Below are 114306 nucleotides of genomic sequence, written 5' to 3'. Positions count from 1 at the left end.
GAAAGTAAATCTAAATTTTGCATAATACGCCGAGGAACCTGATCAGACTATGCAGGTTCAAGATATAGTCAGTGCCATGACGAAAGCATGGAATAGCACGTCCCACCGTCTCCACCAATACATAATTGGTGGTTTTTTTATTGGTTTTTGTTACTTCAAGCATAAATTTTCATAAAATGAAAGCTTATGCTTGAATATACTTTATGCAATCTTATTCTTGATAATTTATTGTGAACTACCATAATATATTCAAATAAGCATAAACTATTGCTACAACGAAAATCCACAAACTTTTGGTGGTTCAATATTGTTTATTTAAATAAATTCGGGTTTTTTTAAAAGTATTCCATCTTATGTATCGCACAAAATCAATCTTTTTCTTTGAAAGAGAGAAAGATGATTTAGAATCGACACAATCTAATTGGAAATTAGCGAATAAAGATGGAAAAAGAAAAACTTGATACATTAAAATTAAGAGCGTTTGGATAGGCTGGGAGATTAAAGAGTTTCTTTTTTCTCTCAGCCTTTGTTTATTGGTCCCAGAATATATGTCGGGGTAAATAAAGCGTTTTCGATACTTTTATTACTAATTATATTGTTGAACTATCAATAAATTTATATCACATAAATCTCCAAATATTCTTACATCTATAGGGAACTGGATTTAAATTCTTATTTTGTTAACTTTTTAATAAATCATAATCGCAGTGTTGACTTTAGGATATTGTTGAACACTAAAAGAGAACAACAAGGAGTAAGTCGGTTTAATACGACCACTGAAATGTACCACCTCTGGCATAGCTTTTACCACAAAATGACCCGAAGTGTACCAAAGAACTACAGACTGTTTACCACTGCGGTTTCTCTGGTGATAAAAGATTTAATATTTTATTTTATAATCAGTTTTTACACATGGCTCAGCTTAACTCTTGTATTACGTAGTAGACAATTACTGTGCAGTAGAAAGAAGTACTTAATCTAAAAGGGAGTTTACTTGATGAAGAAGAGAAAGTTAAACAATAGGAAATCTTAGCTGACAAGGTTATATCAGTGGCAGGGAAATTCTGTTAGAATTTATATATTGAATAATACTACTGACAGAGATGTTAGATATAAAGGATGGTTTTCGTTGGTTGATATTGGAAAATTAAAAGGCAATAAAAAGTGGGGAGCTCTCGAACAACTAGCAAAATATTTTGAAGAAAACGAAGACTTACTTAATCTTGATGGATGGTTTAATGCAAAGAGACAAGTTAATATTAACGGTATAGAAAAGCCGTTTCCATATATGGTTTTCATAACTTTTGGTTCGATTTTAAAATTTGATTATCTTGTGGAACCGTTTGAAAAAGTAGCATGGTTCCTTCCTTTCAAATACAAAGGTTGTTCATTTGCATTTTCTCATGAAAAATTTGGATTGAAAATTCTTTCTTATGATGATAAATCCAATCATGAGATTGAAAGGGATATGCTGATACAAGTAATTAAAATGATTAAGATAGCAGATGAGCTATTAGAACCAATTGCAACAGAGCAAGTGGAAAAGGGAAACATTACTATCGAAAATCAATTTCATAAATTTAACGAAAGATATCTGTTTTTTAGAAAAAAAGCCAATGAAGTTTTTCAGAATGATAACGTTCCAGTAATAAATGGCGAAATTGGTTTGGCATCATTTCTAAACAACAGAAGCCAAAGAACAAAAGAAGGCTTTTATTATGGACAAGCTATGCTTGATGCTTATTTTAGCTTTTTAGAACATTTATGTGTCCTCTTATTACCAATGAACGGATACGATCGAAATGTGATTGCTATTAGTAATTTTATGACTGCCAATTGGATTGGAAAATATAAGCAAATATTCAATATAGATGATTTATGAAGCATCTCCAAGAGCTAAAAAATATCAAAGATAGATACAGGAATGTCATTAGTCATGGAGGCTTTGAAAAAAATGGAGAGTCAGCAAATATTCAATTAGAAGGAGTAGGTGCTGTACCGGTGTTGTTGTCAAAATACAATAAAAGTGTTCATTATTCGTTTGTACCAATAGAAAAGCAAAGCTTTGAGGATATTTGTAAAATTATTGATGACTTTAAACAAGATATCGATAAAGATGTTCACTTGAAACGCTGTATAATGATTGTGGATGCTGGAATAGATGTGTATTATGATGATAGCTCAGTTCATGTATACAATGAAATTCTTCAATCAAACAAGACTGTTGAAAAGTACATTGAAGATGAAAGTGCAATTTTTGAGCGAAATGCAAATATGGATTGGTAAATGAATTACACGTACATTTAAGGATGGGAATTATGGAAAAAACATCTATTGATTAAAACGGCATTTATATATGATAAACCCAGGGAGGCACCAACTTTTGAGGGGTATTATTTCGCAAATAAAGATGGCTTTTGGAAGGGATTTAAATATAATATGCCGTATGTCTTGGATAATAAAAGACCAAAGCCTCAAACAAAAAAGGCTGATGTAGAAACGGGGGAGGACCAAAAGGGTGAATAAAGTCGAACAATAAATAAACAATAATAAACCAGAGAGTGCAATAAAAAGGAAAAATAAACCAAGGAATACTAATTTCATTCAGATTGCCCAGTAAAATCTATAGAAAATACTGTATAAGTGTCAAGGAATTATACGAAAATTTTAAGCCCAAAGTAAAAGATAGGAATTGATAAACTTATAATCTGGTGAACGAAGTTACTGCTTTTATATTTCTGCGTGCCAACTTTTAGCTGTTTCTTTGCTTGTATTCGAATAGACCGGGGATAAAATTATCTAATAGACTTGAAAAACCAGAAAGTTTCGCAAGTATTTTTGCCACGTTGTTAAAATACTTGTCACATAAAAGAAAAGGACCTTTATATTAGGAAGAAACGTTTTTCCTTAGAATGCTGAAGATTAGTTTACATATAGAACTCAAGTAATTCTAAGAAGGAAGGCAAATAAATACCAATATAGCCAACAAAAAGATAAACGAAAGAAGGTTTCGGATGTTATCATCTGGGACCTTCTTTATTTGTGTTGATTTGTTTACATTGCAAATTTAAAATTTCCGTTTTATAATTGCCTTTACATACCTTGCGGGGTATTAGGTTCGATCCAGAGAGAGAAATTATGTGTAATAAAGAGGTAAAGACAATTTTGGAGAGACTTTTTTTCGTACAGAAATGGTTTCTTTTATTAATTATATTGAAGGAGGGATAAACACCATTTCTAGGAAGAAAAAAACAGATACGAATTGTAATGAATCCTTGTAGGGTAAACACTAATAATAAATTATTTAGAAATTCATTGTTGACAAAATACCTACAAGGGTATATTATAGGTTTTGCAAGACGGAAGCCGCAGTTCATTTGTACGATTTGATAAAAGGGTTGACACCCATTTTTATTTTATTATTATAAATACCCATAGGGGTAACTGTATTATAAATACACACAAAAAATAGGGGGATTAACATGTCAGAAAAGAAAAAAACAACTATTGTTCTATTCAGTGGTGATTACGACAAAGCAATGGCAGCATATATTATTGCGAATGGTGCAGCTGCCTATGATCATGAAGTTACTATTTTTCATACGTTTTGGGGATTAAATGCTCTAAGAAAAGATGAAAATATTGAAGTGAAAAAAGGCTTTATGGAAAAAATGTTTGGAAAAATGATGCCAAGAGGCGCAGATAAAATGGGACTATCCAAAATGAACTTTGCTGGTTTCGGTCCAAAGATGATTAAAGATGTAATGAAAAAGCATAATGCAATGCCATTGCCAGATCTAGTTGAAATGGCAAAGGAACAGGATGTAAAACTAGTAGCATGCACAATGACAATGGATTTATTAGGACTTCAAAAAGAAGAACTATTAGAGGGTATTGATTATGCAGGGGTTGCAGCTTATCTTGGTGACGCAGAAGATGGAAATGTAAACTTGTTTATATAAAAATGATGGATTTTTTCTTCATTAGTTGGAGGACGATAAAATGGAATATTTAAATTATGTTATTTATGTGTTATTATTCTTCTTTATTGTAAAACGATTTATTCCCGTTAGAGGAATTAAAAATATTTCAACAACGGAACTCAAAACAGAACTAAAAGATAAAAATAAGCAATTTGTTGATGTGCGAACACCAGCAGAATTTAAAGGGAATAATATTAGAGGTTTTAAAAATATTCCACTTCATACACTAGGGAAAAAAGCAACATATGAACTTTCAACTGATAAAGAGGTAGTTGTAATTTGTCAAAGTGGGATGAGAAGTCAAAAAGCATCAAAAGTTCTAAAGAAATTAGGATTCACCAATGTAACAAATGTTAAAGGTGGCATGAATACCTGGAGATAGTCTGAGTGAATAGTATTCAGTGTGAGGGAGAGCGTACTTAACACACTGATACCTATTCTCTATATAATAAGAATTCAAATATAAGAAAGGAGAATGTTATTATGAAAGAAATTTCAACAAAAGAATTACAAAATTTAGTAGAAGAAAATAAAGACTTAAATATTATTGATGTGCGTGAAGTTGACGAAGTAGCACAAGGGAAAATAACAGGAGCACTAAATATCCCGCTAGGTTTATTAGAATTTCGAATGCATGAGTTAGAAAAATCAAAGGAATATATTATGGTTTGTCGTTCTGGTGGTAGAAGTGGTCGTGCCGCACAGTTTTTAGAAGGCCAAGGATTTAACGTAATTAACATGACTGGCGGAATGCTAGCGTGGGAAGGCGAAACAGAATAATTTTTTTTGAATGCAAATATACCTATATAGGTATTAGGGGGTTATGATATGGATTTATTCAAAGTAAATGTGGTGTTGGATGCGAAGGGTCTAGCTTGCCCGATGCCGATTGTGAAAACAAAAAAAGCAATGAAAGATGTAGAAGCAGGGCAAGTGATTGAGGTGCAAGCAACTGATAAAGGATCAAAAGCTGATATCGAGGCGTGGGCCAACAGTGCCGGTCACCAATATTTAGGTACACTAGAGGAAGGTGACACTCTAAAACATTATTTAAGAAAATCATCCGATGAAGAAACGGTTGAAAAGCAACATTCTAATACTGCTACAAATGAAGAACTAGCATCAAAGTTATCTGAAGATATTGTGGTTCTTGATGTGAGGGAGTCAGCAGAATATGCCTTTAATCACATTCCAAGTGCAGTTTCAATCCCGTTAGGGGAATTGGAAGACCGTATGAACGAGTTAAAAAAAGAAGATGAAATCTATGTTGTATGCCGTACTGGAAGTAGAAGCGATTTAGCCGCACAAAAATTGGTGGATAGTGGTTTTGAAAATGTAATTAATGTATTACCAGGTATGAGTCAGTGGACGGGAGAAACAACAAAAATAGAAAACTAGTGAATGGTAAGTGGGTTTTAGGTTTTGATCCAAGTAGTATTATGAATGCTTTAAAAAACTAAAAAATTTTTTTGTGAAAAATAATACCTTAGGGGGTAAAAGAATGACTGTAAAAATGATGACAGCACATGAAGTGACACAGAAGGTTTTTAATAAAGAAGAGTTATTTATTTTAGATGTTCGAAATGAAGATGCATTTGAAGACTGGAAGATTGAAGGAGAAAACTTTGAATACTTCAACATTCCTTATTTTGAACTTTTAGATGGAGTAGAAGAAATTCTAGAAAAGATTCCTTCTAATAAAGAAATCTTAGTTGTTTGTGCCAAAGAAGGCTCTTCTGTAATGGTAGCAGAAATGCTATCTGAAGCAGGATTAACAGTGTCTTATTTACAAGGTGGTATGAAAGCTTGGAGTGAGCACTTAGAACCCGTTAAAGTCGGGGATTTAAAAGATGGTGGAGAAGTTTATCAGTTTGTCCGTATTGGGAAAGGTTGTCTTTCTTACATGGTTATTTCAAATGGGGAAGCTGCAATCATTGATGCAACACGTATGACAGATATTTTCATTGATTTCGCGACAAGTAAAGAGGTAAAAATTACAAACGTGTTTGATACCCACCTTCACGCAGATCACATCTCAGGAGGAAGAAAAATTGCTGAACAAATAGGTGCAACATATTGGTTGCCTCCGAAAGATGCTCAAGAAGTAAACTTCGAATATGCAGCATTAGAAGGTGGAAGTGTAGTAACAATCGGTAACACTGCTATTGATATTCATGCACTATATTCACCTGGACACACAATTGGTTCTACATCTTTTGTCGTAGATGAGAAATTCTTATTATCTGGTGATATCTTGTTCATCGATTCAATCGGCAGACCTGACTTAGCTGGGAAGGCTGAAGACTGGGTTGGTGACTTAAGAGAGAGCTTATATTCTCGCTATAGAGAATTATCAGAGGAATTAGTTGTTTTACCAGCACACTTTATGATTATTGATGAATTAAACGTGGATGGTAGTGTGGCTGAAAAACTAGGAACACTATTTGCAAAGAACCACGGACTAAACATTGAAGATGAATCTGAATTTAGAAGATTAGTGACGGAAAACTTGCCACCTCAACCGAACGCTTATCAAGAAATTCGTGAAACAAATATGGGTAAAGTAACACCGGAAGAAGAGAAGCAAAGAGAAATGGAAATTGGACCAAACCGCTGTGCGGTACGTTAATATTTAATAAAATAATATGACTGAATACTCATTATAGGAGGAATATAAATGGACGTAACAAAAGTATTAGATGCAAAAGGATTGGCGTGCCCGATGCCAATCGTAAGAACAAAGAAGGCAATGAACGAATTAGAATCTGGCCAAATATTGGAAGTTCACGCAACAGATAAGGGTGCAAAAAGTGATCTAGCAGCATGGGCGAAATCTGGGGGGCATGAGCTTTTAAAGGATACAGAAGAAAATGACGTATTAAAGTTTTGGATTAAGAAAGGTTAATAGAAGGGGACCATGATTTACATGGTTCCCTTTACTTTAAGGGGGAGAAAAAATGGACTTTGCTTTTATAATTACTATATTTTTAATTGGCTTTGTCGGATCTTATATTTCAGGAATGTTAGGCATCGGCGGTTCTATTATTAAGTATCCAATGCTTTTATATATTCCGCCTTTATTTGGTGCGGCGGCATTTACAGCACATGAAGTATCTGGAATTAGTGCTGTCCAAGTACTGTTTGCAACTATTGGAGGGGTATGGGCATACCGAAAAGGTGGCTATTTAAATAAAAAGCTTATTGCTTATATGGGTATTAGTATCCTAATAGGGAGTTTTATTGGTGGTTACGGCTCAAAATTATTATCTGAGGGTGGAATAAATTTAACCTACGGGATATTAGCTTTAATTGCTGCGATTATGATGTTTATTCCGAAAAAAGGAATTGATGATATTCCTTTAGATCAAGTGAAATTTAATAAATGGTTGGCAGCTGCCCTAGCATTAATTGTAGGTGTTGGAGCAGGAATTGTTGGTGCTGCTGGTGCCTTCTTGTTAGTTCCAATTATGCTTGTAGTTCTTAAGATACCTACACGTATGACTATTGCTTCATCATTAGCTATTACATTTATTTCATCGATCGGTGCAACTATAGGGAAAGTTACAACGGGTCAAGTTGAGTATTTTCCAGCAGCAATCATGATCATTGCCAGTTTAATTGCTTCTCCACTAGGTGCAAATGCTGGCAAGAAGGTAAATACGAAGGTGTTGCAAGTCATATTAGCATTACTAATAGCAGGAACCGCTATTAAAATATGGATGGATATATTTTAATATGGGATAGATAAAATGGATTTAAATAGGAAGGAGGAATCCAAATGGTTAAGATTACACCATCTGCACTTTCGAAAGTTAAAGATGAAATAAAGCCACTTGTAGCAGAAGGGAAGAATCCTTTTGTTCGTTTGACGATGGGCATTGACTGAATTGGTCCAGTCCAAAGCTTCGCTTGGCTCTGGAGGAGTCAGCATCAGATAATGATTTGATAATGAATGAAGACGGCATTCAGTTTTTAATAAGTGAAAAAGACTCTGTTTATTTCAATAATGTTAAAATTGACTATATTCGTACATTATTAGGTGACGGACAATTTCAAGTACTTCATGTATAACCAGTAGAAACGGCAAGATACAACTTATCGTATTTCTACTGATTAAACAGCTTTATATAATTGTTTAAAACAAAAGGATATGATTAAGAAAAATATTTATTACCATACTAATTAGTGAATAAATGATAAAGAAGAGATGACTACTTTATGAGCAAAGAAAAGTATCAAAATGAACCAACAAAAGATTCACAATATATTCAACAACATATGGCGAATGAACGAACACTGTTAGCTTGGATTAGAACAGCCATTGCTATTATTGGTGTTGGATTTCTTGTTACCAATTTGCACTTTACAATGAAGTCTAGCCTGACTCGTTTCGGTGACTTTTTAGCAAATACCATAGGAATGGCTTCAGTAATATTAGGAATAGCTACAATTATTATGGCAATGGTTTCTTATATGAGAAAAATTAATGCAATCAATAACCAATCCTTCTATGCACCGAAATTTACGATTATCTTACTTGGTTTATTTGTCATAATAATTGCAGTGGTATTTGGGATTTACTTTTCCATTCTTTTAATACCTTAAAGAGGTGAAGAGTAGTTGCTGGTTTGAAATAATTATTTTTTATTTTATTTGACAATATACCCTTAAGGGTATATTATAAAATGTAGATAGGGGGAGGATCAATGAGTTTCTTAATGATTATAATTTCAATCAGTCTCCTGGTTCTCTATCAAAGATATATACCTATATGGGGAATTAAAGAACTAAGAGAACGAACGACTGGTTTATTTAGTAGAAAAGATGTGGTATTTTTAGATACAAGAGACTATCAAACCTCTTGTAAAGATAAAATGGGAGATGCTCATTGTTTACCACTTTCTTATCTGAAAAGACATTATGCTGATTTACCAATAGATAAAGATATAATTGTAATTGCCTCAGATCAAATTGAAAGTAATTTGAGTATAAGGTTTTTAACAAAAAAAAACTTTCGTGTAGTTGGCTATTACTTACCTAATAAAATAAAAAAGGGGGATCATCACTATGGAGTACAATGCTCAAATGAAAAATAGAATGAAAAGAATTGAAGGACAAGTTAGAGGATTAATACGAATGATGGAAGAGCAAAAAGAATGTAGGGATGTAGTTACACAAATGTCGGCTGTAAGAAGTGCTCTTGACCGTACAGCAGCTTTAATAGTTAGTACGAACCTTGAACAGTGTATTCGCGATGATAAAGAAGCTGGTGAAAGCTCAGAAGATTTAATCAAAGAAGCAGTAAGCTTACTTGTGAAAAGTAGATGATTTGACTCTCTATAGTTTATTTTGTACCATGAAAGAGGTTAACAAAATTTAAGTAGTTGACCTTTTTTTGTAATCGAAAAAATACCCGTATTGGTATATTTTTTTGATTTCCATAATACCTATAGCGGTATATGTATATTTAGTTAATTAAAAAACATTAGGGGAAAATATCATTGAGTTATACAAGGGAGGGAAAGTATGAAAGAAATAACAGCAAAAGAATTAGCGGAAAAAGTAAAAGCAGGAGAAAAGTTAAGTATTATTGATGTTCGTGAAGATGAAGAAGTTGCACAAGGTAAAATCCCAGGTGCTAAGCATATACCTTTAGGTGAAATTCCAGAGCGATTAAATGAAATTGATAAAAAAGAACATCATTATATGGTGTGTCGCTCAGGAGGTAGAAGTGGAAAAGCATGTGCTTTCTTAAAGGATGAAGGTTATGATGTTACGAATATGGAAGGCGGCATGTTGAGCTGGGAAGATGAAGTTGAGATATAAGGAGGAATATTGGTGAGCATTACAGCAAATGAAGTGTTAGATGCAAAAGGTTTAGCCTGTCCAATGCCTATTGTTAAGACAAAAAAAGCAATTACAAATTTAGAAGCAGGTCAGGTCATGGAAGTGCAAGCAACAGATAAAGGATCAACTGCCGACATCAAAGCGTGGGCAGAAAGTACAGGGCATCAATATCTTGGAACTGTAGAAGATGGCGATGTATTGAAACACTATTTACGAAAAGCAAGTGAAGCGGAGACAAAAGGTGAAACCAAACATGAGGATGTGGTCGATCTAGATGAACTTCGTAACAAGGTAGAAGGTGAAGAATCTATTTCTATTCTTGATGTTCGCGAACCAGCTGAATATGCCTTTGGTCATATCCCTGATGCTGTGAATATACCTCTAGGTGAACTTGAAGAACGCTTTGAAGAACTTAGCAAAGATCAAGATATACACGTTATTTGCCGAACGGGTACTAGAAGTGATTTAGCTGCACAAAAACTAACGGAAAAAGGTTTTAAGAGTGTGAAAAATGTAGTACCAGGTATGAAAAATTGGGAAGGCCCAACTGAAGGCAATTAATAAGAACACAACAATTTAGGAGGAATAATAAATGGCTAATACAAAAGTTGCAATTATAGCAGCAAATGGAGGACGTTTTGATGCTTATAAAGTCTTTAACGTAGCACTTGCAGCTGCAGCGTCTGATGCAGAAGTAGGTATATTCTTTACTTTTGAGGGATTAAATCTAATTCATAAGGAGGCACATAAAAACCTCCCACTTCCAGAAGGAAAAGAACACTTCCAAGAGGGATTTGAACGTGAGAATGTACCGGCAATTGAAGAAATGGTGTCAATGGCACAAGAAATGGGGATTAAATTAATTGCATGCCAAATGACAATGGATGTTATGAGTTTAGATAAAGAGGCGTTTGTTGAAGGAATTGAAGTAGGCGGCGCTGCTACCTTTATTGAATATGCGAAAGATGCAAACACGTCATTAACATTTTAAATAAAGGAGGAAATAAATTGACTACTCCAATAACAACTAGTGAATTAGCGAAAAAAGTTGTTAATCATGAAAAAACAGTGATCTTAGATGTTAGAAATACAGATGAATTTGATAGTTGGAAAATTGAAGGCGGGAATGTAGAAGTAATTAATGAACCCTACTTTAATTTATTAGATGGAATTGACCCTGTTGCTGAAAAATTAGATAAAGATCAAGCAGTTATTGTTGTTTGTGCTAAAGGCGGTTCTTCCCAAATGGTAGCTGAGTTACTGGAAGAAGAAGGTGGATTCACTAACACTTATAATTTAGAAGGTGGCATGAAAGCATGGAGTGAACACCTAGAGCCAGTGAAAATTGGTGATCTAAAGGATGGCGGAAGTTTATATCAATTTGTACGTTTAGGTAAAGGATGCTTATCGTATATGGTGGAATCTGATGGTGAAGCAGCCATTATTGATACAAACCGGATGATTGATATTTACGAAGCATTCACCAAAGAAAAAGGAGTGAAAATTAGAACTTTAATTGATACTCACCTCCACGCTGATCACATTTCGGGTGGCCGTGCTTTAGCTGATAAAGTAGATGGAACGTATTACTTACCACCAAAAGACGCTACAGAATTGACTTATGATTACAAGGCATTAGAAGAAGGAAACGATATCGTTGTGGGAAACACAAAGGTGAAAGTACAACCAATTCATTCACCAGGACACACAATCGGAAGCACATCATTAATTATTGATGATGAGTATCTTTTAACAGGTGACATTCTATTTGTGAAATCCATCGGCCGACCAGACTTAGCTGGTAAAGCGGAAGATTGGGTTGGAGACCTTCGTAATAGTCTTTATAAACGATATAAAGAATTATCCGAAGATTTAATCGTCTTACCTGCGCACTATTCGTTTGCAGAAGAACTTGGTAAAGGTGGAAGTGTTTTTGCACGTTTGGGCGATCTTTATCAACGTAATGAAGGGTTGCAAGTAGACGATGAAGATGTATTTAGAAAAATGGTGACAGAAAATCTGCCACCACAACCAAATGCATATCAAGAAATCCGTGAAACAAACACGGGAAAAATCACACCTGAAGATGAAAAACAAAGAGAAATGGAAATTGGACCAAACCGCTGTGCGGTTCACGGTTAATGAGGAGGAAAAATAATGGAATCAACAAAAGTATTAGATGCAAAAGGATTGGCATGTCCAATGCCGATTGTTAGAACGAAGAAAGCAATAAATGAGCTAGAATCAGGTGATGTTCTTGAAGTACATGCTACAGATAAAGGTGCTAAAAGTGATTTAGCAGCATGGGCAAAGTCTGGTGGGCATGAACTACTACAAGACACTGAAGAAGGCGATGTATTAAAGTTTTGGATTAAAAAAGGATAGAAGGTGACCCCTTAGAGGGTCCCTTTTTCATAAAAAAGGAGTGAGAACACTGACTGGTAAGAAGTTTAATCCAGATAAAGCACATAAATTAGTGAGTAAAGAGAGAAAAGCAATATTACCACCTGATAAAATAATCGAATACTTAGAAGTAGAAGCTAATGATGTTGTTGCAGATCTCGGTGCAGGCAATGGATACTTTACTATTCCAATTGCTAAAAGCACTAATAACACTGTTTATGCAGTTGATATTGAGCCTAAGATGCTAGATATGTTAAAAGAGAATGCAGTAAAGGATAATATAGAGAATATTAATTATGTTGTAAGTGATTTGGTAGAAATTAAACTAGAGGATGAGTCAGTAAATAAAGCGATTATCTCAATGGTTATTCATGAAGTATCTAGTATTGATCATACGCTTAATGAGATTAAGCGTATTTTAAAACCAGGTGGACAACTGTTACTGATCGAGTGGAAGGCTATTGAGATGGAATCAGGTCCCCCACTTCACGAAAGGATTGCGGCTACAGATATGCTAGAGACTATTCAGAATGCAAACATTGATGCTGAACTAATTGATTTAAATTCACAACATTATGCGGTAAAAGCAAGGCTGAAATAAAAGTTACGGATTGAGAGGGGAAGAGTTAGTGAAGAAATTATGGGGAATGTTATGACCATCTCAAAAACTAATGTTCCTGGCAGGAGCAGGATTTGTCATCTATTCAATCCTATCAAAATTTATGTAAAGTAAATAATTTATCTAGGAGGAATCATCTATTATGTTCGATTATACTGTTGAAACAGATAAAACAATGGAGAATGCTGTTCAATCACTTGAGGAAAGTCTAAAGAAAGAACAATTTGGTGTACTTTGGCAGTTTGATATTAAGTCTAAATTACAAGAAAAGGGGTTAGATTTTGACCAACCATATCTAGTGCTGGAAGTATGTAACCCAAAAGAAGCACAAAGAGTATTAACTCAAAACCAAATGGTCGGTTACTTTTTACCTTGTAAAATTGTTGTTTATGAAGATGGTGGCAAAGTCAAAATTGGATTACCAAGACCAACCGCTCTAATTGAGATGGTTAACGATGAAACAATTAAGGAATTTGCTGCAGATATTGAAAATAGATTGATTGTATGTATTGATCAAAGTATCTAATAGACGTAAATACAGGATTTTAACGGTAAAGGTAATGCATTGCCTTTACCTTTTTTTATTTTCTTTCATAAAACTTTAACATTTCTCTTTTATTCTGTTAGAAGAAGGAGGTAAGGATCATGCCATCAGCTTGGTTAATTGGACCTCTAGTTATTAAAAGTGAATTAGTCTTACTCATTGGAAGCTTTTTGCTAGGGATCGTTTTTTTTCGCTTTATAAGCCCTTATTCAAAACTTGAAACAAAAAAACGGATAGATAGAATAATGAATCTGTTCATGATGTTTGTAGTATTTTTATGGCTTGGAAAAATTATAACAAACCTCTCTACCTTTATTAATGATCCCTTACCGATACTTGCATATCCAAGTGACTCGAAAGCTTTTTATGTTGCTGTAACTTTATCCATTGTGTATGTAAAATTTAATTTGGCAAAGGATTATCACCAAGGGATAGATGTTTTGTATGTTTGGTTCTTTGTATTTTTCATAGCTTCCTTTGTGTATGGATTTGTGCAAATGATTTTTTGGAGCAGCAGTATTTAGTTGGCAGTATTTGGGCTTAATTCTTCTGTTACTTATCGTATTTATTTGGCAACAAGACAAGTTATCAAAAGAAAATCTCGTATTCACTGGCCTATTATCTTAGAGTATTGGTCAATAGCTGTTGGCTATTTTTTCTCGTACAACTGTGTTTCAGTTCAACCTAAGTCATTGGTTTTACGCGGTTGTTCTTATTGTTAGTGTGCACTTAACTATCCATACAAAGAAGGTGAAACAATGAGCGCGGTTGCTGAAATTACGATATGGCTGGCATTAGGTGCAGGGACTCTTTCTTTTTTATCACCTTGTACACTTCCTATATTTCCGGCGTATTTATCCTATATTACAGGAATGACTGTAAAGGAAATCCAGGATTCACAAGAAATAAAGGTTCGTAGTAAATTGTTGCTACACGCAATCCTGTTTCTAACCGGTGTTTCCATGATATTTATCGGTTTAGGAATAGGGGTATCTATTTTAGGTCAGTGGGTTCAAGACTTATTATCAGGACAATCTGGTATCTTTTTGCAACGAATCGCTGGTATTTTTGTTATCATAATGGGTTTGTTTGTCGCAGGTTGGATCCAGTGGAAAGGGTTAATGAAAGAGAAACGGTTTCATTTTAACAAAAAGCCTGTAGGGTATTTCGGAACTATATTTGTTGGGATGGGCTTTGCAGCTGGATGGACTCCTTGTATTGGACCTATCTTTGCATCAATTCTTGTTGTGGCTGGGAATAATCCTACACAAGGGGCTATTTATACCATCATGTATGTTATCGGTTTTGCTATACCATTTCTTTTATTGACCTTCTTCATCGGATCTACAAGATGGCTAGTTCGTTATAGCCAAAAAATTATGAAATTCGGTGGAGCTATCATGATTGTCATGGGAGTACTTCTTTTTACAGGTCAGATGGCAAGAATCTCTAATTTCTTATTAAAGCTGGTGCAAGATAGCTGGTTAGCTAACTTAGGGTAATAGGGGGCATATTCATTGAAGAAAATAATCATTTCTGTTGTACTATTAGCGATGTTCGGCTACGCTGTTTATGATTTGGTCAAGAGTGAAGATAACGATACTACAACTTCAAATACAGAGGAGTTAAACACAGACGGTAATCAAAGCACTTCAACGAGCGAAGTTGAATCTACAGATGCTACAGTAGGGTTAGAGGTAGGTAATCTCGCACCAGATTTTAAATTGCAGACTTTAAAGGGTGAAACTGTAAAACTATCGGACTTTAGAGGCAGGCGGGTCATGCTTAATTTCTGGGCTACTTGGTGTCCGCCGTGTCGTGCAGAAATGCCTGACATGGAAAAGTTTTATCAAGAGAAGGACGTTACAATTTTAGCGGTTAATTTAACTGAAACAGAGGCCTCTATGCAGGATGTACATGATTTTTTAGAAGAGTTTGGATTAACATTTCCTGTTTTATTAGATAAAAAAATTGAAGTTGCAACAACCTATCAAATACAACCAATTCCAACTTCTTATATGATTGATTCAAATGGCATTATTCGATATCAAGCCTTTGGTGCACTAAATTATGAAATGATGGTATCAGAATTTGAAAATATGAAATAAAAAACAGGTGATTTAATGAAACAAACCATTCTAGTAGTTGAAGATGACAAAATGATACGTGAACTGATTACCATTTACTTAAATAAGGAAGGTTATGATGTAAAAGAAGCCGGGGATGGTGAAATGGCTAAAGAGGCATTTTTAACGTATCATCCATGTTTAATCATCCTCGACTTAATGCTCCCAAAATTGAGTGGAGAGGAATTTTGTGAGTGGGTAAGGGAACAAGGACGAAACGAGGTTTCAGTTATTATGCTGTCAGCAAAGGCTCGAACAGCAGATAAAATAAATGGATTGAAATTAGGGGCTGACGGTTATTTAACGAAGCCATTTGAACCAGAGGAATTGCTTGCTCATGTGGAAGCTGTTCTGAGGCGAACGGGGCTCTTCTGTCAAAAGGTTACTTCTAATGGATTGTGTATAAAACCAAGAAAAGGAGAAGTTATGCTTTATGATAAACGAGTCAATTTAACGAAGCATGAATTTAATCTCCTATATTATCTGATGGAAAATCCCAATATCGTTTTATCTAGAGAGCAATTAATTAATCAACTATATCCGAACGCTGATCGGGCTATCTTAGATCGGACAATAGATGCTCATATTAAAAAGCTAAGAGAAAAGATAGAAGATAACCCAGCATCACCTGAACGGATTCAAACTGTAAGAGGAATGGGGTATAAATTTGTTCAGTAAAATAAGAGGGTGGTTGCCTAAAAAGTTTATATTTAGGTTGACGTTATTAAATGCAATAGTTGTTACCACGTTCATATTAGTGACTAGTTGGGCAATCTATAACACTGCCTGTTTTTTAGTTGAAGGTATGGTAATGGATGTAGGAAGACAGGATCAATTTAAATCGGCATTATTTGAGTATTTATTGTCTTTTAGTCTTTTTGCAGTTGTAGTGGGGAGTACGCTTCATTTTTACTTAACTAATAAACTAATCAGACCATTAAAAGAGTTAATTAAATCTACTCAGAGAATGAAAGAAGGTTTCTATCCTGAACCAATTCAAGTTCATGCATCAGATGAAATGGGGCAATTAATTGACCACTTTAATCAATTAGTTGAACAGATAAAAATGAACGATCAACAACGCCGGAGGATTGTATCTGATCTCTCCCATGAATTTCGCACGCCACTATCCAACTTAAATGGTTATTTGAATGCTATGAAAAACGGTGTAATAGAAGGTGAGTCAAAACTGTATGAATCCCTTTTGAATGAATCGAAACGATTGACAAATTTAATGGGATGTTGAATCAGGAAAAACTTTAACTGAAAAAGAGTACACAAATATAGCAATTGTAGTGGAACAATCATTAGAGATGTTTCGTTGGTTATTAAATAAACAAGATATTCGTTGTGTCATTCAAGCAGATAGCAGATATGTTGAAATCAACACCTTTGGGATTTATCAAGTGATTAGTAACCTAATGGATAACGCAATTCGATACTACAAAGGAAAGAATCCAGTTACTATTAAGGGAGAGTGTCTTAATCACGTATATAAAGTATCTATTACTGGTGAGGGCAAACATATACCGCAGTCAGAACAGGAGAAAATATTTGATAGATTTTATCGTATAGATAACTCTAGAAGTCGTAAGCAAGGAGGAAGTGGTCTTGGATTAGCCATTTCAAAGGAAATTATTGAAAGACATAACGGAAAGGTAGATTTGATTTCCGATGGCGACAATCATACATTTTGGTTCACGATTCCTATTAAAAAATAGCTATCAACAGAGAGAGATAAGTTGATAGCTATTCTTTGCTTGTTTTTGCTTTATTTTAGTTCGAAAGATTCCGTAATTTTAATACTATCCTCGATAGATTGAATCATGGCACAATTTTTTCGAGTTATTGCTAACGCCTTTTCAACTTTACTAGGTGAAATATCTTTTCCTGATATGGTGAATAGTAAATCAATGGACTCACTCTGGTTAGCTATTTCAGGATTTCTATCTACTATTGTCGAAATAGTTATATCATCAAATGGAATGCGCATTTTGGTTAATATTCTCCTTAGCCAGCTGCCACTACATACTGCAACGGATGAGACCAATAGTTGATATGGTCGAAATCCGTATTCCTCTTGACTAGATACCTTTAATTCACCAAATTCTAGATTAGTTTGAAAACCATATTCGTTCATACTGAACTTCATTTAAATCATCCCTTATTTACAAAAAGAAGGTAAGACTTCAAGATTATATATGTATAATAATACTCTAATGTGAAAATCTGATGAAAATATAAATATGCATAAGAATTGGTTGGTGTTTTAGAAAAAAGAAGAATAAAATCATAGAAAGTATAAAATCCCCGATACTCTGTCGGGGATTTTTGTCTCAGATTTTTAATTTTCTTTTAGCTCCTCAACGTACTTTTGAGTTGACTTTGCTGCAATACTGCCGTCACCAGTAGCGGTAACAATTTGTCTTAGTTCTTTTTCACGAATATCTCCAACAGCATAAATACCTGGAATATCCGTTTCCATATTTACATTCGTTGGTATATAGCCTTCCTCATTGGTGATTCCTAATGATTTAAATGGTTCACTTAATGGAACCATTCCGATGTAGATGAACACACCATCTGCAGGATGCTCATACTCTTCACCTGTTTTAGTATTTACTAATGTAACACTACATACTTTTCCATCTTTGTCATTAATGGTTTTTACCGTTGTATCCCAAATAAAATCTATCTTATCATTATCAAATGCACGTTGTTGCAAAATCTTTTGTGCACGTAGTTCATCACGGCGGTGTACAATTGTTACTTTACTTGCAAAGCGAGTTAGATAAACCCCTTCTTCAACTGCTGAATCACCACCACCAACTACAATTAATTCTTTCTCTTTGAAAAATGCACCATCACAAACTGCACAGTAAGATACACCACGACCACTTAATTCTTTCTCATCAGGAACTCCTATTTTTTTATACTGTGCACCAGTAGCAATGATAAGCGAACGTGTTTTATACTCTTTATTGCTAGCAATTACAGTCTTGTATTCTTTTCCATCGATAACTTCTTTTATATCACCGTAAGCATATTCAGCCCCAAACTTTTTGGCATGCTCAAACATTTTATTTGATAAGTCCGGGCCTAAAATATGATCATACCCTGGGTAGTTTTCGGTAGTATCAAAATAAGTTAAGTCGAGTGTCGAGTTAGTTCGTTTCGTAAATTTATTGATATTCAATTTTTATTATTTCTTAAGATGGAATTTAATGCATTTCGTTCCTCATTGATTTCATTTGCAGTACGAACGCCTAACTTCCTAATTAGTGGTAACGGTGGACACCATCCTTGTAGTGAGTGTTGTAGTAAAAAAAAACTAATAAATCCTGAAAATAAATGCCACTTTTGGTTCCTTTTTATGACTAAATAAGTTCCTAATAGAATGAAAGAGGCTGCAGAAGTTTCAAGTATTCGTTCTGTATCCCATTCTTGTTCGATTGATTTTAGTCTTTTTAATATCTCTTGGTTATCCTCGTTCAAGTATTTACTAATATTTAATTCTGTCTTATGAGTAATTTTTTTGTTTACTAATGGTGAAGTATTTAATTGAACTCTTTCCGTAGTGGGGGGGAGTAAACTCATGAATTATCACCTCTTATTTATTTATTATTTAGTTATTGGCAAACAATATGTATTCGAAATGCTTAAACATAGATGTATTTTCTAACTCACTCTGACTACTAGCATCAAACATGTTTTTGGCTTTATGATTAAATTTTTGAACATTACTCCGGGCAATAATACTGCTCAATAATTAGATAAATAGGTTGTTGTCCTGTTAAGTTCTCAAAAATGCTACTGAACTCTTGAAAATGTTGTTTTTATCTTGTTGATTTTCCTCAAGAATTCTTCTTTCCTTTACATCATTTGTAAAAGCTACCCTTGCTAAAAGCTCATAACACTGATGAATGCTTTGAACTTTTTAACACTAAATCTATGTACGTTATTTATGCAGATTCATACAATAATTTTATAGAATTTGTGAAGGGATTGAGAAAAATGTACTATGTTCCTTATATGTATCCTGGGCAATATCAATATCCTTATTATCCGAATGCACCATTGTATCATCATGGAAAACAGCCTGTTGACTGTGCTTTTCCTTATGGGGTAGAGCATGTAAACAGGTTTGATGGTTACCAACAATCTAATAGTGATAGTCATATCTCTTTAACAGACTATGGACCAAATCCGTTTGTGGTAAATATAAATGAAGCTACAAAGCAAAACAATACGTTTCGTAATGCCTTGTGGACAGGAGAGCATTTACAAGTTACTTTAATGAGTATCGATGTTGGGGAAGATATTGGTTTAGAGATGCATCCTAATGTCGATCAATTTATACGCATTGAAAAAGGGCAGGGGATTGTTCGAATGGGTAAGAGTAGAGATAGATTAGATATTGAGAGGAATGTCTATGATGATTCTGCAATCATCGTTCCTGCTGGCAGATGGCATAACCTGTTAAACACCGGTACTATTCCACTAAAACTTTATTCAATCTATGCTCCACCTAACCATCCTTTTGGTACGGTTCATGTTACTAAAGAAGATGCTATGGGTGCAGAAGAGGGGTATGGCAATAGAAATACATGACGTTTTTGTTAAGACACCGGTGAACGGACACTGCACACCGAATATGTAATCAACGAAGTCTTATAGGACGTTAACAGGATACTAAATACTAAATATATTCTAATGGGAGTTTTATTGGCAAAGGGTACTTTTTTTAATAACTATATGAACTGTTGATGTGTGGGAACGTACAGGTGAAATCCAAACCTCTTCAGCAAAGCAAGAGTATGTAGAGTTATAGTAAAACGCAAGCGCTTAGTAAGCAAACATTGCATTATTCATCTATTAATTGGTAAAGCGAAAGAAATGTTTTTATAATCTTGACATAATTAACGGTATAGGAAGAAGCGGGTATGGTGAGATCCGCTTCTTTTTTGTAAACAATTGCTCTATAATAGGCTATTACTGCATAGCAAGAGTCTTAATTTTTAAATGGCTTTGTGAAAGAATGTCCTTAAGCAAACGAAGCGGTATTTTTGAATAAGACTAGTACAAGAAGACCCAATGAAGGAGGGAAGGCATTGTTCTTGGACTGCTTCACACTAAGTACGGTAATCGTAACTAGGATGATCACCATTCTAAGAAGTTGAATGATAGTCAAATGATCTCCGATAAGCAGAACGCCAAATAATGAAGCTGTCACCGGCTCTACCATTGCGACCATCGAAGCAGTTGTCGGGGCAGTCCATCGAATGCCAATCAAATAAAAAATAAATGAAATTCCAGCACCCACCCACGATGCCTAATAGAAGAAACCATCCTATGTCGCTTGACAACAACACACTAGCTGCTTCATCTTTGTCCGTAAAAAGAAAAAGGATGAGAAAAAATGAAAAAAAGGCTATAGTTAAGGTGTTCTGCGGCTTTCCGATAGAAGAGGCATTTTTAAACCCGAATATAAATAAAGCATAGAAAAGTCCAGAAGCAAGCCCCGCTAGCGTTCCTAGAAAACTCACTGAAATCGATTCAGTATTGTAGGCACCTGTAAGCAGGATAATCCCAATAAGTACACCAGAAATGCATCCCCATTTAAACCAAGTCGAACGTTCTATTCGTAATAAAAAGGAGATTAGTAGGACGAACAAAGGTGCGGTGTACATTAAAGTAGCGGCAACAGCAATGCTTGAGGCTTGGATACTTACAAAATAAAAAGTGAAATTTCTAGCAACACCAAAACCCGCCAAGAGGGACCATATGTATTAACGATTAGATAAGATCCAATTTTGTCTAAAGCGAAAGAGAAACCACGCAAAAAAACATATAAATCCACAGCCCCTCGGTAAAGTGAAATCACAATAGGATCCCAGCCCTTGTTCATTAAAATAGTGGCAATTCCCCACTAAAGCCCCAGAAAATAGCGGCTAGCATAACCAAACCTACACCTAAAAATCTCATCGTGTACCTCCTAAAGATAAGTAAGGGTACGAATTTTTGAACTTAGAATTTTATTTTATATTGGATACATTATTTTAGCAATTAGGGGTTTATGCTTAATCATTAAATTTATTAAAATTAAGTTCAATTAACTTTAGTTTTCTTATTGCATTAAAGGGGGTTATTTTAAAGCAGGACAACTAACAAAAACAAATTGGTTTGCAGCGTAGTGCAAATATACTATTCAGTAGAAAAAGTTATTCTTCAATCTAATGCATTGCTGAAGACAACAAGCCAAAGCCTTGTTGTTTTTCTCAATTTTTCTAAATACATTTGTTACACTACTATTATTCAATTCAGATTAGCCTAGGGTTTATAAATACTTTGTTCTTTGATGGTATAGAGAATAACTTAATTCAAAACAGACACAAGGACTTTAGATGATTTCTTTTGTTAAACTATGGTAGGGAAAGCTGTTTTAACTGTTAAAGTCCTCATTAGTAAAGTACAGTCTAAGCCCCCTATTTTTCTTGCTTTCAAGAACGAACGTTCTGATTTATTATATCATAGACTCTTTAATATTATTAGGGATTATAGTAAATAAAATTAAGTTGGATAATGTTATAAATAAGAATAAAAAAATATGTAATAGAGAAACTAGGCTTAAAAGTTTGATGAGGTGTTAAGTCTGGTAAACATAGAATATGAAACCAATAGAAGTGTCCTTTATAATATAAAGCCAATGAGTGTAGAAACTGAATTTAGGGAATCACTATCAGGATATATATCCAGATTAGCAATAAGTCATAATGTTACACAAGGAATTTTATTTTCTAAACTTATTGCGCCAGTATTGAATAAAAAATATATAAATAGTATCACACATAAAGGGGGAGATGGCTTTTATGATTCTTCTAGTGGAATAAATGGTACCGGTCCTTTAGCAAGGGATTTTATTGAAGTTATTTCTAAGTTAACAAGTAGAAATGATTTAAATGAGTTGACATTAGTTTCTTGGATGAACATCGCACCTTCTAAAGGATTAATAAGGTCTGAGAAAGCTTGGTGTCCTAAATGTTATTTAGAAGCATTCAACAATGGTTCAGTTGTTTATGATCAATTAATATGGACAATACAATTAGTAAAATATTGTCCGATACATGAAATGGAATTGGTTAGCGAATGTCCTTTTTGTGGCAAAAATATGCAGGTTATTTCTAGAAAAAGTAAACCTGGATATTGTTCTAAATGTGAAAAACGGCTTGGAATTACTTATAATAACACAGTTGAGCCAACTAAAAAGGATTTAAGAATAGTTGATCAAGTAATAAGTCTATTGAACGTTTCTACTACTTATGAAAGAGAGCGAGTTTCAGATGTATTAAGGTATTATGTATCCAATTATTTGGAGAATAACGTTAGTAAAGCCGCTATGTATTTTGGGGTATCTAAGTCGACATTTAGATCCTGGTTAAAAGGAAAAAATATTCCTACCTTAAAATCTCTAGTATCAATTTGTTTAAAGTTAGATATAACAATACCAGATTTTCTGGAAAAAAAACCGTTACGAAAATTGGTAAGGAGTAGAGAAGTTCAAGCAAATGATAAAAAAATAATAAAGAAACATGACCATTTTTTCATTGAAAAATTCTTAAACAGATACATACTTGAGGATTATATTAATTCGCCTAAATCACTTAAGAATATTGCTGAGATTATTGGATGTGATAGGCGTTTATTATATATCAAATATCCAAAAGAAAGCAAAAGAATTGTAGAAATTTATTGTGAGTATCTAAAGGTGAACAAGGCAGTTCGACAAGAAAAAGCAGAAAATGAATTACTTAATGTTATTCAAGACCTAAAATGTAAAGGTATATACCCCAGTAGAAGAAACGTAGAAGCAATGTTCAATGGTCCGTATTTGATTAAAGAAAAAAACATAGCATTAAAATGGAAAAAGCTCATTAAATAGATTTTTTTCGTACTATTTTGATTATAAAAAAGGATTATTATAAATAATATAGAATTTTGTAAATAATCAGATTATTATTCGGGGTGATAATATTGACTGACAGAATAGATCAATTTTTAAACTCAGAAAAAGTTAGTAAGGAAGCAATGAATCAAATATTGACAATTCGCAATGCAGATCCTGCAAGAAAAGTTAGAAGTAATGGAAAAAGTGTTCCAGGCACATATCCGAGTAAGAAAATGGGCCTTACAATACAATTTGAGAGTCATACACTTGAACTGCCAGCGATTATCGAAAAAGAAATGAGTTCTAGCGTGTTAGAGTTTTATGATCAACCACCTTCTTTTAAAATTGAATATTTAATCAATGGAAAAAACAAAGGACATTTGTACACATCTGATTTCTTTGTGATAGAAGAAAACTGGATTGGCTGGGAAGAATGGAAATTTGTAGATGAGTTAATAAAGCTTTCTATGAAATGGCCAAACAGGTACTATGTTGACAAGTTTGGTCAATGGAGGTGTCCTCCTGCTGAATGGTATGCAGAGCAATATGGATTATCTTTTCGAATTAAGACAGAAAAAGATCTAAATAAAAGGTTTGTTAGAAATGTGAAGTTTTTAGAGGATTTTAAATTAGCCAAAAATGAGTTAAGTGTAGACGAAGATATCAAAAAGGAAGTATTGAATGTAGTTTCTAGTAACCCAGGTATTACAATTAATGATATATTGAAAATAAAGGGAAAATTTAGAGCTGATGATCTTTATAGTTTGTTGATATTAGGAGAACTGTATACGGATATTAATGAAGAAGTAATACCTAATTATACAGCACGGATTTACAATAATGAAAAATATAGAGAAGCATACAAAAACATGATGTCTTCATGTGTTAGTCACAATCTAGAAAATAAAATTTCTTTTAAAATACAGTTTGGAGAAAAAATTCTTTGGGATGGAGTAGAATGGGAAATTATTAATGTATCTTCAAGTAATGCATATCTTCAGTCAGCGGAGCATACTACTGATATGCCAATTACAACACTAGAGTATCTCATAAATAAAGGTAAAATTAAAGGCGTACCAAAGATAGAAACTATTCAAAATGAAGAAATAAAACTATTAAATACCGCAAGTCCACAAGAGTTAGAAGTTGCAAATATAAGGTATAACACTATACTGCCTTATATAAATCAGACAGAGAATTTAGTATATAATAAAAATCATGATTTTAGTGATAGAACCATTTATAATTGGATGAAAAGTTATAGAGAAGCTGAGAAAAGGTATGGTAATGGATATGTAGGTTTACTTTCGAAGCAATATAAAAAAGGAAACAAATCCCCAAGACTCAATACTTCGTTACAAACACTTATGGAGAAATTTATACAAGAGAACTATGAGAATGTTAAACAAAGTACGATGAAGTCCGTATATCGTAAATTTGAACAGGTATGCCATAAGAATAATTTTGCCCCTCCCAGTTATTATACATTCACAAAAAATATCCACAAAACACCTAACCATGAAAAAGATAAAAAAAGAAAAGGAAATAAAGCTGCATATAAAAATGGTGAATTTAGTTTTTACCTAAATTTTGATACCCCAAGACATGGTGATCGAGTATTTGAAATCTGTCATATTGATCATACTCAACTAGATATTGAATTGGTTTGTTCAATAACAAATGAAAATTTAGGTAGACCATGGTTAACATTTTTAATTGATGCTTTTTCAAGGAGGATTTTAGCATTTTATATCTCGTTTGATTCACCTAGTTATAGAAGCAATATGATGGTAATAAGAGAGTGTGTGAAAAAATATTCGAAATTCCCAAGTACAATGGTCGTTGATGGGGGGAAGGACTTTAATAGTATTTATTTTGATACATTGTTAAGTAGAAATTATTGTACTAAAAAAATTAGACCAGCTTCTAAACCTAGGTATGGTAGCGTAATTGAAAGGTTGTTTGGAACGACAAATCAAATGTTCATTTATAATCTTACTGGGAATACGCAATTAATGAGGAATGTTAGACAAGTTTCCAAAAATGTCAATCCGAAAAATATAGCAATTTGGACATTAGAAAAACTTTATGAATACTTAAGTAGGTGGGCTTATGAAGTTTACGATAGAACGGAACATAGTGGAATAGGTACTTCACCTCAAAAAATGTATGAAAATAGTATCCTAAAAGGTGGGGAGAGAAATTCAACGAGGATAGTATATGATGAAGTACTTCGTATATTAACATTACCCAGTACCAAAAAAGGAACAGCAAAAGTTATTCCTGGTTATGGGGTAAAAATAAATAGGTTTTATTATTGGGATCCATCTTTTCGAAATGGACTAATTGAGAATACTTCTGTCTTTGTTAGATATGATCCATTTAATATGGGAGTGGCATATGCTTTTATTAATAAGAGATGGATTCAGCTTAAATCTGAAAAATTTAACATATTAAAAAATAAAACAGAAAAAGAACTAAATATAGCATTTCAGGAGTTAAAAACAAGGGCAAAACTTAGTGACCAGAAGACTGATGTAACAACAAAGATGATAACTGACTTCTTAGTATCTATAGAGGCCGAAGAAGTATTACTTAGACAACGACTAAAAGATAGAGCAACTAGAAATTTATATGTTGTAGAGGGTGGTATCAAAGAAGTATTTGGAAGAGAGGTTCAAAGTGAATATGAACCGACTATTAATGAGAACATCAAGTTAGCTGTAGACAATACTGAGAATTCAAAAGAAATCAACCTAGATGATATAGTATTCGAGCCTTACGAGGAGTTGTAATTGATGAATCAAAACTTTCCAACACATTTATTAGAAGAAGCTCCCGCCAAAAGAATAGAGTATTTTAAAGATTTTTCAGTAGCTCATCCATTTTTTGTAGCAGCATTTAAAGAAATATTCATAAGAATTACTAATCCATCTACCAAACAGATATTTCTTGTTTATGGACCAAGTGGTGTTGGGAAATCGGAATTGTTTAAAAAAGTGTATGAAAAATTCTTGAAGGAGTATAAAGATCAAATGGAGACTGACCATTGCATAATTCCTATCGCGGGTTTTGAAGCAATTGCCCCTGATAATGGAAAGTATGATTGGAAAGAACATTACATTCGTTCTCTTATGGCTCTTAATGAACCTTTAATAGAGCATAAAATAGATATTTATAAAACAATCAATAAACAATTAAGTAACAAAGAACGACAACCAAATAGAGAACTCAGAAGGTCATTAGAGAATGCCCTGAAATTTAGAAAGACTAAAGCGGTGTTAATTGATGAAGCACAACATATAACATTTAATGGTTCTTCCAAAACTGCAATTGATCAAATGAATTTGATTAAATCATTAGTTTCAAAATCAGATACCCCCCATGTTATGTTTGGCACTTACGAAATATTAGATTTTAGAGATTCCTTAGGGCAGTTATCTAGACGTGGTTTAGATATACACTTTAGAAGATATGATATTCGTAAAAAAGATGAACAAGAAATGTTTATCAAGACATTGTGGAATTTGCAAAAACATATTCCTTTATCTTCCGAACCTAACCTTGTGGAACATTGGAAATATTTTTACCAAGTAAGTGTAGGGTGTATAGGAATACTTAAGGATTTAATTGCGACAACACTGGAATATAATTTACAGGAAAATCCAAACTTAACCACCTTAACTTTAGACCATTTTAAAGAATATGCATTAACAACTAATCAAACATACAAATTAGCAAAAGAAGCAATAGAAGGCGAAAATAATGTTGAAATTAATAATAGAAAAAATGATGATGTAGCTATGTTATTGGGCATGCCTGGAATTGAAGATAAAATTGCGGATGCGGAATCTAAAGAGAATAAAGGTAAGAGAGTTGATAAGAAAACAAGTCAAGTTGGTGTCGGTGTTAGAAAACCAAAAAGGGATGCAGTAGGTGATACGTAAAATTCTCTATAATAAATACTGTGTATATAAGATTAAGTGCTGAATGCGAAAAGCAAATAACTCACTTGGAATAAAATTTAAATATGAGTTGAGGTAGATTAAGATGACAATGTTTATTAGTGGAGAAACTATTTTTCCTAAGAGAAGCAAGTTGTATAATCTAGAACCTATTGGGGTAGGTACTTCAATGGTAGAAAGCCTAACGAGTTATTTGACAAGATTATCAAATGCACATAATGTAAAAGTTAAATCCATTATAAAATATGAGATATCCCCTTTATTTGAATCTCTCACATATCCATCGACGGGTAATAGCACTAAATTTTATAGAAATGGTAGAATAATAGATGGAAGAAGTTTATTAACAATGGAATTTATTAATGCTTTAGAAAAATTAACCACTCGAAAAGACTTACGTTATCTTACTTTAATATCGTTTAGAGGAATTTCGAACTATAAGGTAGTTAATAGTTATAAAAAGTGGTGTCCTCAATGTTTAAATAAAATGAAGAAAGAGAATGGTAATATATATCAACCATTATTATGGAATATACAATATGTAAAGATATGCCCCTTACATAATAGTTTCTTACATACTACATGTCCAGTTTGTAACAAGCAACAATTACCATTAAATAGTAAAGGAAATTTGGGTTCTTGCAATAGCTGTGATGCATGGTTAGGAGCAACTTTTAGTAAAAATGATAAAGTCGACAAAAATGAATTTGATGTTTGGACATCAAATTCCATAGCTGAGTTAATCAAAAATACTCCGAGGATGGTTAGTTCTCCTACAGATAAGTTTATATGGAGATTAATTAAGCATTTTGAGGACTTTTTTTTCGACATCAAAATTCCGATTGATAGTTTATTGGTTCATTTAGCAAACAAGTGTAATTCTAGGTCTGAAATTGCGAGTAGTTTGCGATTTGATCTACTTTTCCCTCATAAAGGTGATCCATTATGTATCCTTCTTAAATTAATATATATTGTAGAAGCATCCATTCAGGTAGTACACGATTTTACTTCATTTAGTCCTTCATCATCATCCATTATTAATGAGTTAAAGTGTAACAAACAGAAATACCAACGTAAACAAAAGTTAATTAAAGATTTTAACTATATAATACAGAATATCCGTCCGCTTCCGACACCTGAAGAAATACTCAAACTAACAGGAGATGTTGATAATCTGTTAATTGAATACTTTGATCATTTTATGGAGCAAAATGAACTGGAAAGATCTAATAATAACTAAGTTTATAAATTAAATGAGAAGTGATAAACCATATACATTCACAAAGTATTTTCGTAAACCAAAAAGGTTCAGTATGTAGCGGGAATGAAGATGAATACCTCTTTTTTAAAGAATAATGATATCTGAAAAGTGATTAAAATAGCAAAGAAACTGTGATATATATAGGTTTTGAAAACTTATGGTTGATTTTATATATTCTTTTGGTTGAAGTCTCAGTTTTTATCGAGAACAATAATAATTGTTATTAAATAATTTTAAAAAAGTTATTCTCAAATTCCATTTTCTTTATTAGTTTCTCTTTTGAGTATTTTCCGTTTCTCACCGTAACAATATCATAATATTTTAGAATCCACTCGGCTCTTTTTCTTTTTTGTTTAATGCGAAGGTAGGGTAAAGTAGCTGTTAATGTATAAAAAAACATTTACTTTCTTTTTTATACTTAAAATATAGGAATCTTTAAATTTATCAGGTTTATAATTTTTTTATTCAAGATATGGCCGCCTGCAATTGTCTGCAAATATTCCAATAATTCAAGATCCGTAGAAGCAATTGTAATACAAGGTCTTCTATGTTCTCTTTTGTGTATTCTGGTCAGGGTGATTGTACCTTCACCTCAATTATACCTGCTAAATAAGCAGCTTCCGGCACTTCCATTGTTTTTACCTCCCCGAAAATTTAAACAAAACAAAAAAGCATTCATTCCTTTTGTAAACTACTGTAATGCTACAGTTAAATACAATTTTATCATAGTAAAGCGAAACCCTCTATTTTGCCGAAGTGTTGTAAAAGGCACTAATTGTCATACCCCCTAGATTGGATATATATAAATTATAAATGAGTTCATGAAAGAAAAAGTACTTAAACGTGTGTCAATATGAAAGAACTCTTTGTTTCCTGCATAGTAGACTCTTGCTACGCAGCAACGATTTCCATGAAAAATATGAACAATAATTCGTTATCATCTGGTATTATTTTAGTATGGAGAATTGTGGTTTTGTGAAGTTTTTCACTAAAACTAACGGGTGCCATTGCTTTCAAAGTATTCGTTTTTCCTTCTTTAAGTAAATGGCAATAGAATTGAAGAAGAACCGCTACCCAAAAGTGTTACCATTTAAGTATCATCATTAGTTAAGTAGAAAGTGGGTTGATATATATGAGTAATAATTCGATTATTCAAATGTGGGAAGACTATCGAAAAATTAACCCGAATGCACCAAAAGAATATGAGGCATGGGCATTTGGTGATTCAAAAGAAATGGCTGATGAGCTTGCAAATTTAGTATTAGAGGGAACGAAAACAGCAACAGCATCAAACTATACTTTATATGAATTGGAAAACGTAACTTTACCGTTTGTTGGTCTTCATAATATTATTCTTGACGGGGATGGAAAAGCTGTTGGAATAGCAGAAACTACATCAGTAGAGATTGTTCCTTTTGATCAGGTTACGACAGAGCACGCATATTTGGAAGGTGAAGGTGACCGTACATTAAGGTATTGGCGTGACGTTCACGAAACCTTCTTTAAAAAAGAGTTTAAAAATATAAATCAAGCGTTTAATTGTAAAATCCCTGTTGTTTGTGAAAGGTTTAAGCTAATTTATAAAAAATAAAGCGCGTTGTCCCAATAATTTTATGAAGAGTAGATACTAATTGTATTAAGGCAGGCTTATGGAAGAAGAAAATGCAAGAAAAATGGAGTGATCTTAGAAAATGGATTATGTAAAAAATTTAAGGGAATTAGTTGGTCATAAACCTTTAATACTAACAGGTTCTGTGGTTTTAATATTAAACGATAAAAATGAATTATTATTACAACATAGAACGGACGATGGTTGGGGATTGCCTGGCGGTCTGATGGAATTAGGTGAAAGTTTAGAAGATACTGCACGGAGAGAAGTGAAAGAAGAAACAGGTCTTGAAATTGGCGAACTGAAGCTATTAGGTGTTTTTTCAGGTCAAGACTATTATTTTAAAGTAGCAAACGGTGATGAATTTTATTCAGTAACAGCTGTTTATGTGTCAAAGGAAGTAAAAGGAAATATAGAAATCGATGAAAAAGAATCTTATGATGTCCAGTATTTTAAGCTTAATGAATTACCTGAGGGCTTAACAGAAGAATATCGAAGTTATATAAACCCTTACATAAATCAATTAACAAATTAGTTTCCCTATTCAACAAACGGGTACAATAATGGAACAAGGAATTATCATTGTGGCAACACAAGAGGATCGTCATTTAAGATGATCTATTTCTTATGGCTTAAATTTAATAAAAACCTATTGGAATAATATGATAAAATAGTGCGATAGGAAATTGGCTTACTAGATAAGATTAGCTGGAAAGTAATAAGAGTATTTTTAGAAATAGGAGTTGTTGTAATGGGAGTATGGATCAGACGCCTTATCATAATAGCTTGTGTGATGGCACTTATACCTAATATTTTTTCGTTTTTTTCAGGGCTAACTAATGAATTACCAGAACATATTCAAGGTAAAGTAAATAATGGGGATGCAGTACTTATTGATTTAGACAAAAAGGTAAACCTGGAAAATGACGAGATATTGTTTAAATATCTTGTATTAGCAGCAGAAGAGACCTCATTAATATTTGAAGTGCACTCCAAAGAGAATGGATGGTCATTTCCAGGCTCTGCATTTGAATTAAAAGATAAACAAGGCAATACTTATCGTGGAACAGGTGGCACTTCTTCTGGTCGTACTTGGGGGCAGTACATTGTTCAGAATTATGAACCTTTGAAAGAAGATGTAGATACAATAGTAGTAGATTTCGAGTGGTATGATCGCATGTTTCAAACGGAGTTTTCATTAGATCAGGGGGGAGCGTAATGAAAAGAGATAAAATAAAAACGATAATAGAATGGACTATTGCGATTCTGTTAATCTTTATTGTTATTAATGATTCCCCTTATATTAATTATTACGAACTTTCACCAGAAGCAGCATTTGAAAAATCTGAACGAACTTATTATTATGGTCCATCAGAAGTATTAGAAAAGGTAGATGTAGATGATGTCCAAATTTTCTTATCAAAATATAAGAACTGGTTTTCAGCTACAATAGTTAACAAATATGCTGGGATTTTTTGGGGTGCAGGTAGTGGTGTTGGTGGAATAGAAATTAAAGAAGATCAAGATATTACACATTCTTGGGGGAGTAGCTCCATTAATGGGAATTACATGTTGATGAGGTATTATGGTATCGTTACTAACCCAGAAATAACTTAGGTGGAACTAGATGTTGCAGAAGGGTATGATTGGGATGAACAAGTCCCTGCAGAAGATATTGTTACGTTAGAATATCAGTTAACGGAACATCGTATGTTTTTATTTCATTGGAATGAAGTGGAAAATGACTATATCAGTATAGTGTTGCGAGGTTTGAACAACGATGGTGAAGTTATTTATGAAGAAGAATTAAGATGATTCCATAACAAGTATGGAGTAAAACATGAATAGGATTGAAGTAAGTTCTAATGATTGAAAAAATCTAAATGTATTTTGTTTTATTCTTATAACTTGGCTGCTTTTCTGATTAAGCAATTGTATGAATTTTCACTTTCCTAAAATGGAGATCATTCAATACATATTAGATAAGTTTAATCAAACAACATTCTTTTAGAACTAGCTTTCAATTGCCTCTGTAATTAGTTCTATTATGGAGGTAGCTAATATGAGTAGGAACAGAAGACCTCGATTTATGGCAAAACACGAACATCATTTGATGCTCGTGTTTTATTTTTGTGGGAGAAGTATTTTTCTTACTTGCATAAAGGCATATATTCGTCCTATCTACAAGAGTTATTATCTGCCTTTTTTATTTTTTTGCTTTTTAGGGTTGTTTGCTGTAAAGGCCGTTTCGGATTCATGATCTTTTCTAACTTGCTCAATACTTGAATTTTGAATTCCTTTTTTTGCCATGTTTTCACCACCTTTTTTATCAATCATCCCTAAATTTCCCTAAGTATTGTACAACCATTCATATTTGATGGTTATCTGCCTTAACTATCTATTGCTTAGAAATACCATCATCTCTTATGTCGATATATAAAGTTCCATCTTTCTGTATCTCAGCGAAAAATATATCAGAAATATCATTTACACTAGCTTGTTTCAATTGTTTTTCCAGCCAATTTTCATCTAGATTTAATTTGGATAAGTTTTCCTTATTGATTTTTCCGTCAGTAATAACCTCTGTAGCTATTGGGAATGGTTCTGTATTTACCACCTGTATATTGCTATCACCTTTAGTTAGCGTTTGTTTCTCTTCTTTTTTCATAACTGAAAGTGTTCCGTCCGTTTCAAATATTGCATATTGAACATCAGTAATTGAAAAAATATTTTTCTTGCGCAACAGTCCATTTAAAGCATCGATATCTAATCTGGCCTTTCGCATCTCATCCTCCATAATTTTCCCTTGTTTTATAAGGATTACCGGTTGTCCTTGGATAACTGTTCGAGCTGTCTTAGATTTAATGTCTATTAAACCCATAATGATCGTAAGAATCGCCCATCCAGATAACGCATATATCCCCGCCCATATGTCTAAATTTTGATTCACAACAAGTGAAGCCGCAATCGATCCAACAGCAATTCCAGATACAAAATTAAAAAACGTTAACTGACGTAGTTCTTTCCTTCCCATTATCCTCGTGAGTAATAATAGGACAAGAAATGAAGATACAATTCTAAGTGTAAGTTCAGTAAAATCCATAAGAAGACCCCTTTGCGAAATTGATTTAGTGTTTTTTTAGAAAGTTCTACTGTTTTAATTTACCCATATTCATTTATTTAACAACAAATCAGTGGAAATAATATATAATAAAATAGGTGATAACAATCTAAATGAAAATAGAGAAACAAAAGGGAGGAGAAGATAATAGCTTATCATGCTGCTAGATTAGTTCTGGGTATCATCTTTCTGATCGCAGGTTTAAACGGGTTTCTTGTTGTATTAAATATCGAGCCTTTGATTTCGACAAGTCCTGAAGCAATGGTATTATTTCAATTTAACTATTTATTAGTTGTGGAAAAGTCATTGGAAGTGATTTGCGGATTATTATTATTGATTAATCGGTTTGTTCCCTTAGCTTTAACAGTATTAACACCGATTACAGCCAATATTTTCTTACTGCACATCTTTGTAGATCCTTCATTACTTATCTTGGCTGTAATAATGGTTATCCTGCAAGGCTATTTACTGTATTATTTCAGAGATAAATTCAAAAGACTACTAGAGATCAAGTAATCCCTTACCTTAAATAAAAATGCCTATGACGGACATCCAATTGAAACAGTCAGCTGGATATGCCCGTCATATTTTATTTGCTTAGTTTGATGTTGAAGGCAATGTTTCTTTTATTTCACGATTTAGCTGTTCTACGTCTACAAAGTCTATTTCTTCATCAGTTATCCCGTATTTCTGTTTCAGTTGTAATAGCCGATTTACACTTTCATCTAAGCGTTGCATTGAGATTTCCCCACTTGCTACCGCATCTTCGATAGCAGCAAATACAGTATCGATTTGCTCATATCCATGGCAGATCAATAACAAATCTGTTCCTGCCTGGATTGCTTGCACAGCTGCATCGCCAATCTCATAATTCTCTAAAATTGCACCCATTGTTAAATCGTCGCTAATTACAAGACCATCAAAGCCTAATTCCTTCCTTAACAATCCTTGAATAATATCTGCTGATAATGTTGCAGGATTGTCTGGATCAATCGATGGAATCATTAAATGACCAATCATAATTGCTTCAGCATCATGGTTAATTGCTTGTTGAAAAGGCCTAAGTTCTACTTGATGTAATCTTTCAACCGAATGATCAAGAAGCGGAAGGTTGATATGTGAATCAACATCTGTATCTCCATGCCCCGGAAAATGTTTTCCGACGGGAATAACATTTTCGTCAGACAATCCTTTCATTTGTGCAATTGCCATCTTGCTCACTAGATCAGGTTTGTCTCCAAATGACCTGTCTCCAATAACAGGGTTATGCGGGTTATTATTTACATCAAGTACTGGAGCAAAATTAATATTAAAACCAAACTCCTTCACTTTTTTGGCTAACAGTTTTCCGATTTGATAAGATAGATCACTATCATTCTTTTTGCCAATTGCTTGGCTTGTTGGTGTTACCATTATCTCTTTAGGAAGTCTTGTAATTCGTCCGCCTTCTTCGTCAATTCCTAAGAAGAGAGGTATTTGATTGTCGTTAGCCTGTTTTAAGTCATTAATCAACTCTACAGTTTGTTGCGTATTTTGGATATTCTTTTGTAATAAAATGAATCCTCCAACCTTTTTATCGGATAGATAATGCGTAACTTGTTGGTCAATGGAGGTGCTTTCTAATCCGATCATCATTAGTTGACCGATCTTTTCCGGTATTGTCATATCATCAATATTGGAGCTAAAGTCCCAACGCTCACTGTTTAATTCACCGGTTGATAAGGCTGTCAGATGGTGAGTAGACAATTCATGCTCTTTTATGGGTTTATCGTTGCAGCTACTTATAAACATGAGTATAAGTATCCATAAACTTAATTTCTTTATCATAGTTTCCAAACTCCTATTAACCTTAGCATAATATTTATATAAAGCTATGCTTATAGATTAGACGAATTTTTAGCTTTTATGTTACTTAATTTGAAGCGAATCAAATTGACGTAATGCTTTCATTCAACATATAATAACTGTAAGCGTTAACAAGGAGGGTGAGTGTTATCGGTATGCTTAATAAGGTTCGCTTGAAATTTTTGAACTTACGTCTGAAATATAAAATGGTTATCCTCACATCTTTAGTACTGCTTGCATTTAGTATCGGTGGTTTGTCAATATTGCAATACGCTTTTAACCTCTATAATAAGGAAATCTACCGCCAATCTGCTCAAGCTTTGCAAGTTTCAACGAATTCCGTTGAAGCGGAATTAAAGAAGATGGAACGCCTTTCCTATCAAATCACTACTGATACATATGTACAATCCTATTTATTAGAATTAATGAACACCGATTCAAACTACGATAAGTACATGATTGGAAATGAACTCCGGAAAAGACTATTACATATTGGTGCATTAAACAAATATGTACAATCGATTCAAGTGTATGATATATATGACAAAGAATATGCCAGTGGAAATTTAATCATCAATTTATCTGAAGAAAGATTAGCAACCATGAAAGAGACTGCACGAGAGGAAGAGGGTGGGGTCAATTGGTTATCTCCATCTGAAAATGATGAGACAGTGATGGCAGTCCGGGATATACGAGAATATATGGATTTTTCTTTTGAAAGGTTAGGGACGGTAGGAATTCGAGTTGATATTCATGAAATGATGCATGAGCTTACGAATAATTTAGAAGAACAAGAAACTAATTTTCTTATTTTTGACCAGAATGAGCGGCAAGTCTTCTCCGATGAAAATAAATTAGACGGTATTAAACCTTCTGACTTTCTGGTTAATCAGCAAGGATATCAAATTATAAAACATAACGGTGAACGATATTTTTTAACGTATACAGAAGCCAATCACTTGGATTGGACGTATATGATTCTAACCCCTTATAGTAATTTGTTTACGGTGATTAGCCAGGCTCGAACGGCTGTCTTTTTAACCTATTTTGCACTATTTTTACTGATGATTTTCCTAGGAAGTAAGTTTACCGGCACGATTGTAAACCCGATTGAAAGTTTAAATAAAAAAATGAAAAAAGTTCAGACAGGTGATTTGGATTATTATGATGTTGGCATGGAAACAGAGCTGACCAAAGATGAAGCAGGGCAAATGCATGAGAATTTTAAGAAAATGATGAATCAAATTAATTATTTAATTGGAGAAAATTATAAAAAACAATTATTAATTAAAGAATCCGAATTTAAAACATTGCAGGCACAAGTAAATCCACATTTTCTTTATAATACGCTTGAATCTATCAATTGGTCCGCCAAAATAGTTGGTGAAAAGAAAATTTCCCAGATGGCTGAATCTCTTGGTTACGTCTTACGAGCATCGATTAACATGAAGGATGCATTAATTCCATTGGAAGAAGAACAGACAGTAGTAGACCATTATATTACGATTCAAAGTTATCGTTTTGATGAAAGGTTACAGTTTACAAAGGAGATACCTAAGCAATTCTTAGATATACAAGTACCAAAATTTATTATTCAACCATTAGTGGAAAATGCCATTCGCTATGGTCTGCAAGAAATGATTGGTGTTTGTAAAATTCATCTCTCGATTAAAGAGGAAGAAGACAAGATCGTTATTCAAGTGGAGGATAATGGTCCAGGTATTAACAAGTCTTATTTAGATCAGATTGAATCAGGTGACTATCAGCCAAAAGGAACAGGGATCGGTCTACGCAATATAAATGAACGTGTCAAGATACTTTTTGGAGAGGAATATGGACTAAACATTGACAGCGAAATAGGGAATGGTACGACAGTTTCCATTATTTTGCCGAAGGAGGATAAGGAAGCCTATGTACAAAGTGTTGTTAGTAGATGATGAACGGATGATCTTGGATGGTATTTCTGTGATTGTGGATTGGAATCAACATGATACATCATTAATAGGGAAAGCAATGAATGGCCTGGAAGCATATGATTTTATTACGAAACAACAGCCCGACATTGTGATTACCGATATAACCATGCCCGGATTAGATGGGATCGAACTAGTGAAAAAGGCAAAACAAGACTATCCGTCTATTAAATGGATTTTTTTATCTGGATTTAGTGAATTTGAATACGCAAGACAAGCGATGCGGTTTGGTGTCAAACATTATTTGCTAAAGCCGTGTAATGAAGTGAATATTTCTGAAGCTCTTGACGATGTTGTTCAAGAAATTCGAGAAGAAGAAGAAGCTGTTAAATACATGAAGGCAATGGAAGAAGAAGTGACGAAAAATACTGTCAATGAATGTGAGGAAGTGTTAAAGCAGTTTTTTATTTACGAACAAATAACGGAAAAAAGCCAGTCAAAAATGAAGCAGATGGTGGAGGGACTCTATTCATCAGAACCTTTCTTTTTTTGGATGCTTTTCATCGAAGGGAAAATTACATATGATCAAATCAACCAATTAATCGAAACCATTAATCGATCATTTCTCAATGAACAAGTCGTCACTACATTAATCGAAAATAAAGTGGTCGTGATGATGCGCCATTCTCCAGCATATCAAAAAACAATCAAAGACATTCTCCAAGCTGAATTGGGTCCATACACACTCAGTACGACTTCCGTTTTCTCAAAAGACTTTACTAAAGATCAAATAGAAAAAATTCCAACATTAGATGAAATGGTACAACAAGTTTTTTATCAACCAAAGCATAGTGATATTCCGTCTCAAAACTGGATTCACTTTCATGAAAAGTTGCAACCAGACATTGAAATAGATCTAGATACGATTGTGTATTATTTAAAAAAACAACAAAAGAAGGATGCAGTGTCCTACCTTATAGATTTTGTAGATAAGCTGAAAAAACATAAAGTTGCACCAAAGATTACAAGGGGCTATTTTATTCAAATTTATTTATTGTTAATGAGTAAATTAGCACATCATTCAACAGAGGATCGGGTGCAAGCAATAGGACAAATGGAGGATTATCAGCATATTTCTGATTTTGTTACGTTCTTTGAAAAACTTTTTGAAAGAATGATTATCCAAGATCAAACACCGCAAAAATATTCAAAAGTGGTACGACAAATGTTGACTTGTATTGAAGAGGAGATTGAGAATCCTGCATTGTCACTTCAGTGGCTGGCTAACCACTGTCTATATATGAATGCTGACTATTTAGGGAAAACCTTTAAAAAAGAAATTGGACAACGCTTCTCGTCTTATGTTACCAATGCCCGCATTAATAAAGCAGTGGAAATTATCGAAGTAGAACAGGATATTAAAGTATTTGAGTTAGCGGAGAGACTAGGTTTTGGTAATAACCCACAATATTTCAGTCAAATATTTAAAAGAATGAAGGGATTTACACCATCCGAGATTATTAAGTCAAATGAAGGATGAAGTTAGCGTTTTCAAAAAACTCTTCTTTTTAAACATTTACCACTGATTTTTCTATCATACCTACGTACCAATATCTGCTATCATATAACTGTAATCGCTTACAGATTAAAAAGGGGAGGGAAAGAAATGAAAAAATCTTTGTTAGTACTATTAGGAATGATGATGGTTCTTTGGTTAGCTGCATGTAGTGGCGATGATAGCTCAGAAGATACAGGCGGCGATACCGATGATACTTCAGAAGAAACAAACAATGACTCCGATTCTGAAGCAAGTGGGGATCAAGTAACGTTACGAATTGCTTGGTGGGGGTCACAGCCACGTCATGATTACACAATGGAAGTTATTGAATTGTATGAAGAGCAAAACCCGAATGTAACGATTGAGCCAGAATATGCTAGTTGGGATGACTACTGGCAAAAACTATCACCTCAAGCAGCAGCAAATGAATTGCCAGACATTATTCAAATGGATTTATCTTATATTTCTCAATATGCAGAAAATGGTCAATTAGCTGATTTAGAACAGTTTCTTGGCAGTGAGATCGACGACTCAAATATTGCGGAAAACACGATCGAAGGTGGTCGAATTAACGACGGTCTTTACGGTTTTAATCTAGGTTCCAATGCGCTAAGTTTTCATTATAACCCTGAGATTTTAGCGGAGATCGGAATTGACGAGATCCCTGAAACATACTCATGGGACGAATATCAAGAAATGGCTCAACAGGCAGCTGATGCTGGATATTACTTTGATAATGGTATGCAAGCAGATGTGTTTTTTAACTATTACTTACGCCAAAATGGTGCCCGTCTTTACGCAGAAGATGGAAGTGGCCTTGGTTATGACGACGATCAATTATTTGTAGACTTTTTTACAATCATTCAAGAACAGGTGGAAGCAGAAGCAACTCCAACTCCTGATTTTCTGGCGCAATTAGCCGGCCCTGAAGATGACCCAGTTGTATTAGGTGACGGAGTAGGGATTTTCCAGTGGTCTAATCAATTTGTTGGGTTGGAGGATATGTCAGAGCATACATTCGCATTTGCTACTCCTCCAGGAGAGAATCTAGAAGATGGTTTATTTCTAAAGCCTAGTATGTATTTCTCGATCTCCGAAAATTCCGAGCAAAAGGAAGCAGCAGCAGCCTTTATTGATTTTTGGGTGAACGATGTGGAAGCGAACAAACTTATTCTCGGTGACCGTGGGGTTCCAGTTTCTTCTGTAGTTCAAGAAGAAATTGCAGATGATGTTTCTGAAGCTCAGCAAGCGGTATTTGATTATGTTGCATGGGCAGAAGATAATAGTACACCAATGGGTGCTCCAGATCCGGCAGGTGCAGGTGAAATTATTGAGCAATTAACCAATTTAAGTGAACAAATCTCTTATGGCGAGATTACACCAGAAGAAGCAGCTGAATACTTTAGAACACAGGCAGAAAGCATTTTAGGTAACTAAAAGGATTATGATGGACAGTAGCTGATCCTTATGAGATCAGCTATTGTTTTTCCATTATTCAGAATCATAGAAGGGAGCTTTCCAAAATGCAAACTCATATGAAGCAAAATTTATGGGGATATCTATTTATTGGTCCGTTTATTATAGGATTTTTGGCCTTTACCATTATTCCTATCATTGCTTCTTTCTACTTCTCCTTCACATCGTACGATTTATTTAATGCACCTAGATGGATTGGCTTTGAGAATTTTAAAAAAATGTTTACATCAGATCCGAGATATTTACACTCTTTAAAAATAACCTTTATCTATGTATTTGCTGGCGTTCCATTGCGACTATTATTTGCATTAGTAGTAGCTATGTTACTTAATACTGCATCTCGAGCGGTTGGCTTATACCGAACCTTATATTATTTACCATCTTTAATAGGTGGAAGCGTTGCAGTAGCAATTATGTGGCGACAAATCTTTGGTGATGATGGGATCGTCAACTTAGCACTTATGACAATGGGAATCGATCCTGTTAGATGGTTTGGAAATCCAACGGCCGCATTATGGATGTTAATATTTTTATCTGTTTGGCAGTTTGGTTCTTCGATGCTGATCTTCTTAGCTGGTCTAAAGTCGATACCACAAAGTTACTATGAAGCTGCAAGTGTTGATGGTGCAAGCTTCTTTCAAAAATTCTTTAACATCACAATACCAATGTTAAGCCCTGTTATCCTATTTAATGCAGTTATGCAAACAATTGCTGCATTTATGACATTTGTTCCAGCTTATATTATTTCAAAGGGTACAGGCGGACCATTAGATGGGACCTTATTATATTCACTCTATTTATTCAAGCAAGGTTTTGAATTCTTCCATATGGGTTATGCATCAGCCATGGCTTGGGTAATGTTAGTGATTATAGGGATACTAACTTCGCTAATCTTCTTTTCGTCTAAATATTGGGTGCACTATGAATCAGAGGGAGGCAGATAACGATGCAAGCAAAATATATAAAAAAAATCATCTATCATTTAATCGTTGGTTGTTTTGCTATCCTTTTACTGTATCCAGTAATTTGGTTAATTATGAGCTCATTTAAACAAAGTGAAAAAATATTTGCAACAGCAGAATCTCTAATCCCACAACCATTTATATTAAGCAATTATGCACAAGGGTGGGCTGGCTTCGGTGACTATGGGTTTGATACGTATATTTTAAATACGTTTATCTTTGTTATTTTAGTATTAATAGGTCATTTAATTTCTTGTTCTTTAATTGCATTCGGATTTGCGAGATTAAAATTTGCAGGAAGAAGCTTTTGGTTTGCGATTATGATATTAACATTGATGCTTCCTTATGAAGTAGTAATGATTCCACAATATATTATATTTGCCCAGCTGGATTGGCTAAATTCATTAAAACCACTTGTGGTACCTGCATATTTTGGTCATCCGTTCTTCATCTTTTTATTGGTGCAATTCATTAGAACGATACCTAGAGAGTTGGATGAAGCAGCAATTATTGATGGATGTAATACATTTGGTATATACAGAAGAATTATATTGCCATTAATTGTTCCTGCTTTAGCAACGACATCGATTTTTACATTCTATTGGACATGGGATAACTTACTTGGACCAGTATTATATTTGAATAGTCCTTCTAAATATACGGTTTCAATGGCTTTAAACATGTTCCTAAGTAATGAAACAGTTTCCAACTGGGGTGCAATGTTTGCCATGTCAGTAGTATCCTTAATTCCAGTGTTTATCATTTTCTTCATTTTCCAACGTTATGTGGTAGACGGTATCAGTACTAGTGGGTTAAAGGGTTAAAAGCGAAGATAATTCAGCTAGAAGAAGTTTTTAAGGGGGATGTTAGTATGAACGCATTGAATAAAGCATTTGAATGGATTACGAAAGTAGCATATCTGAACTTATTATGGATTGGATTTACTTTATGCGGTCTAATCGTTGTAGGTTTATTTCCATCGACTGCTGCAACCTTTTCGATAGTAAGAAAATGGGTTTCTGGAAATACTGATATTCCTCTGTTTAAAACTTTTTGGAAAGTTTATCGTCAATCGTTACTACAAGCGAATATTTTGGGCTATATAATTGCAGCAATGGGTTATATATTATACTTGGATTTCTTATTTATAACATTAGTAGAAAATGATTACTTCATGTTACTTACTATTCCATTCTTATTCATTTCGATATTCTTTATATTAACATCTTTTTATATTTTTCCAGTCTATGTTCATTATGATATGAAGCTGTTACAAGTATTGAAAAGTTCATTTTTTATTATGGTATTGAATCCCATACCGACAGCAGTTATGGTGTTGGGAGTGTTTGGTATTACATATGGATTATGGCATTTCCAAGGGTTAGCCTTGTTCTTCAGTATGAGTCTACTAGCGCTTGCACTTACGATGCCCGCACATAAAGCTTTCTCCAAAATACATGAAAAGAAAGCTTATCTTAGTAAACAGAAATTAATGGAAGAATAACTGGAGCTCTTGCCAAGAGCTCTTTTTTTATGGTAATCTATTAAAAGTTGTCTTTCGACATAAAATGACATAAAGAATGATAGTATTGAAATATTTTTGTAACATTCACATAACATTAGTGAAATCTAACTATGTTACAATGAGTCTGGTTCAAATGATAGGATGAAAAGACTACAAGAAAACCTTTTTAATTAAAGGGAGCTTACATAGAGAGAGCGTAAAAACGAAAATTTTGTTGGAAAGTAGGGGAATCGAGTGCGAGAAATACGAGGTTTAGTAAAAGATTCAGTTGTTGTCGTAACGATTATGTCAAGTTTGTTTTTTGTTCAGACTGTTAGCGCTGAGACAAAAGAAGAAATTCAAGCTCAACGATCGGAAGTACAATCAAATATTGACGAGAAAGAACAGGAACTTCAGGAAATTAAAGAAGAGTTAATTGAGTTAAATGAGCAAATTATGAGGTTGGATGAAGCGATCGAAGATAATGAGCAAAAAATTGACGAAACGGAATCGGAAATAACAGACGTTGAAGAAGAAGTAAGTGAACTGGAAGAGAAAATCGATGAAATCCAACAAAATATCGAACGTAGAAATGAAATTCTTAAGGAGAGAATCTCTTCATTACAAGAGAATGGTGGTTCGTCTAGCTATCTAGAAGTATTACTAGGTTCAACTAATTTCGTAGATTTTGTTGATAGAGTTGCATTAGTACATAAGATTACACAAGCAGACCAAGATTTATTAGAGAGTCAAGAAAAAGATAAGTTAGAAGTAGAGAAGAATAAAGTTGAGTTGGACAATAAGTTAGAAGAATTAGAAGATATGAAAGCAGAATATGAAGAAATGCAACAACAAATTGTTGCACAAAAAGAACAAAATGAAGAGTTAAAAGATGAATTGAAAGAAAAAGAAGAAGAAAATAGTGAATACCTGGACGATTTGAAAATTGAAGATGAAATTCTAGCGGAAAAAGAGAAAGCACTTAAAGAAGTAGAAGAACAACAACGTGCTCAAGAACAGGCAACTAGAAGTAACGGATCAAATGGTGCTATTGAACAGTATTCCAGCAATTCTTCTGAAACTGTATCAGTTAGTGGTAGTACAGTAGATATCGTAACATCAGTGGGTGAAAAGTATATTGGCAACTCTGTATATGTTTTTGGTGGCGGTAGATCTGCTTACGATATTGCTAATGGCCGTTTTGATTGTTCTGGATTTGTCAGCTGGGCTTTTAAACAGGCAGGAATCAGCTTGCCGGCGAGTACTTCAGGACTAAGTTCAGTAGGATCAAAAGTTTCTGCTAGCGACATGCAGCCGGGAGATCTTGTATTCTTCAATACGTATAAAACTAACGGACATGTTGGTATATACGTGGGTAACAATAAATTCATTGGTTCTCAAAGTTCAACAGGCGTAGCTATTGCTGACATGGGTAGTGGCTACTGGAAATCAAACTTTTCCGGTCTTGTGCGCCGCGTAGGATCATAATACAAAGAAAAACCCCGTTTCAACACGAAACGGGGTTTTTAAAATTAAGTACAGAAAGTATAAAAGCAGTGCAATGACTGCATTAAGCAAAGTAGTAATTTTGAATTGTTTGATGTATTTTCGCAGCGCTCCGACTAATTACTTTTATTGACCAAACTAAATGAAAGGATGAGCATTATGCGCTCATCCTTTCGTTAGGTTTAGTATCAAATATTAAAGTTAGCAAAATTCGGAATAAGCATTGGTTAGTTGCGTGACAATGTCTTCTACTTCATGACCCTCAATTTGCTCACGGGGAATAAAGTGTTTCAACTCTCCGCCTTTTACAATGGCCATGGATGGAGAAGACGGTTCTACGCCCTCAAAATATTCACGCATTTTGGCAGTTGCTTCCCGATCTTGACCGGCAAACACGGTAACAAGCTTTGCAGGTTTCTGCTCCCCGTCTAGTGATTGAACAGCTGCAGGTCGCGCCAATCCAGCTGCACAACCACAAACAGAGTTTACCACAACTAGTGCTGTCTCCTCGTTTGTAGACATAAATTGATCTACCGCTTCAGGTGTTACTAATTCTTCAAATCCAGCATTGGTTAATTCATCACGCATGGACTGTGTAATTTCTCTCATATATTCTTCATATGCATTCATCGTTATACCTCCTAATTATACTCTATTCAGATTTTAACAAAAATATAGTAGTATGAGCGACATATTTGTTTGAACATTATTAAATTAATTGTACTTTAAGCCATCCTCGGACACTGTTAATAAACCAAATTTGATCGTATGTCGTAATCTTTGCCAGAGGTATACTTTTTTCAACTAATATTCCCTCTTCAATTAGTTGTTCCCGGTAAGTTCCTGGAAGTAATCCATCTGAAACAGGTGGAGTAAAAAAACGACCGTCTTTTTCAACTACAATATTTCCGATCGTGAATTCCGTAATATGTCCTTGTTCATTCCACAAAAGGGTAGTTAGAATATGAGAGGGCTTTGCTTGATCGAATTTCTCATATATTTCTCTGTTAGTTGTTTTATGGTATAAATAAATATTTTCTTTATCGACTGGTTCCGATGCTATCACAGTTGAAACAGGCTGTTCTAATTTGTTGATGGCTTGATGATCTAATTTGATCTTGCCTGACGGATGATATAATAGCCGGACTTTATAACAGCCAATCTGAAGTTTTTCTGCTAACACGCTCAATTTTTCTTTTACTCTTTCTTCATGAAAGGGAAAATCGAAATATTGTGTTGAATGCTTAAGTCGTTGTAAGTGATATGGCATTAATGGGTATTTCCCATTTTCTAATTTGACCGACTCCAATAAGGAAACAACTTTTCTTTTTTGATGTAATATAGCTGATTTTTGGTTTAATTCATCGTATTCATTTTTACTTGTTGAATCCCAAGTGATGCCTCCACCGGTTCCATATATGGCATTATTTCCATTGATAATTACTGTACGGATTGGCACATTGAAAATGGCTTCACGTGCAGGAGAAATCCAGCCAATGGCACCACAATAAACTTCTCTTGGTGTATCCTCTAAAGCTGCAATATATTTCATTGTCTCTACTTTTGGTGCACCTGTTATCGATCCACAAGGAAATAAAGCCTGAAACCAATCATATACCTTCATCCTTTCTAAACTTGCTTCTATTGTAGAAGTCATTTGGTGAACAGTTGGATATGTTTCAACATCAAATAAGCTGGTTACATTGACGGTACCAGGTTTAGCAATTCGTCCGATATCGTTTCGTAGTAAATCGACAATCATAACATTTTCTGCTTGATCTTTTACGGAATCTCTTAACGTTTGTTTAAATTGGAGATCTTCTCGGTAAGTTCGCCCACGTTTGATCGTACCTTTCATTGGTTTTGTAATGATTTTACCATCTTTCACTTGGAAAAATAGTTCGGGAGATGCAGATAAAATATGGTTTTCACCAATGTCTAGATAGGCACAATAGGAAGCTGCTTGATTCTCTACTAGCTGTTGATAGAAGGAATATGGATTACCTGTAAAACGAGACTTCAGTCTTGTTGTATAGTTGACCTGATAAGTGTTACCTTCTTCAATGGCTTTTTTTATACGATTAATATTTACTTGATAATCTTCATAACTGGTCGTATGATTCCAATCTGACAGTTGGTAATTCATGTCTTCTAAACGATCTGTCTTATCGAAGGGTTTTTCATAGGCCGCAAACCAGATTAATGGTAATTCGTTATCTTGATGAACATGGTAGGTCGGATCAAATGCAGGAGCAGCTTCGTAAGAAACAAAGCCTGCAATATAATAGCCTTTATCAAGAAATTGTTCTAATTCTTCAAAAATAGTAGGTATTTCTTTTATGTTAGTCGTATTCCATACTTTAATCGGGTTGGTAAATTGCCGGACCTTCTGTTGAAAATTAAATTGCAAAAAAGGTTTATTCATTTAATTCACTCCATCAATTGCTTGCTTATAACTGTTTTGGATCATATGAAAGCCATACTCTGTCAGAATTGCTTCAGGATGAAACTGAATTCCTTCTACTTGATAGTGTTTATGCCGGATCCCCATAATTTCTTCTTGATAGGTTGTCGCCGTTATAAATAATGCGTGTTCTGGCAGTTTATTCGTAATAAGAGAGTGATATCTGGTGATAGAAATATCATTAGGTAAAGAGTCAAATACGCCTTGCCCACCATGCTTTATTTTCGAAACTTTCCCATGCATGGGTACTAATGCTTTAGCTACTTGTCCGCCAAAATAATGTACGATTACTTGCATGCCTAAGCATACACCGAGAATAGGCGTCGTTGTATGAAAATAATCTAATATCGATATACATTGTTTTTGATCTTCTGGTGATCCAGGACCTGGAGATAATACAATTAAATTAGGATTTAATCTTTTGATTTTCTCAATTGTAACATGATCATTTCGAAAAACGAGTACATCATTCGTTAGTTGCCGAAAATATTGAACAAGATTATATGTAAATGAATCATAATTATCAATAATAATTACCACTATTGTTCTTCCTTTCTTCCTCATAGCGCAGTCAACCATTTCAGTTATATAGATAAAACATACCATCCGTAATTATAGCGTATATCCATTGATACCTCTAATATTTATTTTAGAATGTGTCATCAATTTACCTGATTCTATTTACCTTAATTTTCAAAAAACTATTGACAGTTTTCAAGAATATGATACTATAATAATTGTCTAATTGATAATGAATTTCATTATTAAAAAAGTGAACAGGAAGGCCAAGGAATTTTTTTATGAAGAAGCGATATTTAATAGGATTACTCGTAATATTATCTCTGGTTTCTTTATTTATTGGAGTGATTGAATTAAATCCAAACGATTTACTCCAATTAACAGAAGATCAAAAGGAGATTTTACTTATCAGTCGATTTCCGCGTTTAATAAGTATTATCATTGCGGGAATGAGCATGAGTATATGTGGCTTAATTATGCAGCAACTCAGTCGGAATAAATTTGTTTCACCGACAACAGCAGGTACGATGGATTCGGCACGATTTGGGATTTTAGTAGCTTTAATGATTTTTCCAGCTGCAGGACCAATTGAAAAAATGTTGATAGCATTTACGTTTGCTTTAATAGGAACCTTTATTTTTATGAAAATTTTAGAAAAAGTGAAATTTAAAGATCCTATTTTCATCCCGTTGGTTGGTTTGATGTTTGGGAATATTGTTAGTTCGATTACTACATTTTTTGCTTATAAGAATGATCTAATTCAAAATATGTCTTCCTGGCTACAAGGAAATTTTGCTCTGATCTTACAAGGCAGGTATGAAATGCTCTACATAAGTGTGCCTTTAGTGATTTTTGCTTATATCTATGCGAATAAATTTACAATAGCAGGGATGGGCGAAGATTTTGCCAAAAATCTTGGGATGAACCATAAGCGTGTTGTTAATGTCGGTTTGGTCATTGTAGCAATTATAACTTCTGTCGTGATATTGACAGTTGGTATGATCCCATTCTTAGGTTTAATTATTCCGAATATCGTTTCTATCTATCGAGGAGACCATTTGAAAAATAGCTTGCCACATACAGCATTACTAGGGGCTGTATTTGTATTAGCTTGTGATATCTTAGGAAGAGTTATTATTTTCCCTTATGAAATTGCCATTGGTGTTACAGTCGGTGTTATTGGTAGTGGGATCTTCCTGTACTTAATTATGAGGAGATCTGCATATGCGTCTTAAGTCAAAATTATCGATATTACTTATATTAAGTCTCATCCTAGTTGTTATTTATTTATTTGCAGGTATTCCGGGTAATTGGGAATACATATTGCCACGAAGGTTTAGCAGAGTGCTAGCCATTATTGTAACAGGTTCTGTAATTGCAATTGCCACAGTCGTATTTCAGACGATCACCAATAACCGGATTTTAACACCGAGTGTAATTGGTTTAGATTCGCTTTACGTGTTACTGCAAACATTCTTTATCTTTGTGTTTGGTTCAACGAGTGCCTTTGCGGCCAATCCGAATTTGAATTTTGCTCTATCTGTTGGAGCAATGGTGGTATTTGCCTTTTTACTGTATCACTTACTCTTTAAAAAGCAGAAAAATGTTTATTTTCTATTATTGGTAGGTATCGTATTTGGTACCTTCTTCGGAAGTTTATCATCATTTATGCAGGTATTGATTGATCCGAATGAATTTATGATTGTACAAAATCGAATGTTTGCAAGTTTTAATAACGTGAATACCGATATTTTATTGGTTGCAATCCTCCTAATTATATTTACGATTATCTATTTTTGGAAGTATATCAAGTTTCTTGATGTAATGTCATTAGGAAAAGAACATGCAATTAATTTAGGTATAAATTATGACGAAGTGGTCAAGAGGTTATTAATTGTAATCGCGATCTGGATTTCTGTTGCAACCGCACTAGTCGGTCCGATCATGTTCTTAGGGTTATTAGTAGCAAATGTCACCTATGAGTTTATGAAAACTTATCGACACAGTTATCTATTAATTGCTTCAGCTTTAGTAAGTATTGTTGCTTTGATAGGTGGACAGTTAGTAGTAGATCGCATCTTTTCATTCGAAACCACATTAAGTGTAATCATCAATTTTATTGGTGGAGCTTATTTCTTATATCTGATTTTAAAGGAGAATAAAGCATGGTAGAAGTACAGGATATTACAAAAAAGTATGGTAATACCGCAGTTGTTGATCAAGTTTCTGTTTCGATTCCAAAAGGGAAAATTACCTCTTTTATCGGTCCTAATGGTGCAGGCAAAAGTACCTTACTATCAATTGTTAGCCGTTTAATAACAAAGGATGCTGGAGAAGTACGAATAGATGATCAGGAAATTTCATCAGTTAAAAGTAATACGCTAGCAAAAAAAATTGCGATTTTGAGGCAGTCCAATCAGTTAAATGTGAGGTTAACCGTTAAGGAACTTGTTAGCTTTGGTCGCTTTCCTTATTCACAAGGAAGATTGACTAAAGAAGACCGTCAATATGTCCAAGATGCAATTGATTATATGGAGCTCAACGATATGCAGAATAAGTATCTAGATCAACTAAGTGGTGGTCAAAAACAGCGGGCTTTTATTGCGATGGTAATAGCTCAAGATACCGATTATATTCTGTTAGATGAACCTCTTAATAATCTCGATATGAAACATTCCGTACAGATTATGAAGGTATTAAGAAGATTGGTCGATGAGTTGGGGAAAACAGTTGTCATAGTGATACATGATGTTAATTTTGCATCTGTGTATTCAGATTATATTGTTGCATTAAAACACGGGAAAATTGTTCATCAAGGTCCCAAAAATGACATGATCGATAAAAAAGTACTTCGAGATGTTTATGATATGGATATTCAGATTCAAGATATTGATCAATGTAAGATTTGTCTATATTTTCATTAATTTATTATCTATGTGAACACTTTTTCATCATGATTAAATATGTTGATAGGGCCCATTAACATGTGACAACGAGAAAATAGTGATTCATATGAATATATATTTAAAATTTCAAAGGGGTGTACAATCATGAAGAAAGTTCTTTTATTCTTATCTTTAATTGCAGTACTTTTTGTTGTAGCAGCATGTGGTGCTGATAGTGATAGTGATGCAGCGGCAAATGAAACAGAGGGTCAATCAGGTGAAGAGGCAGAAAGCTCAGAAGGAGCAACAGAAGATGAGGAACAACCGGCAGAAGTTGTAGTAGAACATGAATTAGATACAACAACGGTACCGGTGAATCCGGAAAAAGTCGTGGTGTTTGATTATGGTACACTAGAAACATTAGATGAACTAGGTGTTGAAGTAGCAGGTGTTCCTCAAGGAAATCTCCCTCCTCACTTAGAAAAATTTGAAGGGGAAGAGTATACGAGCGTTGGCTCTTTGAAAGAACCAGATTTCGAAGCATTAGCTGTTCTTGATCCAGACCTTATCATCATTTCTGGTCGACAATCTGAAGTATATGAAGATTTAGCAGAGTTAGCCCCAACCATTTATATGGGGGTAGATACTGACAATTATTTAGAATCTTTCCAGGCTAATGTTGAAACCTTAGCAGAGATTTTTGCTAAAGAAGAAGCAACAGAGAAATTAGATGAAGTATTAGCAGTTGTTGATGAAGTGAAAGCAACTAATGAATCTTCAGAAGGTAAAGGTTTAATAGTTTTAACCAATGATGGTAGTGTTAGTGCATATGGAGCAGGTTCACGCTTTGGCTTGATCCACGATGAATTAGGTGTTGCTCAAGCTGATGACAATATTGAAGTGGCTACACATGGTCAAAATGTAAGCTTTGAATATATCGCTGAAACAAATCCAGACTACTTATTCGTTGTGGATCGTAATACAATTGTAGGTGGAGAAGAATCTGCAGAAAAAACATTAGACAATGATCTAGTGCAAGGAACAAATGCAGCACAAAATGATAAAATCATTTATTTAGATCCAAACTTCTGGTATGTATCAGGTGGAGGTTTAGTCTCCGTTAAAGAAATGGCAACCGAAGTAAAAGAGGCAATTCAATAATAAAACGATGCTGGATAGCAATCATTCACCTCGTTCCATCTCCAGTGGAACGGGGTATTTGTTTAAAAAAACGGTGCACATCATCCACAAACTGCGCAGTAACATGGACAAGGAATTGCTCTCTTCCATTCTTGACTTAGAGAGAGCAGACAAACCGCTTCGGCAGAATACTGCGCTTTCCGTGGGCACGGCCTCAGCTAACTTGGTAAAGAAAAGCACTTTACCAAGTGGATCTTCGGCTCGCGTGAGTTCCCACAGGAGTCTCCGTATTCTGCCTACGCTATTTTGGTTCTCTGATTATAGAAAGAAATGAACTCACGGGACTAAAATTTTCTGTTTAATTACAGTACTAAACGGCTGTGAATGCCCCTTTAGCATAGTCGTACCCCTACACTACATAGGGTGGAGAAATCGACTGGCTAATTTCGGATAAGTGTTGTGGAGCATATCTTAACGAAGGCCGCCCACTTCAACTCCTGTGGGACCTGTTTGACCTGAAGATCCACTTTTTCGAGCGGTTTTTGCTCGAAAAAGTTAGCTGAAGGGCAAACCCCACGGAAAGGGAAGTGGGCAGCCGGAGTGGTAGTTATCATCACGATATATTTCAAAATAATCTCTTAGGTGAACGCACATCTAATTACCACATTACTTCGCAGTTTGTATCTTTAAAGCATCAGTTAGTTAGAATGTAACTAACTGGGCTATGTTTTCAGCTGAATAGATGATGTAATGATGATACTTTTAGTTCATTATTTTATATTCATAGTGATGATGATTATTACATAGGTCCATTGTTATTTCTAAAAATAGGGAAAAATACTTATTTAAATAGGTCTTTTTTATGATATAATTATAACTAAAAAATCATAATATTTACTTCAAATTGATTGATGATGTTGTATATTGTCTTATCATTAGGTATTATGGAATGTGAGAACTGATTAAATTTTACTAGATAAGATTAAGGAGAAATGAATATGTCATCATCAACGGAAGTGAATACAAATGAGGTCATCAAAGAATTATACAATGGATCTGTTCAATCTATTAAAAATGTTGTACCAGTTGAACATCAGTTTGAATCACCAAAAATCACTACTAGTCCATTGAATGTAGAGTATGGCGTATTGATAGGGTATAGTGGAACATTCAAAGGGGATTTATTAATTCAAGCAGAACATCATGTATTCAGTTCGATTGGAGAAGCTTTGTATGGTATGCAGTTGTCAGAAGAGATGTTAGATTCCTTCTCAGGTGAATTAGGTAATATGTTAGCAGGTGGACTTTCTACTCACTTAGCAAATGCAGGAATTGATACAGATATAACGCATCCAACAATTATTAGTGGTAATGCAAATTTATCTGGTTTTAAAAGAATACTTGAGGTAGAAATTCACTATCCAAGCATTGGTGATATGAAAATGTCACTTTTATTAAATCAATAAAGGCTGGTGACGATATAATGGAAGGAACAATAACTAAAACAATTATTTTTAAATTAAAGAATCAAGAATACGGTGCAAATATTGATCAAATTCGCTCGATTGAAAGGCTAGAAGAGATTGTTTCATTACCACAGACATCTGATTTTATTAAAGGAATTATCAATTTACGTGGTAGTGTGACCCCGATTATCGATTTGCGTACGCGACTAGGAATGGAAGAGGCTGAGCCTACGGAACAGACTAGAGTATTAATTGCAAACGTTCGTGAAGTCCAGGTAGGTTTAATCGTGGATGAAGCGACAGATGTAATTGATATTTCACCTGAAGTAGTGGAAGACGCACCAGAGTTAGTAAAAGGCGTTGATTATCAATATATAAAAGGAGTGGCCAAACTAGAAGATAGGGGTATGCTGCTTTTATTAGACCTTGATTATGTATTAAGTGTGGATGAGATCAATGAAGTGCAACAAGTAGTGGATGAATAAAAATTACATATATCAACGGAGGGGAATACCTTGGCACGAGTATTAATTGTAGATGATGCTGCATTTATGCGCATGCAATTAAAAAATATTTTTACGAATTTAGGACATGAAGTAGTTGGAGAAGCAGAGAACGGACAACAAGCAGCAAATATGTATGAAGAATTACAACCTGATATTGTTTCCATGGATATTACCATGCCAGAAATGAATGGGGTAGAGGCAACGAAAGAGATAAAAGGTAAAGATTCCAATGCAACGATTATTATGTGTTCTGCAATGGGGCAACAACAAATGGTGTTAGACGCGATAAAAGCAGGAGCTTCTGATTTTATTGTAAAACCATTTACAGAAGACCGTGTAAAGGAAACATTGGATAAGTTATTATAAATAACAGAAGCTGTACGATGGCTTTGTTATCGTCTAGAAAAACCCGTTATCAGTCCAGATAACGGGTTTTTGCTCGAAAGGTAAAAGTGTATATAATCAGTGCAATGACCGTGTTTAACGAAGTAGTTATTTTGACATATTTTATGTGTGTTTGCCAAAGCTCCGACTAATTACTTCGCTTTCTGTGGGCACAGCCTCAACTAACTTTGCAAAGAAAAACAGTTTGCAAAGTGGATTTTTGGCACGTGCTATTCCCACAGGAGTCTCCGTAATTAGTCTCCGCTATGAGAAGGTGCAACCATTCTTGTCAGAAGTAATAGGTTGATTTTTATAAAATGGATAAGAGCAAGAATCGCTATCCATAAGTATAAAAGCAGCAATGTTACTTCATGCTAGAGTTGTGGAATTTGTTTGACCTGAAGATCCACTTTTTCGAGCGGTTTTGGCTCGAAAAAGTTAGCTGAAAGGAAACCACAAGGAAAGGGAAGTGGGCAGCCGGAGCGGTGGTCAAGCAGTTGATATAATGCCATAATGACTACTAAACGAATCCGCAGATCAACTTAACATTTAATTATTAACTTGCTTTCATACCGGGAACAACGTATTTTTGTTTAACTAAAACAATATATGGCCGTAATGCTTGAATAATAACACCAGTACATAATGCATTTACTAAGGTACCAATTCCAACATCGCCTTGAAAGAGGAGGGCGACGATCACTAAAGCAATACTGATAATAGCACGAGATATCCCAAACGACAAGCCGGTTTTATCCGTTATAATAACCATCGAGCGATCCATCGGATTTGGTGCGAAGCTAGATTCTAAATAGATGGCAATACCAATTCCGCTGAAAATGATGCCAAATAGTAGTATGACTGATTGCTCCAACCAATTATCGGGAGTTAGCCAAGATCCTTGGATAAATAGCCATGAATCAATCCCAAGCCCTGTAATGAATGAAGTTAACATGGCAAACCATTCAGGCTTTGCTTTGATTGCAATCGCATTGATCATGACGATGGTAAAGCCGACGATGATTTCCCAGCTGCCAATGGTCAATCCGAATGTTCGAAACAAACCAACTAATAAGGCATCAAAAGGTGATGCTCCTAATTGTGATTGAATCGTTAATGAAATTCCTAATGTTAACGTAATAATACCTATGATATATATAACAAATGATCGAGCCATATTTTGTAACATCGTATTCGCCTCCTAGCACGATATACTATAACAAAAAAATGGTAAGAAGGAAACAAAGGAGGGCTTATTATTGTACAATGTTACTTAAATCTAATTCGAATGAGATGTCAGGGGTAATCGTTATTTCTGAATATTGAGATTCCCATTCTTTCCGATTCCAATCTCTAAATTTACTTTTGGCAGAAGCACCAACCATGAGCGGATCAATTTCTAAGTCTTGAAAAGTCTGGATTAATTGATTCGCTTCTTCTTCCAGTTTTTTCGTAACAGCCTGTTCTAATTCTTTTTTTGCTGCAAAAGATTTAATTTCCCCTTTTTTTGACTCTGTTAACGTACCAATGATATCGGCCTTAATAACTACCTCATTTTTGGATTTCCAATGTAAACTTTTTGTCGAGCGAATCGAGCTAATGGCGACTGTTTTGTTTTTTTCTTCCCATTCAAATTCATACGTATGGTCTTCACAATCTTCATATAATAATTTAAAGGTGAAAAATTGCTCGTAGGGAATTTGATGAACCAATTTATCATCTTTCATCATACCCAAAGTTACTATATCGATAGACGTTTCGCTTTGTCTTAAGATGGGAAGGAAAGGGTCCATTCCATCGCCTATTAAGCGATAATTAAATTGATGCAAATTCATTTTGGGAATATTGGATTTACTATTATTTAGAATTAGTTTCTCGATGAAGCGTGAAAGGGTTAATTCCATTTTATAATCCGTTTTTAGCAGTGTTTCTGCATCTCCTTGTACAATCGCGACGTTAATATCCCGTCCTAGATCGGGTATTTCATTAATTCCGTAAATTATTTCCGCGACCCCTTTCTTTGCAAGGTCCTCGCCAAATAGAATATCTATAATATTGCCGACTTCTACTTGAAAGGGGGCTTCGGTTTGAATAAACGAGTTAATATCTTGAAAAGTTTTTGCTTCACCAGTATAGCGGATATTTTCACCCAATTCCGATTGCTCATTTTTACCGTATACGGGAGCAACAGCAGTCCCTTTGTAATTTTCCGAAGTTGGATCCCAATCGAAACCAAATGTCATAATTAATTCGACATCATCAAGAATCTTAGTTTTGACACAACCTGATAATATTAAGCAACACAATAATATAGGCCATAATCTATTTGTTCGCATGTTTTTTCTTCACTCCTGCTGCAATTTTATGGCAAACATATAATAAAGGAATATAGACAAATAATAGTATCATCCCAATCCGTGATAGGGTAAGCGTTATTTTTTCAATAATAAGAAAATTGTGAATAAAATGAACACTTGAAATCCCTATAAGGGCACAAAAGATGCTAATTTTCCGGAAAGAGAATCTGGTTAACCGATGAAAACATTGCATACTTGCCCAAAAATATAAACAACTGGTTGCGATGATGGCGATCAAGTGTAAGCTGATTCCAACATATTCAAACCTTTCGATAATCGGAAAGTTAATAACCTTCCATAATTGTAGAGTGGGCCAGGATATAAACTGAATATGTTGCTCATTGTAATACATAAATATCGCAATGGCAGAAAAAAAGTAGACGAAAGTTGTAAACATATTACTTGAAATGGCCCACTTTAATCCAGATTGAAAACGATGTATAAACGGTGCGTAGATTAAAATTAATTCAATGCCTAGTAAACTAAAGGACATTGGTTCCATAGCAAGAATGATATCTTTGGCTGGCGTATTAAAAACAGGTAACAAATTATTAAAATGGCCATCTGTAAAAGCCTTATACTTAAAAATTGCTAAAAAACCAGTGACAAAGACACTGAAAAACGCGAAACCGGCCACGATTCGAAATCCACCTAAACAAATATATAGGACTAACATGAGTAAAATAAACATAAAAAAATGGATCGACATGTCAGGGAAGAACCAAATTTGAATAATTTCGATATAGGAAACTAATACAATCATCGAGACAGCAAACAGATATAAACTGAATAAAAAAGTTAACAATCTTCCTAATATAATACCAAATATATACTGATGAATTGCCATGAAGTCAGTTTGTTCTTCTCCGACAATTTTCCATATAATCACGACAATGAGAGTTGTAAGTACACCGGTTAGAATAACGCTAATCCAGGAGTCATAACCGGCGATACTTGAAATTTGCCGTTCGAAACTTAATATTCCTTCTCCGATTTGAGTTGCATGAATAATAAAGAGTAACAAAAAGGGGGAAATCATCTGGGTGATATCCGGTTTGAAATGATTCATGATCAACCTACTTTCGCTTTCCTCGTTTTAACCTCGTTCTATTCGTATTGAGCCGATGTTTATCGGTTGCTGTAGTAATAATAGGTCTTGAGCCTTGTATATTAAATGGAAATCGAATCACAGCATCTTTCAAGTCTCTCCAACGAGGAGGGTATAAAGGCTCCAGAAACGGTCTTCCGAGTGAAGTTAACCTTAACAAATGTGTGATGAGAAACATTGCTGCAATTGTAATGCCAATAAGCCCCCACATTTGGGCAAATATAATAAATGGAAAACGTAGTAATCGTATCGTATTACCAATCCGATAAATAGGTGTAGTAAAGGAAGCAAGTGCGGCTAATGCGATTAATATAAGTAATACATTACTGGTAAGTCCTGCTTCTACTGCTGCTGTCCCGATTACAATACCACCAACAATACCGATGGTTTGGCCGATTTTCGTTGGAAGACGTGCACCTGCTTCACGTAATAATTCGATCGTTAATTCTAAAATTAAAACCTCCAGTATCGGCGGGAATGGAATATCCTTTCTAGAAGAAACCAAGGTCCCTAAAAGATCTCCAGGAACAATATGATAATGATAAGTTAACACGGCAACATACATTGGTGTGATCAGAACAGAAAAGATAACTGCACATATACGTATAATACGAAATGCACTGGCAATCGGCCATGTTAAGAAGTAATCTTCATAGGAAGCAAAAAATTCAACTAATGTAGTCGGTGCGATTAAAACGTGTGGAGATCCATCAACGACGATGGCAACTTTTCCTTCCACTAAAGCACTACTGACCCGGTCTGGTCGTTCGGTATCCATTAATTGTGGGAATGGTGATTGAGAATTGTCAGATATCATCTGTGAAATAAAAGAACTGTCCATGATCTGATCATATTCTATTTCGGATATTCTTTGTATGATGGTATCGACATTATCTTGATTAGCGATTCCATCTATATAGGTGATGGCAACATTCGTTTTGGTAATTTTGCCTACTTCAACATTTTTAACATGTAATTGTGGTAATTTTACTCTTTTTCGGATGAGATTAATGTTCGTATTGATATCTTCGATGAAAGCGAGCTTAGGGCCGATAACACTAAATTCGATTTCAGGCTGAGATACATCTCGATCAACTTCAAATTTAGCAGGGATCAGCAATATATTTTGACTATTATTCGTAAGTTTTAGCGCCATATAACCGGTCAATAATTTTTCTTCAATGATGGTTAAATCTGAAGTCAATTCTGTCTCTGAAAAAGGTAGCATGTTTTCTAATACATCAAGATTATCAATCTTAGCGTCTTTTAATTTTCCAAAAAGAGAAACTTCAAGCTTGTCTAAATTGACTAATGATTGAAAATAGAAGAGTTCAATATTATTTACGTTTCCTAACGTAAAATGCTTAAAATCATCACTAGCTTTCATAAGATGGAATAAGTCATCAAAATTGTTTACGTCTTTTTTAGGGTGTTTATGTTGATTGCGTTTGTGGGAGATTTTTTTCCTTATCATGATAGATACCTCTTGGTGAAAGATTATCGTTAGTATGTGTTGTTTGACTTTTAACTATGCATTCTATTCATTGATATCACTGAGTAGATTAGTGGCAAAAATCAAGATAGTTCGCTATCATCAAAGTAGCAATGAAAGGAGGAAGATTATGGACTTGTTAAGTAACTTTATTCAGACAGACCATCATGAAATGCTTTACCGGAAAGCGGAACAATTAGCAAAGAAAATTAAAAATAGAAGGCAACAAGGCGATAATGAAGCAGCTTTGCCTAAAGAAAATATCGGAGATTTACGCAATGAAAACTATTTATCATTAACATTACCAAAAGAATATGGTGGAGAATCGCTATCTTTATATGAATTTTTGCTTGTCCAGGAGAAATTAGCAGAAGGTGACGGTGCAACAGCCTTGTCTGTAGGCTGGCACTTAGGAGTAGTTAAAGAGTTAAGCGAAGAGAACTTATGGGACGAGCAAAAATTTGACTACATTGCCAAAGAAATAGGAAAGAAACAAAAGCTAGTCAACCGATGTGCTACAGAACCTGCAACCGGAAGTCCAACACGAGGCGGTATACCCGAAACAACTGCTGTTTTAGATGGTGAGGAATATGTTATAAATGGAAAGAAAACATTTACAACAATGGCATTAGTGCTCGATTATTATATTGTCACAGCTTATGTGAAAGGAAAAGATGCTGTTGGTTCTATCTTAATTCCGAAAGAAACGGAAGGTCTGCGTGTCGAAAAAACATGGGATACTTTAGGTATGCGTGGAACAGGTAGTGATGATTTAATTTTAGAGAATGTTCGTGTACCAAAGGATAACTTGGTAGAAATAAGTGATCAACCAAAGAGACCAGGTCCAAAAGGGTGGTTATTACATATTCCAGCTTGTTACTTAGGCATTGCAATGGCAGCTCGCAATGATGTGATTCAATTCGCTAAAGAATTTCAGCCTAACAGTTTAAATAAGCCGATATCTGAAGTGGAACATGTTCGCAATAAAGTGGGAGAAATAGACTTAAAGTTATTACAGGCACGTTACTTTATGTATAGTGTTGCAGAGAAATGGGATAGATATCCAGATAAACGAGGGCAGTTAATGAAAGAATTGGGAGCTGTAAAGTTAGTTGCTACTAATAGTGCTAATGAAGTTGTTGATCTTGTGATGCGCATTGTTGGGGGACGTGGCTTGTCTAAAAACATGCCGTTTGAACAATATTACCGTGACGTACGAGCAGGGCTTCATAACCCACCAATGGATGACATGGTTATCTCCTCATTGGCCAAAAACGCTTTTTCATAATATGATAATCCGACATAATCAATGGTAGATATTTACCTCGAAGTAATGTTCGAAACTAAATGCACAGTTACCTATGAAGTAATTTTGACATAAATCGTGATCATAACCGCCACTCCGGCTGCCCACTTCCCTTTCCGTGGGGTTTGCCCTTCAGCTAACTTTTCCGAGCCAAAACCGCTCGAAAAAGTGGATCTTCAGGTCAAACAGGTCCCACAGGAGTGGAAGTGGGCGGCCTTCGTTAAAACTTGCTCTACAACATTAACATGAGCTCGCATAGTGTTTCTGTTTCCGTAAGAATCCTCATTGTCCACATTACTTCACAGTATATGTTTTTTTTGATAACATATTTATTTTTAGTTTTGACGTACTACTTTGAAGTACTGTTTGATTTTCTTAATGTAAAAAGCATGCTTAGTTGTTTAAGCATGCTTTTGGTTGGTTTTGGTATCTTCTAATATAAATTGATAAGTGCTGAGTAATTCTTCAAAACGATCTTCCCAACGTTGTTTTTGGGCGTAGCGAACGGCATTTTGTTTCAATTGCTCTCGCCAATCTTTATCATTTAATATCGAATGAATAGCGTTAATAAAAGAATCTAAATGATTGCAATTACATAATCGTCCGGTAAAGCCCTCTTGAACGATACTTTTTACCCCACCTTTATTAGCTGCAACAACAGGTGTTCCTGTCGCTAATGCTTCCAAGACCACATTACCAAATGTTTCTGTTTCAGAAGGAAATACAAATAAATCACTGGCAGAAATAATGCTGGCAACATCGTTTTGTGGTAAAAAACCTGTATATGTTACATTTTGCTGCCAGTCATTCTTTAAGCTATTTTGAGATGGACCATCACCAACAATAAGCCAGTGGATATTATTTTGTAGCTCAGTTGGAAGTTGTTTTGCAATCTGTGGAAGTAACTCTACGTTTTTCTCTGGCGCTAACCGACCAACATAACTTAATATATAGCGTTCTTTAATGTTATATTTCTTTCTAATTTCTTCAGTAGAGTAATATGGATGGAAAACGGTTGTATCAACACCACGTTGCCATATTTGTAAATTCTGAAACCCTTTATTTTGTAATTGTTGGTAGGTTACAGAAGACGGTACGAAAATCCGGAGTAATGGTTGATGAAACCATTCCATATAACGCCAGAGTGCTTTCGATAACAAGGTTAGATGATAGTATTTTAAGTAATGATCAAAATCAGTATGGTAAGAACCAACAATAGGAATATTGTACTTTTTTGCGAGATGAAGTCCGGTTAACCCAATAGAAAATGGTGTAGCAACATGGATGATATCAGGTTGGAATTTTTTAATAATTTCTTTTAAATGAATCGTATTTGGTAAAGAAATACGACAATCTTTATAAAGTGGAAATGGAAAACTCGATTGACGGTAGATTTGCCCGGCGCTTATTTCTTTTTTTGTTTGTTTTGGTGAAATCACAATATAAGAATGGTGGCTTTGATCTAAATACTTCGTAAAACGTCCCAATGTTTTGGCAACCCCATTAACATCTGGAAGAAAGGTATCAGTAAAGATAGCAATTTTCATATTGTCTCCCCCCTAGGAACTATTCCTTACTTCAACCATATGTCGAAACAATGTAAAGAACAACAGGAATATGTAAAATGATTGTAAAAAAATTCTAACAGAAATATAGATAACGCTTTCAACACAAAAAACGTTTTTGCTATAATGGATGTAGTAGGAAAGGGAGAGTGCTGGATGTATCAAAAAATAATTCTAGCTTCAGATGGTTCTGAGCATGCACTAAGAGCGGTGGATCACGCCATTAAATTTGTGAAAAGTGTACCAGAGTATCGGTTAGATGTAGTTATTGTCATGAATGATGGAATGAAAGGCAAACAAGCGGTCAATATGGCGAGCTTGGTAGAAGAAAGATTAAAATTAACGAAACAAAAATTGAAAAAAGCAAATGTTGATTTCCGAACGGTTATTTTAATTGGTGATCCTAAACAGGAAATTGTAAAATATGCAAAACGAGAAGAAGTTGACCTTTGTATTATGGGGAGTAGAGGGTTAAATAGATTGCAAGAAATGGTACTGGGAAGTGTCAGTCATAAAACAGCTAAACATATTAACTGTCCGATCATGATCATAAAGTAATCACTTTCCAAATAGTAAATACCGTAGTAAAACTGATTGCCACGGATCCAAACAGATAAAGGAGTGCTTTCTTCGATTGTTTTTGTTCCAGCATTTTAACAACCTCAACACTAAACGTGGAGTAAGTGGTAAATGATCCACAAATCCCTACACCTAAAAAGTTCCATGTCCATAACGAAAGCCAATCTGCTTGATAAAACAAATACGTAAAAGCAAAAAGGATGCTACCTGTAAAATTGGCAAGCAATGTACCTACAGGTAGCCAATATTTACTTGTGTTCAATTGCAGGCTTAACAGATATCTAAGGATGGCACCAATAAACCCACCTAATCCTACTAACAAATAACTCATGTGATCTACTCCTTGCTGATTGCTAACTTAGCACCAATAAAACATAACGCTACACCACCGAGAATTTGTATTGGCAGATATAGAATGAGCCATGCTGTACTTTCTTCGAAAAGCAATACACTCTCTGCTATAAAGGTGGAAAAGGTAGTGAATGATCCTAGCAGTCCAGTTGTAAATGCCGTAAAGATAGCTGGTGGCAATTTATTTTTGAAAAAAGGCTGGAATGTAACATATGCCAATACAAAACATCCCATTAAATTAGCAATGGTTGTGCCGACAGGAAAGCTGATAATGGATACGGATTCTGCAATGATATAACGGAGAAGAGCTCCGAGTATACCACCAATTCCCACTGCAAAAAAAAGTTTTAACTCTTTTGCTTTCATTGACATGTTGGGCAAAAACCGTAAATTTCAAATTTATGGTCGTCAATCATATATTGCTTTAATTCCTCAGAAATTTCATCCATTGGACAATGGTGAATTTCTTTGGTAACACCGCAGTTTTTACAAATAAAATGATGGTGATGATGATGATCACATTTAAGCCTGAAGTGTTTTTCACCATTTAATTCCGTTGACTCTAAAATGCCTAACTGGTCAAATAAATGCAAGTTTCGATAAATTGTATCAAAACTGATTCCTTCGTAATTAGGCTCCATATTCTGTAATAAGTCTCTTGCTGTACAATATCGATTTTCTTCTACAAAGAAGTCGATCATGTGCTTTCGCTTATCCGTATATTTATAGCCTTTTTCTTTTAAAATACCAAGTGCTTCAGTTGTATTCATTCGATCACCCCGTTTTTAAACGATGCTTTCTGCTATTTATTTTTGCTATTACTTTTTTGGTTACAATCGTAGCTATTAATAAAAGAATGAGTAGCATGACGATCGTACCACCAGGTGGTATTTCTAAATAGTAACCAGATACCAATCCCAAAATAACAGCTGTTTCTCCATATATTATCGCATAAATAATCGTTTGTTTAAATCCTTTTGCAATACGAATACTTGCTGCAACAGGTAATGTCATTAATGCTGAAACTAATAGAACACCAACAATACGTATCGAAGCAGCAATGACGAGTGCAGTTAAAACAATAAAAATAAAATGAATTCTTTTTGCGTGTATACCAGTAACCACTGCTTGTTCTTCGTCAAAAGATAATAAAAACAGTTCCTTGTATAAGAAAAAGATAACTACACATACAATAACTGCAATAATGATAATGCTGTACAAATCTTGTCTGCTTACTGCTGAAACAGAGCCAAATAAATAATTATATAAGTCTGTATTAAATCCATTTGCAATCGAAATAAAAATAACACTTAATCCGACACCACCAGATAAAATAATCGGGATCGCCAATTCTTGAAATGCAGTGTATACACGGCGCAACCGCTCAACAATGACAGAGCCGATAATGGAAAAACCTAATCCCGAATAAAAGGGTGTGATCAGCATAGCACCTGTCTTCTTTTCCAGTAACAGACCAAATGCAATTCCTGCTAGTGTTACGTGAGATAATGCATCAGCTATCAAAGACAATCGACGTACTACAATAAAGGCACCCAGTAATGGAGCGATAATACCGATAATAATACCGGTAAAAAAGGTGTTTCTTAAAAACTCATATTCTAATAAATTCATTAACATAATTGTTCCTCCATTAATGCTCATGGGTCACTAGATTTAGTGGGTGACCATAGAAATCCGATAGTTGATCTTGTGATAGTGTTTGGAACTCATTTGGATTACCGTGAAAATGCAGTGTTTTGTTCAAACAAGCTACTTTAGAGGCATGGTGTGTCATCGTTCCAATATCATGGGTTACTAATAATAAAGAGATGTTTTGCTGATTTAATTCATGTAACAAATCAAAAAACTTTTCTACATTTTCAGCATCTACACCGACAGTAGGTTCATCCAATATCAATAATTTTGGATCACTGACAAGTGCTCTCGCAATAAAAATACGCTGTTGCTGCCCCCCAGACAGTTCTCCAATATTTTCAGAAAGATACTCCGTCATGCCAACTTTTTCCACTGCTTCATAAATGTGTAGTTTATCTTGACGTGTTAATCTTCTGAAATAGCCCAACTTAGAAGTGAGCCCCATTGTTACGACTTCTTCTACTGTTGCAGGGAATCCACTGTTAAAGCTGTTTGCTTTTTGTGAAACGTAACCTAATTTATTTTTTTCTTTAAATTTTCGAATTGGTTGACCGAAAAGCTGGATTTCCCCGGTAGTTGGTTTTTCCATTCCCAACAAAAGTTTGATTAACGTTGTTTTACCTCCGCCATTCGGGCCTACCAGCCCAATGAAGTCACCTTCGTTTATTATAAAATTAACCTTTGATAAAGCTTGTCGCTCCCCATAATGAAAGCTGACGTTCTCCATCTCAACAATTGTTTTTTTCATGTTATCACCTTCGTTTTCAATCTCAACATATTATATCGTAATCATTACGCTTTGTAAATTGCTGAAATCGGAAAATGTGCTATACATAAAGCGAGATTTCCTACCATATAATAATTTATTTCATACTGTCATGACCTACCAACTAGATCATTTGCTTTTTATCTTATCTTTTCGTTAAAATAATAGCAACGAAGAAGAGGAGGCTAATACATGACAGTTCAGTTTTATTGGTATCCTAAATGTGGGACGTGCCGAAAAGCGAAGAAATGGTTAGATGAACATGGTGTTGATTATGAAGCTATACATATTGTGGACAACCCACCAAGTAAAGAAGAATTAAAAAATATTATTACTAAAAGTGGATTACCATATAAAAAATTCTTTAACACAAGTGGTAAGAAATATCGAGAATTAGACTTGAAGGACAAATTAAAAGAAGCCACAGAAGAAGAAATGCTGGATTATCTTGCTTCAGATGGTATGTTATTAAAAAGACCACTGACAGTTGACGAAAACCAAGTGACAGTTGGTTTTAAAGAAGAAACATTTGAGCAGACCTGGAATTAAATATACAATTTAGGAGGAGTTTTCATGAGTTTACCTGAAAATTATCTATATTCAAAAGAGCATGAGTGGGTGAAAAAAGAAGAAGCTAAAGTAAGAATCGGTGTGACAGATCATGCGCAATCAGAACTCGGAGATATTGTGTTTATTGAATTGCCAGAAGTGGGCGATGAAATTAAAACAGATGAACCATTCGGTAGTGCTGAATCCGTTAAGACCGTTTCAGAATTATATGCACCTGTAACAGGTAAAGTGGTAGAAGTTAATAACGAGTTAGAGGATAATCCAGAATTAGTAAATGAGTCTCCATATGAAAAAGCATGGATGATTGTAGTAGAACCTAGTAACCAGTCAGAATTAGATGATTTATTATCTGCTGAGGATTATGATAAGATGATCAATGAGGCGTAATAAACAGGTAGCATTCGCATGGAGCGGATGCTATATTTTTTAACCAAGTACCATTAGTCTGTCATAACTTGATTAAGTGTATCCATACAATGAAGTGAGACTTCCATCAGCGGGAGCTTACGAGACGATAACGCCGTGATAACATAATAGCTTTTGGTTTTATTTGAACTTTGATGAAGTAGGTGAGCCAATTGTCAAAACAAGAAATAAAAGTAATCATAGTGGAAGGTAGAACGGATAAAGAAAAAGTGGCAAAATTAGTAGATGAAGAAGTGGAAATTGTCTGTACTAATGGTACGATTAATGTGGAACGGTTGGAAAATTTGATTGAAATCTTTAATATGGATTATCGAGATGTTTTTATCCTGGTTGACGAAGATAAAGCAGGGAAGAAATTAAGAAAACAACTTTCCAAAGAATTGCCACATGCCATTCATATTTATATTGATAAATCGTATCGAGAAGTGGCAGCTACACCTGAGTCTGAGCTAGCAGTAGCACTGATTTCATCACATATTATGATCAACCCAGATTACTTATAAAATAGAAGGAGATTGTAATGATAGATATAAAAAAGGAACAATGGCAGAACTTGTTACATCATGAGGAATCACTGGTCATTTTCGTGCACACACCTTTTTGTGCGACTTGTCAATTGGCAGAACGAATGTTAACAATCCTGGAAGAAGCGGATCAAGCGCAGTTCTTTTATCGAATGAATGCATCGTTTTTTTCAGAGTTTATGAAGGAAAATAAAATCCAGAGTGTTCCGGCTCTATTATTGGTAATAGATGGAGTGGTTGTCGATCAATTGTATGCATTTGAATCGGTAACTAAATTACATGCTGTTTTGGAAGGATGGAAACAAAAACAAAGCATTTAGCAATAAAATCAAGTAATTTGTAAGAATTTATATTATATATTTTTCTGTTAGTTATATTTGATTACAGGTGGTTGTGTATCTGCGCTGATTTCCTCACAGTGTATTTGGTCACTATGTTAGAAGATGTTACAATAATAATTGTCAAATAAAGAAAGGATTGATTTATTATTAGTGACCAATTACATCTACAGTACACAACGGAAATGGAAAAAGCGATGCACCAGTCGCACGGAGTAGGATATGCGGAATACAGCCGTAAACTCTCTCAAAGATTAAATGTAGAAAAAGAAAGAGAAACTAGCTATAAAAAAAGCCAAGAAGTTGTGAAAGACGTAGAACGCTTAGTTCACAGATAATAATTGGATGTTAGAGGAAAATAAAAATAAATGAAATGAAAATAGACACGAAGATACAACAGTTACTTTTCGATGAGTAGCTGTTGTTTTTTTATAGAGCAAAAAATAGTTCGCAAAAAAACATATACTACGAAATATGTTCGTCCCTGGGTTGAGCGTGGAGATTTGTTTCGTTATTTGTTACAAAAATACCGTTTTTAGGGTAGTCGCGGACATCTGTTCCGCTATTCATCGAAATTAGTGCTTAATGAAGCCAAATGCAACCAAATAAGGGATTCTATGTCCGCTAACATGGAAAAATGGCTGGTCTTCAGCCAAATAACGCACTAAATGTCCGCTCATAAATGTTAGCATCAAGATAAATTTTAACTAGTTTACAGAATGTACCTTGTCCGAATCTGGAATGGATCGGCTTTTATTAGTAATAGATCGATAAATACAGGTTAAGTGTGGTATAATATCAGACGGAATGAATAAAATCAGTTGTTTTCGATAGCGGTAAAATGGTTGATTATAGATTCGAAATAGTATAAGATTATAATGAGAATAAAGTGAGAATGGATTTAATTCCACTTCAAATCAATACATTTTAAAAGCTTTGGAGGTATGTAGTTATGGCAAGTTCTACTTTAGAAATTAAGGATCTTCATGTTGAAATAGAAGGTCAGGAAATATTAAAAGGTGTTAACCTTACCATAAAAGGTGGAGAATTCCACGCAGTAATGGGACCGAATGGTACTGGTAAGTCAACATTAGCATCTGCGATTATGGGTCACCCTAAATATGAAGTAACAAAAGGTGAAATTCTTCTCGATGGGGAAGATGTTTTAGAAATGGAAGTAGATGAGCGTGCACAAGCTGGTCTATTTTTAGCTATGCAATACCCGAGTGAAATTAGCGGTGTAACAACTTCTGATTTCTTGCGTTCTTCTATTAACGCACATCGTGAAGAAGGCGACGAAATTTCATTGATGAAATTCATTAAAGAGATGGACGAAGCGATGGACTATCTAGAGATGGATAAAAACATGGCACAACGTTATCTAAACGAAGGCTTCTCCGGTGGTGAGAAGAAACGTAATGAGATTCTTCAATTAATGATGTTAAAACCAGCTATTGGTATTCTTGATGAAATTGATTCTGGTCTAGATATCGATGCGTTAAAAGTAGTATCTAAAGGTATCAATAAACTACGTGATGAGTCATTCGGTTGCTTGATCATTACGCACTATCAACGTTTATTAGATTACATTACACCAGACAAAGTACACGTAATGATGAAAGGTCGTGTAGTGAAATCTGGTGGACCTGAACTAGCTCAACGCTTAGAGGCAGAAGGTTATGACTGGATTAAGCAAGAACTTGGTATTGAAGATGAAACTGTAGGACAAAAAGCATAAGGTAGGAGGTATCGTATGACTGTGGAAACTAAACTGCCATATGATCAGGACTATGTCCGATCATTTTCAGAAAATAGAAAAGAACCAGAATGGATGAAAGAGTTGCGCTTGCAAGCTCTTGATTTGGCAGAAGGACTTGAAATGCCAAAACCGGATAAAACGAGTATAAAACGTTGGAAGTTTGATGACTACAAACATGACGTTGCTGGTGAAGCAATCAACTCAATCAATGATTTACCTGAAGATATTCAAGTCTTCTTGGATCTGGAAAATCACAATGAGAATCTTGTTATCCAACGTAATCAATCTGTAGCGTATAAATCACTTGCTTCTGGACTAGAAGAAAAAGGAGTTATACTAACAGACATTCAAACAGCATTACAAGAACATAGTGACCTTGTAAGGCGCTATTATATGAAAGATGCTGTACAAATTGATGAACATAAACTAACTGCACTACACACAGCATTAATGAACGGCGGTGTCTTCGTGTATGTACCAAAAAACGTACAAATTGAAGAGCCGCTACAAGCTATTTTTTGGCAAGAAGATCCGGAAGCAGCTACCTTTAACCATGTGATTGTAGTAGCAGAAGAGAATAGTTCTTTAACGTATGTGGAGAACTATATTTCACAAAATAAAGAAGAACATGCGGTAGCTAATATCGTGACAGAAGTTATTGCGCATGATAATGCGAACATTAACTTTGGATCTGTAGATAATTTTGCGGCAGGCACAACGGTTTATGTTAACCGTCGTGGAGTAGCCTATCGTGATGCACGAATTGAGTGGAATCTTGGCCAAATGAATGACGGTAACACCGTATCTGAGAATATTACACACCTAATTGGGGATAACTCATATTCTTATGCTAAAACAGTTTCTGTAGGTCGTGGAGATCAATCTCAAAACTATACAGCTAAAATTGTCCACTTTGGTAAACAAAGTGAAGGTTTTATCCTTCAACACGGAGTTATGAAAGACAGTGCATCCTCTATCTTTAATGGTATTGGAAAAATCGAACATGGTGCAACAAAAGCAAATGCAGAACAAGAATCTCGTGTATTAATGTTAAGTCGAGATGCTCGTGGAGATGCAAACCCGATTCTGTTAATTGATGAAGATGATGTTACAGCAGGTCACGCAGCATCAGTTGGTCGTGTTGATCCGGTTCAACTATACTATTTAATGAGTCGCGGTATTTCTCAGCAAGAAGCTGAACGTCTCATTATTCACGGTTTCTTAGCACCGGTTGTTAAGGAGATTCCGATTGATGCAGTGCGTGAACAATTGACTGAAGTTATCGAAAGGAAAGTCTACTAATGACTATTAAAGCTATTCGTGAGCAATTTCCGATTCTGAATCAAGAAGTAAACGGCCATCCGCTAGTTTATCTTGATTCGGCGGCAACATCACAAAAACCGTTATCTGTCATCGAGTCTATGGAAGCTTATTACAAGCAACATAATTCTAATGTGCATCGCGGTGTTCATACACTGGGGACAAGAGCAACTGATCAATATGAAGGAGCTCGTGATAAAGTAAAAAACTTTATCAACGCCAGTTCAACGGAAGAAGTGATTTTTACCCGTGGAACGACAACCTCACTTAATACGGTTGCTTATGGATATGCTCGTCACGTTCTACAAGAAGGTGATGAAATTGTTCTTACTGAAATGGAACACCATAGTAATATTATTCCTTGGCAGCAGGCAGCGAAATATACTGGTGCAACCTTAAAGTATATTCCAATGGAAGCTGATGGAACGATTACGCTTGATTCTGTCCGCTCCACTGTTACGGAAAATACGAAACTGGTTGCTGTAACACATGTTTCTAATGTGTTAGGTACGATTAATCCGATTAAGGAAATTGCTCAAATTGCTCATGACAATGGTGCAGTGATTGTAGTAGATGGTGCCCAAAGTGTTCCACACATGCAAGTGGATATGCAAGACTTGGATTGTGATTTCTATGCTTTTTCTGGTCATAAAATGTGCGGCCCAACTGGTGTTGGTGTCCTTTATGGTAAGAAAGCATTATTGGAAGAAATGGAACCAGTTGAATTTGGAGGAGAAATGATCGATTTTGTTGGCCTTTATGATTCTACATGGAAAGACCTCCCATGGAAGTTTGAAGGTGGAACACCAATTATCGCTGGAGCAATTGGTTTAGGTGCAGCGATAGATTTTCTATCCGATTTTGGTATGGATAACATTTTAGAACATGAGCAGCAAATTGCGAAGTATGCACAGGAAAAACTTTCTGATGTTGATGGACTGACGATTTACGGGCCAAAAGAACGTGGTGGTTTGGTAACTTTCAATATTGAAGGTGTCCACCCACACGATACAGCTACAGTTCTGGATGCGGAAGGTATTGCCGTAAGAGCTGGTCATCATTGTGCACAGCCTTTAATGAAATGGTTAGATGTGACTGCTACAGCAAGAGCAAGCTTTTATCTATATAATGATGAAAGTGATGTTGACCGATTAGTTGAAGGAATACAGCGAGCGAAGGAGTATTTCGGCGATGTCATTTAATAATTTAGATACGTTGTACAGACAGGTTATTATGGATCACTATAAAAATCCTCGTAACCGTGGAACTTTAGCGGACGAATCTGTTACAATAGATATGAACAACCCTACATGTGGTGACCGTATTGAATTACACCTTCAAGTTGAAGATGGCACAGTAAAAGATGCAAAATTTGAAGGGGAAGGTTGTTCGATCAGTATGTCATCTGCTTCTATGATGACACAAGCAGTGAAAGGGAAAAATATAGAGGATGCTTTAGAAATGTCATCCATTTTTTCCAAAATGATGTTAGGTGAAGACGTAGAAGATGTGGATTTCGACCTTGGGGATATTGAGGCACTGCAAGGTGTTTCCAAATTCCCGGCAAGAATTAAGTGTGCAACATTGGCGTGGAAAGCGATGGAAAAAGCAGTCTCAGCCGACGAAGAGGAGTAAGCACAAAGAAATCCTAATATAGGAGGTAATAGTATGGCTAAAAAAGCACCTGAAATAGGCGAATATAAATATGGCTTTCATGACAGAGATGTTTCGATTTTCCGTACTGAAAAAGGTCTTACACGTGCAGTAGTGGAAGAGATTTCTCGCATGAAAGAAGAACCAGAGTGGATGTTAGAATTCCGCTTAAAAGCATTAGAACAATTCTATAAAAAACCAATGCCACAATGGGGTGGTGACCTTTCAGAATTAGACTTTGATGAAATTACGTATTACGTAAAACCGTCTGAGCGTTCTGAACGTTCTTGGGATGAAGTACCAGATGAAATCAAACAAACATTTGATAAATTAGGTATCCCTGAAGCAGAGCAAAAATATTTAGCAGGTGTATCTGCACAATACGAATCTGAAGTGGTTTATCACAACTTAAAAGAAGACTTAGAAGATTTAGGTATTGTCTTCAAAGATACTGATACTGCACTAAAAGAAAACGAGGACCTATTTAAAGAGTATTTTGGTAAAGTTATTCCGGCATCAGATAATAAATTTGCAGCATTAAATACTGCAGTATGGTCTGGGGGATCGTTTATTTACGTACCAAAAGGCGTTAAAGCGGAGACACCTTTACAAGCATACTTCCGTATTAACTCTGAAAACATGGGTCAGTTCGAACGTACGTTAATTATCGTTGATGAAGGTGCTTCTGTACACTATGTGGAAGGTTGTACAGCACCAACGTATACAACTAACTCCTTGCACAGTGCGGTGGTAGAAATCTTTGTTAAGAAAGACGCATATTGTCGTTATACAACTATTCAAAACTGGGCGAACAATGTCTATAACCTAGTTACAAAACGTGCAACATGTGATGCAAATGCAACGATGGAATGGATCGATGGTAACATTGGTTCTAAATTAACCATGAAATATCCTGCCATTATTCTAAAAGGTGAGGGAGCTCGTGGAAATACGCTTTCCATTGCATTAGCAGGTAAAGGACAGCACCAACACGCAGGTGCTAAAATGCACCACCTAGCGCCTAATACGTCTTCAACGATCGTTTCGAAGTCGATCTCCAAACAAGGTGGTAAAGTATCTTACCTTGGTATGGTACACTTTGGACGTAAAGCAGAGGGTGCTCGTTCTAATATTGAATGTGACACGTTAATTATGGATAATAAATCAACTTCGGATACGATTCCTTACAATGAGATCTTAAATGATAATATCTCATTAGAGCACGAAGCGAAAGTTTCTAAAGTATCGGAAGAACAATTATTCTATCTAATGAGCCGTGGTCTTTCAGAAGAAGAAGCTACTGAAATGATCGTAATGGGCTTCATCGAGCCATTTACAAAAGAACTTCCAATGGAATATGCGGTAGAAATGAACCGCCTTATCAAATTCGAAATGGAAGGTAGTATTGGATAATTAACTGTAAGTAGTTGATATATTAAGCTTCTAGTTTGAGGTTAAATGAGGGATAACGAGTTCGAGCCGATTTTGTGCCGATCTCGTTATCTTTTTTATATGTAGGAAAAACATCTAACTGATCTTCTTTTATCTTTTCAGTGATGGAAAGATATTTATCAGCGCTTGTTTTTAATAGTTTTATGACCTATTAAGAACAAGAATAAAAAGTTGTAAAAAGAACATCTGACTATAAATAAAGTCCAAAAATTTTATGTAGAGCTTTATTCTAAAAAGTAATTGGAAATGATATAATAAGTTTTATAAAGGAGGATTCAAATATGTGCACCTGTATTGCAGTAGTAGATTTTACTTTATCTCTTTCATAATGAAAAGATTGGAAAGGAGATAAAAGTATGGGTATATTTTCTATATTTGTCATTAAATAAGTTCATTATCAACCAAATGAAAAATAATTGGTTATAATGAACTCTTATGATCAGTTCATTATAACCAGCAAGGAGAAGGTTATAATGAACGAGAAAAACCCAAAAGACACGCAAAATTTTATTACTTCTAAAAAGCATGTAAAAGAAATATTGAATCATACGAATATCAATAAACAAGACAACGTAATAGAAATTGGAGCAGGAAAAGGGCATTTTACCAAAGAGCTAGTCGAAATGAGTCAGTCGGTGACTGCTATAGAAATTGAAGAAGACTTATGTCGAGCCACTCAAAAAGCGGTGGAGCTTTTTCAGAATATAAAAGTTATCCATACAGATATTCTGAAATTTGCCTTCCCGAAAAATGCAGGCTATAAAATATATGGAAATATTCCCTTTAATATCAGTACTGATATTGTCAAAAAAATCGCCTTTGAAAGCCGGTCGAAATATAGTTACCTTCTCGTGGAGGAAGGTTTTGCGAAAAGGTTGCAAAACACGCAACGGGCTTTAGGCTTACTGTTGATGGTGGAAATAGACATAAAAATCCTAAAAAAAGTGCCAAGAGAATATTTTCACCCTAAGCCAAGTGTAGATTCTGTATTGATCGTACTTGAACGACATAAACCATTGATTTTAAAAAAGGACTACAAAAAGTATCAATCGTTTGTTTATAAATGGGTAAACAGAGAATATCATCTTCTTTTTACTAAAAACCAATTCCGACAGGCCTTGAAGCATGCAAATGTTACTAATTTTAATAAAATATCAAAGGAACAATTTATATCTATTTTCAATAGTTATAAATTGTTCACTAAATGAAATGTAATGAAGCGTTCTCTAGTTCCTTAGAGGACGCTTTTACTCTCAAAAAACTTTTCAACAATTAAACATCAATCAGTGCTTTAAAACGTAAAAGATAAAGTGCTCTTATCTTTGTCATAACCTCTATAGCCATAGACAAAAATAAAAAACGACTTAATAATGAACCCCTCATCTGTTATATTTTGCATTGGGACCGACATAAAAGTCAGTCCCAAAAATAATAGGATCGATCAATTTTCTTTATTTTTCTTCATCATTGTTAAATTCATACGGATCATTTTCTTCTGCAAACTCAGTTGAATAAGCCAAATTTCTACCTCTCTCAGTACCTCTAATTTCTTCATCATCTGGAGCAAACAATAAAGGTAAACAGCATAAAGCACCGATTCCTACTAATGTATAGATGACTCTGGAGAGTGCAGCATCTTGGCCACCAAATAGTGATGCAACCAAATCAAATTGAAATAATCCAATTAACCCCCAGTTTATCCCACCTATAATTATTAGGGCTAAAGCTATACGTTGAATGGTATTCATTTCATTCACCTCCTTTTTATAGAGTAATGGTTATATTTATTATTAGTTTATTATCCCTAGTTATACGACTGAATATTATGTTTTAGCCAATAAAAAAGGACAGCATCAGCTGCCGTTTTACCAATTGATTCAAATAACATTTAGACTATGTAAAGTCATTAGCTTGATTGAAGGATTAATAAATTGAAATTCTTTGGTAAAGATGAATAGACTCTTCCAGCTATTGCTGGAAGAGTCTTAAATCGTCATTAAAGCACGGAAACAGCAGGCAAGCAAGTAATAGCACAGAAGCAATCTAAATCTACAGTAATACAGATACCAGTCCGTTCTAAATTAGCAACTTGTTCGTTGTCAAGCTGCTCACAAGGATCGCCACAAGTTGTGTCATCGTTGTCAAATACTAATAGTTCTAGTACTGCACAGCAGTCTTCATCATCCACTTCAGTAACACGGAATATAAAACTGTTGAAGCATTCGAAGCGGCCACCGCGAACTTCAGTTCCAAATCCTTTGAATGGTTTACCTTTTTTATCATATAAAATAAAAGGTACTGTATCTAAGGCGTTTCCATTTACTGGTGATACCAAATTTTGAATAGATCGTGCACAGCTTACATCACATCCAATTTCTACAACGTTATCTTGTGCATCAGCAATAGCACGGACGACATCACAGACACAGCCATTACCATTACTGATTACACCGCCAACATCATTATTGCGTTCTACTTTTTTTCCCATAATACTGCACTCCTCTTTGGATAGATTTCATTAACAATAATAATCTATGAAGGAGTTGAATATTGGTATAGACTGCAACCTGTTTTTCTGTAATTTAGGTTCAACTCGTAAATTTAACCTAGCTTATACTACAGCGAGGGAAAAACGAGTTTCACAAATAAATTTAGCATCGTCATGTCCATTAACCGATAAAGAAGGCAGTATTACAATGAATACTGCCAAGTAAAATCCAAGTTTTATTTTATTTCTGTTGTTACTTCTGACTGCGATTTATTGTCAGATGATATTTCATTGCTGATGCTCTGTAACGATTCCAATATATATTTGGTCATGAATAAATAAATAACTACTAAAACTGTATCAAGTACATATGACGAAAAGATAACGTGGTTATTGATGATCTGGTTTCTGGAAACTAATTGATTTAAAACATTTGTTGCCCAGTACAATATGTAATAGAAAGGAATTAATGTAGTCATTATTTGGGCAAGTTTGAGTGTACTGCTATATTCTTTGAAATAGTTCCTCATGGTGGAGAATACATTCCATAGTCCATATATATTGTAAAAGGGAATTATAATTCTAGCGAGTGCACCACCTGGTGTTATCGGGTATTGGGAATTAAACCTTTTTAAATCTTGATGAACCTTATGAATCCAAACTAAATAAAAAACGACAGTTATCAGCCATAATACCAAATAAATGATAGAAATGACTAGATCTATTTCGGATATAAATGATTGATACAAATCATAATAATAAATATCAAAAAAGGTTGTAAATACTAAAGTAATGCTAAGTACAACTCCTATAGTTAACAACCCTTTTAACATATTTCCTGTTGCTTTACTTGATAGTTCCATCATTATGTCCTCCTTGTTCAAAGTAGATAAAATGCAAAAAGATTATGCTGTTAAGGACTTCTTATATACTCTCTTTCTTGTTTCTTATAGTTAAATATAAAATGGTAAACAAGTGGATTAACCATACAATAACGGCAAATCCCGTTAACCTTTGCCTAATAGAAGAGAACTCGCCCCAATTTTGCAAGTCTTGTGCAAAAAGAATTAGCAGCAGACTTGCAGAGACAAGAAGATGAATGGTTATGCTATATTTCATAAGAGCTTCCCCCTTTTCTAACTATTTCTTTTTCCACTACTAGAATCCGTATTACAGTGTATCATAAATTTAGAAGGTAATAAATTCCTTTTTTGAGGATGCATTATATAAATCACTTGAAAAAGCGAGCCACTATACATAATATACAAATTCTCGATTGGATAAATTTCTTTATTACCTTTATAATTAAAAAGAGTACGTTTAGAAAACAACTAAGACAATAAGATAGTAGGGATACATTTGGTTATTTTTATTTGTTTATTAATTGGGTTATTATCAGCGATGTTAGGAAGTATTGTAGGGTTTGGCGGAGGAGTAATTCTAGTACCTATTTTACTAATTCTTCATTCTACAACCCCTTTATTTGATTGGGCGGATGCAAGTACAATTGTCGGTATATCCTTGATTATTATGATATTTACTGCTTTGTCATCCACTTATGCTTATGCGAAGAGTGAACGAATAGACTATAAAAGCGGCTTATATTTTATTGCAGGTAGTTTGCCTGGTGGTGTGTTAGGGGCATGGTTGAATCAATTTGTGGATACCGATATGTTTTCGTTATTTTTAGGTATATTTATGTTATTAATCTTTATCATGTTCTTATTTAAGAAAGCACCAAACCAGATGAAAGACGACATGCATTTAGACACTTCACAAAAGGTTGTACGTGAGGTGAAAATTGGTGATGCCGTATACCGCTATTCTTTTTCTCCGTTTATTGCCGTTGCAATTGCTTTTACAGTAGGGATGTTATCTGGTTTTTTCGGAATCGGTGGAGGATCTTTAATGGTTCCTGCCATGATTATTTTGTTCCGTTTCCCACCGCATATCGCTACGGCTACTTCCATGTTTATGATCTTAGCGCTTAGTATTGTAAGTTCTGGTACACACATTGCGTTAGGTCATATAGAATGGATCTATGTATGGGCTTTTGTACCAGGTGCATGGTTTGGAGGCATTTTAGGTGCGAAAATTAATCAGCAACTTTCTAGTAAAGCTGTGGAGTATTTATTAAGAGCGGTTGTATTATTGATTGGATTACGTCTGATTTGGCAAGGTTTGTTTTAGGGAGGGTTAGTCTTCATGATCGAACATATCCATTTTTATTATTGTAATGATTTACATAGTCACTTTGACCAATGGCCAAACATTGTTGATTATTTTAACAAAAAGAAAAAACAGCATGCTCAGGTTGATGAGCAAAGTTGGAGAATTGATATTGGAGACCATGTGGATCGGTTCCATCCAATAGCAGAAGCTTACAATGGCAAAGCTAATGTCGAATTATTAAATGCAGCTGGCTTTGATATTGCAACGATTGGAAATAATGAAGGAATTACGCTAGAGCATGAACATTTGTATCATTTGTATGATCAGGCCAATTTTCAAGTTACTTGTGGTAATTTAATTCCTGTAAATAAAGAGAAACCAACGTGGTTACAAAATAGTATTACGATAAAATCAAAAGAGAACTTAACGATCAAATTGTTCGGATTGACCGCCCCATTTAACGCCTTTTATCATCCTCTAGGGTGGCATGTTGAATCACCTTACGATTATTTAGCACGTGAAATGAAGGAATTGAGAGAAGATGCAGACATACTAATCTTACTTTCTCACCTCGGGTTCACGGAAGACCAATTAATTGCCGAACGATATCCAGAGATTGATCTTATTATTGGCGGTCATACCCATCACATCTTAAAAAATGGCGAAGAGGTTAATAATGTATTATTAACTGCTGCAGGTAAACATGGCAAATATGTCGGAGAAGTACATATAGATTGGGACCACCATTTAAAGAAAATAGTCGATAAACAGGCCTACACAGTGGAAACTGAATATCTTAGTCAGGATCAAGATACTGTTCATAGACTTGCTAAGCTGAACGATGCTGCTCAAGAACTATTAAATAAACCAGTGACATATATAGAAAACAGTTTAACTGTAGATTGGTTTGAACAGACACCTATAATTGAATTGTTAACGGCTAAACTAAAAGACTGGACGAATGCCGATATAAGTATGTTAAATGCAGGCTTACTGTTAGAAAATATCGCAGAAGGCTATGTTACCTATGGAGATATACATCGGATCTGTCCTCATCCAATCAATCCTTGTACAGTCAAACTAAGAGGAATTGAAGTATTGGAGGTTGTGCGAGGTGCATATGATGAGGCTTTGATGCATTTTGAACTAAAAGGTTTTGGTTTCCGAGGTAAAGTGTTAGGTAAATTTGTCTTTAGTGGTATTGATATTGATACAGAGATAGATGAGGGTGGTATAGAACATGTTCAGCATGTTCATCTTAACGGGAGTGAGATTGAACATAATAAGATTTATACGTTTGCGACTGCAGATATGTTTACTTTTGGAAGGATGTTCCCCGAAATTGCAAGGTCTACGACAAAGAAGTTTTATTTGCCAGAATTTATGAGAGATTTATTAGCAGATGCTTTAAGGTCATCATCTTAGGAACAATTATACACTCCCTTCATATTTTATATGGAGAGGAGTGTGTTTTTTATGATGGAAGTGAAACCAATATTTATCAAGGATCATCCGTTTACAGCTATTTCGGTTAAGCTGCCATATACGAATTTGTTGGTGATTGCGAATGAAGTAGGTTATGTCATGTGTGGAGCGCTAGATGTAGCTTTACTAAATGACCGTTTGACAGACCGTCCCATTGTTGCAGGGAGAGCTATTGGTGTGAAGACGATAGAAGAATTGCAACACGCTAAGCTGGATAAAGTGACCAACCATTCCAAAAATTATGGTTGGAAAGAAGGAATGCCGATAGAAGAAGCGTTACTAAAAATATCCAACAAATAAGTGACTATTTGCTTAGTTAGTAAAATTTATTTATAAAGTAGCAATAAAAATAGTAGATTATATCGACATTATCTGATAAAATTTTACCAAAATGGCAAATGGGTGTTTGAAAATGAGATTAGTTCCAACCAAACTTATTCGACCAGGCATTGAATTAGCAAAACCGATATATGATGCGCATGGTCGGATTTTATTACAAAAAAATATGCAATTAACTGACTCGATGATAGATCGACTGAAAAATTCAGGAGTCACCTATGTTTTTACTCGTGATGAGGATACGGAAGATATTATGGTTCATCCTCCTATTCCTGATCAGCAAAGGGTAGAAGCAATTCAAAAAATAAAAGAGACATTCCGGTCGTTAAAATTTGAAGATTTGACGAAAAATAATTATTTATTAGATAAAGCTGCTTTTAAGTTAGATCAACTAGTCAAAGAAATTGCAAAAGAATTAAGTGAAAATGAGGAAGTTATTCACTATTTATCCGACTTATTAATTATTGATGATTATGTCTATACTCACTCCCTAAATGTGAGTATGTATACACTTGCATTAGCTCAGGAATTGAACTTAAAAAGTAAAGATATGCAACAACTAGGATTAGGTGCCGTTTTACATGATATTGGTAAGATTGTTATACCAGAGGAAGTCTTAAATAAGCCTGGAAAGCTCACGAATATGGAATTTAAGATTGTTCAAGCACATACAGAATATGGTTTTGATTTGTTGCGAAAGGCTCATAATATTCCACTATTGGTTGCCCACTGTGCCTATCAGCATCATGAACGATTAGATGGAACAGGTTATCCGCGCGGCATTAAAGAAGATGATATTCATCCATTTGCCAGAATTATAGGGGTAGCGGATGTGTTTGATGCGGTGACAAGTAATCGAACTTATAGGGATGCGATGTTACCACATGAAGGATTAGAAATATTATATAGCGGTGCCGGGACGAAATTCGACATCCACCTTGTAGAAGCATTTAAGAAGACGATTGCTCTTTATCCAAATGGCTTAACCGTTTATTTAAGTGATGGCAGAGAAGGGGTCGTTGCCCGCCAAAATTCACAAATGTTTGATCGTCCAGTAGTTCGTGTGCTGAAAGAAAATGGCTCCAAAGTAAAACCGTATGACTTAGATTTAACAAAGGTATTGGATGTCCTGATTGTAAATACGGATCAATTTATTACAAGCAGATAAAAATTTCTCTAATTATATCTAAATAAATCCCCGCAATCATATGAATAGATTGGGGGGATTTATTATGCGAAGAAAAAAGTGGAGTAGACGAAAAATAGGTTCACCTCCAGCTAATCAAATCGTTTTTATTTCATTTTTCATTTTTGTTCTCGTGATGATTGCAAGTATTCTAATCGTTAACGAGGGAATTAAACCAGTACTGCTGAATTACGCAAAAGTTCGTGTTGATGCGATTGCGAATCAAGCAATGGGAATAGCGGTTAGCAAAAAGATTTCTGAGGATTTAGAAGCTGGGGATTTAATAGAAGTGCAATTAGATGAAGAAGGAAGAGTAGAAAATTATATTTTTAATGCAGTCGTAGAAAATCGTGTACAAAGAAATGTTCAATATCGTGTAGAAAATTTTCTTAAGCTATTGGAGAAAGGAGAGCGACCTGAAACAGGCGTGCCTCTTGAAGTAGAATTGGATTTGGAGCCATCAGAACAAGAATTACTTGATGATGTAAGGGAAAAAGGCCTATTAGTAGAAGTACCGTTAGGTCAAGCATTAGGAATTCCTGTTATAGCTAACCTCGGGCCAAAAGTACCGGTAAATATGGAAGTAATCGGTAGTGTAGGGACAGAAATAACGAGTGAAATTGTTGAAACTGGTATAAATGGCGCATATATACACGTCAATGTTCATATAGAAGTAGAAATGATGGTCGTGATACCCTTTGCTTCAGAGCCAACGAAAGTGATTCAAGATATCCCGGTAACAAAGGTATTTCATCCCGGTGATGTTCCAAATTATTATCATGAAGGTGGAGAAGGATCATCTGATCTTTCTATTCCAATAGATCCAGATATAGAATAATAGAATTTTCCTAGTTTTTCCTTTGACAGAATATTCAGAAGTTCGATATAATTTCAAAGATTAAAACTATTAGTAAAATAGATTTAGTAAAACTTATCATGGTGTTAGCTCACCTCATTCTCCACTTAGCTGCTTTGATTGACTCAAAACCTAAAGTGGAGGTTTTATGGACGACTAGCACCTTGGTAAATTATAAAAAAAGGAAGGGGTTAGGTTAATGGAAAACAGATCACAGTGGGGAACGCGTCTCGGCTTCCTTCTTGCAGCAATTGGTTCTGCTGTAGGGTTAGGAAATATTTGGCGCTTTCCTGCCACAGCATTTGAAAATGGTGGAGGTGCCTTTTTTGTACCGTATTTGTTTGCCTTATTAACGGCAGGTATTCCGTTACTTATTATGGAATATACGATTGGACACAAATACCGAAGTTCATCTCCAAGAAGTTTTTCGAAAATTAGTAAAGGGATGGAATGGATCGGTTGGTGGCAGGTCCTTATTTCATTTGTTATTTCTACTTACTATCCAATCATTATTGCTTGGTCGGTTATGTATGCATATTTCTCTTTAGGAACACAGTGGGGGGATGATCCAACTGGATTCTTTGTTGGAGACTTTTTGAACCTTGCTGATGCTGGAACATTTGGTTCGATCGTTCCTGCAGTCATGATTCCTTTACTAATTATCTGGGTAATTGTGTTATTCTTCCTAGGTCGTGGCGTGAAGAAAGGTATTGAGTTAGCAAATAGAATCTTTATTCCGACATTATTTATCGTATTTCTAATTATCGTTATTCGTGCGGTTACATTACCAGGAGCAATGGAAGGTTTAGATGCATTCTTTAAACCTGACTGGGGACGTATTGCAGATGGATCGGTTTGGGTTGCAGCATATGGTCAAATCTTCTTTAGTTTGTCGATCGCATTTGCCATTATGATTACGTACTCCTCTTATTTACCGAAAAAATCTGATATTACGAACAATGCATTTATCACTGGTTTTGCGAATTCATCATTTGAATTATTAGCTGGTATTGGGGTATTTGCTGTGTTAGGGTTTATGGCAGTTCAATCGAATACAGCAGTATCTGAAGTAGTTGCAGGTGGCGTCGGATTAGCCTTTATGGTATTCCCTGAAATTATTAGTCAAATGCCTGCATCCGGATTCTTTGGGTTCTTATTCTTTGCATCCTTGTTCTTAGCAGGTTTATCATCGATGATTTCGATTTCGGAAACATATGTCGCAGGTTTACAAGAGAAATTCTCCATTTCACGAGGAAAAGCGGTGGTGTTCGGTGGAGGACTTGCTTTATTGGTTTCGCTTTTCTATGCAACCCAAGGTGGACTTAACCTGTTAGATACGGTAGACTACTTTATTAATAATTATGGTGTTGCTTTAGCGGGTCTATTTGAAGTTGTAGCGATCGCATGGTTTGCACGCTCACTCAAAGATCTACAAAATCACGCAGATTCTGTATCCGACATTAAACTTGGTATATGGTGGAGACTGTGTTTAGGGGTAATCACGCCACTTGTATTAGGATATATGATGCTGGAAAACCTAAGAACTGAAGTATCTCGTCCATATGAGGATTATCCAATTGATTTCTTATTCAGTTTTGGTTGGGTAGTAGCAATTGGCGCGATGTTCGTTGGTGCGTTATTAACGATTAAAAAATGGCCAAGTAAAGATAACGAAGCATAAATTGAAGGTTAAAGGAGGTTGCCTTTATGTCTGGTAGTGCAATTACAATGGCAGTAATCGGTATGGTAATTATATGGGGTGGCTTAATCGCCAGTGTTATAAAAGCAATAACTGCATCCAAAAATTAATATAGAAAAATCCGTAAAGTGATAATTTCCTTTACGGATTTTTTCTTTCCCATCGCTTTAAATGTGGATAGGGATCAAATGACCATTCTGTTTTTCCGTTATCTTTGTACATACCATAATGTAAATGTGGCGGGAATTTTCCAGAGGTTCCTGGAGGTCCATAACCAGATGAGCCGACAGAACCAATTGTTTGGCCTGCTTCTACGATATCTCCTATTTCTAATCCATCAGTAAATCCATTTAAATGTGCGTAGTAATGATATCTATTGTATATATCACGAATACCAACACGCCAGCCACCAAATTTATTCCAGCCTTTAAGCTCGACAACACCAAAAGTGGTAGCTCTTACTGGTGTTCCATAACTAGCAAATATATCGGTACCTTCATGGATTCTTCTGCCACCGAATCCTCTAGCATCCCCCCATGTATTATGGTAAGTATAGTTGTAACCTTTAGGGATTGGAAAAGCAGTTTCGTCCAGACTGATTTTTTGATATGTTTTAAACAAGCGAGCATAATTCATAATAGACAGAACCGTTAATTCACGATGATAATAATTCCAAAGTGCCGTCCGAATATCTTGGTCTGCATGTCCATATTGTTGAATGTAATGGGCCACTGTATATAAAATATCATGGTCATTGGTGTGATCAGCTATTCCATCTCCATCCCCATCTTTTCCGATACCACCAAAGATTTCGAGTAGACTTTCTTCGGTAGGCTCACGAGTTGGTGAAAAGCCGTACCATTTTTGTTCAGGTACTTTTATCTTGATTAAAGTATTGTCCTCTTCATCTGATTGATCGTCATGAATATTGGATTCATAACGGTTGATTGCTGCTAAATAATACCAAGGTATTAAGGTGACAGCTTCCATTTGCTTATATAAACTGATTTTTTCTTGATCAATATCCACATTTTCTTCTGCATGTGCTATAGTAGAAAGAAGAAAAAAACTTGTGAATGATAATAATAAGTAACGCTGAATCAAAGGAAATAGCCTCCTTAGTTAATTTTTCAAGTGGATACCGTTAGTTTAGGTTATAAACTTTGATTTCATGCTAGTAACTTTTGTTAAATTCTTATTGCAAAAAAGGTGTGAAATATATTGGTTGAAGTACAAGGTTATCGTTACGAGATAATCAAGGATTATCGTAATGGATTTGAGGAAAAAGCGTTTAAAGAAAGATATACAGACATTTTAAGTAAATATGATTTTATTGTAGGGGATTGGGGTTATGAACAACTTCGTCTCAAAGGATTTTATGATGATCAAAATCCCAAAGCATCTTTTGATACTAAAATAAGCACCTATGAGGACTATTTATACGAATATTGCAATTTCGGTTGCCGATTTTTTATAGTTAAACAAATTGAAAACTAACACATAGTTATGTGTTAGTTTTCGTTCAACAATGGTCGGATAAATAATCGGAAATCCTCTGCTTCCAGTTCATTGAATTGAAAGGCGTGTTCCACAAATTTGCTTTCTTTAATCTTCTCTCGATTAATACGTGAGTATTTATTCGTATTAAGGTCGATGACTAGACAATCATCACCGAATGTAGGAGAAGATATAACTGCCAGATCAAACCTTTCCATATCACCTTTAAAACTAACCAACCTTGTCGTACTTTGTTCAGTTTCATTTTTGATAAATTCTAACTTTCCATCCCTCATCGAATCACTCCCTATTCCAGATTATAGCCATTTCTTCCTTTACTGTAAAATATTCAAAGAACAGCAGCCAATGAAATTATTTAGCAAACCATTTCCATAAACTGCGAAGTAACGTCCTGGACTTGCGATGTTTCATTCTGCTTTTTGAGAAGTGTTGTCATTCGCTTCGGCAGAAAACTGCGCTTTCCGTGGGCTCGGCTTCAGCTAACTTTGCAAAGAAAACCATTTTGCAAAGTGGATCTTCAGCTCTCGCTGTCCCACAGGAGTCTACGTATTCTGCCTCCGCTATTTTTGTTCTCCGATTATAGAAAGAAATGAACTCATGGAAAAACTTTTTCTGTTTTGTTACAGTGCTAATCGGCTGTAAATGCCACTTTGGCATAGTCGCACCCTATGCTATATATGGTGGAGAAATCAACTGGCTGATTTCGGATAAGTGTTGTGGAGCATATCTTAACGAAGGCCGCCCACTTCCACTCCTGTGGGACCTGTTTGACCTGAAGATCCACTTTTTCGAGCGGTTTTTGCTCGAAAAAGTTAGCTGAAGGGCAAAACCCCACGGAAAGGGAAGTGGGCAGCCGGAGTGGCGGTTATGATCACGATATATGTCAAAATTACTGTATAGTTTAGTTTCGAACAAACAGTAATTTCATTACTTCACAGTATGTTATTAATACTTTTGAGTTTGAGTATTTTTACTATAGTGTATGAATTTTATGGAAAATTGAATCATTTTTATAGAAATTCGTTCACCTTAATGCAACCAAATCAATCGGAAATTACCACTAACGACATCTTGTATAATATGGTATTATATAGGTAGACGTTGTTTTGAAGTGTAGGGGGATTAGTAGTGTATTTTGTAGATATGAGAAAAATGAACGAAACATTGGATTATTTTGATCAAACCTTAATTTTAGTGAAAGATAATAAATTTGAATCAGCTATTGAACATCTGGCATTAGAACGAATAACACATCTATTAATAGAATGTATTTTAGACGTCGGAAATATGATGATTGACGGATTTATTATGCGTGATCCGGGAAGTTATCTGGACATCATTCATATTTTGATCGATGAAAGAGTTATTCCAGAAAAGGAAAATAGCGGGTATGAAGCAATTATTGGATTACGAAAAATGCTTGTTCAGAACTATAAACAAATCGAACACGAACAATTGCAAGCTGTATTACATGAAAATATCGACATACTTAAGAAATTTAGTACGCACATCCGTACCTACTTGGCAACGGAAATGGGTGTAGCAAATACATTTACCAATGACCTGTAAAGCTAGAAAGGGAGGGGTAACGGTGGCAAAACGAACTGTGAAGGAAAAAATTGTCGAGTTATTAAAAAAAGAGCAAGCAATGACCGTACCCCAATTATTAAGCCATTTTTCGATTTCGGATATAGCACTTAGAAGACATCTGAAAACGTTGGAACGACAAGGTACAATTGAAGCAAATACGGTTAAACAAGAAATTGGTCGTCCGTTTTTGCAATATCGTTTAACGAAAAAAGGGCAGCAGGATTTCCCACAACATTATGAACAATTATCAGTAAGTATGTTGGATAAATTGGAAAAACAATTTGGTATAGATTTTGTGGAAGCATTAATCTCTGATTGGACAGAAGATCGTATGAATTCCTATAAACAACAATTGTCACCATACCAAAAACTGTCAGATAAAGTGGAACAACTATTAACCATTCAAAAACAGGAAGGATATATGTCTTCACTAAAACAAATCGATTCTCAACGATTTCAACTGGATCAGTATCATTGTCCGATTTATTCCGTTGCATGTAATTATAAAGCAGCATGTCTAACAGAAGAGGCGGTTTTTCGAGAGTTATTACCAAATGCACAAGTCAAAATGAATAGTTGTATCGCTATGGGAGAGCAGTGTTGTAGTTTTCTAATAGAGGAGAAATAAACCTTTTCTTTTAAACATAGTTGTGATGTTTCTCACAAGGATTTCTGATCGGTTATGTTTAACTTTAGATAGATAATATACTTTAGAAACGGGGCGATTCATCATGCAACAGTCAGTCATAACAGATAAATTTGGTCGAGCACTACAGGATTTGAGGATCTCTGTGACAGATCGTTGCAATTTTCGTTGTCGCTACTGTATGCCTCGAGAGATTTTCGGAAAAGATTTCGCCTTTTTACCAAAAGAACACTTGTTAAGCTTTGAAGAAATCGAGCGGTTAACAAAAGTCTTTTTAAACTTAGGCGTTCGTAAGATTCGCTTAACTGGTGGAGAACCACTATTAAGACGTGATATTACTACGTTAATTGAGCGATTATCTCATTTGAATGGCTTGCAAGATATCGGTCTGACAACGAATGCAGTTTTGCTAGGGAAGATGGCAGAAGACCTTAAAAAAGCCGGGTTAAAACGTGTTAATGTTAGTCTAGATGCAATTGATGATGACACATTTATGCAGATCAATGACAGTAACGTACGTACACAGCCTGTGATCGACAGTATAATGAAGGCCAAAGAAACAGGGTTAGGTGTAAAAGTGAATATGGTAGTAAAAAAAGGAATGAATGATCATCAAGTGATACCGATGGCGAAGTTTTTTAAAGAGCTTGGTGTAACGTTACGGTTTATTGAATTTATGGACGTTGGCCAGTCAAACGGCTGGGATTTCCAGCATGTTGTCACCAAAAAAGAAATGTATGATCGAATTTCAGAGCAGTTTGAATTAGAACCAGTTGATCCTGCTTATTTTGGTGAGGTAGCTAAGCGTTATCGTTATAAAGGAACAAATACAGAAGTAGGATTTATCACATCCGTATCGGAATCATTCTGTTCTTCTTGTACAAGAGCAAGAATTGCAGCAGATGGACTCTTTTTTACATGTTTATTTGCTGGTGAGGGCTTGAACCTGAAAGATATTTTACGAGGTGGAGCAACAGATGAAGAAGTAAGGGATACGATTGTTTCTCGTTGGAAATACCGTGATGATCGTTATTCAGATGAACGTACAGAAGAATCTGCCAGAAACCGTAAGAAAATTGAAATGTCTTATATTGGTGGTTAAAGAGAGGATTGTATGGGATGTCAGATATAAACAGATATCATCGGCAAATGCTTTTTCAAGGAATTGGTCAGGAGGGACAAGCACACTTGCTGTCGAAACATGTTCTCATCGTTGGCTGCGGTGCACTTGGTTCCTCATCAGCGGAGATGCTAACGCGGGCAGGAGTTGGCAACATCACTATCATTGACCGCGATTACGTTGAATGGACCAACCTTCAGCGACAACATTTATTTACCGAAGATGATGTGCATCAACAAACTCCAAAAGCAATCGCTGCAGCTTCAAAATTAAAAAAAATCAATAGTGAGATCGATATTTGTCCTGTTGTGATCGATGCTACGGCGGAGAATCTCGCTTTTTATGTACAAGAGGCAGACATTGTGATCGATGCAACGGATAATTTCGATACACGTTTTTTAATCAATGACCTTGCACATAAATATAGAAAACCATGGGTTTTTGGCGCATGTGTGGGCAGTTCAGGTATGACATTTACGATCATTCCAGGGCAAACACCTTGTCTGGATTGTTTATTAAAAGTCACTCCTATGTTTGGTGCAACCTGTGATGCAGTCGGAGTGATAGGACCAGCAGTACAAATGGTTGTAACACATCAGACAACAGAGGCGCTAAAGCTGTTACTCGAAGCAAAACACAAAATAAATAGTAAATTGATTATTTTTGATTTGTGGAATAATCATTATCAAACGATTGACGTCAGTCGCGCGAAACGCACCAATTGCACCAGTTGTGGTCAGGCACCGACTTATCCTCATCTATCTTATCATAGTAGAACAAAGACCGAGGTTTTATGTGGCAGAGATACGGTGCAAATTCGTGGTAAACAATATCCACTCGAGATGCTCGAGTCAAAGCTCGCCCATTATGGAGAAGTCCAAGCAAACCCCTTTTTAGTTTCTGTTGATATCGATGAAAAAAGGTTAGTATTTTTCCAAGATGGCCGTACCTTTGTCCATGGTACCAATTCGATAGAGGATGCTAAAAAGCTATATTATCAGATTGTAGGTTAGGAGTATGACTTATGTTAAATGAACGTAATCCCATCCCGGTTTCAGAAGCTGTTAAAAGAGTTACGGACTATTATAAAAAAGGTGAAACAGAATATATCCCATTAACAAACGCACATCAACGTATATTAGCGGAAGATTTAAAAGCGGATCATGATGTGCCGCCGTTTGACCGCTCTCCATATGATGGCTATGCACTCCGTTCAGCGGATACAACTGAAGTAACGGAGCATAACCCGAAAATCTTGGAGGTTGTCGGTCATATCGGTGCTGGCAGTGTCCATCTTGAACATGTAGTAAACAATCAAGCTGTTCGAATTATGACAGGTGCACCTATTCCAGACGGAGCGGATGCTGTCATTATGTTAGAAGATACTACAGCCTTTGAAGAAGATGGAAGAGCGTATGTAACGGTTAGGAAATCCCTTCAGCATCAGCAGAACATTTCATTTCAAGGCGAAGATGTTGGAAAAGGATCAGTATTAGTGAACAAAGGCACCGTGATAAATCCTGGAATAGTAGCGTTATTGGCAACTTTTGGTTATGCACAAGTGCCAGTAGCAAAAAATCCGGTAATCGGTGTGATTGCTACTGGAAGTGAGCTATTAGAAGTAGATCAACCGTTAGAACAAGGGAAAATTCGTAATAGTAATGCATATATGATCATGGCACAATTAGAAAGAGCTGGAGCAATACCAAAGTATTATGGTCAATTACCAGATGATTTATCGGAAAGTTTGGAAAAAATTTCAGAAGTGATGAAAGAAGTTGATTTTGTCATTACAACTGGTGGAGTATCTGTAGGTGATTATGATTTACTTCCAGAGATTTATCATCAAATAGGTGCTGAAGTATTATTTAATAAAGTGGCGATGCGACCTGGCAGTGTCACAACCGTTGCTGCTGTCGATGATAGATTATTATATGGATTATCAGGAAATCCTTCAGCATGTTATGTAGGATTTGAACTATTTGTAAGACCAATTATCGATCACTATTTAGCGAAGGAAACAATCGGAATGCAGCAGGAACAAGCTACATTAGCTGTTGATTTCTCAAAAGCTAATCCATTTGATCGATTCGTTAGAGGGCGTTACCAAGTTAAAAATGGGCAGCTAGTAGCAGAACCTGCAGGTAAAGATAAATCCAATATGGTGCACAGCTTGGCAATGGCTAACTGTTTCATCCAATTACCTGGTGGTACAGAAGGATATAAAAAAGGTGATCAAGTAACGATTCATTTGTTAGGAGAATGAGCATGAGAAACAAGATGTTTGAAATTGTAGAAGAACCTATTTCTGTTGAATCACTAATCGAAAAAGTAAAAGATCGTAATGCTGGAGCGATCACTACCTTTATTGGTACAGTTCGTGAAATCACTGGTGAAAAAAAGACAGTATATCTTGAATATCAAGCATATAAACCGATGGCGGAGAAGATGCTTGCTCAGATCGGCAAAGAAATTAACCAAAAATGGTCAGACACAAAAGTGGCAATTACACACCGGATTGGTTCCCTTGATATTTCAGAAATTGCCGTAGTGATTGCTGTTTCTTCCCCTCACCGTAAACCAGCATACCAAGCGAACGAATATGCGATTGAGCGAATTAAACAAATAGTTCCAATTTGGAAGAAGGAACAATGGGAAGATGGCGAAGCATGGATTGGGGACCAACTGGAAAACGTTCGATACCGAGCAGGTAAACCAGATGTAAAGGATGAGGACCATGATTGAAGTATTATTATTTGCTCAGTTACAAGAAGAAGTCGGTAAAGATAAAGTTCTTTTAGATATAAAAGAAATAACCGTCAAGGAAATCAAATATCAATTGCAATCTCAATTCGATTTGAGTCAGATCGAAGCATCGATGGTTGCCGTTAATGAAGCCTATGCATTAGAGGATGACATCATTCGATCTGGTGACACTGTGGCAATTATCCCTCCAGTTAGCGGTGGTTAAGATGTATGTCGTTCAAGTGGTCGGTTATAAAAATAGCGGAAAGACAACCTTTATTTCACAATGGATTGAATATTTGAAGAAAAAAGATTATCATGTCGCTACCATCAAGCATCATGGTCATGGTGGAGAGCCAGAACAAGTACAAGAGACAGACAGTTATCAGCATTTTAACCGTGGTGCCAAGTTGACTACGGTTATCGGAGAGAATCAGCTTTTAATGACTGCTGATAAAAAGAAACTTTCACTCGAAAAACTGCTGCTATTCTATCAAGCGATTGATATCGACGTTGTAATGATCGAAGGATACAAGCATCTACCTTTACCAAAAGTAGTCCTGTTACAGCAAGAAAGGGATCCGATATTAGAAACAGTAGAAAATGTGAAACATGTGTACAAAGAAAATCCGGAGTATATTTTTAATCAGGTAGAAGCTAACTGGCATGATTTTGAATTCGGTAAAATAAAAACCTTCCTTTAAACATAGGAAGGTAAACATTTAGTCTATGTTACAAACTTCGATTGGGCAGTTTTCACAACCAATTTCATCACGTAAAAATTGCAGATCTTTAACGACAATATGGCCGGTTTTTTTCACGTCGACGATATCGAGTTTTCTTAGCTCGCTGAGCATTCGGTTAACACTTTCCCTCGTCGTAGCACAGAAGTTCGCAAGTTGCTGATTGGTTAAGGCCATTTCAATTAGAATGCCTTCACTTGTTTCGATACCATAACTGTTGGTTAAGCGAATTAATGTACTATATAATGCCCCTTTCTTACCGTTAAGGAGCAGGTCACGAATCTTGGATTGAAAAATACGCATATGATTGCTTACCCAACGCATAAATTCAAACGTTAATTTACCATTATCAATGAGGGCTTCTTCTAATTGTTCTCGGTTAATGACTAGTACTTCACCTGGGGAAATCACGCGTGCACTTAATAAATATTTCGCATCATCACTAAATAGTGTTAATTCACCAACCATATCATTCGCTTTACACAGGCGTAATGTTAATTCTTTACCATCTGCAGTTAACTTTTCAACCTGAATTAAGCCTGATTTTAGAATGAAAATTTCATGTGCGTCCATACCCTCTTGAAACAAAAATGTATCTTTTCTCATTTTTTTCGTATGACTGATTGATTCCAATAGTTGACGTAACTCTTGAGAGATTTGATCTTGGTGTTGTCGATGCCTTGTCGTTAATGGTTGTGCAGATTGCATGGTAATACCCTCCAATTTCTAGTCCGGTTTTTAACTATTTATTATTATTGTAGCATGGTTACGGGTAAGTAATTGTAGAAAAGAAAAACATTTTCGTGAAAGATTTTTGACCATTTTGTGAAAAAGTGAACGAGAGGTGTAAAATAAGTGGAAAAAATCATGGGTATCGTGTTAAATGGAGGTAAGTCATCAAGGTTTAAAAAGGACAAAGCATTTGCTTCCTATCAGGGAAATACTTTCTATGAAAATGCCTTAAGCGTGATGTTAGCTTGTGTAGATAACACGTATTTTGTAGTAGGTGATAATCAACCTCTACACCAAGAAACGGAAAACATTCATGTCATCAAAGATTTAGAGTCATTTAAAGGACAAGGGCCGTTAGCTGGGATTTATTCTGCCATGAATAATAATGATGCTAATTGGTATCTCGTTTCACCAGTCGATACACCATTAATAAAACCATTTATTTTAAAGAGGTTAATCAGCTATATAGATGATTGTGCAGATGCTATTGTCCCAAGAATAAATAATAGAATCCAGCCGTTAATTGCCCTATATAAACTGGATACTATTGGTGTGATAGAACAACAATTAATTGCTGGTAAGCGTTCCATGCATCAATTGTTAGGCAGATTAACGGTAACATACGTCGATTTTTCTGCTGATGATGAGATATATTTTATCAATATCAACACACAGGAAGAATATCAACGCCATGTCAGAGATTAAGCTGATTTTGCGAAACTTATCAGAGTGTTAGCGTCTGATATCCCTATAGCAGTTTGATAAATGGGAGTGAGTAAAATGTGGAATTTCAAAAGGACACTATGGATAATAGGGGGGAGTCTCAGTCTTATTATGGGGTTAATAGGTATTATCGTCCCATTACTTCCTACAACGCCATTAGTCCTATTAGCAGGTTTTTGTTATGGTAAATCATCGCCTCGCTTGTACAACTGGCTTATGACAAATCCATATTTCGGTCATTATATAGCAGATTATAAGAGCGGGAAAGGTGTACCGCTTCGAATCAAGGTTTTTGCTGTTACCGTTGTTTGGACAAGTGTATTATTTACGCTTACTATGATACCATTACTTCTCGTAAAGGTCTTTATGGTGGGGATTGCTATCTTTGTAACATTATTTATATTTACTTCTCCTCTTTTAAAAGTGAAACATAAAAGTTCAGAAATAATGGGGTGAAAAACATAAGAAAAACCGGCAACCCCTGCCGGTCCATTATTACTTTGATAGTAATGTTGAAATATTTGAACAACTTGACCACCACTGCGGCTATTTGGATTATTATTCCATAAAAGCGCTAAAATATAGCATTGAAATCTATAAAAAAGTAAAAAGGTATACCTCCTTCGATTAACTATCGAAAAAGAGGTATACCTTCTTATTCGTCATCTATGGATTGTTCATTGGCTGCACTGTGGGCTAATCGGGATGAGGCAGCAGCTGCGATTGCACCCACGATGTCATCTAAAAAGGTGTGACAACCTTGAGATTTATCGTTTAATTTCTCTAGAATTCCAGGTTTTTGTTTGTCGATGTATCCATAATTCGTGAAACCGATCGAACCATAGACATTGACGATCGACAATGCAATCACTTCATCAATACCATACAAACTTTCATCTGTTTCCAATATTTCCTGAAGAGGAGACTCTAATTTATTTTCTTCTGCTAAAACATCAAGTTGAATACCGGTTATGATGGCATTTTGCACTTCACGTTTCATTAATACCTTGTCTACATTTTCGTAACAATGCTCTAACGTTAATTCATCCTGATATTTATTCTGTAAAAAATAAACTAATTCTGCAATATCCTCTAAGGTGACACCTCGATCTTTTAACCATTGCCTTGCTTTTTGTTCTAATTCTGTCTGTTTTCGTACATTTGCCATACTTGATCACATCCTATATTCATCATTTTCATTTCATGGTATACATATAGTTTATTATATAGACATTAAAGGGGGAAATACAGTGCATCCTATATTCTTACACTACCCAATTCAGGTGCCTACTAAACAAGTCTCAGACAAACCGTATTTAACTTTTGCAGATCAGTCGTACTATTATTTTATTATACCTACATCGATAACAGAACGATTTGCTCTGGAGTTATATACGATTGCAACGCATTATCATCAACAAGGCTGGACAAATGTTACTTGTCCGATTCCAAATGTACACAATCAATTTCTTACGTCGATTGGTAAGGAGAAGTATTTGCTATGTTATGCGATATATAACGATGATCAACGGGAAGAAGCCACTAAACTATCTGGTTTTCATCAAACTGGGTTTGGCTATCCATATCAGCCAAGTACGATGAACAGCTATGGAAGATGGAAACAGTTATGGATTACCAAGATAGATCAATATGAGGCACTTTATAAACAATTATATCAACAACGACCAGCATCTCCCTTTATCCGCGGATTTGTCAACATGTTTCCCTATATCGTTGGCCTGGCAGAAAATGCAATTCAATATATGCATATTGTCGAACAAGAATCACAATTTAATGAAAGTGATCAGCCTTCGATTACTTTCGGACGTTATCAAAGTGATATGAGTGAAGTATTTATTTGGAGTAATCGCTTTGTTTATGATCATCCTGTTCGTGACATGGCGGAGAAGTTAAGGAAGTACATGCTAACGCCGAATGGACTATCTTCTCAGGAATGTCAGCAATTCTTGCAACGATACGTATCTAACATACCAATATCAGCATTCGGATGGAAACTATTATATGCTCGATTGATTTTTCCTATTCATTTATTGGATTCAATGGATCAAATCCGCCAAACTGCTAATCATCATTTGGATATTGAAGAATTGGTCGAAAATCAATCTGTTTATGAAGAAAATTTGCGGACATTTTTTTATCAAATCGGAATTGATCAAAGAGAAATAAATAGTATACAATTAGATTGGTTGTTAGATGTGTAGAAGATAGTTATCAATGCATCTCCATTGGCAAAGATGGAGGTGTATATTTTTTTAAATTTTTAGACGATTGTGCCTTGATAAAGATCGGATTCACATGTATAATGTCCACTATATATAAACAGATGTACACGTAACGTAAACAAAGGGAGGACGTCTAGATGGATCAAGTTAATGTTGGTTTATGTGGGCTTGGGACAGTCGGAACAGGGGTTGTTAAGCTGTTACAAAGCCATGCTGATGAAATAAAATATAAAGTTGGTAGTGAAATTCAAATAAAAAAAATTCTGGTTAATGATACGAAAAAGAAACGAGATGTTATCATCCAACCAGAATGGTTAACCGATAATCCAGAGGAATTAGTTAACAACCCGGAGCTCGATATTATAATAGAAGTGATGGGTGGAATTGAAGATACTAACCTTTTGTTAGAAAAAGCAATCCGTAATAAAAAACATATCGTCACAGCTAACAAAGATTTAATGGCGGTTCATGGTCAGAAATTATTACGATTAGCCAAAGAAAATGATTGTGATATTTTATATGACGCTAGTGTTGCTGGTGGTATCCCGATTATTCGCTCATTAACGGAAGGACTTGCATCTGATCGTATTCAAAAAATTATGGGAATTGTTAATGGGACGACTAACTATATTCTTACCAAAATGACAGACGATGAATTAGCATTTGAACCCGTTTTAAAAGAGGCACAAGCGCTTGGTTTTGCTGAAGCTGATCCTACATCAGATGTGGACGGATTAGATGCAGCGCGAAAAATGACACTACTTGCGAACCTAGCATTTAAAATGGAAATTGGACTAGACGATGTAGAAGTATCCGGAATTCGAACAATTTCGCAAGAAGATATTACTTTTGCGACAAGTTTAGGGTATACTATTAAATTAATAGGGATTGCATCGATCCATAATGGAAAAGTAGAAGTAAGTGTTGAGCCAACACTCTTACCGAAAGATCATCCGTTAGCATTAGTAAAAAATGAATTTAATGCCGTATATGTCTATGGTGAAGCAGTAGGGGAGACGATGTTCTACGGACCAGGGGCAGGAAGCATGCCAACTGCAACAGCGGTAGTTTCCGATTTAATGGATGTAGTGAAAAATATCCGCCTTGGTATTACCGGAAATGAGTATGTCATTCCTCAATATGAAAAACAATTAAAAGAAAATGCTGAAAAGTATATGCAATATTTCATTCGGATGGAAGTAGATGATGAAGCTGGTACTTTCCAAAACATAACAAACGTGTTTACCAATGAAAAAGTAAGTTTCCAAAAGATCTTGCAATTGCCTTCTGACAAAGAAAAAATGGCGGAAATTGTGATGGTTACGCACAAAATCAGTAAACAGCAATTATTAAATAGTAGAGAAAATCTAAAAGGATTAGACGTTGTTAATGAAATAATCAGTTGTTATCGCGTCGATGGGGAGGATTAATGACTATGGCATGGCAAGGACTGTTGAAAGAGTATCAAGAATTATTACCAATTACTGAAAAAACTCCAATGTTAACTTTATATGAAGGGAATACACCTTTATACAAATTAGAAACATTATCTGAAAAATATGGGATAAATGCATATGCAAAATTCGACGGCTTAAACCCAACAGGTTCATTCAAAGACCGTGGTATGGTGATGGCTATGGCAAAAGCTGTAGAAGAGGGGGCAAAAGCAGTTATCTGTGCTTCTACCGGTAATACATCAGCATCTGCTGCTGCCTTTGCTGCCAGAGCTGGTTTAAAATGTATCGTAGTTATTCCAGATGGAAAAATAGCACAAGGTAAACTAGCACAAGCAGTTATGTATGGCGCTGAAATTTATGCTATTGATGGTAATTTTGACGATGCATTGCGCTATGTACGTAAATTAGCAGAATCAGGTGAAGTGGCTTTAGTGAACTCTGTTAATCCTTACCGTATCGAAGGCCAAAAAACCGCAGCATTTGAAGTTTGTGATGAACTAGGTAAAGCACCTGAGTACTTATTCATTCCTGTAGGTAATGCCGGAAACATCACGGCATATTGGAAAGGATTTAAAGAATATAATGACAAGAAACAAACAGGTTTACCGAAAATGATGGGGTTTGAAGCAAGTGGTGCGGCAGCGATTGTACATAATCGCGTATTCGAAAACCCTGAAACAGTAGGTACAGCTATTCGCATCGGTAATCCTGCAAGCTGGCAAGGTGCGGTAAACGCTCGTGATGAATCTAATGGTCAGATCGATGAAATTACTGATGAAGAAATGATTGAAGCATACCAATGGATTGCCCAACATGAAGGAGTATTTGCTGAACCTGCATCTTGCGCATCTGTGGCAGGTTTACTGAAGAAGTTAAAAGAAGGTAAAGTAGAAAAAGGATCAACAGTTGTTACAGTTTTAACTGGTAATGGCTTAAAAGACCCAGACACAGCAATCAATTATAGTGAAGTAAAACCTACTGTATTGCCTAATGAGGAAGAAGTAATCATCAATGAAATTTTAGGTAGTGTCAAGGCATGAGTTGGTCGATAAAAGTACCATCGAGTACATCTAACTTAGGAGCGGGTTTTGATTCGATTGGTTTGGCATTGAACTTATATTTAGAATTACATGTAACAGAAGCAGATCAATGGGAATTTATAGCTAGTTCTGCCTGTTTGGAAGGAATTCCAACAGGTAAAGACAATTTAGTCTACGAGATTGCTGAACAAGTAGCGACCCAATTCGGGCGACCTGATCAAATGCCTGCCTGCCGTGTTGAGATGAAAAGTGAGATTCCCCTTGCAAGAGGGTTAGGAAGCAGTGCAACAGCTATAATTGCCGGAATAGAATTAGCCAATATTTTATTGGATTTACAATTAACTGATGATGATAAACTTCAAATTGCGACAGATATTGAAGGGCATCCGGACAATGTAGCACCATCTCTTTTAGGAGGCTGTGTGGTTGGGCATTACGACGGTAAAGTGTCCTACACTCAAATTCCAGTAAAAGGTGTTACTTTTGTAGCGGTGATTCCAAGTTTTGAATTAAAAACAAAGGATGCTCGTGCTGTATTACCAGATCAATTTACATTTAAAGAAAGTGTGCAAGCCAGCAGTGTAGCGAATGTAAGTGTAGCGGCTATTTGCCAAGGCGATTGGGAAACATTAGGTGAGATGATGGAAAAAGACCCTTTTCATCAGCCATATCGAAAAGCATTAATTGCTCACTATGATGAGCTTTATAGCTATTTAAATGAAGGTGCTTATGGTGTTTTTCTAAGTGGGGCTGGTCCGACGATGATTGCAGTGGTGGATGATAAAAAAGTATTTTCTCTCGTCAAAAAGTGGAAAGCAGAGTACCCAGAATATCAATGGCTCCCGCTACAAGTAGAAAACACCGGATCGTTCGTTGAACAAATTCGTGAAGAAATTAAAAAATAACAATAGAGATTACTTATTGATAAGAGATAAACTTTCTTAAAACAGGTTTATCTCTCTTTTTTAATGGAATATGCTCATGGACCAAACTTATTTGGAAGGACAAGGATTCATTAAAATGGAAATAAAAAAATGGAAACGACTCTCACGTAAGACCCGTTTCCATTTTTATAATGTACAATTAAAATACTTGTTCAATTTCAGTTACTCCAGGTACTTCTGCCATTAGTGCGCGTTCAATACCTGCTTTCAAAGTAATGGTGGAGCTTGGGCAGTTACCACATGCGCCCATCAAACGTAAACGAACGATACCATCTTCCACATCGACTAATTCGACATCGCCACCATCACGTAATAAAAATGGACGTAATTTATTTAATACTTCCTGTACTTGAGCTGATTGTTCTTCCATGAATGGAAACTCTCCTTTCCTTACTACTACTCTATTATAAAGGTTGTTTGTTTATAAAGCTATGGTATATGTCACATGAATGATAAACATTTTCAATATCATTTTATCTTTTATTCATTTATTTGTAAATAAAAGTGTGTTAAAAATATATTAGGCAGATGAACCTTAAGATATACTGAAGGTGTGATATAATGATGATAAGAATCAGAGTTGGATTTTGTGTAAAAAACCTTGCCAAAGGTACTGAGCAAGTCCGACAACAATTATTAAAAGATCCTGATATAGATGTAGCAGAATATGGTTGTACAAGTTATTGTGGTATTTGTCGCCTATACCATAAAGCAATTGTGAATGGAAAACCAATCACTGCGGATACTCCGGAGGAATTATTAGATAATATTAACGATTATATCGATAATGAACTAATGGATCAGTTATAAAAGAGGAGATAAAGAAATGAATATACCTTTTACCAAAATGCATGGACTGGGAAACAGTTACATTTTTATCAATGTATTTGACTTTCCGCTAGAAGAAAATATTCTGGCCGATTTGGCGAAGGCTGTTGCAGATAAAGATACAGGAATTGGATCTGATGGTTTAATATTAATTCATCCTACTGATAAAGCCGATGTTGGTATGCGCATTTTTAACAAAGATGGTTCAGAAGGAAAAAACTGTGGCAACGGTTTGCGTTGTGTAGCAAAGTATGCTTATGAACATCAATTAGTAGACGCAAAACAATTTACAATCGAAACAAAAGCAGGAAATGTTAGTGCAGAAGTACACGGAGACCGATCACAAGTAAAGGAAGTAACCGTTGATATGGGTGTGCCGATATTAAAACGATCGGAAATTCCTATGTTAGGTGCGGACCAGGACCAGGTTGTAGCTGAGCCATTTGAAGTTCAAGACGAAAAACTGGAAGTTACCACAGTTTCGATGGGGAATCCGCATGCTGTTTTTTTCGTGGATGATATAAATGAAGCACATTTAACAACTTTGGGACCAATTATTGAAAAAGATCAACGATTTCCTGAAAGTGTCAATGTTGAGTTTATTGAGCAAGTGAATGACAAGGAAATTCATTTTCGAGTATGGGAACGCGGATCAGGTGTGACACAGGCATGTGGTACTGGAGCTTGTGCTTCGGTCGTAGCATCGATTTTAAATGGTAAATTAGAAAAAGGAAAAGAGATAACCGTTCATTTAGCTGGAGGGGATTTATATATTACTTGGGCAGCAGATGACCATGTCTGGATGCGCGGCAAAGCAGAAACAACGATTGAAGGAACATTTTTCATGGAGTAAATCCAAAACAAAAATATTGAATTACAATGCTTGAGTTTGTATACTTGATCATACAATAAGTATTACAAGTACTTACTTAGAAAAAGGAGTTTTTTCTATGGTTATTAATATTACGGATAACGCAAGACATCAAATAGAAGAAATGATGAAAGAAGAAGATTCTGAAACAGTACGTTTACGTTTTGGTGTCAAAGGTGGCGGATGTAGTGGTCTTTCTTATTCACTAGGATTTGATTATGATGTGAATGAAGAATTAGATCATACGGAGGAATCAAATGGTATCCCATTAACAATCAAGAAGTTTGATATTGATGTGATTGAAGGAACAACCATCGATTTTAAACAGAACATGATGGGTGGCGGATTCACGATCGATAATCCGAATGCCATTGTTTCTTGTGGTTGTGGGTCATCGTTTAAAGCGAAGGAACGAGCAGGTACGCCAGAAAATTGTTAATCAAGTATTAGCTGATCGTTCATACTACTTTGTGAATTGAGAAAAACATAGAGAAACCCTCGACAACTTTTTGGTGTCGGGGGTTTAATTTTGGGGTTATGCTGGCGAAAATTATTTATTAGCCTTTTCTTTCGACTCCTTGTTTTTCCCCGGTATCATAAAATTTAGTGGTTTCCAACTGTTTTCTATCTTTTCTACAATATGATAGGTTCGCTCAAATAAAATCGAACGAAGATTATCTAGCTGTCTAAATGTTTTTTCTAGCAATGCTTCTTGATTTTCAAAACTGTCTAGCACTTTATCTTGTTTTTCATCCTGTTTAGAAATTTGCTCTGCCATTTGTTGATGTAACATATGCATTTCATTAACCTGAGAACTAAGCTGCTCCGAGGATGACTTATAGTCTGAAAGTTGACTTATGATTTCTTGATTTTTCTCATCTAGCATTTGTAACCACTTCCTCACTTCCAGTTCAAATTTGTCATGGTTTGCCGTTTTGTTATATAAATGTTCTAGTCTGCTGCTAAGTTCCTTCCATTTTCTAAATCCCGTAAACTCGTTTTGCTGATGCCTTCGTTTAATATCTTTTACTTCTTTAGTTAAGGACTCATTAAAGTTTTTCTGCGCTTGAATTATTTCAGCAAAGTAATCTGTTTTAAAATAACTTTGATTTGGGATATCTTCAATCTCTTCTTTATGTTGAAATACACCTTGATGTTCAGATTGATTAATAAATAGTCCCATAAATAACATCACCTCAAGCATTTTTTATTATTATATGCTAAAGCATAGAAATAGATAATGGACCTAGGTGATGTGGAGATAAGGAGTTGCCATTTTGAAAGTTAGCTAGTGCAAGGCAACCGCTACGGCTGACCGTTTCGCTTTCCAAGGGGCATGCTCTTCAGCTAACGCTAAAGGAGTCGAAACGGTCGCCTTCGCTATTCTTGTTCTACAACGAATAATAGAAAAAGCATATTGGGTTTTATTAACCTTATTAGTAATTTCCTATGCCATACCTTGCATTTTCAAAGGGATAACAACTCAAATTGCCTGATCTGACAAATGTTGTAGCACATGTATAAAGCGAAGGCCGCCCCCTTCCACTCCTGTGGGAATTGTTTGGTCTGAAGATCCACTTTTTCGAGCGGTTTTGGCTCGAAAAAGTTAGCTGAAGGGCAACCCCCACGGAAAGGGAAGAGGACAGCCGGAGCGACGGTCAAGCTGTTCAAATATTTCATCATTATTACTAAAGTAATAAAGGAGCGGCGGGGGTTTGTCGGTTTTTCTTAAGGAATTTGTATCTAAGAGGGACAGAAAGTGAAGCAAAGTACTTGCATTTTGTACCAGATAGTTGTGCATCTTCGTTAAAGGGAAGGAAAGAGGAAAAATAATAAAAAAGCATCGGGCTTATGCCCGATGCTTTGTCCATTCATAGGAAATTTCATTTATTTTAAAACATACTGGTTGAATGTTTTGGCTGAATTCTCGCCTTTGGATCCATATATGCTTTGGCATTGTTAACGGCAGTCGGTCCTTCACCAAATCCAGCAGCAATTAAGTTTACTTTGCCAGGATACGTACAAATATCACCCGCAGCATAGATGCCTGGGACATTTGTTTCCATTTTCGAATTGACTACAATGCTGTTCTTGTCAATTTCTAATCCCCAATTTTTAATTGGCCCTAACGATGAAATAAAGCCATAATTCACTAGTACATGGTCTACATCAAGTACGACTTCCTTGTCACCTTTCACTTCTTTTAATCGGACTTGATCAATCTTATCTTGTCCGATCAGACTTTCTGGAACATACGGTGTTAAAATATTCACATTAGAATTCATTAAATTTTCCACGCTTGCCTCATGTGCACGGAATGAATCTCTTCTGTGTACTAACGTCACTTCTTTTGCAATGGGTTCTAGCATAAGCGCCCAATCAACAGCTGAATCGCCTCCACCGAATAATACAACACGTTGGTCACGGAATTTATCCATATTATCCACGAAATAGTGGAGGTTTTTATCTTCAAAATGCTCTGCATTATTTATCGATAATTTTCTTGGTTGAAAAGCACCATTTCCACCTGTAATAATAATTACTTTAGATAGATGCTCTTCTGTCGGTGTGGTAATCCGGAACGTTTCATCCTCTAAACGCTCGACTTTCTCAACAGATTGATTTAAAACGATTTCCGGTTTAAATAGATCCGTCTGTTCTTTTAAGTTATCGACGAGTTCTTGTGCACGAACCTTAGGAAAGCCGGCTATATCATAGATATATTTTTCTGGATATAATGCACTTAGCTGTCCACCGATTTGTGGTAAACTCTCGATGATTTTTACAGAAGATTGTCGTAAGCCACCATAAAAAGCTGTAAACAATCCAACAGGTCCTGCTCCAATAATGGTTATATCATAAACTTCCTTTGACATATTAGATTCCCCCTAATACTTACATCAATGCCTTATATTTTAACATAACAGTATCTTTCGTGTCATTTTTACAAGATGGTGATTGAATATTTGTGAATTCTGCCAAATTCAAAAAAAGAGGTTAAAAAAATTCACAAAATTAAAATCAAGGGTTGAAAAATGTCGTAAAAAGGGCTAACATATACATGGACTAATTATTAAGACATATGTATTATTACGTGATAGTACGTGAAATACATCACGAATAGTTACAAAAAAAATACTTAAATGGATGTGAGAAAGATGAACAGACCAAAAATTGTCATTTTGGGAGCTGGCTATGGCGGGTTAACGACAGTAGCAAAGTTACAAAAAAAATTAGGTGTTAATGACGCACACATTACGCTTGTAAACAAGCATGATTATCATTATGAGTCAACTTGGTTACATGAAGCTGCAGCAGGGACATTACATCATGACCGCAGTCGTGTGAAAATTTCTGACCTAATTAACTCAGCAAAGGTTAATTTTGTACAAGATACGGTTACAGCAATTAAGCCTGATGAGAAGAAAGTAGAATTGCAAGATGGTGACGTATTAGAGTATGACTATCTAGTAGTTGCTTTAGGTTTTGAAGCTGCTACATTTGGAATTCCAGGTTTATTGGATAATGCATTTACGATTGGAAGCATTAATAAAGCGCGTCAGATTCGTGAACATATTGATTACCAATTTGCAACGTATAATAATGAAGCTGAAACTAAGCAAGAACGTTTAAACATTGTTGTTGGCGGTGGCGGTTTCACTGGAATTGAGTTTGTTGGGGAATTAGCAAACCGTATTCCTGAACTATGTGAAGAATATGATATTGATCGTAGTAAGGTTCGTCTCATGGTTGTAGAAGGAATGGACACGATTATGCCTGGCTTTGATCCAGAATTAATTGAATATGCCATGAACTCTCTTGAAGCCCGTGGTGTCGAGTTTAAACTAGGTGCTATGTTGAAAGAGGTTCGTGCAGATGGAATTACGATCGAGCAAAATGGCGAAAAAGAAGATATTCCAACCATGACAACTGTCTGGGCAGCTGGAGTTCGTGCAAACCATCTAGTCGAAGAATCTGCATTAGAAGACAATCGTGGTAAAGTTGAAGTAACACCTGAACTACGTGCGCCATCACATGAAGATGTCTTCGTCGTTGGAGATTGCGCATTAGTATGGAACAAAGAAATTGATCGTCCATACCCACCAACTGCTCAAATTGCTATGCAACAAGCAGAAGTCTGTGCACACAATTTAATTGCCCTTGTAAAAGGTGGCGAGTTAGAACCATTTGAATTTATTAATCGAGGAACAGTATGTTCACTTGGTGATAAAGATGCAATGGGATCTATCTTCGGCGGCAAGAAGATCTTCGGTTGGACTGCTTCTTTCATGAAGAAAGTAATCGATAACCGTGCACTATTCAAAATCGGTGGTGTAGGATTAGTGTTGAAAAAAGGTAAATTTAACATCTTTTAATATCACAAATCAAAGCAGAGGATAAGGTCCTCTGCTTTTTACATGCAAGCTTATGTAACTATGAGCTGTAACGGACATTTAGTACGTTATTTAACACAATATTAGCCGTTTTTATGTGTTAGCGGACATTTAATCCCTTATTCGGTCCGTTGCGGTGAAAATTAGCATTATTTTTGCCGAATAGCGGAATAGATGTCCGCAAGCACCCTGAAAATGGCTTTTTTGTCACAAATAACGGAACAAATGTCCACCAGTTCTAAATGCTTTATTTATTACAAATAAATGAACTTTATTGCACAAGTTCACATGGCAGTATAAAATAAGAAGAGTTATTAATTTAGATCACGGTGGTTAATGTCTGTACGCCCCGCTGATTATAGACTCACTTTATATGAACGAAGAGGAGTATACGAATGATTCAACTTTTTATCTCTGTTCTTTTGTTTTTTGTTTTATTTTTTGGGATTAGCTTTATACTTAACATGATTTTGCGTCAAACATGGCTAATGGCCTTCGTTTTTCCGATCATTGTTATCTTTATTGTTGATACTTTTCCTTTTTCTACATATTTCACTGACCCAAGTCATGCATTTCCAACACTGTGGAAGGAGTTAATTTCCCTAAGTGTACAAGATGCGATTATATTATCATCTGGTTTTATCGGCACAATAGTTGCTGGGATCGTGATTAAGTTTCTTAGAAAAAATGGTTATCAAATGTTCTAATACGAACCAAATGTATATTTCTTGATGTTAGTGGAAAAGATTACACCTAAGAGAGGTGTGATCTTTTTATGTTTATATGGAAAATTTCCAAAAGTCTATTGATGATGATTCTGTTTTTGGGGGCATTAATGTCTAGTTTCACTATGGTATCTAATGTATCAGCACAAGAAATGTTTAATAGCTTAACAGAGGAAACAAATGATTCACTTGATATAGGTTATCAGCAAGATCGAGACATTCTAAACAAAAAGAAATACGTTAAACATCGCAACAATCGCGTCACATACATTTCAAGTGAAGAAATAACAGAGCCATCTACTCTGGAAGAAACGTTGGATTTAAGTCAATATGAGAAACATAATGTCGTAGCCACTGGGTATACAGCAGGTGTGGAATCTACTGGGAAAACGCCAGATCATCCCGCTTATGGTGTGACGTATTCTGGGGTTAAGGTTACTAGAGATTTGTATTCTACAATCGCTGCAGATTTAGATGTTTATCCAATTGGTACGATACTGTATATTCCTGATTATGGATATGGTATTGTAGCGGATAAAGGTGGTGCAATCAAAGGAAACAAGATTGATTTATATTACCCAACAGTGAATGATGTATATGAAAAATGGGGCAAAAAAGAAGTTGATGTATATGTGATTGAATATGGAACCGGAGAATTGACCGAAGAAGTATTGGCATCGTTAAATAATACAGAATCATTACAAGTATTTAGACATCAATATAAGGCAGAATAAGCTTATTAAATGAAGATTAATAGTATCACGACAAAAAACAGCCGTTGCGGCTGTTTTTTGTTGTAAGATAAGAAAGTATAAATTTTACGCAGATGTCTAGCTCCGAGCGCCCAAAAACTAGGCGACTTCACGAATCGCCCTCCGATAATTGATCATCGGTTCGCTTTTCTCAGTATAAAGAAGACATTTTAAAATAGCGGATAAAGTAAGAAAGCTAAAAGGACTCCAGTTAATCCACCGAAGAAAACTTCAATTGGCTGATGTCCGAGTAGTTCTTTTAATTCTTTTTGTTTCTCATATTCCCCTTTTTTAGACCATCCTTTTGCCTCGGAGACAAAATGGTGGAAATCCTTTACAAGTGTGTTTATCAAAATGGCTTGTTCTCCAGCTTGTCTACGAATGCCTGTCGCATCAAACATTATGATAATAGCTAACACACAAGATACCGCAAAAAGGCCGGATGATACACCGTGTTCAATGCCAATTCCGGTAGTGACTGCTGTAACAGCAGCTGAATGACTACTCGGCATTCCACCTGTACTAAATGTTAGGCCAGGTTTGAATTCTTTTGTAGCGATAAAATGTAGGGGAACTTTAATGATTTGGGCAAAAGTAATTGCAATAATGGCTGCCCAAAGTGGAAAGTTTTCGAAAAGCTCCAATTAGAACATCCTCTCTGTCTCTTAGGTGGATATAAATGATTTTGTGAGTAGTATACGACTTATGATATGTATGTATCTACTGATCAATTTCTTTACCATTATAGCATAGCTTTTACGTCTTTAGAATGGATTACACATCAATTAACATGCTTTTAATATTTAAAAAAAGATGAGAACGAACTGATGCTCTCATCTTTTTGGCTCTTATTTAATTGCAGCATCCAAAGATACTTCAATCATGTCGTTAAATGTTGTTTGACGCTCTTCTGCAGTAGTTTCTTCACCAGTAATAATATGGTCGGAAACGGTCAGTACAGATAAGGCATTACGATTGTGTTTAGCTGCCAAGGTATACAATGCGGTTGTTTCCATTTCAATAGCTAGTACATTATATTGGTCAAGTAATGCAAGTAATTCCTTCATATTATCACGATAAAAACTATCGCTCGTGAACACATTCCCAACTCTGAGGGAAAGTCCTTTTTCCACACCTGTGTCATATGCTTTTTTTAGTAAATCAAAATCAGCGGTTGGCGCGTAATCAATACCACCAAAAACCATTCTGTTCATTTGCGAATCTGTTGAAGATGTACTTGCTAGTATAACATCTCTTACTTGTACATCTTTTTGAATGGCTCCGCATGTACCGACACGGATTAAATTTTGCACATCATAACTTTGAATTAATTCATTCACATAGATTGAAATAGACGGTACGCCCATTCCTGTCCCTTGAACAGAGATGTCTTTTCCCTTGTATGTACCCGTAAAGCCGTACATCCCACGAACTTCATTATAACAAGTGACATTCTCTAAGAAATTTTCTGCTATATATTTAGCGCGCAATGGATCTCCAGGAAGTAAGATCGTATCTGCAATATCACCTTTTTTTGCTCCAATATGTACACTCAATGTATAAGCCCTCCTTCTAGGCAAGATGTTATAATTAGAAAATATCATAATAAAAATCGAAATACAAATGGAACCCTTCCGGTATATAATGGTATCCCTTTCATGGTTTATGGAAATTTTTCTTTTTTTAGTTTCTTAATTTGCTTTTATCGTATATAATAGTTTTAGTTAGTCATTTCACAAGTTTGGGCAATTAGTTGACTCTTGAAAGATGAACGAGTGATGAGGAGGAGTTATGGTTATGAAAGAACAATCTTTTACTATTCAAAGTGACACGGGTATTCACGCACGACCAGCTACTTTATTAGTAAATAAAGCTGGGCAATATGAATCACATGTGGAATTACATTATAATGGTAAGACAGTAAATTTAAAATCCATCATGGGTGTTATGTCACTAGGTGTACCGAAAGGAGCAGAAATTCGTATTACAGTTGATGGTAATGATGAAGATCAAGCTCTAGAAGGAATTGCAGAAACTATTGCAGAACATTTAGGAAAATAAAGTAAAAAAAGCTAGTTAAATAACTAGCTTTTTTTATGTTATAATAAGATCTTAATTAGTAATTCTTTATAAAAAGGGAAGTGATGTACGATGATGGAATTTCTTTATTTCCCAGAAGATAAAACGTTATATATTCCAGCTGTCCTTAGTTTATTAGTATTTGTAATCGGTGCTTTTGTTGCGATGCATTTCATTAAGAAAGCATCTCGAAAAGAAGAAGAGAAATGGAAACAAAAATATGACGATTTAAAAGATTGATTAAGTTTACTTCTCATTGTCCATAATAGTTAGTGGATAAGTGAAGAGGAGTAGATGATATGAAAAGGTATGTACTTTGTTTCTGTTTAGCTGTGCTCATGTTCCTTGCAGGCTGTCAGGCAGAGGGTCGCTCTCCGTTAGAAGTCCGTTTGTATAATGTGGATAATGATGCTGTAGGAACTGCTACGTTCAAAGAACAGGAAGATATGGTATCTGTGCAAATTGAGGTGGAAGGCTTAGAACAAGGTCTACATGGTGTACATATTCACGAATATGCTAAATGTGAAGGTCCGGATTTTCAATCTGCCGGCAATCATTTTAATCCGGAAGGAAATGAACATGGACTCATGCATCCTGATGGGGCTCATCTAGGTGATATGCCAAATCTAGAAGTAGAGGCAGATGGAACGGCAGATGTAGAATTGGAGCTTCCAGGCGCAACATTAATGGACGGAGATAAGTCGTTACTAAGAGAAGATGGTACCTCTATTATTATTCATGGAGGAGAGGATGACGGTGTTTCCCAACCTGCAGGTGATGCAGGTGACCGCATCGTTTGTGGTGTGATCTCACTAGAAGAGGCAACCGATGATGAGAAACCGACTGATCCTACTGAATCTAATAAAGAAGAAGAAGAGTAGGCATTCATTTGCTTACTCTTCTTTTACATTTTTTAAGCATTATCCAATGCATTTTTAATTCTGCTAGTACCTTCTTTTACTATATCTAAAGGACAGGCGATATTCATCCGCATAAAACCTGTACCTTCTTCGCCAAATGAGGCTCCGTCGTTTAAACCAACTTGAGCTCGTGTTTGTAAGAACTCTTTAAGTTCATCTTGGGAAAGCTCAAGTTTTCTAAAGTCAAGCCATATTAAATATGTACCTTCTGGACGGAATACCTTCACTTTAGGATGGTTGGCAAAGTTGTTAACTACATAATCAATATTTGTTTGTAATTGTTCGAGTAATTGTTCGAGCCATTCTCGCCCGTTATTATAGGCTGCATCTAAAGCAGTGATTCCCATTGTATTTAAGATGTGCATTCCTTGTTTATGGAATGTCTTTTCTAAAGCGTCTCTTTTTTGTTTATTAGCTACGATTGCGTAGGAGACTTGCAGACCTGCCAAATTAAATGTTTTAGTTGGTGACATACAAGTGATGATCTGTTCTTCCATGTCTTCATCGATTTTAGCAATAGGTATATGTTTATTTGGATGATAAACAAGGTCAGCATGGATTTCGTCAGCAAAAATCATCACGTTATATTTTTTACATAGTGCAACGATTTTTTCTAATTCTGCTTGCGTCCACACACGCCCAACCGGATTATGTGGATTGCAGAGAATAAAAACTTTTACTCCTTGTTGTAATTTCGCCTCAAAATCCTCGAAATCAATCTCATATCTATTTTCCTGTACAATGAGGGAATTAGTCACTAATTCTCGGTCATGATTTTTTACAATGTCATAAAAAGGGGGATATACAGGTGTTTGAATTAATACTTTATCCCCTTTGTCTGTAAAAGTTTGAATAGCCATATATAACGTAGCAATCACACCTGGGCTGTACAGGATTGAAGCACTTTTCACTTTCCAATCGTGTTTGTACTCGAGCCAATCGGTAATGGTATTTTGCAGCGCATTATCTGTATAAGTATAGCCGAATACACCGTGTTGTGCGCGCTCGGTTAATGCGTCTTTAACAGCAGGTGGAACTTCAAAGTCCATATCTGCTACCCACATTGGTAAGACATCTTCTGAACCATAAAGTGATTTGACCAGATCCCACTTAACCGCTCTTGTATTTCGTCTCTCAATTTTTTTATCAAAAGAAAATGTCATATGTTTTAGCACTCCCTTTATAACGTTTCTTGTTATTCCACTTTAATCATACCGCCCACTCAAAGAAAAGTCTAATACTCGATTTATGAATTTGCCTGTCTAACCATTTTTGCAATTTGGTGAGCACTTTCTTCTGGGAGTAGGTGGCCAGTTTTATCTAAGGTTGTTAATCTTGCATTTGGAAGGTATTTAATAAGCTCATATCCAATTTCGTATGGGATTATTTTATCGTTTTTCCCCCATATAATATCAGTAGGGATATCAATAGTTGCGAGTTCTTCTTCAGATAAATCCCCTTGGTGATCGTTTAAGATTTTGATGATACATGGATATATTTTTTTGTTTAGAAAAGGTTTTTTATAGTGTTCCAGCATTTCATCTGTGATGATATGATCCTGATAAATCGAATGTCTCAGCATTTCATAAACTCCTTTTCGCTTTAGTAAGCTTCTAGTAATAAAAGGAGATAATGGATTATGACAGATTGCTTTAGCAAACAATGGGGAATGTCTCATAAAACTACAGGGTGCTAATAAATATAATCGGTCGATATGTTCAGGATACTTGTAAGCAAATCGTAAAGAAATTTGTCCACCCATTGAATGACCGAGAAAAATCGCTTTATCAATGGATTGGTCTTTCATGATGTAACGGACCGCATCTGCCATATGGTCATAGGAAAATAAACATGCGTTGGACTTTTCACTTTCTCCGAAGGGAGGGATGTCGATGGACATAATTTGAAAATGTTCTTGTAACAATGAAATTAATTTTCGAAAGCTATATGTTGAAGCTAAGAAACCATGTAGCATAACTATGGTCGGCTTTAACGAATGTTTATAAAAAGTGAAGCTGATAATGTGACCTTTATACGGGATAGTACTTCTCATATGATGTAACCTCACTTAAATATGATTCAAAATGCCACTTTTGTCACAAATAGTGGAACAAGTGCATCAATCACTCATTCCAATTCTAATCTACGTTATGTTGTATGTGCTTTGCCTTTTATATAAAAAAATAAGCAAAGCGAAGGATCGCTTTGCTATCCAGGGGGAATACGAGAAAGTCTTACATATATATAAATTGCCCATTTCTATATATTTTAAACCTTTTTTAATGAAAAAATTTCACTTTTTTTGAGACAGTTTTTAGATCAAATGATTCAGCTTTCTTTTGCTATTTTTATCCTAAGTATGCTAAGATTACTTAATGTTTATAGAGTCATTAATTGGTAAGAAAATGCTTAGAGGAGTTGGAAGTATGTCAGATAAATATCAAATAGGAGATGTGGTGGAAGGAGTAATCACAGGTGTTCAACCCTATGGGGCATTCGTTTCTCTTGGTGAGGACGTACAAGGTTTAGTTCATATATCTGAAGTTACAAATGGATTTGTCAAAGATATTACAGATCATGTCAAAGAAGGAGATAAAGTAACTGTTAAAATAATTGAAGTTGATGAAACGGAGAATAAATATGCATTATCAATCCGTGCACTTCAGCCTGCTCGAGAAGGAGAGCGCAATACCAATTCAATTGCTGAAAAAGAAGGAGAACATGGATTTAATACACTGAAGGACAAGCTAAAAGAATGGATCAAACAATCTGAATAAGTTTTTTGCCCGCTTTAAGAAAAGCGGGTATTTTACTTTTAGTAGTTTGAATGTTCTGATCCTAACAGAAATTATTCTTAAATTCAGAACCTTTTATTAATTCTCCTGTTGCATTGCTTGATTTAGTAAGCAGGATTCGGTACATTTAAATAGTGAGAATAATTATTGGAGGTTACAAAAACATGACACATGTACGCTTTGATTACGAGAAAGCACTAGCCTTTTTCGGGGAACACGAATTAGAGTACCTGAAAGAACCGGTAAAATTAGCACATGAAATGGTACATAACAAGACAGGTGCAGGGAATGACTTTCTAGGTTGGGTAGATCTTCCAACTGACTATGATAAAGAAGAATTTTCCCGTATTAAGAAAGCAGCCGAAAAAATAAAATCAGATTCTGATGTGCTATTAGTTATAGGTATTGGAGGTTCTTACTTAGGTGCACGTGCAGCAATCGAAATGCTAAATCATTCCTTCTATAATGAATTAGCGAAAGAACAACGTAAGACTCCACAAGTTTTCTTTGTTGGTAATAGCATTAGCGCTCCTTATATCAATGATCTATTTGATGTGTTAAAGGATAAAGATGTATCTGTCAATGTTATTTCCAAGAGTGGAACAACGACAGAACCAGCAATCGCCTTCCGTATTTTCCGTAAGTTCCTTGAGGAAAAATATGGCGTAGAAGAAGCAAAGAAACGTATTTATGCTACAACGGATAAAGCAAAAGGTGCCCTAAAGACACTAGCGAATGAAGAAGGATACGAAAGCTTCGTTATTCCAGATGATGTTGGTGGACGTTACTCTGTTCTTACAGCAGTAGGGTTATTACCAATTGCGGTAAGTGGAGTAGATATTGATGAAATGATGCAAGGTGCGCAAAAAGCTCAACAAGAATTAAGTGAAGCAGACTTAGCGAAGAACCCCGCTTATCAATATGCTGCAGTTCGTAATGTTCTATACAATAAAGGGAAAACAATTGAAATGCTTATTAATTACGAGCCAGCACTCCAGTATTTCTCTGAGTGGTGGAAGCAGCTTTACGGTGAAAGTGAAGGGAAAGATTTCAAAGGTATTTATCCATCTTCTGCTAACTTCTCAACAGACCTTCACTCATTAGGTCAATATGTACAAGAAGGTCGCCGTGATATTTTTGAAACAGTCCTTCATGTAGAAGAACCAAAATCAAATATCACCATTGAAAAAGAAGATCAGGATTTAGATGGATTAAACTATTTGGCTGGTGAAACACTGGACTTTGTTAATGAAAAAGCATTCCAGGGTACATTACTAGCACATACGGATGGTGAAGTACCAAACTTACTTGTACACCTACCTAAATTAGATGCATACACATTCGGGTATGTAGTTTATTTCTTCGAAAAGGCATGTGCAATTAGTGGATACTTACTAGGTGTCAATCCATTTGACCAGCCAGGTGTAGAAGCGTATAAGAAAAATATGTTTGCCTTACTAGGTAAACCAGGTTTTGAAGAAGAAAAGGCAAAATTAGAAAAACGCCTTTAAGGTATAAAAGGTCTGCCCTCAAATAGGACAGGCCTTTTTACATGGTAAAGTTTAATTTTTCTTGATTTGATCTAAACTACAAACGTTCCTTACATATCTTGCTATTGCAAGGGGTATCCTAATCGAAAAAGGGGTGAATGTGTTGTACGAATTAGATTCAAAAATTGAGAATCATGTGTATTCCTATCAGCAAGTAAAAGCAATCCTTGAGAAAGAAGGATATGTATTAGGTGGGGCCTGGGATTATGATCATGGCTATTTTGATTATAAATTAGCGAATGATGGTGGTTATCATTTTCTACGTATTCCTTTTCAATCCGAAAGAGGAGAGATTGAACATGATGCGGCAGTAATAAGAATGGGGAAGCCGTATCTATTAACCCATCGTTATCAGGATGATGTTGATGCTTATGCTGAGAGTAGTGTTATACAAGCTGCTTTTAATCAATTTCAAGCTCCGACAGAAAAAGACGGAGATATTCCATCCAATTATATTGAAAAAGGGAAAGTCGTATTGCAAAATTTGGAAGTGTTACTTGCGCAAATTTCGGATTGAAAATGATCGAGAATTTATTTAACCCATTTCGAAAAAGAAGAAATGGGTTTTTTATTCTCAGACAAGAAAGTGTAAAATCAGCTGAGGGACAAACCCCCCGGAAAGACCAGCTATGGAAAGTCAACCATAAAGATGTAATTTTTAAAGAATTATTTTTCATTTAAAAAAAGACATGCGAAAATACACCTCATGTGAGAGGTGTTTCAAGGGAAAGTATGTTCGAATTTTATTTACTTAACATGTGGTTCATATGGCTTGTTATCTCGTAATATGGCGAAAATAATATGTGTTAGCTTTCTGGCTACGGCGCCAACAGCTACGTAATGCCCTTTTCCTCTTTCTCTTAATTTATTATAGAATTGCGATAATGCTGGAT

At 35.3% G+C, this 114306-nt stretch carries 132 protein-coding genes and 2 pseudogenes; 97 read left to right on the top strand and 37 right to left on the bottom strand.

Annotated elements, in window-relative coordinates; translation table 11 throughout:
* Window positions 1–1129: 1129 nt before the first annotated feature.
* From D569_RS23565 to D569_RS24790, 25 genes are all read left to right on the top strand, one after another.
* Window positions 1130–1882 carry a hypothetical protein gene (locus D569_RS23565; protein WP_020610686.1) on the top strand — a complete coding sequence of 251 codons (753 nt, stop codon included), beginning with the start codon at window positions 1130–1132 and terminating at the stop codon, window positions 1880–1882.
* Window positions 1879–2286 carry a hypothetical protein gene (locus tag D569_RS0103085; RefSeq protein WP_020610685.1) on the top strand — a complete coding sequence of 136 codons (408 nt, stop codon included), beginning with the start codon at window positions 1879–1881 and terminating at the stop codon, window positions 2284–2286. The genes D569_RS23565 and D569_RS0103085 overlap by 4 nt, the downstream gene beginning before the upstream one ends.
* Window positions 2287–3482: 1196 nt before the next feature.
* A complete protein-coding gene (locus tag D569_RS0103075) occupies window positions 3483–3962 on the top strand; it encodes a DsrE/DsrF/DrsH-like family protein (RefSeq protein WP_018930934.1) in 480 nt (159 codons plus the stop codon).
* 40 nt (window positions 3963–4002) lie between these two features.
* Window positions 4003–4365, top strand: a complete 363-nt coding sequence (locus D569_RS0103070; protein ID WP_018930933.1) for a rhodanese-like domain-containing protein — start codon at window positions 4003–4005, stop codon at window positions 4363–4365.
* Between the two features lie 101 nt (window positions 4366–4466).
* On the top strand, window positions 4467–4763 hold the full coding sequence (locus tag D569_RS0103065) for a rhodanese-like domain-containing protein (protein WP_018930932.1): 297 nt from the start codon (window positions 4467–4469) through the stop codon (window positions 4761–4763).
* 48 nt (window positions 4764–4811) lie between these two features.
* Window positions 4812–5381, top strand: coding sequence for a sulfurtransferase TusA family protein (locus tag D569_RS0103060; RefSeq protein WP_018930931.1), 570 nt, complete (start codon window positions 4812–4814; stop codon window positions 5379–5381).
* A gap of 103 nt (window positions 5382–5484) precedes the next feature.
* Window positions 5485–6612 (top strand): MBL fold metallo-hydrolase, encoded by a 1128-nt coding sequence (locus tag D569_RS0103055; RefSeq protein WP_018930930.1) that lies wholly within the window; start codon window positions 5485–5487, stop codon window positions 6610–6612.
* A 48-nt stretch (window positions 6613–6660) separates the two neighbouring features.
* A complete protein-coding gene (locus D569_RS0103050; RefSeq protein ID WP_018930929.1) occupies window positions 6661–6888 on the top strand; it encodes a sulfurtransferase TusA family protein in 228 nt (75 codons plus the stop codon).
* A 52-nt stretch (window positions 6889–6940) separates the two neighbouring features.
* Complete coding sequence (locus D569_RS0103045; RefSeq protein WP_018930928.1) at window positions 6941–7717, top strand: sulfite exporter TauE/SafE family protein; 777 nt, start codon at window positions 6941–6943, stop codon at window positions 7715–7717.
* Window positions 7718–8201: 484 nt separating this feature from the next.
* Window positions 8202–8588: a YidH family protein gene (locus tag D569_RS0103030; RefSeq protein ID WP_018930925.1), complete on the top strand. Its 387-nt coding sequence runs from the start codon at window positions 8202–8204 to the stop codon at window positions 8586–8588.
* Between the two features lie 101 nt (window positions 8589–8689).
* On the top strand, window positions 8690–9079 hold the full coding sequence (locus tag D569_RS0103025) for a rhodanese-like domain-containing protein (RefSeq protein WP_018930924.1): 390 nt from the start codon (window positions 8690–8692) through the stop codon (window positions 9077–9079).
* The gene (locus D569_RS0103020) at window positions 9051–9311 is read left to right on the top strand and encodes a metal-sensitive transcriptional regulator (RefSeq protein ID WP_018930923.1); all 261 of its coding nucleotides are present in this window, start codon (window positions 9051–9053) and stop codon (window positions 9309–9311) included. The genes D569_RS0103025 and D569_RS0103020 overlap by 29 nt, the downstream gene beginning before the upstream one ends.
* 198 nt (window positions 9312–9509) lie before the next feature.
* A complete protein-coding gene (locus tag D569_RS0103015) occupies window positions 9510–9809 on the top strand; it encodes a rhodanese-like domain-containing protein (protein ID WP_018930922.1) in 300 nt (99 codons plus the stop codon).
* Between the two features lie 12 nt (window positions 9810–9821).
* Complete coding sequence (locus tag D569_RS0103010; protein ID WP_018930921.1) at window positions 9822–10391, top strand: sulfurtransferase TusA family protein; 570 nt, start codon at window positions 9822–9824, stop codon at window positions 10389–10391.
* 31 nt (window positions 10392–10422) lie between these two features.
* Window positions 10423–10821, top strand: a complete 399-nt coding sequence (locus tag D569_RS0103005; protein WP_018930920.1) for a DsrE/DsrF/DrsH-like family protein — start codon at window positions 10423–10425, stop codon at window positions 10819–10821.
* A 17-nt stretch (window positions 10822–10838) separates the two neighbouring features.
* The gene (locus D569_RS0103000; protein ID WP_018930919.1) at window positions 10839–11972 is read left to right on the top strand and encodes an MBL fold metallo-hydrolase; all 1134 of its coding nucleotides are present in this window, start codon (window positions 10839–10841) and stop codon (window positions 11970–11972) included.
* 15 nt (window positions 11973–11987) lie between these two features.
* Complete coding sequence (locus D569_RS0102995; RefSeq protein WP_018930918.1) at window positions 11988–12215, top strand: sulfurtransferase TusA family protein; 228 nt, start codon at window positions 11988–11990, stop codon at window positions 12213–12215.
* Between the two features lie 40 nt (window positions 12216–12255).
* Complete coding sequence (locus D569_RS0102990) at window positions 12256–12834, top strand: class I SAM-dependent methyltransferase (protein WP_018930917.1); 579 nt, start codon at window positions 12256–12258, stop codon at window positions 12832–12834.
* A gap of 160 nt (window positions 12835–12994) precedes the next feature.
* Window positions 12995–13378, top strand: a complete 384-nt coding sequence (locus D569_RS0102985; protein ID WP_018930916.1) for a DUF302 domain-containing protein — start codon at window positions 12995–12997, stop codon at window positions 13376–13378.
* Window positions 13379–13497: 119 nt separating this feature from the next.
* Window positions 13498–13920, top strand: a complete 423-nt coding sequence (locus tag D569_RS22415; protein WP_018930915.1) for a hypothetical protein — start codon at window positions 13498–13500, stop codon at window positions 13918–13920.
* Window positions 13921–14154: 234 nt separating this feature from the next.
* Complete coding sequence (locus D569_RS0102975; RefSeq protein ID WP_018930914.1) at window positions 14155–14898, top strand: cytochrome c biogenesis CcdA family protein; 744 nt, start codon at window positions 14155–14157, stop codon at window positions 14896–14898.
* A gap of 15 nt (window positions 14899–14913) precedes the next feature.
* The gene (locus D569_RS0102970) at window positions 14914–15504 is read left to right on the top strand and encodes a TlpA disulfide reductase family protein (RefSeq protein ID WP_018930913.1); all 591 of its coding nucleotides are present in this window, start codon (window positions 14914–14916) and stop codon (window positions 15502–15504) included.
* Between the two features lie 15 nt (window positions 15505–15519).
* A complete protein-coding gene (locus D569_RS0102965; protein WP_018930912.1) occupies window positions 15520–16200 on the top strand; it encodes a response regulator transcription factor in 681 nt (226 codons plus the stop codon).
* A gap of 13 nt (window positions 16201–16213) precedes the next feature.
* The gene (locus D569_RS24795) at window positions 16214–16768 is read left to right on the top strand and encodes a HAMP domain-containing protein (RefSeq protein WP_245548479.1); all 555 of its coding nucleotides are present in this window, start codon (window positions 16214–16216) and stop codon (window positions 16766–16768) included.
* A gap of 67 nt (window positions 16769–16835) precedes the next feature.
* Window positions 16836–17243 (top strand): sensor histidine kinase, encoded by a 408-nt coding sequence (locus tag D569_RS24790; RefSeq protein ID WP_245548478.1) that lies wholly within the window; start codon window positions 16836–16838, stop codon window positions 17241–17243.
* Between the two features lie 50 nt (window positions 17244–17293).
* Here D569_RS24790 and D569_RS0102955 read toward each other — a convergent pair whose 3' ends face one another.
* From D569_RS0102955 to D569_RS0102945, 3 genes are all read right to left on the bottom strand, one after another.
* Window positions 17294–17674, bottom strand: coding sequence for an OsmC family protein (locus tag D569_RS0102955; protein ID WP_018930911.1), 381 nt, complete (start codon window positions 17672–17674; stop codon window positions 17294–17296).
* Between the two features lie 192 nt (window positions 17675–17866).
* A complete protein-coding gene (locus D569_RS0102950; protein WP_018930910.1) occupies window positions 17867–18718 on the bottom strand; it encodes an NAD(P)/FAD-dependent oxidoreductase in 852 nt (283 codons plus the stop codon).
* On the bottom strand, window positions 18715–19119 hold the full coding sequence (locus tag D569_RS0102945; protein ID WP_018930909.1) for a YgaP family membrane protein: 405 nt from the start codon (window positions 19117–19119) through the stop codon (window positions 18715–18717). Before D569_RS0102945 ends, D569_RS0102950 begins: the two co-directional genes overlap by 4 nt.
* 417 nt (window positions 19120–19536) lie before the next feature.
* Between D569_RS0102945 and D569_RS0102940 the strand changes: the two genes are divergently transcribed.
* The gene (locus D569_RS0102940; protein ID WP_018930908.1) at window positions 19537–20133 is read left to right on the top strand and encodes a cupin domain-containing protein; all 597 of its coding nucleotides are present in this window, start codon (window positions 19537–19539) and stop codon (window positions 20131–20133) included.
* A 433-nt stretch (window positions 20134–20566) separates the two neighbouring features.
* Here D569_RS0102940 and D569_RS25085 read toward each other — a convergent pair whose 3' ends face one another.
* Together D569_RS25085 and D569_RS25080 are read right to left on the bottom strand one after the other, a co-directional pair.
* Window positions 20567–20845 carry an EamA family transporter gene (locus tag D569_RS25085; protein ID WP_018930907.1) on the bottom strand — a complete coding sequence of 93 codons (279 nt, stop codon included), beginning with the start codon at window positions 20843–20845 and terminating at the stop codon, window positions 20567–20569.
* 310 nt (window positions 20846–21155) lie between these two features.
* Window positions 21156–21296 (bottom strand): annotated as a pseudogene (locus tag D569_RS25080) (EamA/RhaT family transporter); the annotation flags it as partial.
* Between the two features lie 869 nt (window positions 21297–22165).
* Between D569_RS25080 and D569_RS22400 the strand changes: the two are divergent.
* The 9 genes from D569_RS22400 to D569_RS0102880 all read left to right on the top strand — a co-directional run bounded on the left by D569_RS22400 (window position 22166) and on the right by D569_RS0102880 (window position 32117).
* The gene (locus D569_RS22400; protein ID WP_018930905.1) at window positions 22166–23461 is read left to right on the top strand and encodes a TniQ family protein; all 1296 of its coding nucleotides are present in this window, start codon (window positions 22166–22168) and stop codon (window positions 23459–23461) included.
* Window positions 23462–23553: 92 nt separating this feature from the next.
* The gene (locus D569_RS0102920; protein ID WP_018930904.1) at window positions 23554–26262 is read left to right on the top strand and encodes a TnsA endonuclease N-terminal domain-containing protein; all 2709 of its coding nucleotides are present in this window, start codon (window positions 23554–23556) and stop codon (window positions 26260–26262) included.
* Window positions 26263–26265: 3 nt separating this feature from the next.
* Window positions 26266–27414 (top strand): ATP-binding protein, encoded by a 1149-nt coding sequence (locus D569_RS0102915; protein WP_018930903.1) that lies wholly within the window; start codon window positions 26266–26268, stop codon window positions 27412–27414.
* 103 nt (window positions 27415–27517) lie between these two features.
* Window positions 27518–28672, top strand: a complete 1155-nt coding sequence (locus D569_RS0102910) for a TniQ family protein (RefSeq protein ID WP_018930902.1) — start codon at window positions 27518–27520, stop codon at window positions 28670–28672.
* Between the two features lie 1153 nt (window positions 28673–29825).
* Window positions 29826–30284, top strand: coding sequence for an ASCH domain-containing protein (locus tag D569_RS0102900; RefSeq protein WP_018930900.1), 459 nt, complete (start codon window positions 29826–29828; stop codon window positions 30282–30284).
* A gap of 100 nt (window positions 30285–30384) precedes the next feature.
* Window positions 30385–30837 (top strand): NUDIX hydrolase, encoded by a 453-nt coding sequence (locus D569_RS0102895; RefSeq protein ID WP_018930899.1) that lies wholly within the window; start codon window positions 30385–30387, stop codon window positions 30835–30837.
* Between the two features lie 216 nt (window positions 30838–31053).
* A complete protein-coding gene (locus tag D569_RS0102890; RefSeq protein ID WP_018930898.1) occupies window positions 31054–31521 on the top strand; it encodes a DUF5643 domain-containing protein in 468 nt (155 codons plus the stop codon).
* Window positions 31521–31919: a hypothetical protein gene (locus tag D569_RS0102885; RefSeq protein ID WP_018930897.1), complete on the top strand. Its 399-nt coding sequence runs from the start codon at window positions 31521–31523 to the stop codon at window positions 31917–31919. The genes D569_RS0102890 and D569_RS0102885 overlap by 1 nt, the downstream gene beginning before the upstream one ends.
* Window positions 31920–32117: a hypothetical protein gene (locus D569_RS0102880; RefSeq protein ID WP_018930896.1), complete on the top strand. Its 198-nt coding sequence runs from the start codon at window positions 31920–31922 to the stop codon at window positions 32115–32117. It begins immediately after the preceding gene.
* A gap of 378 nt (window positions 32118–32495) precedes the next feature.
* Here the strand turns inward: D569_RS0102880 and D569_RS22390 are convergent, their stop codons facing one another.
* Together D569_RS22390 and D569_RS0102870 are read right to left on the bottom strand one after the other, a co-directional pair.
* Entirely contained in the window at window positions 32496–32612 is a 117-nt protein-coding gene (locus tag D569_RS22390) for a hypothetical protein (protein ID WP_033404599.1), read from the bottom strand.
* A gap of 88 nt (window positions 32613–32700) precedes the next feature.
* The gene (locus D569_RS0102870) at window positions 32701–33405 is read right to left on the bottom strand and encodes a YetF domain-containing protein (RefSeq protein WP_018930894.1); all 705 of its coding nucleotides are present in this window, start codon (window positions 33403–33405) and stop codon (window positions 32701–32703) included.
* A gap of 255 nt (window positions 33406–33660) precedes the next feature.
* Here D569_RS0102870 and D569_RS0102865 point away from each other — a divergent pair, with 255 nt between their 5' ends.
* Window positions 33661–33939: a hypothetical protein gene (locus D569_RS0102865; RefSeq protein WP_018930893.1), complete on the top strand. Its 279-nt coding sequence runs from the start codon at window positions 33661–33663 to the stop codon at window positions 33937–33939.
* An 81-nt stretch (window positions 33940–34020) separates the two neighbouring features.
* Here the strand turns inward: D569_RS0102865 and nagZ are convergent, their stop codons facing one another.
* Window positions 34021–35250: a beta-N-acetylhexosaminidase gene (gene nagZ / locus D569_RS0102860; protein WP_018930892.1), complete on the bottom strand. Its 1230-nt coding sequence runs from the start codon at window positions 35248–35250 to the stop codon at window positions 34021–34023.
* A gap of 158 nt (window positions 35251–35408) precedes the next feature.
* Here nagZ and D569_RS0102855 point away from each other — a divergent pair, with 158 nt between their 5' ends.
* The 7 genes from D569_RS0102855 (at window position 35409) to D569_RS0102825 (ending at window position 44169) form a co-directional block, all read left to right on the top strand.
* Window positions 35409–37205: a cache domain-containing sensor histidine kinase gene (locus D569_RS0102855; protein ID WP_245548477.1), complete on the top strand. Its 1797-nt coding sequence runs from the start codon at window positions 35409–35411 to the stop codon at window positions 37203–37205.
* A complete protein-coding gene (locus tag D569_RS0102850) occupies window positions 37180–38721 on the top strand; it encodes a response regulator transcription factor (protein ID WP_018930890.1) in 1542 nt (513 codons plus the stop codon). The genes D569_RS0102855 and D569_RS0102850 overlap by 26 nt, the downstream gene beginning before the upstream one ends.
* A gap of 126 nt (window positions 38722–38847) precedes the next feature.
* Window positions 38848–40176 carry an ABC transporter substrate-binding protein gene (locus D569_RS0102845; RefSeq protein ID WP_018930889.1) on the top strand — a complete coding sequence of 443 codons (1329 nt, stop codon included), beginning with the start codon at window positions 38848–38850 and terminating at the stop codon, window positions 40174–40176.
* Window positions 40177–40262: 86 nt separating this feature from the next.
* Window positions 40263–41159, top strand: coding sequence for a carbohydrate ABC transporter permease (locus D569_RS0102840; protein WP_018930888.1), 897 nt, complete (start codon window positions 40263–40265; stop codon window positions 41157–41159).
* A 2-nt stretch (window positions 41160–41161) separates the two neighbouring features.
* The gene (locus D569_RS0102835) at window positions 41162–42001 is read left to right on the top strand and encodes a carbohydrate ABC transporter permease (RefSeq protein WP_018930887.1); all 840 of its coding nucleotides are present in this window, start codon (window positions 41162–41164) and stop codon (window positions 41999–42001) included.
* 47 nt (window positions 42002–42048) lie between these two features.
* Window positions 42049–42681 (top strand): YesL family protein, encoded by a 633-nt coding sequence (locus D569_RS0102830; RefSeq protein ID WP_018930886.1) that lies wholly within the window; start codon window positions 42049–42051, stop codon window positions 42679–42681.
* Between the two features lie 255 nt (window positions 42682–42936).
* The gene (locus D569_RS0102825; RefSeq protein ID WP_018930885.1) at window positions 42937–44169 is read left to right on the top strand and encodes a C40 family peptidase; all 1233 of its coding nucleotides are present in this window, start codon (window positions 42937–42939) and stop codon (window positions 44167–44169) included.
* A gap of 219 nt (window positions 44170–44388) precedes the next feature.
* On the opposite strand, the gene D569_RS0102820 is transcribed toward D569_RS0102825, so the two are convergent.
* From D569_RS0102820 to D569_RS0102810, 3 genes are all read right to left on the bottom strand, one after another.
* On the bottom strand, window positions 44389–44817 hold the full coding sequence (locus D569_RS0102820) for a BrxA/BrxB family bacilliredoxin (RefSeq protein WP_018930884.1): 429 nt from the start codon (window positions 44815–44817) through the stop codon (window positions 44389–44391).
* A gap of 79 nt (window positions 44818–44896) precedes the next feature.
* Window positions 44897–46612: an aminodeoxychorismate synthase component I gene (gene pabB / locus D569_RS0102815; RefSeq protein ID WP_018930883.1), complete on the bottom strand. Its 1716-nt coding sequence runs from the start codon at window positions 46610–46612 to the stop codon at window positions 44897–44899.
* Window positions 46613–47191 (bottom strand): anthranilate synthase component II, encoded by a 579-nt coding sequence (locus D569_RS0102810; RefSeq protein WP_018930882.1) that lies wholly within the window; start codon window positions 47189–47191, stop codon window positions 46613–46615. It lies immediately after the preceding gene.
* Window positions 47192–47451: 260 nt separating this feature from the next.
* Between D569_RS0102810 and D569_RS0102805 the strand changes: the two genes are divergently transcribed.
* The 7 genes from D569_RS0102805 (at window position 47452) to D569_RS0102775 (ending at window position 53533) form a co-directional block, all read left to right on the top strand.
* A complete protein-coding gene (locus D569_RS0102805) occupies window positions 47452–48405 on the top strand; it encodes an ABC transporter permease (RefSeq protein WP_018930881.1) in 954 nt (317 codons plus the stop codon).
* A complete protein-coding gene (locus D569_RS0102800; protein WP_018930880.1) occupies window positions 48395–49342 on the top strand; it encodes an iron chelate uptake ABC transporter family permease subunit in 948 nt (315 codons plus the stop codon). Before D569_RS0102805 ends, D569_RS0102800 begins: the two co-directional genes overlap by 11 nt.
* Window positions 49336–50094: an iron ABC transporter ATP-binding protein gene (locus tag D569_RS0102795; protein ID WP_018930879.1), complete on the top strand. Its 759-nt coding sequence runs from the start codon at window positions 49336–49338 to the stop codon at window positions 50092–50094. The genes D569_RS0102800 and D569_RS0102795 overlap by 7 nt, the downstream gene beginning before the upstream one ends.
* Window positions 50095–50220: 126 nt before the next feature.
* On the top strand, window positions 50221–51216 hold the full coding sequence (locus D569_RS0102790) for a siderophore ABC transporter substrate-binding protein (RefSeq protein ID WP_018930878.1): 996 nt from the start codon (window positions 50221–50223) through the stop codon (window positions 51214–51216).
* A gap of 977 nt (window positions 51217–52193) precedes the next feature.
* Window positions 52194–52661 (top strand): chemotaxis protein CheX, encoded by a 468-nt coding sequence (locus tag D569_RS0102785; protein WP_018930877.1) that lies wholly within the window; start codon window positions 52194–52196, stop codon window positions 52659–52661.
* A 17-nt stretch (window positions 52662–52678) separates the two neighbouring features.
* Window positions 52679–53146 (top strand): chemotaxis protein CheW, encoded by a 468-nt coding sequence (locus D569_RS0102780; protein ID WP_018930876.1) that lies wholly within the window; start codon window positions 52679–52681, stop codon window positions 53144–53146.
* Between the two features lie 30 nt (window positions 53147–53176).
* Window positions 53177–53533: a response regulator gene (locus tag D569_RS0102775; protein WP_018930875.1), complete on the top strand. Its 357-nt coding sequence runs from the start codon at window positions 53177–53179 to the stop codon at window positions 53531–53533.
* A gap of 574 nt (window positions 53534–54107) precedes the next feature.
* On the opposite strand, the gene D569_RS22385 is transcribed toward D569_RS0102775, so the two are convergent.
* The 4 genes from D569_RS22385 to D569_RS0102755 all read right to left on the bottom strand — a co-directional run bounded on the left by D569_RS22385 (window position 54108) and on the right by D569_RS0102755 (window position 58490).
* Window positions 54108–54740: a YczE/YyaS/YitT family protein gene (locus D569_RS22385; protein ID WP_018930874.1), complete on the bottom strand. Its 633-nt coding sequence runs from the start codon at window positions 54738–54740 to the stop codon at window positions 54108–54110.
* A 67-nt stretch (window positions 54741–54807) separates the two neighbouring features.
* Complete coding sequence (locus D569_RS0102765) at window positions 54808–55887, bottom strand: Ger(x)C family spore germination protein (RefSeq protein WP_018930873.1); 1080 nt, start codon at window positions 55885–55887, stop codon at window positions 54808–54810.
* The gene (locus D569_RS0102760) at window positions 55874–56977 is read right to left on the bottom strand and encodes a GerAB/ArcD/ProY family transporter (RefSeq protein ID WP_018930872.1); all 1104 of its coding nucleotides are present in this window, start codon (window positions 56975–56977) and stop codon (window positions 55874–55876) included. Before D569_RS0102760 ends, D569_RS0102765 begins: the two co-directional genes overlap by 14 nt.
* A 7-nt stretch (window positions 56978–56984) precedes the next feature.
* Window positions 56985–58490 (bottom strand): spore germination protein, encoded by a 1506-nt coding sequence (locus D569_RS0102755; protein WP_018930871.1) that lies wholly within the window; start codon window positions 58488–58490, stop codon window positions 56985–56987.
* Between the two features lie 148 nt (window positions 58491–58638).
* Between D569_RS0102755 and D569_RS0102750 the strand changes: the two genes are divergently transcribed.
* The gene (locus D569_RS0102750; protein WP_018930870.1) at window positions 58639–59796 is read left to right on the top strand and encodes an acyl-CoA dehydrogenase family protein; all 1158 of its coding nucleotides are present in this window, start codon (window positions 58639–58641) and stop codon (window positions 59794–59796) included.
* A gap of 419 nt (window positions 59797–60215) precedes the next feature.
* On the opposite strand, the gene D569_RS0102745 is transcribed toward D569_RS0102750, so the two are convergent.
* Window positions 60216–61361, bottom strand: coding sequence for a glycosyltransferase family 4 protein (locus D569_RS0102745; RefSeq protein ID WP_018930869.1), 1146 nt, complete (start codon window positions 61359–61361; stop codon window positions 60216–60218).
* A gap of 174 nt (window positions 61362–61535) precedes the next feature.
* Between D569_RS0102745 and D569_RS0102740 the strand changes: the two genes are divergently transcribed.
* Window positions 61536–61937: a universal stress protein gene (locus D569_RS0102740; RefSeq protein WP_018930868.1), complete on the top strand. Its 402-nt coding sequence runs from the start codon at window positions 61536–61538 to the stop codon at window positions 61935–61937.
* Here D569_RS0102740 and crcB read toward each other — a convergent pair.
* The 5 genes from crcB to D569_RS0102715 are packed head-to-tail and all read right to left on the bottom strand — an operon-like array spanning window position 61927 to window position 64713.
* A complete protein-coding gene (gene crcB / locus D569_RS0102735) occupies window positions 61927–62289 on the bottom strand; it encodes a fluoride efflux transporter CrcB (RefSeq protein ID WP_018930867.1) in 363 nt (120 codons plus the stop codon). The two genes, D569_RS0102740 and crcB, sit on opposite strands and share 11 nt — an antisense overlap.
* A gap of 5 nt (window positions 62290–62294) precedes the next feature.
* Window positions 62295–62681: a fluoride efflux transporter FluC gene (locus D569_RS0102730; RefSeq protein WP_018930866.1), complete on the bottom strand. Its 387-nt coding sequence runs from the start codon at window positions 62679–62681 to the stop codon at window positions 62295–62297.
* The gene (locus D569_RS0102725; RefSeq protein WP_018930865.1) at window positions 62672–63079 is read right to left on the bottom strand and encodes a Fur family transcriptional regulator; all 408 of its coding nucleotides are present in this window, start codon (window positions 63077–63079) and stop codon (window positions 62672–62674) included. The genes D569_RS0102730 and D569_RS0102725 overlap by 10 nt, the downstream gene beginning before the upstream one ends.
* Window positions 63080–63083: 4 nt before the next feature.
* Window positions 63084–63947 carry a metal ABC transporter permease gene (locus D569_RS0102720; RefSeq protein WP_018930864.1) on the bottom strand — a complete coding sequence of 288 codons (864 nt, stop codon included), beginning with the start codon at window positions 63945–63947 and terminating at the stop codon, window positions 63084–63086.
* Window positions 63948–63960: 13 nt separating this feature from the next.
* Window positions 63961–64713: a metal ABC transporter ATP-binding protein gene (locus D569_RS0102715; RefSeq protein WP_018930863.1), complete on the bottom strand. Its 753-nt coding sequence runs from the start codon at window positions 64711–64713 to the stop codon at window positions 63961–63963.
* Between the two features lie 210 nt (window positions 64714–64923).
* Between D569_RS0102715 and D569_RS0102710 the strand changes: the two genes are divergently transcribed.
* The 11 genes from D569_RS0102710 to erm(A) all read left to right on the top strand — a co-directional run bounded on the left by D569_RS0102710 (window position 64924) and on the right by erm(A) (window position 73981).
* Entirely contained in the window at window positions 64924–65280 is a 357-nt protein-coding gene (locus D569_RS0102710; RefSeq protein WP_018930862.1) for an arsenate reductase family protein, read from the top strand.
* A 24-nt stretch (window positions 65281–65304) separates the two neighbouring features.
* Window positions 65305–65688 (top strand): glycine cleavage system protein GcvH, encoded by a 384-nt coding sequence (gene gcvH, locus D569_RS0102705; RefSeq protein ID WP_018930861.1) that lies wholly within the window; start codon window positions 65305–65307, stop codon window positions 65686–65688.
* A 191-nt stretch (window positions 65689–65879) separates the two neighbouring features.
* Entirely contained in the window at window positions 65880–66230 is a 351-nt protein-coding gene (locus tag D569_RS0102700) for a toprim domain-containing protein (RefSeq protein WP_018930860.1), read from the top strand.
* A 17-nt stretch (window positions 66231–66247) separates the two neighbouring features.
* The gene (locus tag D569_RS0102695; RefSeq protein WP_018930859.1) at window positions 66248–66571 is read left to right on the top strand and encodes a thioredoxin family protein; all 324 of its coding nucleotides are present in this window, start codon (window positions 66248–66250) and stop codon (window positions 66569–66571) included.
* Between the two features lie 203 nt (window positions 66572–66774).
* Window positions 66775–66927 carry a YuzK family famiily protein gene (locus D569_RS25175; protein ID WP_483788241.1) on the top strand — a complete coding sequence of 51 codons (153 nt, stop codon included), beginning with the start codon at window positions 66775–66777 and terminating at the stop codon, window positions 66925–66927.
* Between the two features lie 614 nt (window positions 66928–67541).
* Window positions 67542–68327, top strand: coding sequence for a Fe-S cluster assembly ATPase SufC (sufC, locus tag D569_RS0102690; protein ID WP_018930858.1), 786 nt, complete (start codon window positions 67542–67544; stop codon window positions 68325–68327).
* 15 nt (window positions 68328–68342) lie between these two features.
* A complete protein-coding gene (sufD, locus tag D569_RS0102685; RefSeq protein WP_018930857.1) occupies window positions 68343–69650 on the top strand; it encodes a Fe-S cluster assembly protein SufD in 1308 nt (435 codons plus the stop codon).
* On the top strand, window positions 69650–70870 hold the full coding sequence (locus D569_RS0102680; protein WP_018930856.1) for a cysteine desulfurase: 1221 nt from the start codon (window positions 69650–69652) through the stop codon (window positions 70868–70870). The genes sufD and D569_RS0102680 overlap by 1 nt, the downstream gene beginning before the upstream one ends.
* On the top strand, window positions 70860–71303 hold the full coding sequence (gene sufU, locus D569_RS0102675; RefSeq protein WP_018930855.1) for a Fe-S cluster assembly sulfur transfer protein SufU: 444 nt from the start codon (window positions 70860–70862) through the stop codon (window positions 71301–71303). Before D569_RS0102680 ends, sufU begins: the two co-directional genes overlap by 11 nt.
* Window positions 71304–71336: 33 nt before the next feature.
* Complete coding sequence (gene sufB / locus D569_RS0102670) at window positions 71337–72734, top strand: Fe-S cluster assembly protein SufB (protein ID WP_018930854.1); 1398 nt, start codon at window positions 71337–71339, stop codon at window positions 72732–72734.
* A gap of 512 nt (window positions 72735–73246) precedes the next feature.
* Complete coding sequence (gene erm(A) / locus D569_RS0102665) at window positions 73247–73981, top strand: 23S rRNA (adenine(2058)-N(6))-methyltransferase Erm(A) (protein ID WP_018930853.1); 735 nt, start codon at window positions 73247–73249, stop codon at window positions 73979–73981.
* Window positions 73982–74224: 243 nt separating this feature from the next.
* Here erm(A) and D569_RS0102660 read toward each other — a convergent pair whose 3' ends face one another.
* The 4 genes from D569_RS0102660 to D569_RS0102645 form a co-directional block, all read right to left on the bottom strand.
* Window positions 74225–74521, bottom strand: a complete 297-nt coding sequence (locus D569_RS0102660) for a DUF378 domain-containing protein (RefSeq protein ID WP_018930852.1) — start codon at window positions 74519–74521, stop codon at window positions 74225–74227.
* A 248-nt stretch (window positions 74522–74769) separates the two neighbouring features.
* Complete coding sequence (locus D569_RS0102655) at window positions 74770–75261, bottom strand: CotY/CotZ family spore coat protein (protein WP_018930851.1); 492 nt, start codon at window positions 75259–75261, stop codon at window positions 74770–74772.
* 236 nt (window positions 75262–75497) lie between these two features.
* On the bottom strand, window positions 75498–76127 hold the full coding sequence (locus tag D569_RS0102650; protein ID WP_156822870.1) for a hypothetical protein: 630 nt from the start codon (window positions 76125–76127) through the stop codon (window positions 75498–75500).
* Between the two features lie 58 nt (window positions 76128–76185).
* The gene (locus D569_RS0102645) at window positions 76186–76380 is read right to left on the bottom strand and encodes a hypothetical protein (protein ID WP_018930849.1); all 195 of its coding nucleotides are present in this window, start codon (window positions 76378–76380) and stop codon (window positions 76186–76188) included.
* Between the two features lie 240 nt (window positions 76381–76620).
* Here D569_RS0102645 and D569_RS0102640 point away from each other — a divergent pair, with 240 nt between their 5' ends.
* The 7 genes from D569_RS0102640 to D569_RS24245 all read left to right on the top strand — a co-directional run bounded on the left by D569_RS0102640 (window position 76621) and on the right by D569_RS24245 (window position 83108).
* On the top strand, window positions 76621–77451 hold the full coding sequence (locus tag D569_RS0102640) for a sulfite exporter TauE/SafE family protein (RefSeq protein WP_018930848.1): 831 nt from the start codon (window positions 76621–76623) through the stop codon (window positions 77449–77451).
* Between the two features lie 15 nt (window positions 77452–77466).
* Window positions 77467–78858 carry a bifunctional metallophosphatase/5'-nucleotidase gene (locus D569_RS0102635; RefSeq protein WP_018930847.1) on the top strand — a complete coding sequence of 464 codons (1392 nt, stop codon included), beginning with the start codon at window positions 77467–77469 and terminating at the stop codon, window positions 78856–78858.
* A gap of 51 nt (window positions 78859–78909) precedes the next feature.
* A complete protein-coding gene (locus D569_RS0102630) occupies window positions 78910–79218 on the top strand; it encodes a YunC family protein (RefSeq protein WP_018930846.1) in 309 nt (102 codons plus the stop codon).
* 112 nt (window positions 79219–79330) lie between these two features.
* Window positions 79331–80425, top strand: coding sequence for an HD-GYP domain-containing protein (locus D569_RS0102625; protein ID WP_018930845.1), 1095 nt, complete (start codon window positions 79331–79333; stop codon window positions 80423–80425).
* A 64-nt stretch (window positions 80426–80489) separates the two neighbouring features.
* Window positions 80490–81281 carry a sporulation protein YunB gene (yunB, locus tag D569_RS0102620; protein WP_018930844.1) on the top strand — a complete coding sequence of 264 codons (792 nt, stop codon included), beginning with the start codon at window positions 80490–80492 and terminating at the stop codon, window positions 81279–81281.
* 217 nt (window positions 81282–81498) lie between these two features.
* The gene (locus D569_RS0102615; protein ID WP_018930843.1) at window positions 81499–82980 is read left to right on the top strand and encodes a sodium-dependent transporter; all 1482 of its coding nucleotides are present in this window, start codon (window positions 81499–81501) and stop codon (window positions 82978–82980) included.
* A gap of 26 nt (window positions 82981–83006) precedes the next feature.
* Complete coding sequence (locus tag D569_RS24245; protein ID WP_018930842.1) at window positions 83007–83108, top strand: MetS family NSS transporter small subunit; 102 nt, start codon at window positions 83007–83009, stop codon at window positions 83106–83108.
* Between the two features lie 31 nt (window positions 83109–83139).
* Here the strand turns inward: D569_RS24245 and D569_RS0102605 are convergent, their stop codons facing one another.
* Entirely contained in the window at window positions 83140–84102 is a 963-nt protein-coding gene (locus D569_RS0102605) for a M23 family metallopeptidase (protein WP_018930841.1), read from the bottom strand.
* A 117-nt stretch (window positions 84103–84219) separates the two neighbouring features.
* Here D569_RS0102605 and D569_RS0102600 point away from each other — a divergent pair, with 117 nt between their 5' ends.
* Window positions 84220–84495: a YutD family protein gene (locus D569_RS0102600; protein ID WP_018930840.1), complete on the top strand. Its 276-nt coding sequence runs from the start codon at window positions 84220–84222 to the stop codon at window positions 84493–84495.
* 14 nt (window positions 84496–84509) lie between these two features.
* On the opposite strand, the gene D569_RS0102595 is transcribed toward D569_RS0102600, so the two are convergent.
* Window positions 84510–84791, bottom strand: a complete 282-nt coding sequence (locus tag D569_RS0102595) for an SAV0927 family protein (protein WP_018930839.1) — start codon at window positions 84789–84791, stop codon at window positions 84510–84512.
* Window positions 84792–85644: 853 nt separating this feature from the next.
* Between D569_RS0102595 and D569_RS0102585 the strand changes: the two genes are divergently transcribed.
* The 8 genes from D569_RS0102585 (at window position 85645) to mobB (ending at window position 91321) form a co-directional block, all read left to right on the top strand.
* On the top strand, window positions 85645–86085 hold the full coding sequence (locus D569_RS0102585; RefSeq protein WP_018930837.1) for a DUF86 domain-containing protein: 441 nt from the start codon (window positions 85645–85647) through the stop codon (window positions 86083–86085).
* A 22-nt stretch (window positions 86086–86107) separates the two neighbouring features.
* Window positions 86108–86734: a helix-turn-helix transcriptional regulator gene (locus tag D569_RS0102580; protein WP_018930836.1), complete on the top strand. Its 627-nt coding sequence runs from the start codon at window positions 86108–86110 to the stop codon at window positions 86732–86734.
* A gap of 100 nt (window positions 86735–86834) precedes the next feature.
* On the top strand, window positions 86835–87854 hold the full coding sequence (gene moaA / locus D569_RS0102575) for a GTP 3',8-cyclase MoaA (protein ID WP_425401982.1): 1020 nt from the start codon (window positions 86835–86837) through the stop codon (window positions 87852–87854).
* Between the two features lie 17 nt (window positions 87855–87871).
* Window positions 87872–88885: a ThiF family adenylyltransferase gene (locus D569_RS0102570; RefSeq protein ID WP_018930834.1), complete on the top strand. Its 1014-nt coding sequence runs from the start codon at window positions 87872–87874 to the stop codon at window positions 88883–88885.
* Window positions 88886–88896: 11 nt separating this feature from the next.
* Window positions 88897–90138: a molybdopterin molybdotransferase MoeA gene (locus D569_RS0102565; protein ID WP_018930833.1), complete on the top strand. Its 1242-nt coding sequence runs from the start codon at window positions 88897–88899 to the stop codon at window positions 90136–90138.
* A gap of 2 nt (window positions 90139–90140) precedes the next feature.
* A complete protein-coding gene (locus tag D569_RS0102560; protein WP_018930832.1) occupies window positions 90141–90617 on the top strand; it encodes a molybdenum cofactor biosynthesis protein MoaE in 477 nt (158 codons plus the stop codon).
* Window positions 90610–90843, top strand: a complete 234-nt coding sequence (gene moaD, locus D569_RS0102555; RefSeq protein ID WP_018930831.1) for a molybdopterin converting factor subunit 1 — start codon at window positions 90610–90612, stop codon at window positions 90841–90843. Before D569_RS0102560 ends, moaD begins: the two co-directional genes overlap by 8 nt.
* Before the next feature lies 1 nt (window position 90844).
* Window positions 90845–91321: a molybdopterin-guanine dinucleotide biosynthesis protein B gene (mobB, locus tag D569_RS22380; protein ID WP_018930830.1), complete on the top strand. Its 477-nt coding sequence runs from the start codon at window positions 90845–90847 to the stop codon at window positions 91319–91321.
* A gap of 18 nt (window positions 91322–91339) precedes the next feature.
* Here mobB and D569_RS0102545 read toward each other — a convergent pair whose 3' ends face one another.
* Window positions 91340–92068 carry a Crp/Fnr family transcriptional regulator gene (locus tag D569_RS0102545; protein ID WP_018930829.1) on the bottom strand — a complete coding sequence of 243 codons (729 nt, stop codon included), beginning with the start codon at window positions 92066–92068 and terminating at the stop codon, window positions 91340–91342.
* Window positions 92069–92215: 147 nt separating this feature from the next.
* On the opposite strand from D569_RS0102545, the gene mobA reads away from it, so the two are divergent.
* Together mobA and D569_RS0102535 are read left to right on the top strand one after the other, a co-directional pair.
* Window positions 92216–92797, top strand: coding sequence for a molybdenum cofactor guanylyltransferase (mobA, locus tag D569_RS0102540; RefSeq protein ID WP_018930828.1), 582 nt, complete (start codon window positions 92216–92218; stop codon window positions 92795–92797).
* A gap of 75 nt (window positions 92798–92872) precedes the next feature.
* The gene (locus D569_RS0102535) at window positions 92873–93271 is read left to right on the top strand and encodes a YbaN family protein (protein WP_018930827.1); all 399 of its coding nucleotides are present in this window, start codon (window positions 92873–92875) and stop codon (window positions 93269–93271) included.
* Window positions 93272–93470: 199 nt separating this feature from the next.
* On the opposite strand, the gene D569_RS0102530 is transcribed toward D569_RS0102535, so the two are convergent.
* Window positions 93471–93983, bottom strand: a complete 513-nt coding sequence (locus D569_RS0102530; RefSeq protein ID WP_018930826.1) for a phosphatidylglycerophosphatase A family protein — start codon at window positions 93981–93983, stop codon at window positions 93471–93473.
* 82 nt (window positions 93984–94065) lie between these two features.
* Here D569_RS0102530 and D569_RS0102525 point away from each other — a divergent pair, with 82 nt between their 5' ends.
* From D569_RS0102525 to thrB, 4 genes are all read left to right on the top strand, one after another.
* Window positions 94066–95037, top strand: coding sequence for a protein kinase family protein (locus D569_RS0102525; RefSeq protein WP_018930825.1), 972 nt, complete (start codon window positions 94066–94068; stop codon window positions 95035–95037).
* A gap of 158 nt (window positions 95038–95195) precedes the next feature.
* Complete coding sequence (locus D569_RS0102520; RefSeq protein ID WP_018930824.1) at window positions 95196–96488, top strand: homoserine dehydrogenase; 1293 nt, start codon at window positions 95196–95198, stop codon at window positions 96486–96488.
* Window positions 96489–96493: 5 nt separating this feature from the next.
* The gene (gene thrC / locus D569_RS0102515; protein ID WP_026287195.1) at window positions 96494–97555 is read left to right on the top strand and encodes a threonine synthase; all 1062 of its coding nucleotides are present in this window, start codon (window positions 96494–96496) and stop codon (window positions 97553–97555) included.
* On the top strand, window positions 97552–98460 hold the full coding sequence (thrB, locus tag D569_RS0102510; RefSeq protein ID WP_018930822.1) for a homoserine kinase: 909 nt from the start codon (window positions 97552–97554) through the stop codon (window positions 98458–98460). Before thrC ends, thrB begins: the two co-directional genes overlap by 4 nt.
* Before the next feature lie 178 nt (window positions 98461–98638).
* Here thrB and D569_RS0102505 read toward each other — a convergent pair whose 3' ends face one another.
* Window positions 98639–98869 carry a NifU family protein gene (locus D569_RS0102505; RefSeq protein WP_018930821.1) on the bottom strand — a complete coding sequence of 77 codons (231 nt, stop codon included), beginning with the start codon at window positions 98867–98869 and terminating at the stop codon, window positions 98639–98641.
* Window positions 98870–99060: 191 nt separating this feature from the next.
* Between D569_RS0102505 and D569_RS0102500 the strand changes: the two genes are divergently transcribed.
* The 3 genes from D569_RS0102500 to D569_RS0102490 all read left to right on the top strand — a co-directional run bounded on the left by D569_RS0102500 (window position 99061) and on the right by D569_RS0102490 (window position 100637).
* Window positions 99061–99309 carry a DUF1450 domain-containing protein gene (locus D569_RS0102500; RefSeq protein WP_018930820.1) on the top strand — a complete coding sequence of 83 codons (249 nt, stop codon included), beginning with the start codon at window positions 99061–99063 and terminating at the stop codon, window positions 99307–99309.
* A gap of 16 nt (window positions 99310–99325) precedes the next feature.
* Window positions 99326–100180 carry a diaminopimelate epimerase gene (gene dapF, locus D569_RS0102495; protein ID WP_018930819.1) on the top strand — a complete coding sequence of 285 codons (855 nt, stop codon included), beginning with the start codon at window positions 99326–99328 and terminating at the stop codon, window positions 100178–100180.
* A 97-nt stretch (window positions 100181–100277) separates the two neighbouring features.
* Window positions 100278–100637, top strand: coding sequence for a HesB/IscA family protein (locus D569_RS0102490; protein WP_018930818.1), 360 nt, complete (start codon window positions 100278–100280; stop codon window positions 100635–100637).
* A 111-nt stretch (window positions 100638–100748) separates the two neighbouring features.
* Here D569_RS0102490 and D569_RS0102485 read toward each other — a convergent pair whose 3' ends face one another.
* Window positions 100749–101381 carry a hypothetical protein gene (locus D569_RS0102485; RefSeq protein WP_018930817.1) on the bottom strand — a complete coding sequence of 211 codons (633 nt, stop codon included), beginning with the start codon at window positions 101379–101381 and terminating at the stop codon, window positions 100749–100751.
* 709 nt (window positions 101382–102090) lie between these two features.
* Window positions 102091–103074, bottom strand: coding sequence for an NAD(P)/FAD-dependent oxidoreductase (locus tag D569_RS0102480; RefSeq protein ID WP_018930816.1), 984 nt, complete (start codon window positions 103072–103074; stop codon window positions 102091–102093).
* A gap of 282 nt (window positions 103075–103356) precedes the next feature.
* Here D569_RS0102480 and D569_RS0102475 point away from each other — a divergent pair, with 282 nt between their 5' ends.
* From D569_RS0102475 to D569_RS0102465, 3 genes are all read left to right on the top strand, one after another.
* Complete coding sequence (locus D569_RS0102475; RefSeq protein WP_018930815.1) at window positions 103357–104574, top strand: NAD(P)/FAD-dependent oxidoreductase; 1218 nt, start codon at window positions 103357–103359, stop codon at window positions 104572–104574.
* A 413-nt stretch (window positions 104575–104987) separates the two neighbouring features.
* A complete protein-coding gene (locus D569_RS0102470; RefSeq protein WP_018930814.1) occupies window positions 104988–105299 on the top strand; it encodes a YuiB family protein in 312 nt (103 codons plus the stop codon).
* A gap of 68 nt (window positions 105300–105367) precedes the next feature.
* Window positions 105368–106051, top strand: coding sequence for a 3D domain-containing protein (locus D569_RS0102465; protein WP_018930813.1), 684 nt, complete (start codon window positions 105368–105370; stop codon window positions 106049–106051).
* 188 nt (window positions 106052–106239) lie between these two features.
* Here D569_RS0102465 and D569_RS0102460 read toward each other — a convergent pair whose 3' ends face one another.
* Together D569_RS0102460 and deoD are read right to left on the bottom strand one after the other, a co-directional pair.
* Window positions 106240–106713: a divergent PAP2 family protein gene (locus tag D569_RS0102460; RefSeq protein WP_018930812.1), complete on the bottom strand. Its 474-nt coding sequence runs from the start codon at window positions 106711–106713 to the stop codon at window positions 106240–106242.
* Window positions 106714–106917: 204 nt separating this feature from the next.
* Window positions 106918–107625, bottom strand: a complete 708-nt coding sequence (gene deoD, locus D569_RS0102455; RefSeq protein WP_018930811.1) for a purine-nucleoside phosphorylase — start codon at window positions 107623–107625, stop codon at window positions 106918–106920.
* Between the two features lie 241 nt (window positions 107626–107866).
* On the opposite strand from deoD, the gene D569_RS0102450 reads away from it, so the two are divergent.
* The 3 genes from D569_RS0102450 (at window position 107867) to D569_RS0102440 (ending at window position 109029) form a co-directional block, all read left to right on the top strand.
* Window positions 107867–108130, top strand: coding sequence for a phosphocarrier protein HPr (locus D569_RS0102450; RefSeq protein ID WP_018930810.1), 264 nt, complete (start codon window positions 107867–107869; stop codon window positions 108128–108130).
* A gap of 90 nt (window positions 108131–108220) precedes the next feature.
* Window positions 108221–108388, top strand: a complete 168-nt coding sequence (locus tag D569_RS24560; RefSeq protein WP_018930809.1) for a hypothetical protein — start codon at window positions 108221–108223, stop codon at window positions 108386–108388.
* A 59-nt stretch (window positions 108389–108447) separates the two neighbouring features.
* Window positions 108448–109029, top strand: a complete 582-nt coding sequence (locus tag D569_RS0102440) for a superoxide dismutase family protein (RefSeq protein WP_018930808.1) — start codon at window positions 108448–108450, stop codon at window positions 109027–109029.
* Window positions 109030–109061: 32 nt separating this feature from the next.
* Here D569_RS0102440 and D569_RS0102435 read toward each other — a convergent pair whose 3' ends face one another.
* Together D569_RS0102435 and D569_RS0102430 are read right to left on the bottom strand one after the other, a co-directional pair.
* Window positions 109062–110231 (bottom strand): MalY/PatB family protein, encoded by a 1170-nt coding sequence (locus tag D569_RS0102435; protein WP_018930807.1) that lies wholly within the window; start codon window positions 110229–110231, stop codon window positions 109062–109064.
* A gap of 83 nt (window positions 110232–110314) precedes the next feature.
* A complete protein-coding gene (locus D569_RS0102430) occupies window positions 110315–111121 on the bottom strand; it encodes an alpha/beta fold hydrolase (RefSeq protein WP_018930806.1) in 807 nt (268 codons plus the stop codon).
* Between the two features lie 373 nt (window positions 111122–111494).
* On the opposite strand from D569_RS0102430, the gene yugI reads away from it, so the two are divergent.
* From yugI to D569_RS0102415, 3 genes are all read left to right on the top strand, one after another.
* Entirely contained in the window at window positions 111495–111845 is a 351-nt protein-coding gene (gene yugI, locus D569_RS0102425; RefSeq protein WP_018930805.1) for a S1 domain-containing post-transcriptional regulator GSP13, read from the top strand.
* Between the two features lie 182 nt (window positions 111846–112027).
* Complete coding sequence (locus D569_RS0102420) at window positions 112028–113374, top strand: glucose-6-phosphate isomerase (RefSeq protein WP_018930804.1); 1347 nt, start codon at window positions 112028–112030, stop codon at window positions 113372–113374.
* A gap of 142 nt (window positions 113375–113516) precedes the next feature.
* Window positions 113517–113930, top strand: a complete 414-nt coding sequence (locus D569_RS0102415) for a YugN family protein (RefSeq protein WP_018930803.1) — start codon at window positions 113517–113519, stop codon at window positions 113928–113930.
* A 230-nt stretch (window positions 113931–114160) separates the two neighbouring features.
* On the opposite strand, the pseudogene D569_RS24785 reads toward D569_RS0102415, so the two are convergent.
* A pseudogene (locus D569_RS24785) lies at window positions 114161–114306 on the bottom strand (IS110 family transposase); the annotation flags it as partial.

The organism is Gracilibacillus lacisalsi DSM 19029, assembly GCF_000377765.1.
Taxonomy (GTDB): Bacteria; Bacillota; Bacilli; order Bacillales; family Amphibacillaceae; genus Gracilibacillus; species Gracilibacillus lacisalsi.
The sequence above is the reverse complement of the archived record's forward strand: the minus strand, read 5'-3'. Positions and strand labels throughout refer to the sequence as shown.

What these genes read in the sequence shown, in the direction of transcription:
- D569_RS0103085 (WP_020610685.1), top strand. Translation starts at nt 1,879, where the DNA reads ATGAAGCATCTCCAAGAGCTAAAAAATATCAAAGATAGATACAGGAAT.
- D569_RS0103075 (WP_018930934.1), top strand. Translation starts at nt 3,483, where the DNA reads ATGTCAGAAAAGAAAAAAACAACTATTGTTCTATTCAGTGGTGATTAC.
- D569_RS0103070 (WP_018930933.1), top strand. Translation starts at nt 4,003, where the DNA reads ATGGAATATTTAAATTATGTTATTTATGTGTTATTATTCTTCTTTATT.
- D569_RS0103065 (WP_018930932.1), top strand. Translation starts at nt 4,467, where the DNA reads ATGAAAGAAATTTCAACAAAAGAATTACAAAATTTAGTAGAAGAAAAT.
- D569_RS0103060 (WP_018930931.1), top strand. Translation starts at nt 4,812, where the DNA reads ATGGATTTATTCAAAGTAAATGTGGTGTTGGATGCGAAGGGTCTAGCT.
- D569_RS0103055 (WP_018930930.1), top strand. Translation starts at nt 5,485, where the DNA reads ATGACTGTAAAAATGATGACAGCACATGAAGTGACACAGAAGGTTTTT.
- D569_RS0103050 (WP_018930929.1), top strand. Translation starts at nt 6,661, where the DNA reads ATGGACGTAACAAAAGTATTAGATGCAAAAGGATTGGCGTGCCCGATG.
- D569_RS0103045 (WP_018930928.1), top strand. Translation starts at nt 6,941, where the DNA reads ATGGACTTTGCTTTTATAATTACTATATTTTTAATTGGCTTTGTCGGA.
- D569_RS0103030 (WP_018930925.1), top strand. Translation starts at nt 8,202, where the DNA reads ATGAGCAAAGAAAAGTATCAAAATGAACCAACAAAAGATTCACAATAT.
- D569_RS0103025 (WP_018930924.1), top strand. Translation starts at nt 8,690, where the DNA reads ATGAGTTTCTTAATGATTATAATTTCAATCAGTCTCCTGGTTCTCTAT.
- D569_RS0103020 (WP_018930923.1), top strand. Translation starts at nt 9,051, where the DNA reads ATGGAGTACAATGCTCAAATGAAAAATAGAATGAAAAGAATTGAAGGA.
- D569_RS0103015 (WP_018930922.1), top strand. Translation starts at nt 9,510, where the DNA reads ATGAAAGAAATAACAGCAAAAGAATTAGCGGAAAAAGTAAAAGCAGGA.
- D569_RS0103005 (WP_018930920.1), top strand. Translation starts at nt 10,423, where the DNA reads ATGGCTAATACAAAAGTTGCAATTATAGCAGCAAATGGAGGACGTTTT.
- D569_RS0102995 (WP_018930918.1), top strand. Translation starts at nt 11,988, where the DNA reads ATGGAATCAACAAAAGTATTAGATGCAAAAGGATTGGCATGTCCAATG.
- D569_RS0102985 (WP_018930916.1), top strand. Translation starts at nt 12,995, where the DNA reads ATGTTCGATTATACTGTTGAAACAGATAAAACAATGGAGAATGCTGTT.
- D569_RS22415 (WP_018930915.1), top strand. Translation starts at nt 13,498, where the DNA reads ATGCCATCAGCTTGGTTAATTGGACCTCTAGTTATTAAAAGTGAATTA.
- D569_RS0102975 (WP_018930914.1), top strand. Translation starts at nt 14,155, where the DNA reads ATGAGCGCGGTTGCTGAAATTACGATATGGCTGGCATTAGGTGCAGGG.
- D569_RS0102965 (WP_018930912.1), top strand. Translation starts at nt 15,520, where the DNA reads ATGAAACAAACCATTCTAGTAGTTGAAGATGACAAAATGATACGTGAA.
- D569_RS24790 (WP_245548478.1), top strand. Translation starts at nt 16,836, where the DNA reads ATGTTTCGTTGGTTATTAAATAAACAAGATATTCGTTGTGTCATTCAA.
- D569_RS0102955 (WP_018930911.1), bottom strand. Translation starts at nt 17,674, where the DNA reads ATGAAGTTCAGTATGAACGAATATGGTTTTCAAACTAATCTAGAATTT.
- D569_RS0102945 (WP_018930909.1), bottom strand. Translation starts at nt 19,119, where the DNA reads ATGAGTTTACTCCCCCCCACTACGGAAAGAGTTCAATTAAATACTTCA.
- D569_RS0102940 (WP_018930908.1), top strand. Translation starts at nt 19,537, where the DNA reads ATGTACTATGTTCCTTATATGTATCCTGGGCAATATCAATATCCTTAT.
- D569_RS0102915 (WP_018930903.1), top strand. Translation starts at nt 26,266, where the DNA reads ATGAATCAAAACTTTCCAACACATTTATTAGAAGAAGCTCCCGCCAAA.
- D569_RS0102910 (WP_018930902.1), top strand. Translation starts at nt 27,518, where the DNA reads ATGACAATGTTTATTAGTGGAGAAACTATTTTTCCTAAGAGAAGCAAG.
- D569_RS0102900 (WP_018930900.1), top strand. Translation starts at nt 29,826, where the DNA reads ATGAGTAATAATTCGATTATTCAAATGTGGGAAGACTATCGAAAAATT.
- D569_RS0102895 (WP_018930899.1), top strand. Translation starts at nt 30,385, where the DNA reads ATGGATTATGTAAAAAATTTAAGGGAATTAGTTGGTCATAAACCTTTA.
- D569_RS0102890 (WP_018930898.1), top strand. Translation starts at nt 31,054, where the DNA reads ATGGGAGTATGGATCAGACGCCTTATCATAATAGCTTGTGTGATGGCA.
- D569_RS0102885 (WP_018930897.1), top strand. Translation starts at nt 31,521, where the DNA reads ATGAAAAGAGATAAAATAAAAACGATAATAGAATGGACTATTGCGATT.
- D569_RS22390 (WP_033404599.1), bottom strand. Translation starts at nt 32,612, where the DNA reads ATGGCAAAAAAAGGAATTCAAAATTCAAGTATTGAGCAAGTTAGAAAA.
- D569_RS0102870 (WP_018930894.1), bottom strand. Translation starts at nt 33,405, where the DNA reads ATGGATTTTACTGAACTTACACTTAGAATTGTATCTTCATTTCTTGTC.
- nagZ (WP_018930892.1), bottom strand. Translation starts at nt 35,250, where the DNA reads ATGATAAAGAAATTAAGTTTATGGATACTTATACTCATGTTTATAAGT.
- D569_RS0102850 (WP_018930890.1), top strand. Translation starts at nt 37,180, where the DNA reads ATGTACAAAGTGTTGTTAGTAGATGATGAACGGATGATCTTGGATGGT.
- D569_RS0102845 (WP_018930889.1), top strand. Translation starts at nt 38,848, where the DNA reads ATGAAAAAATCTTTGTTAGTACTATTAGGAATGATGATGGTTCTTTGG.
- D569_RS0102840 (WP_018930888.1), top strand. Translation starts at nt 40,263, where the DNA reads ATGCAAACTCATATGAAGCAAAATTTATGGGGATATCTATTTATTGGT.
- D569_RS0102835 (WP_018930887.1), top strand. Translation starts at nt 41,162, where the DNA reads ATGCAAGCAAAATATATAAAAAAAATCATCTATCATTTAATCGTTGGT.
- D569_RS0102830 (WP_018930886.1), top strand. Translation starts at nt 42,049, where the DNA reads ATGAACGCATTGAATAAAGCATTTGAATGGATTACGAAAGTAGCATAT.
- D569_RS0102820 (WP_018930884.1), bottom strand. Translation starts at nt 44,817, where the DNA reads ATGAATGCATATGAAGAATATATGAGAGAAATTACACAGTCCATGCGT.
- pabB (WP_018930883.1), bottom strand. Translation starts at nt 46,612, where the DNA reads ATGAATAAACCTTTTTTGCAATTTAATTTTCAACAGAAGGTCCGGCAA.
- D569_RS0102805 (WP_018930881.1), top strand. Translation starts at nt 47,452, where the DNA reads ATGAAGAAGCGATATTTAATAGGATTACTCGTAATATTATCTCTGGTT.
- D569_RS0102800 (WP_018930880.1), top strand. Translation starts at nt 48,395, where the DNA reads ATGCGTCTTAAGTCAAAATTATCGATATTACTTATATTAAGTCTCATC.
- D569_RS0102795 (WP_018930879.1), top strand. Translation starts at nt 49,336, where the DNA reads ATGGTAGAAGTACAGGATATTACAAAAAAGTATGGTAATACCGCAGTT.
- D569_RS0102790 (WP_018930878.1), top strand. Translation starts at nt 50,221, where the DNA reads ATGAAGAAAGTTCTTTTATTCTTATCTTTAATTGCAGTACTTTTTGTT.
- D569_RS0102785 (WP_018930877.1), top strand. Translation starts at nt 52,194, where the DNA reads ATGTCATCATCAACGGAAGTGAATACAAATGAGGTCATCAAAGAATTA.
- D569_RS0102780 (WP_018930876.1), top strand. Translation starts at nt 52,679, where the DNA reads ATGGAAGGAACAATAACTAAAACAATTATTTTTAAATTAAAGAATCAA.
- D569_RS22385 (WP_018930874.1), bottom strand. Translation starts at nt 54,740, where the DNA reads ATGTTACAAAATATGGCTCGATCATTTGTTATATATATCATAGGTATT.
- D569_RS0102765 (WP_018930873.1), bottom strand. Translation starts at nt 55,887, where the DNA reads ATGCGAACAAATAGATTATGGCCTATATTATTGTGTTGCTTAATATTA.
- D569_RS0102760 (WP_018930872.1), bottom strand. Translation starts at nt 56,977, where the DNA reads ATGAATCATTTCAAACCGGATATCACCCAGATGATTTCCCCCTTTTTG.
- D569_RS0102755 (WP_018930871.1), bottom strand. Translation starts at nt 58,490, where the DNA reads ATGATAAGGAAAAAAATCTCCCACAAACGCAATCAACATAAACACCCT.
- D569_RS0102750 (WP_018930870.1), top strand. Translation starts at nt 58,639, where the DNA reads ATGGACTTGTTAAGTAACTTTATTCAGACAGACCATCATGAAATGCTT.
- D569_RS0102745 (WP_018930869.1), bottom strand. Translation starts at nt 61,361, where the DNA reads ATGAAAATTGCTATCTTTACTGATACCTTTCTTCCAGATGTTAATGGG.
- D569_RS0102740 (WP_018930868.1), top strand. Translation starts at nt 61,536, where the DNA reads ATGTATCAAAAAATAATTCTAGCTTCAGATGGTTCTGAGCATGCACTA.
- crcB (WP_018930867.1), bottom strand. Translation starts at nt 62,289, where the DNA reads ATGAGTTATTTGTTAGTAGGATTAGGTGGGTTTATTGGTGCCATCCTT.
- D569_RS0102730 (WP_018930866.1), bottom strand. Translation starts at nt 62,681, where the DNA reads ATGTCAATGAAAGCAAAAGAGTTAAAACTTTTTTTTGCAGTGGGAATT.
- D569_RS0102725 (WP_018930865.1), bottom strand. Translation starts at nt 63,079, where the DNA reads ATGAATACAACTGAAGCACTTGGTATTTTAAAAGAAAAAGGCTATAAA.
- D569_RS0102720 (WP_018930864.1), bottom strand. Translation starts at nt 63,947, where the DNA reads ATGTTAATGAATTTATTAGAATATGAGTTTTTAAGAAACACCTTTTTT.
- D569_RS0102715 (WP_018930863.1), bottom strand. Translation starts at nt 64,713, where the DNA reads ATGAAAAAAACAATTGTTGAGATGGAGAACGTCAGCTTTCATTATGGG.
- D569_RS0102710 (WP_018930862.1), top strand. Translation starts at nt 64,924, where the DNA reads ATGACAGTTCAGTTTTATTGGTATCCTAAATGTGGGACGTGCCGAAAA.
- gcvH (WP_018930861.1), top strand. Translation starts at nt 65,305, where the DNA reads ATGAGTTTACCTGAAAATTATCTATATTCAAAAGAGCATGAGTGGGTG.
- D569_RS0102695 (WP_018930859.1), top strand. Translation starts at nt 66,248, where the DNA reads ATGATAGATATAAAAAAGGAACAATGGCAGAACTTGTTACATCATGAG.
- D569_RS25175 (WP_483788241.1), top strand. Translation starts at nt 66,775, where the DNA reads ATGGAAAAAGCGATGCACCAGTCGCACGGAGTAGGATATGCGGAATAC.
- sufC (WP_018930858.1), top strand. Translation starts at nt 67,542, where the DNA reads ATGGCAAGTTCTACTTTAGAAATTAAGGATCTTCATGTTGAAATAGAA.
- sufD (WP_018930857.1), top strand. Translation starts at nt 68,343, where the DNA reads ATGACTGTGGAAACTAAACTGCCATATGATCAGGACTATGTCCGATCA.
- D569_RS0102680 (WP_018930856.1), top strand. Translation starts at nt 69,650, where the DNA reads ATGACTATTAAAGCTATTCGTGAGCAATTTCCGATTCTGAATCAAGAA.
- sufU (WP_018930855.1), top strand. Translation starts at nt 70,860, where the DNA reads ATGTCATTTAATAATTTAGATACGTTGTACAGACAGGTTATTATGGAT.
- sufB (WP_018930854.1), top strand. Translation starts at nt 71,337, where the DNA reads ATGGCTAAAAAAGCACCTGAAATAGGCGAATATAAATATGGCTTTCAT.
- D569_RS0102660 (WP_018930852.1), bottom strand. Translation starts at nt 74,521, where the DNA reads ATGAATACCATTCAACGTATAGCTTTAGCCCTAATAATTATAGGTGGG.
- D569_RS0102655 (WP_018930851.1), bottom strand. Translation starts at nt 75,261, where the DNA reads ATGGGAAAAAAAGTAGAACGCAATAATGATGTTGGCGGTGTAATCAGT.
- D569_RS0102650 (WP_156822870.1), bottom strand. Translation starts at nt 76,127, where the DNA reads ATGATGGAACTATCAAGTAAAGCAACAGGAAATATGTTAAAAGGGTTG.
- D569_RS0102645 (WP_018930849.1), bottom strand. Translation starts at nt 76,380, where the DNA reads ATGAAATATAGCATAACCATTCATCTTCTTGTCTCTGCAAGTCTGCTG.
- D569_RS0102635 (WP_018930847.1), top strand. Translation starts at nt 77,467, where the DNA reads ATGATCGAACATATCCATTTTTATTATTGTAATGATTTACATAGTCAC.
- D569_RS0102630 (WP_018930846.1), top strand. Translation starts at nt 78,910, where the DNA reads ATGATGGAAGTGAAACCAATATTTATCAAGGATCATCCGTTTACAGCT.
- D569_RS0102625 (WP_018930845.1), top strand. Translation starts at nt 79,331, where the DNA reads ATGAGATTAGTTCCAACCAAACTTATTCGACCAGGCATTGAATTAGCA.
- yunB (WP_018930844.1), top strand. Translation starts at nt 80,490, where the DNA reads ATGCGAAGAAAAAAGTGGAGTAGACGAAAAATAGGTTCACCTCCAGCT.
- D569_RS0102615 (WP_018930843.1), top strand. Translation starts at nt 81,499, where the DNA reads ATGGAAAACAGATCACAGTGGGGAACGCGTCTCGGCTTCCTTCTTGCA.
- D569_RS24245 (WP_018930842.1), top strand. Translation starts at nt 83,007, where the DNA reads ATGTCTGGTAGTGCAATTACAATGGCAGTAATCGGTATGGTAATTATA.
- D569_RS0102595 (WP_018930839.1), bottom strand. Translation starts at nt 84,791, where the DNA reads ATGAGGGATGGAAAGTTAGAATTTATCAAAAATGAAACTGAACAAAGT.
- D569_RS0102570 (WP_018930834.1), top strand. Translation starts at nt 87,872, where the DNA reads ATGTCAGATATAAACAGATATCATCGGCAAATGCTTTTTCAAGGAATT.
- D569_RS0102565 (WP_018930833.1), top strand. Translation starts at nt 88,897, where the DNA reads ATGTTAAATGAACGTAATCCCATCCCGGTTTCAGAAGCTGTTAAAAGA.
- D569_RS0102560 (WP_018930832.1), top strand. Translation starts at nt 90,141, where the DNA reads ATGAGAAACAAGATGTTTGAAATTGTAGAAGAACCTATTTCTGTTGAA.
- moaD (WP_018930831.1), top strand. Translation starts at nt 90,610, where the DNA reads ATGATTGAAGTATTATTATTTGCTCAGTTACAAGAAGAAGTCGGTAAA.
- mobB (WP_018930830.1), top strand. Translation starts at nt 90,845, where the DNA reads ATGTATGTCGTTCAAGTGGTCGGTTATAAAAATAGCGGAAAGACAACC.
- D569_RS0102545 (WP_018930829.1), bottom strand. Translation starts at nt 92,068, where the DNA reads ATGCAATCTGCACAACCATTAACGACAAGGCATCGACAACACCAAGAT.
- D569_RS0102535 (WP_018930827.1), top strand. Translation starts at nt 92,873, where the DNA reads ATGTGGAATTTCAAAAGGACACTATGGATAATAGGGGGGAGTCTCAGT.
- D569_RS0102530 (WP_018930826.1), bottom strand. Translation starts at nt 93,983, where the DNA reads ATGGCAAATGTACGAAAACAGACAGAATTAGAACAAAAAGCAAGGCAA.
- D569_RS0102520 (WP_018930824.1), top strand. Translation starts at nt 95,196, where the DNA reads ATGGATCAAGTTAATGTTGGTTTATGTGGGCTTGGGACAGTCGGAACA.
- thrC (WP_026287195.1), top strand. Translation starts at nt 96,494, where the DNA reads ATGGCATGGCAAGGACTGTTGAAAGAGTATCAAGAATTATTACCAATT.
- thrB (WP_018930822.1), top strand. Translation starts at nt 97,552, where the DNA reads ATGAGTTGGTCGATAAAAGTACCATCGAGTACATCTAACTTAGGAGCG.
- D569_RS0102505 (WP_018930821.1), bottom strand. Translation starts at nt 98,869, where the DNA reads ATGGAAGAACAATCAGCTCAAGTACAGGAAGTATTAAATAAATTACGT.
- D569_RS0102500 (WP_018930820.1), top strand. Translation starts at nt 99,061, where the DNA reads ATGATGATAAGAATCAGAGTTGGATTTTGTGTAAAAAACCTTGCCAAA.
- dapF (WP_018930819.1), top strand. Translation starts at nt 99,326, where the DNA reads ATGAATATACCTTTTACCAAAATGCATGGACTGGGAAACAGTTACATT.
- D569_RS0102490 (WP_018930818.1), top strand. Translation starts at nt 100,278, where the DNA reads ATGGTTATTAATATTACGGATAACGCAAGACATCAAATAGAAGAAATG.
- D569_RS0102485 (WP_018930817.1), bottom strand. Translation starts at nt 101,381, where the DNA reads ATGGGACTATTTATTAATCAATCTGAACATCAAGGTGTATTTCAACAT.
- D569_RS0102480 (WP_018930816.1), bottom strand. Translation starts at nt 103,074, where the DNA reads ATGTCAAAGGAAGTTTATGATATAACCATTATTGGAGCAGGACCTGTT.
- D569_RS0102475 (WP_018930815.1), top strand. Translation starts at nt 103,357, where the DNA reads ATGAACAGACCAAAAATTGTCATTTTGGGAGCTGGCTATGGCGGGTTA.
- D569_RS0102470 (WP_018930814.1), top strand. Translation starts at nt 104,988, where the DNA reads ATGATTCAACTTTTTATCTCTGTTCTTTTGTTTTTTGTTTTATTTTTT.
- D569_RS0102465 (WP_018930813.1), top strand. Translation starts at nt 105,368, where the DNA reads ATGTTTATATGGAAAATTTCCAAAAGTCTATTGATGATGATTCTGTTT.
- D569_RS0102450 (WP_018930810.1), top strand. Translation starts at nt 107,867, where the DNA reads ATGAAAGAACAATCTTTTACTATTCAAAGTGACACGGGTATTCACGCA.
- D569_RS24560 (WP_018930809.1), top strand. Translation starts at nt 108,221, where the DNA reads ATGATGGAATTTCTTTATTTCCCAGAAGATAAAACGTTATATATTCCA.
- D569_RS0102440 (WP_018930808.1), top strand. Translation starts at nt 108,448, where the DNA reads ATGAAAAGGTATGTACTTTGTTTCTGTTTAGCTGTGCTCATGTTCCTT.
- D569_RS0102435 (WP_018930807.1), bottom strand. Translation starts at nt 110,231, where the DNA reads ATGACATTTTCTTTTGATAAAAAAATTGAGAGACGAAATACAAGAGCG.
- D569_RS0102430 (WP_018930806.1), bottom strand. Translation starts at nt 111,121, where the DNA reads ATGAGAAGTACTATCCCGTATAAAGGTCACATTATCAGCTTCACTTTT.
- yugI (WP_018930805.1), top strand. Translation starts at nt 111,495, where the DNA reads ATGTCAGATAAATATCAAATAGGAGATGTGGTGGAAGGAGTAATCACA.
- D569_RS0102420 (WP_018930804.1), top strand. Translation starts at nt 112,028, where the DNA reads ATGACACATGTACGCTTTGATTACGAGAAAGCACTAGCCTTTTTCGGG.